The 88,335-nt window shown below is 50.7% G+C and carries 78 protein-coding genes, 1 pseudogene and 1 riboswitch (1 of these 80 cut by a window edge); of the genes and pseudogenes, 25 read left to right on the top strand and 54 right to left on the bottom strand.

Annotated elements, in window-relative coordinates:
• Window positions 1-90: 90 nt before the first annotated feature.
• Window positions 91-1,452 (bottom strand): FAD-dependent oxidoreductase, encoded by a 1,362-nt coding sequence (locus AM231_RS26640; protein ID WP_054405345.1) that lies wholly within the window; start codon window positions 1,450-1,452, stop codon window positions 91-93.
• Window positions 1,453-1,940: 488 nt separating this feature from the next.
• Window positions 1,941-2,420, bottom strand: coding sequence for a glutathione peroxidase (locus AM231_RS26635; protein WP_054405344.1), 480 nt, complete (start codon window positions 2,418-2,420; stop codon window positions 1,941-1,943).
• Window positions 2,421-2,713: 293 nt separating this feature from the next.
• Here AM231_RS26635 and AM231_RS26630 point away from each other — a divergent pair, with 293 nt between their 5' ends.
• The gene (locus AM231_RS26630; RefSeq protein WP_054405343.1) at window positions 2,714-3,250 is read left to right on the top strand and encodes a hypothetical protein; all 537 of its coding nucleotides are present in this window, start codon (window positions 2,714-2,716) and stop codon (window positions 3,248-3,250) included.
• Window positions 3,251-3,277: 27 nt separating this feature from the next.
• Here AM231_RS26630 and AM231_RS26625 read toward each other — a convergent pair whose 3' ends face one another.
• The 3 genes from AM231_RS26625 to AM231_RS26615 all read right to left on the bottom strand — a co-directional run bounded on the left by AM231_RS26625 (window position 3,278) and on the right by AM231_RS26615 (window position 6,747).
• Window positions 3,278-4,540 (bottom strand): hypothetical protein, encoded by a 1,263-nt coding sequence (locus AM231_RS26625; RefSeq protein WP_054405342.1) that lies wholly within the window; start codon window positions 4,538-4,540, stop codon window positions 3,278-3,280.
• Window positions 4,541-4,719: 179 nt separating this feature from the next.
• The gene (locus AM231_RS26620) at window positions 4,720-5,070 is read right to left on the bottom strand and encodes a DUF3243 domain-containing protein (protein ID WP_054405341.1); all 351 of its coding nucleotides are present in this window, start codon (window positions 5,068-5,070) and stop codon (window positions 4,720-4,722) included.
• Window positions 5,071-5,148: 78 nt separating this feature from the next.
• Complete coding sequence (locus tag AM231_RS26615; RefSeq protein WP_054405340.1) at window positions 5,149-6,747, bottom strand: DEAD/DEAH box helicase; 1,599 nt, start codon at window positions 6,745-6,747, stop codon at window positions 5,149-5,151.
• 171 nt (window positions 6,748-6,918) lie between these two features.
• Here AM231_RS26615 and AM231_RS26610 point away from each other — a divergent pair, with 171 nt between their 5' ends.
• Window positions 6,919-7,587 carry a hypothetical protein gene (locus AM231_RS26610; RefSeq protein WP_242615317.1) on the top strand — a complete coding sequence of 223 codons (669 nt, stop codon included), beginning with the start codon at window positions 6,919-6,921 and terminating at the stop codon, window positions 7,585-7,587.
• On the opposite strand, the gene AM231_RS26605 is transcribed toward AM231_RS26610, so the two are convergent.
• From AM231_RS26605 to AM231_RS26550, 12 genes are all read right to left on the bottom strand, one after another.
• Window positions 7,492-9,162, bottom strand: coding sequence for an ABC1 kinase family protein (locus AM231_RS26605; RefSeq protein WP_054405339.1), 1,671 nt, complete (start codon window positions 9,160-9,162; stop codon window positions 7,492-7,494). The two genes, AM231_RS26610 and AM231_RS26605, sit on opposite strands and share 96 nt — an antisense overlap.
• On the bottom strand, window positions 9,163-9,480 hold the full coding sequence (locus AM231_RS26600) for a phasin family protein (protein WP_054405338.1): 318 nt from the start codon (window positions 9,478-9,480) through the stop codon (window positions 9,163-9,165).
• A gap of 253 nt (window positions 9,481-9,733) precedes the next feature.
• The gene (locus AM231_RS26595; RefSeq protein WP_242615316.1) at window positions 9,734-10,378 is read right to left on the bottom strand and encodes a PepSY domain-containing protein; all 645 of its coding nucleotides are present in this window, start codon (window positions 10,376-10,378) and stop codon (window positions 9,734-9,736) included.
• A gap of 128 nt (window positions 10,379-10,506) precedes the next feature.
• Window positions 10,507-11,151, bottom strand: a complete 645-nt coding sequence (locus tag AM231_RS26590; RefSeq protein WP_054405337.1) for a PepSY domain-containing protein — start codon at window positions 11,149-11,151, stop codon at window positions 10,507-10,509.
• 88 nt (window positions 11,152-11,239) lie between these two features.
• Window positions 11,240-12,592 carry a sensor histidine kinase gene (locus tag AM231_RS26585; RefSeq protein WP_053491092.1) on the bottom strand — a complete coding sequence of 451 codons (1,353 nt, stop codon included), beginning with the start codon at window positions 12,590-12,592 and terminating at the stop codon, window positions 11,240-11,242.
• The gene (locus tag AM231_RS26580) at window positions 12,589-13,287 is read right to left on the bottom strand and encodes a response regulator transcription factor (protein ID WP_054405336.1); all 699 of its coding nucleotides are present in this window, start codon (window positions 13,285-13,287) and stop codon (window positions 12,589-12,591) included. Before AM231_RS26580 ends, AM231_RS26585 begins: the two co-directional genes overlap by 4 nt.
• Before the next feature lie 35 nt (window positions 13,288-13,322).
• A complete protein-coding gene (locus tag AM231_RS26575; RefSeq protein WP_054405335.1) occupies window positions 13,323-13,961 on the bottom strand; it encodes a ThuA domain-containing protein in 639 nt (212 codons plus the stop codon).
• A gap of 103 nt (window positions 13,962-14,064) precedes the next feature.
• Window positions 14,065-14,880, bottom strand: coding sequence for a uroporphyrinogen-III synthase (locus AM231_RS26570; protein ID WP_053491089.1), 816 nt, complete (start codon window positions 14,878-14,880; stop codon window positions 14,065-14,067).
• A 232-nt stretch (window positions 14,881-15,112) separates the two neighbouring features.
• Complete coding sequence (locus AM231_RS26565; RefSeq protein WP_054405334.1) at window positions 15,113-17,095, bottom strand: methyl-accepting chemotaxis protein; 1,983 nt, start codon at window positions 17,093-17,095, stop codon at window positions 15,113-15,115.
• Window positions 17,096-17,443: 348 nt separating this feature from the next.
• Window positions 17,444-18,922 (bottom strand): catalase, encoded by a 1,479-nt coding sequence (locus AM231_RS26560; RefSeq protein ID WP_054405333.1) that lies wholly within the window; start codon window positions 18,920-18,922, stop codon window positions 17,444-17,446.
• A gap of 176 nt (window positions 18,923-19,098) precedes the next feature.
• On the bottom strand, window positions 19,099-19,917 hold the full coding sequence (locus AM231_RS26555; protein ID WP_054405332.1) for a winged helix family transcriptional regulator: 819 nt from the start codon (window positions 19,915-19,917) through the stop codon (window positions 19,099-19,101).
• The gene (locus AM231_RS26550) at window positions 19,893-20,288 is read right to left on the bottom strand and encodes a Fur family transcriptional regulator (protein ID WP_054405331.1); all 396 of its coding nucleotides are present in this window, start codon (window positions 20,286-20,288) and stop codon (window positions 19,893-19,895) included. Before AM231_RS26550 ends, AM231_RS26555 begins: the two co-directional genes overlap by 25 nt.
• Window positions 20,289-20,487: 199 nt before the next feature.
• On the opposite strand from AM231_RS26550, the gene AM231_RS26545 reads away from it, so the two are divergent.
• From AM231_RS26545 to AM231_RS26530, 4 genes are all read left to right on the top strand, one after another.
• Window positions 20,488-21,504 carry a D-alanyl-D-alanine carboxypeptidase family protein gene (locus tag AM231_RS26545; protein ID WP_054405330.1) on the top strand — a complete coding sequence of 339 codons (1,017 nt, stop codon included), beginning with the start codon at window positions 20,488-20,490 and terminating at the stop codon, window positions 21,502-21,504.
• Between the two features lie 143 nt (window positions 21,505-21,647).
• Window positions 21,648-22,343, top strand: a complete 696-nt coding sequence (locus AM231_RS26540; protein ID WP_054405329.1) for a response regulator transcription factor — start codon at window positions 21,648-21,650, stop codon at window positions 22,341-22,343.
• Window positions 22,336-23,433: a sensor histidine kinase gene (locus AM231_RS26535; protein ID WP_054405328.1), complete on the top strand. Its 1,098-nt coding sequence runs from the start codon at window positions 22,336-22,338 to the stop codon at window positions 23,431-23,433. The genes AM231_RS26540 and AM231_RS26535 overlap by 8 nt, the downstream gene beginning before the upstream one ends.
• Window positions 23,434-23,546: 113 nt before the next feature.
• Window positions 23,547-24,659, top strand: coding sequence for a GGDEF domain-containing protein (locus AM231_RS26530; protein WP_053491081.1), 1,113 nt, complete (start codon window positions 23,547-23,549; stop codon window positions 24,657-24,659).
• A 2-nt stretch (window positions 24,660-24,661) separates the two neighbouring features.
• On the opposite strand, the gene AM231_RS26525 is transcribed toward AM231_RS26530, so the two are convergent.
• The 4 genes from AM231_RS26525 to AM231_RS26510 form a co-directional block, all read right to left on the bottom strand.
• Complete coding sequence (locus AM231_RS26525; protein WP_053491080.1) at window positions 24,662-25,606, bottom strand: aldo/keto reductase family protein; 945 nt, start codon at window positions 25,604-25,606, stop codon at window positions 24,662-24,664.
• A gap of 73 nt (window positions 25,607-25,679) precedes the next feature.
• Window positions 25,680-26,789: a Ger(x)C family spore germination protein gene (locus AM231_RS26520; RefSeq protein ID WP_054405327.1), complete on the bottom strand. Its 1,110-nt coding sequence runs from the start codon at window positions 26,787-26,789 to the stop codon at window positions 25,680-25,682.
• Complete coding sequence (locus AM231_RS26515) at window positions 26,786-27,895, bottom strand: GerAB/ArcD/ProY family transporter (protein ID WP_054405326.1); 1,110 nt, start codon at window positions 27,893-27,895, stop codon at window positions 26,786-26,788. Before AM231_RS26515 ends, AM231_RS26520 begins: the two co-directional genes overlap by 4 nt.
• A complete protein-coding gene (locus tag AM231_RS26510) occupies window positions 27,888-29,249 on the bottom strand; it encodes a spore germination protein (RefSeq protein WP_054405325.1) in 1,362 nt (453 codons plus the stop codon). The genes AM231_RS26515 and AM231_RS26510 overlap by 8 nt, the downstream gene beginning before the upstream one ends.
• A gap of 205 nt (window positions 29,250-29,454) precedes the next feature.
• On the opposite strand from AM231_RS26510, the gene AM231_RS26505 reads away from it, so the two are divergent.
• Window positions 29,455-31,008, top strand: a complete 1,554-nt coding sequence (locus AM231_RS26505; protein ID WP_053491076.1) for an FAD-dependent oxidoreductase — start codon at window positions 29,455-29,457, stop codon at window positions 31,006-31,008.
• 120 nt (window positions 31,009-31,128) lie between these two features.
• Window positions 31,129-31,317 (top strand): hypothetical protein, encoded by a 189-nt coding sequence (locus AM231_RS26500; RefSeq protein WP_053491075.1) that lies wholly within the window; start codon window positions 31,129-31,131, stop codon window positions 31,315-31,317.
• A 92-nt stretch (window positions 31,318-31,409) separates the two neighbouring features.
• On the opposite strand, the gene AM231_RS26495 is transcribed toward AM231_RS26500, so the two are convergent.
• From AM231_RS26495 to cidR, 10 genes are all read right to left on the bottom strand, one after another.
• Entirely contained in the window at window positions 31,410-31,862 is a 453-nt protein-coding gene (locus AM231_RS26495) for a hypothetical protein (RefSeq protein WP_053491074.1), read from the bottom strand.
• A gap of 227 nt (window positions 31,863-32,089) precedes the next feature.
• A complete protein-coding gene (locus AM231_RS26490) occupies window positions 32,090-33,964 on the bottom strand; it encodes an ABC transporter ATP-binding protein (RefSeq protein ID WP_054405324.1) in 1,875 nt (624 codons plus the stop codon).
• On the bottom strand, window positions 33,961-35,688 hold the full coding sequence (locus tag AM231_RS26485; protein ID WP_054405323.1) for an ABC transporter ATP-binding protein: 1,728 nt from the start codon (window positions 35,686-35,688) through the stop codon (window positions 33,961-33,963). The genes AM231_RS26490 and AM231_RS26485 overlap by 4 nt, the downstream gene beginning before the upstream one ends.
• A 38-nt stretch (window positions 35,689-35,726) precedes the next feature.
• A complete protein-coding gene (locus AM231_RS26480) occupies window positions 35,727-36,260 on the bottom strand; it encodes a MarR family winged helix-turn-helix transcriptional regulator (RefSeq protein WP_054405322.1) in 534 nt (177 codons plus the stop codon).
• 122 nt (window positions 36,261-36,382) lie between these two features.
• Window positions 36,383-36,526 (bottom strand): hypothetical protein, encoded by a 144-nt coding sequence (locus AM231_RS29750; RefSeq protein ID WP_207383702.1) that lies wholly within the window; start codon window positions 36,524-36,526, stop codon window positions 36,383-36,385.
• A gap of 106 nt (window positions 36,527-36,632) precedes the next feature.
• A complete protein-coding gene (locus tag AM231_RS26475; protein WP_054405321.1) occupies window positions 36,633-38,921 on the bottom strand; it encodes an ATP-dependent DNA helicase in 2,289 nt (762 codons plus the stop codon).
• A gap of 149 nt (window positions 38,922-39,070) precedes the next feature.
• Window positions 39,071-39,865 (bottom strand): delta-lactam-biosynthetic de-N-acetylase, encoded by a 795-nt coding sequence (gene pdaA, locus AM231_RS26470; RefSeq protein WP_054405320.1) that lies wholly within the window; start codon window positions 39,863-39,865, stop codon window positions 39,071-39,073.
• A gap of 144 nt (window positions 39,866-40,009) precedes the next feature.
• A complete protein-coding gene (locus AM231_RS26465) occupies window positions 40,010-41,050 on the bottom strand; it encodes an oxidoreductase (protein WP_053491059.1) in 1,041 nt (346 codons plus the stop codon).
• Between the two features lie 194 nt (window positions 41,051-41,244).
• Window positions 41,245-42,867, bottom strand: coding sequence for a catalase (locus tag AM231_RS26460; protein ID WP_054405319.1), 1,623 nt, complete (start codon window positions 42,865-42,867; stop codon window positions 41,245-41,247).
• Window positions 42,868-42,972: 105 nt separating this feature from the next.
• A complete protein-coding gene (gene cidR / locus AM231_RS26455) occupies window positions 42,973-43,863 on the bottom strand; it encodes a cidABC operon transcriptional activator CidR (RefSeq protein ID WP_082341811.1) in 891 nt (296 codons plus the stop codon).
• 124 nt (window positions 43,864-43,987) lie between these two features.
• On the opposite strand from cidR, the gene AM231_RS26450 reads away from it, so the two are divergent.
• From AM231_RS26450 to AM231_RS26425, 6 genes are all read left to right on the top strand, one after another.
• Window positions 43,988-44,359: a CidA/LrgA family protein gene (locus AM231_RS26450; protein ID WP_054405318.1), complete on the top strand. Its 372-nt coding sequence runs from the start codon at window positions 43,988-43,990 to the stop codon at window positions 44,357-44,359.
• Window positions 44,356-45,045 carry a CidB/LrgB family autolysis modulator gene (locus AM231_RS26445; RefSeq protein WP_054405317.1) on the top strand — a complete coding sequence of 230 codons (690 nt, stop codon included), beginning with the start codon at window positions 44,356-44,358 and terminating at the stop codon, window positions 45,043-45,045. Before AM231_RS26450 ends, AM231_RS26445 begins: the two co-directional genes overlap by 4 nt.
• Before the next feature lie 269 nt (window positions 45,046-45,314).
• Window positions 45,315-47,174, top strand: a complete 1,860-nt coding sequence (locus tag AM231_RS26440; RefSeq protein WP_054405526.1) for an LTA synthase family protein — start codon at window positions 45,315-45,317, stop codon at window positions 47,172-47,174.
• A 325-nt stretch (window positions 47,175-47,499) separates the two neighbouring features.
• Window positions 47,500-47,793 (top strand): hypothetical protein, encoded by a 294-nt coding sequence (locus tag AM231_RS26435; protein WP_242615315.1) that lies wholly within the window; start codon window positions 47,500-47,502, stop codon window positions 47,791-47,793.
• A gap of 57 nt (window positions 47,794-47,850) precedes the next feature.
• Entirely contained in the window at window positions 47,851-49,203 is a 1,353-nt protein-coding gene (locus AM231_RS26430) for a hemolysin family protein (protein WP_054405316.1), read from the top strand.
• Window positions 49,204-49,455: 252 nt separating this feature from the next.
• A complete protein-coding gene (locus tag AM231_RS26425; RefSeq protein WP_242615314.1) occupies window positions 49,456-49,971 on the top strand; it encodes a copper amine oxidase N-terminal domain-containing protein in 516 nt (171 codons plus the stop codon).
• Between the two features lie 108 nt (window positions 49,972-50,079).
• On the opposite strand, the gene AM231_RS26420 is transcribed toward AM231_RS26425, so the two are convergent.
• The 7 genes from AM231_RS26420 to ade form a co-directional block, all read right to left on the bottom strand.
• A complete protein-coding gene (locus tag AM231_RS26420; protein WP_054405525.1) occupies window positions 50,080-51,117 on the bottom strand; it encodes a hypothetical protein in 1,038 nt (345 codons plus the stop codon).
• 119 nt (window positions 51,118-51,236) lie between these two features.
• On the bottom strand, window positions 51,237-52,625 hold the full coding sequence (gene fumC, locus AM231_RS26415; protein WP_053491050.1) for a class II fumarate hydratase: 1,389 nt from the start codon (window positions 52,623-52,625) through the stop codon (window positions 51,237-51,239).
• Between the two features lie 434 nt (window positions 52,626-53,059).
• Entirely contained in the window at window positions 53,060-54,856 is a 1,797-nt protein-coding gene (gene cydC / locus AM231_RS26410; protein WP_054405314.1) for a thiol reductant ABC exporter subunit CydC, read from the bottom strand.
• Complete coding sequence (gene cydD / locus AM231_RS26405; RefSeq protein WP_054405313.1) at window positions 54,853-56,616, bottom strand: thiol reductant ABC exporter subunit CydD; 1,764 nt, start codon at window positions 56,614-56,616, stop codon at window positions 54,853-54,855. Before cydD ends, cydC begins: the two co-directional genes overlap by 4 nt.
• Window positions 56,616-57,632, bottom strand: coding sequence for a cytochrome d ubiquinol oxidase subunit II (gene cydB, locus AM231_RS26400; protein ID WP_053491047.1), 1,017 nt, complete (start codon window positions 57,630-57,632; stop codon window positions 56,616-56,618). Before cydB ends, cydD begins: the two co-directional genes overlap by 1 nt.
• On the bottom strand, window positions 57,619-59,022 hold the full coding sequence (locus AM231_RS26395; RefSeq protein ID WP_054405312.1) for a cytochrome ubiquinol oxidase subunit I: 1,404 nt from the start codon (window positions 59,020-59,022) through the stop codon (window positions 57,619-57,621). The genes cydB and AM231_RS26395 overlap by 14 nt, the downstream gene beginning before the upstream one ends.
• Window positions 59,023-59,327: 305 nt before the next feature.
• The gene (gene ade, locus AM231_RS26390; protein WP_054405311.1) at window positions 59,328-61,130 is read right to left on the bottom strand and encodes an adenine deaminase; all 1,803 of its coding nucleotides are present in this window, start codon (window positions 61,128-61,130) and stop codon (window positions 59,328-59,330) included.
• A 151-nt stretch (window positions 61,131-61,281) separates the two neighbouring features.
• On the opposite strand from ade, the gene AM231_RS30305 reads away from it, so the two are divergent.
• Window positions 61,282-61,410 (top strand): hypothetical protein, encoded by a 129-nt coding sequence (locus AM231_RS30305; RefSeq protein ID WP_278044651.1) that lies wholly within the window; start codon window positions 61,282-61,284, stop codon window positions 61,408-61,410.
• A riboswitch (purine riboswitch) is annotated at window positions 61,388-61,489 on the bottom strand. It overlaps the preceding gene by 23 nt.
• Window positions 61,490-61,596: 107 nt before the next feature.
• Here the strand turns inward: AM231_RS30305 and AM231_RS26385 are convergent.
• The 4 genes from AM231_RS26385 to AM231_RS26370 all read right to left on the bottom strand — a co-directional run bounded on the left by AM231_RS26385 (window position 61,597) and on the right by AM231_RS26370 (window position 65,417).
• The gene (locus tag AM231_RS26385; protein ID WP_053491044.1) at window positions 61,597-62,175 is read right to left on the bottom strand and encodes an NAD(P)H-dependent oxidoreductase; all 579 of its coding nucleotides are present in this window, start codon (window positions 62,173-62,175) and stop codon (window positions 61,597-61,599) included.
• A gap of 59 nt (window positions 62,176-62,234) precedes the next feature.
• A complete protein-coding gene (locus tag AM231_RS26380) occupies window positions 62,235-62,825 on the bottom strand; it encodes a TetR/AcrR family transcriptional regulator (RefSeq protein WP_053494072.1) in 591 nt (196 codons plus the stop codon).
• Window positions 62,826-62,952: 127 nt separating this feature from the next.
• Window positions 62,953-64,701, bottom strand: coding sequence for a HAMP domain-containing sensor histidine kinase (locus AM231_RS26375; protein WP_053491043.1), 1,749 nt, complete (start codon window positions 64,699-64,701; stop codon window positions 62,953-62,955).
• The gene (locus AM231_RS26370) at window positions 64,698-65,417 is read right to left on the bottom strand and encodes a response regulator transcription factor (protein WP_053491042.1); all 720 of its coding nucleotides are present in this window, start codon (window positions 65,415-65,417) and stop codon (window positions 64,698-64,700) included. Before AM231_RS26370 ends, AM231_RS26375 begins: the two co-directional genes overlap by 4 nt.
• Window positions 65,418-65,558: 141 nt before the next feature.
• Here AM231_RS26370 and AM231_RS26365 point away from each other — a divergent pair, with 141 nt between their 5' ends.
• Window positions 65,559-66,788 carry a DUF418 domain-containing protein gene (locus tag AM231_RS26365; RefSeq protein WP_054405310.1) on the top strand — a complete coding sequence of 410 codons (1,230 nt, stop codon included), beginning with the start codon at window positions 65,559-65,561 and terminating at the stop codon, window positions 66,786-66,788.
• 143 nt (window positions 66,789-66,931) lie between these two features.
• Entirely contained in the window at window positions 66,932-67,237 is a 306-nt protein-coding gene (locus tag AM231_RS26360; protein WP_053491040.1) for an antibiotic biosynthesis monooxygenase, read from the top strand.
• A 190-nt stretch (window positions 67,238-67,427) separates the two neighbouring features.
• Here AM231_RS26360 and AM231_RS26355 read toward each other — a convergent pair whose 3' ends face one another.
• The gene (locus AM231_RS26355; protein ID WP_054405309.1) at window positions 67,428-67,898 is read right to left on the bottom strand and encodes a hypothetical protein; all 471 of its coding nucleotides are present in this window, start codon (window positions 67,896-67,898) and stop codon (window positions 67,428-67,430) included.
• A gap of 130 nt (window positions 67,899-68,028) precedes the next feature.
• Here AM231_RS26355 and AM231_RS28460 point away from each other — a divergent pair, with 130 nt between their 5' ends.
• Window positions 68,029-68,157 carry a DUF4023 family protein gene (locus AM231_RS28460; RefSeq protein WP_007128896.1) on the top strand — a complete coding sequence of 43 codons (129 nt, stop codon included), beginning with the start codon at window positions 68,029-68,031 and terminating at the stop codon, window positions 68,155-68,157.
• A 92-nt stretch (window positions 68,158-68,249) separates the two neighbouring features.
• Here AM231_RS28460 and AM231_RS26350 read toward each other — a convergent pair.
• The 4 genes and pseudogenes from AM231_RS26350 to AM231_RS26335 all read right to left on the bottom strand — a co-directional run bounded on the left by AM231_RS26350 (window position 68,250) and on the right by AM231_RS26335 (window position 70,845).
• Window positions 68,250-68,591 (bottom strand): annotated as a pseudogene (locus tag AM231_RS26350) (DUF1801 domain-containing protein).
• 41 nt (window positions 68,592-68,632) lie between these two features.
• Window positions 68,633-69,031 carry a VOC family protein gene (locus tag AM231_RS26345; RefSeq protein ID WP_054405524.1) on the bottom strand — a complete coding sequence of 133 codons (399 nt, stop codon included), beginning with the start codon at window positions 69,029-69,031 and terminating at the stop codon, window positions 68,633-68,635.
• Window positions 69,032-69,151: 120 nt separating this feature from the next.
• Window positions 69,152-70,414: an RNA polymerase sigma factor gene (locus AM231_RS26340; protein WP_054405308.1), complete on the bottom strand. Its 1,263-nt coding sequence runs from the start codon at window positions 70,412-70,414 to the stop codon at window positions 69,152-69,154.
• The gene (locus AM231_RS26335) at window positions 70,414-70,845 is read right to left on the bottom strand and encodes a YciI family protein (protein ID WP_054405307.1); all 432 of its coding nucleotides are present in this window, start codon (window positions 70,843-70,845) and stop codon (window positions 70,414-70,416) included. Before AM231_RS26335 ends, AM231_RS26340 begins: the two co-directional genes overlap by 1 nt.
• A 278-nt stretch (window positions 70,846-71,123) precedes the next feature.
• On the opposite strand from AM231_RS26335, the gene AM231_RS26330 reads away from it, so the two are divergent.
• A complete protein-coding gene (locus tag AM231_RS26330; RefSeq protein WP_054405306.1) occupies window positions 71,124-71,681 on the top strand; it encodes a P-loop NTPase family protein in 558 nt (185 codons plus the stop codon).
• A gap of 17 nt (window positions 71,682-71,698) precedes the next feature.
• Here AM231_RS26330 and cysK read toward each other — a convergent pair whose 3' ends face one another.
• Window positions 71,699-72,613 carry a cysteine synthase A gene (gene cysK / locus AM231_RS26325; RefSeq protein ID WP_054405305.1) on the bottom strand — a complete coding sequence of 305 codons (915 nt, stop codon included), beginning with the start codon at window positions 72,611-72,613 and terminating at the stop codon, window positions 71,699-71,701.
• A 387-nt stretch (window positions 72,614-73,000) separates the two neighbouring features.
• Between cysK and AM231_RS26320 the strand changes: the two genes are divergently transcribed.
• From AM231_RS26320 to AM231_RS26295, 6 genes are all read left to right on the top strand, one after another.
• Window positions 73,001-73,855, top strand: a complete 855-nt coding sequence (locus AM231_RS26320) for a lipoate--protein ligase family protein (RefSeq protein ID WP_054405304.1) — start codon at window positions 73,001-73,003, stop codon at window positions 73,853-73,855.
• A gap of 108 nt (window positions 73,856-73,963) precedes the next feature.
• Entirely contained in the window at window positions 73,964-74,266 is a 303-nt protein-coding gene (locus AM231_RS26315; RefSeq protein WP_054405303.1) for an HNH endonuclease, read from the top strand.
• Between the two features lie 124 nt (window positions 74,267-74,390).
• Window positions 74,391-76,016 (top strand): PhoX family protein, encoded by a 1,626-nt coding sequence (locus tag AM231_RS26310; RefSeq protein ID WP_054405523.1) that lies wholly within the window; start codon window positions 74,391-74,393, stop codon window positions 76,014-76,016.
• Window positions 76,017-76,040: 24 nt separating this feature from the next.
• A complete protein-coding gene (gene tatA / locus AM231_RS26305) occupies window positions 76,041-76,262 on the top strand; it encodes a twin-arginine translocase TatA/TatE family subunit (protein WP_054405302.1) in 222 nt (73 codons plus the stop codon).
• Window positions 76,219-76,992, top strand: a complete 774-nt coding sequence (gene tatC, locus AM231_RS26300; RefSeq protein WP_082341810.1) for a twin-arginine translocase subunit TatC — start codon at window positions 76,219-76,221, stop codon at window positions 76,990-76,992. Before tatA ends, tatC begins: the two co-directional genes overlap by 44 nt.
• Before the next feature lie 452 nt (window positions 76,993-77,444).
• A complete protein-coding gene (locus AM231_RS26295) occupies window positions 77,445-79,739 on the top strand; it encodes a helix-turn-helix domain-containing protein (protein ID WP_054405301.1) in 2,295 nt (764 codons plus the stop codon).
• A 249-nt stretch (window positions 79,740-79,988) separates the two neighbouring features.
• Here the strand turns inward: AM231_RS26295 and AM231_RS26290 are convergent, their stop codons facing one another.
• From AM231_RS26290 to AM231_RS26265, 6 genes are all read right to left on the bottom strand, one after another.
• Complete coding sequence (locus AM231_RS26290) at window positions 79,989-81,035, bottom strand: glycoside hydrolase family 18 protein (protein ID WP_054405300.1); 1,047 nt, start codon at window positions 81,033-81,035, stop codon at window positions 79,989-79,991.
• Window positions 81,036-81,056: 21 nt separating this feature from the next.
• Window positions 81,057-83,675, bottom strand: coding sequence for a transglutaminase domain-containing protein (locus AM231_RS26285; RefSeq protein WP_054405521.1), 2,619 nt, complete (start codon window positions 83,673-83,675; stop codon window positions 81,057-81,059).
• A gap of 8 nt (window positions 83,676-83,683) precedes the next feature.
• Window positions 83,684-84,706 carry a carbohydrate-binding family 9-like protein gene (locus AM231_RS26280; protein ID WP_054405299.1) on the bottom strand — a complete coding sequence of 341 codons (1,023 nt, stop codon included), beginning with the start codon at window positions 84,704-84,706 and terminating at the stop codon, window positions 83,684-83,686.
• Window positions 84,707-84,772: 66 nt separating this feature from the next.
• Entirely contained in the window at window positions 84,773-86,059 is a 1,287-nt protein-coding gene (locus AM231_RS26275) for an alpha-L-fucosidase (RefSeq protein ID WP_054405298.1), read from the bottom strand.
• A 76-nt stretch (window positions 86,060-86,135) separates the two neighbouring features.
• Window positions 86,136-87,521, bottom strand: a complete 1,386-nt coding sequence (locus tag AM231_RS26270) for an alpha-L-fucosidase (protein WP_054405297.1) — start codon at window positions 87,519-87,521, stop codon at window positions 86,136-86,138.
• A 146-nt stretch (window positions 87,522-87,667) separates the two neighbouring features.
• Window positions 87,668-88,335, bottom strand: the final stretch of a protein-coding gene (locus tag AM231_RS26265) for an extracellular solute-binding protein (RefSeq protein WP_054405296.1). Its footprint extends 940 nt past the window's final position; only the last 668 of its 1,608 coding nucleotides appear in the window; its start codon lies beyond the right edge, outside the window; its stop codon occupies window positions 87,668-87,670.

The following is an 88,335-nucleotide window of genomic DNA, read 5'->3' as shown; positions in this document are numbered from 1 at the left end:
GATTCGTACATGGAGCGTCTTCTAACAGCAAGAAGGGGGCCTACCGCAAGATCTAAGATCTTTTGGGACAGCCCCTTCAAGTGACGTCTATTAGGCATGCACGGGTGTCTTCGTCTCGATCTCAGGCAATGCATGCAGTCCGGCGGTGTTCAGGAAATTCCAAGGTTTATTGTAATGCGGCTGGAAGAAGAAATCAATGAACGCCAGTTGATCGATCGTCATGCGATTCTGTATGCATACCGACAGCGTGTTAATGGACTGGGTTACGTCCACTCGCGATATGACTTGTGCACCAAGCATACGGCGGCTGTCGCGTTCATATACCACCTTCAGGGTCACCTCTTCAAAGGTAGGCATGAATTCTGGGCGGTAATGATCCGTGATGCTTACGGTCTCAACATCCAGCCTTTCATCCTTGGCAGATCCTTCAGTTAGTCCGGTGGAAGCGATATTGTGTTCATATATTTTCAAACCCGACGTACCTTGTGTTCCCATATAAGGGGTGGTCGGCTGTACCAGATTGCGTGCAACGAGTGTGCCCATGCGGACAGCGTTGGTGGCGAGCGGTATATACATCATTTTACCCGTCGGATTATAGTGTACGGAGCAGCAGTCGCCTGCAGCAAACACATCCTGCTTGCTGGTTTGCATGTAGTTATCTACGACAATGGCGCCATTTTGTAACATATCCACTTGCCCCTTCAGCAGCTCCGTGTTTGGACGGAAGCCGATACAAAGGATGACCATATCGGTATCGATCTCGCTTTTGTCCGTAATAACTTTATTGACTTTGCCATCCTCTCCCCGGAAGGAAGTGACGGTCTGTCCCAGAGCCATCTCAATCCCTCTTTCGCGGAAGGATTGCTCGATCTTGCCGCTGAATTCCGGATCCAGATATTTGTTCAGAATACGATCAGCACTGTCGATCAGGGTAACCTGTTTGCCGTTTTGCTGGAAGGCCTCTACCAGTTCAACTCCGATATAACCGGCACCCACAACCGTAATGTGTTTGGCTTCTTTTGCTTTTTCAATGATCGTGTTGGAATGACTGTAGTTTTTGCAGAGCTGAATATTGCCCAGGTCGATTCCCTCAAGCTTCGGCACGATCGGCCACGAACCCGTGGTAACAATCAATTTGTCATAGGTATCATCAAAGGTCTCCGAAGTGACCAGGTTCCGCACTTTCAACGTTTTCCGGTCTGTATCCACGGAGATGATCTCATGCTTCATTCTGGTATCAACACCCAGCTCATCGAGTTTCTGAGGCGAAGAATAGAACAATCCGTCAGGGTCCTTCACAACCCCTCCAACATAAAGCGCAATACCACAGGACAGAAAAGAGATGTTGTCATTGCGTTCATAAACGGTAATCTGTGCATCCGGGTATAACTTGGCGGTATTTACGATGGCGGACGTTCCTGCATGGGTACAACCGATAACTGCAACTTTCATGGTTTTTCCTCCTCCAATTGTGGAAACTTCATATTTATTTAAGATGAACACTTTTCCCTGGATTCATGCTGGCAGCACATGTGTCGCATGAAGGTGATGAATGGGAATAACCAAATGTGAATTATTTCACTTCATAAGCTTATTATAATGTGATTTATTTCACATTTCAATAGGCAAACAGGTTATTCACACATTGTTCATAATTTCACATAGCATGAATGATGCATGCTATTGACTCTAAAATAGTTCATACGTAATAAGCCTCAATGACTCGAGATGAGGAGAATGAAAGCAATATTTTCGATCGAATTAAACTCACCACCAAGGATACAGCATCTTGGACTTGGGTAAGCTATAACAATCCAGCCGCAGGACAGGCATCCCCTTATGATTCTTCCGCAGTTAACAACAGATATAATAAAAACAGGGCTGCTCCTTCAGACCATAATCCTGAAGATAACATCCCTGTTCGTACATCGCATTAAGCCTTAATCCAGCAAGGATTCAATGGCCTCCTTCATCGATTCCGGCGTCTCGCGCGGCTCGAATCGGTGAATGACCTTACCCTCGCGGTCCACCAGGAATTTCGTGAAATTCCAAGCGATATCACCGTCTTCATTCGGACCCGGCTGCTCCGCCTTTAAATATTGAAATAACGGATGCGTTCCCTCTCCATTCACATCCACTTTCCCAAAAATAGGAAAGCTGACGCCATAATTCAATTGACAGAAGGATTCGGCCTCTTCGCTTGTGCCCGGCTCTTGCCCGCCAAACTGATTGCAGGGGAAGCCCAGAATCTCCAGTCCCTGCTGACTGTACTGGTCATGTAGCTGCTGAAGCTCACCATATTGCGGCGTAAGACCACATTGGCTTGCGGTATTGGCAATAATCAGAACTTTGCCTGCATACTGGTTTAACGAAACTTCCTGCCCTCTTGGGTTCACAGCTTTATATTCGTAAACGGACATTTTGATTCTCCTCCTGGCTTCGTTTATTGGACAGCAGGCTTTGAAAGCCTCCGCCACATGGATACCTATTTCTACATCATACCGAATTCAGGCCCTCAAAACCAATTTTCCACTTCAGCAGGCACTATCCTCATCTGTAAAAATAACCTATGATATAAACATCCACCCTGTCTTTAAGTTAAAATCTGCCTGGAATGTGTTTAACCAGCTATATAGCAGGGTAAATGATGTATAGTTTGGAGTTTGGCAAAACTTACGATGGTACATAATTATTAACTTAGCGAGGAAATGAAATGAAATTATATCCCCAAATGTTTATTTCCCCATGGCATCTAATCGTCATCGTCTTAGCGCTGATTGCCTTTATCGGCTTACGCATAGGCGGTTATGACCGCAAGACTGTGCTTCGAAGCACCGGACTGTCCACCTTGGCCTTTTACTTTTTCTTGACTATTCCCATCGGGCTCATCACCCAGGACTCGCTTTATAAAGAAGAGACGATGCTAACTCATCTGGACCAAAATTATGAGGAAAAGAAAGCCGACGGCGAGCTTCGGAGTATAGGCGACTACATTACCGTTCATGCCGGAGCGTATCGCAGGAAAGACAAAGCCGACATTGAAGTTTATGCGGGTAACTATCATGAAAGTCAAACATTCCAGGGCAACATTACCCTATTCCTCTATGATAAAAACGATGACGAGGTGTTCACGGAAATGTACGAGAACATCACACTCGCTCCCGGAGAGAAGAAAAAGCTGGACAGCACCTTTACCAGCCAGCCGATGGAAACCTACAGATACCGATACAAAACGCACCCTCAGATGTAAGGGTGCGTTTTTATATTTGGTTATAAGTCACGTCCAGTATTGCTCGCCGGGAGATTGGCCTGATAAATCAGTTTCATGCTGAGTCTGATACCGCCTTGGCTTTGGCTTAGGCGGAAGTTTGCTGGCATCCCTGCGCCTACGCATATACCGAACCCCCATGTACAACAAACCCACAACAGGGAGTGACAACATCGCTACACCCAGCAGCACGCTCGACATTTCATAGGATGGATCAGTCTCAATTTCAGAGAAATCCACAAAGATGAACGAAATAAAGGTGACCACCGAGAAAATGATGATCTGTGGCCAGCGCATCCATTTCACCAGGAAAAGGAACAGAATAGCAGAGAATCCGACAAGAAGGATCGGGTACACGGATTGATCCGGGTCCAGATTACCCTGCTCTGCCTGACGAGTTAACCAATAGCCGATTGCAAACTGGACGGGAAATACCAGCCAAGCAAGCCACCCGATACCACGGAAGGCTGATCTGCGCTTCTGCAATGCCTCTTCATATTCAAGCATCTGCATATCGTATTCGACCTGATTCAGCTCTTCCTCTGTCAGCTCCCGGTCTTCCGCTTCCTCGCTTCGCTGGATCAATTGCTCCATATAAGGACGGAATTGACGCTCAATATTGCCATCGAATTCGGTACGCTCCAGATCCTCATCTTCGCGCAGCAAATCCAGTGCCGATTCATCCTCAATGTCCGGAATAAGGATCGATGTCAGGTACAAAGGGATATCTTTTTTTCCAATGACCTCCAACCAGCGGTTTGCCTCCATCGCATCGATGAACGGAATGGCAACCACCCGATCCTTCATTCCTTCTGTTGCAACGAGATATAACATTGGCATGAGCTCAACCATAGGCAGGGATTCTCTCATTTTGCTTTTCTGATAAGCATAGCTATATTGCATAACATAACGGCCGTAATATATTTCCTTCAAGTCGCTAATCCAGAAGCTCCCCTTGGAGGCTTCTCTCGTTTCCGGGTCCCACCGCGTATACTCCACATGATCATCGTATAACAAATATTCATCCAGATGCGTATTAAACCAAATATGCCCTTTGAGGCTGTTCCATATCTTTATCCCCATGTAGATGCCTACAGGTATAGCAATCAGACTAATCCAGGTCCAGACATTGGTCCAATAATACAACAAAATCAAGGGTCCAACCGTCATGGCCAAACCCAAGAGCATTCCCAGTACATGCATTTCAAACGTCAGCACCCAATAAAAAGGCTGCATTCTGGGCTTTCTCTGCTCATGAAGCACCAGAGACATTCAGACAACTCCCTCCCATCTACTTATGTTGTTACCCAGTACGTATATTAGAAGAGACATTTGCGGTTCAAATATGTATGTTGTTTCTACAATTCCTGCTTTATGCGTATGAACAAAATAGGCAGGAACCAAAAATTCCTCCCCCGGCACAAGCCGGGGAGGAATCCTATCGAAATATTTTATTGAGCCTTACGGTTCTGAGCCAGCTTTACAAGCATATGAGCCAGCTTATGCTGCTCCTCTTGAGTTCCCACTTTCCAAAGCTCCTGAAGAAGTTCCTCTTCGGAATTACGGGGCTCCTCATTCGCGGCCAGATAGCCGGCCACCTTCTCCGCTGCCTGTGCCAACTGCTCCTCATTCAAACCGATGCTCTCAGCAAGCTGAATTCGTTTGTGCAAATAACCCTGAAAAGAATCAAAATCTGCCAGGATCCGTTCCTTCTCCTTGTCGTCAATCCGCTCCATAGCATCATGGACCTTGCCCACATTAAGCTCACCATTCTTATTTACAACATGATTATGTTCAGACATGGTAACGCCTCCTTGTTGTTGACTAGGTAACGCTTTCTATATAAACATGATCGTGCGGATTGAAACAGCTCATCTCTTTTACCGGCTGCGGCCGCCGCGCCGTCCGCCGCTCTGGCCTTTCGCACCGCGGGCACCGTGATTTCCACGGCTGCTGCTGTTGCCGCGGGTCCCGGCCTGTGAGTGTCCCCGGCCTTCACCTGCACGTCCACTGGTCCGGCCATTGCTGCCGCCACGACCTCCGGCCGCCAATGATCCGCGTCCTTCGGCATTACGGCCATCACGGCTGCCTGCACGTCCGAATCCCCGTTCTTCCCTGCGTGATGATTCAGCACGTCCCCTGCCCTGCTCACCACGTGTACTGCCTGCCTGGTTGCTGCGGCTTTGCCCGGAACTCGCAGAGCGACTGGAACGGCCTCTACCTTGTCCACGCTCATCATGTGATGCAAAGGAGGAAGCACTTCTTGTTCTTCCCGATCTTCCTGTCTCCCTACCGTAATCGTTTGAGCCTTCACGAAGGCTTCCGGCACCTGAATCATAGCGCACACGCTTCAAGCGCTGAGAAATCCCTTCCTCAATGCGCTGCAAATCGTTAAGATCCTTACCGGCTGCGAAAGTAACAGCCATTCCGTTGCCTCCGGCACGTCCTGTTCGTCCAATACGGTGAATGTAACTTTCGACATCATGAGGCATATCGTAGTTGAAGACATGAGTAACACCCTCGACGTCAAGCCCTCTGGCCGCTACATCCGTGGCCACCAGCAGCTGGAGCTTGGCATCCCGGAACCGCTTCATCACCGCTTCCCGCTTTGCCTGGGACAAATCCCCATGCAGCTCGTCCGATTGATAGCCATGAGCCAGCAGTGCCTCGTTCAGCGTCGTGGCCCGGCGCTTCGTCCGGCAGAAGATGATGGCGAGAAAAGGATTGTACTGTTCAATCATCGCACGCAGGGCATCCTGCTTGGAACGATCCGTGCATTCCACCACAACCTGCTGGATTTGCTCCAGCGGAATCGGAGAGGCCCCCTTAATGACGATATCAACCGGTTGATTCATATAATTGCCGGCAAGCTGTTTAACGCCGGCAGGCATCGTAGCCGAGAAAAGCATTGTCTGCCGCCGGTACGGCAGTGCATGGATCAGCGCCTCCACTTCATCAAGGAAGCCCATGTGCAGCATCTGGTCGGCCTCATCCAGTACCAGCTGCTTCACACCGCCCAGCTCCAGCGTACCGCGGCGTAAGTGATCCAGAAGCCGTCCCGGCGTACCGATGATCAAATGGCGCCCGCCTTCGAGCTTGCGCAGCTGCTTCTCCACATCTTGACCGCCATAGACCGCCAAGATTTTAATGCCATCCGGCTCACCGGCTGTCAGCTTCTTGGCTTCTTCCGTAATCTGCAGTGCAAGCTCACGCGTCGGCGCTACGATAAGTGCCTGCGGATACGCACGCTTGGGATCGATAGCCTGCAGAATCGGCAGCATGAAAGCCAATGTTTTGCCTGTACCGGTTTTAGCGCGGGCGATGACGTCCTTTCCTTGCAGCAGCAGCGGGATGCTCTCTTGCTGAACTGGAGTCGGCTCCGTAATCCCCTGTTCCTTCAGTTTCCGTACTCTTTGATCGTCAATGCCCAGTTGTTGAAAGTTCGGCAAACGTTCCACCTCATTTAATTTATTTAGCATAGGTTTCGTCTATCGGCTGGAATAACATAAAACATAGATAAATCCCGACAAAATGCCGATCGAAATCGTTTCAAGAAGAAGCGGGGGCTTCCATGGCATCTTTGCGACTGACAAATGACCCTAAACTTTGAATAATATCATGTACAATCTTACACCCTCAAGGAGGTGTTGATGGATATGCAGCTCATTCAGAGCGTTGTATTTGTACTTACCCTGATGATTCTGTTCGTCCTCATTAATCTGATGATGAATTATATTTCAAGACGCGACGGTGAGCCAAGGGTGGCTTTCCGGAAGAAGCTATGGCTCATCCCGCTGTTGTCGGCCTTTATTATGATACCACTCGTATTATTTGCTATGCTGTCTGCCCATTGGTTTCCCGCGCATCCTGTTTCAGGATCAGGCGAACCCGCTGCTAATGACAATCAAAACGCTGTCTTCAGCTTATCGCTTCTACTGCTGATCGGATTCTTGATCTTCGAGAGCTTCATTCATCCGCTGGTCATTGCGCTGCTGCGGCTGCTGCTTCGCAAGGATGCTTCCCTGTATATCAAACAGACGGTTACGGTCCTGACCGACACAGTCCTGATATACTCAATGTCGCTGTTCCTGACTCGTATTCCCATCAGTGGCTGGCTGCAATCCCTGCTCATCGTCTTCTTCTTCCATCTTACAGAATGGATCTTGATTGGCGTCCAAGCCTGGATTCACCGGCGCAAGCGGGCCAATGCGAGAAACCATCAGCTAGAACCTGCCGGACTTAAAAATCGCGTACAGCAGCCATGCAACCATAAGGAGAGCAACAATGAAGCCCACTTCAATCACCGGAAATCTCCATAGCATCATCGGTTCCCGGCTGAGCGAAGAGCCGATAATCAGTCCCACCATGATGATGCTGAAGGCAAGAAGTACGATACTGAAGGACAGGCGGTTGCTGATCTGGTCCATTTTGCGCATCAACGCTTTTAGCTCGGGCACGCTGATTTCGACCCGCAATTTGCCTTTACTGATCAGTGCCGACAACTGCCTGGCCTGTCCGGGCAGATCAAGCAGACTCTCGGCGATTCCCGTTACACCATCGAGCACCTTCCTGCTGATCCGGCTGGTATTATAGCGTTTCTTCAGCAGCTTACGGCCAAAAGGCTCCGCCATATCGATAATGCTCAAACTCGGATCGAGCATTTCGATGACCCCTTCCAGGGTCAACAAGGACTTGCCAAGCAGCGTCAGATCCGGCGGCAGCATAATGCTATGCCGCTGGGCAACGGCAAACAAATCCGTCAGCGCCTTGCCGATCCGTACTTGCGCGAAAGGTACATCATAATATTCTTCGCGCAGCCGATCCATATCGGACCGCAGCAAGTCCATATCGCAATCATCCGGAATGACTCCCATGCGGGATATGGCCCGAATCATCCCTTCCGAATTTCTCCGCATCAGAGCAATGATAAGCCCGGACAGATGATCCCTCATATCCTCGCTGAGTTGACCTACCAGTCCAAAATCCAGAAAGACCAGCTTTCCATCCTCGCGAACCAGCAGATTGCCTGGATGAGGATCAGCATGAAAGAAACCATCTATAAAAATTTGATGCAGCATGCCATCGATCAAATGTTCAGCGATCGCTTTCAGATCATGTCCCTTATCCACTATTTCCTGCCGCCGGCTTAACGTAAGGCCGTCAGCATACTCCATCATCAGCACCATCGAGGTCGTGTACTCCCAATAAACCTGCGGAATGTGAATGTTCTCCTGCTCGGTCATGCGAGATGCAATCTTCTCTGAATTTCGAGCTTCATGGCTGTAATCGAGCTCAGCCATCATGGCTCTGGCGAATTCATCAACGATCCGATCGACTCGGTATTGCTTCACCCATTCCCAATGGCGCTCGGCAATCGAAACCAAATCCCGCAGTATCTCCAAGTCGCGACCGATCATCCGTGCTACGCCCGGACGCTGTACTTTGATTGCAACATGTTCTCCGGTTTTCAGCCTGCCGGCGTGGACTTGCCCAATCGAGGCAGCAGCCAGCGGTTTATCTTGAAACTCACTTAACACTTCTTCGATTCGCATACCCCATTCTTGCTCAATCAGCTCCCGCGCACTGGCGGAAGAAAAAGGAGGCACACGCTCCTGCAGCTTCACCAATTCCTGGATAATCGGGTCCGGCAGCAGGTCCGATCTTGTACTCGCCAGCTGCCCGAGCTTCACGAAGGCAGGGCCCAGATCCTCGAGCACTCGCCGAATACGCTCTCCGAGCGTCATCGTCTCTGGCTGTTCCCGCGAACTCCAGCGGGCTGGCAGCGACAGTACATGGAACAGTCCCATCTCCTCCACCATATAGCCAAAGCCATGACGCATGAGCGCCATGGCGATTTCCCGGTAACGGCCGGCATGTCGGATTCGAAGCGCCATCTATTCCTGCTTCGATCCTTCCAGTTCTAGTACCTTTTTCTCCAAAACGGCAATGCGCTGTTCCAGGCTAACGACATCGCTCTCTTTGGGAACGTCCAGTTCGGACAATACACGCTGTACCTGTTCATAAATATATTTCTTGATCTGCGACTGCTCCTCTTCGCCACGTTCAACGAGACGATTCACTAGCGCTTTGGACTCCGCGGGGGCAAGTTCCCCTCGTTTGACCAGATCATCCACGATTTTTTCAACTTTTTCCTTGCTGACCACGGTAAGGCCCAAGCCTAGCGAGATTGCTTTCTTAAAAAGATCACTCACAGTACATCCCTCCCGGTCGTTGTCTGTTTCTATTATAACCTTTAACGCTGGTAAAAAACATCTACCCCTGGGTTAGCTTTTATAAGTACCAAAGAAGCACTCTATCAATGCCCCCTTTAAATATGAGGACAATCGATATTCAAGCGACGACATGAAACTCAGACATGGAGGATGCAAAAAAAAAGCGAACAGACGGGAAGATACAATCCCGTCCGTTCGCTAAAACTATCGATCACAAGCGGATCAACAACTCTTAGTCGTCATTTCGATCATCATGGTCGTGGTCGTCATGATCCCAATCGTGATCATGATCGTCATCGTCGTGATCATCGTATTTCTCATACTCTGCCTTGATCACTTTGCCGCTGGTCGCATGAACCTCAACTTCAGATGATCCTTGGGTAGTTTTCACTTCAACTTCATACACCCATCTGCCGTCATCATGATCCAAATCCACATCAACAGCAGTCCCGCCCTTTACGTGTTTCACGGCGATAGCGGATGCCTTGCCGGCACCAATCAGATTGCTTGGAATATTGCCATGATCATCGTCGTCATCCTGATCTACTCTGACACCCAGAGACTTCCCGGTATAGGCATCGATCCACACATCTACCTCCCGATTATTCTGCTGGATCTCAACATCGTAAACCATTTTTCCTTTTTTGCGGTCGATATCGATGCTTTCCACTATACCGCTACCACTGGCCGCTGCCAGTGCCAATTGTTCTGCCTTTTCCATTCCGATCAATTGCTGTTGTTTCGTCGCTGCTGCCTGAGTTCCCGCTGCCGGTGTATGTCCTGATCCTGCTGCCTGCACGGCGTTATAGCCGTAAACTCCACTTGCCGCGATGGCTACGGACAATGCGCCTGCCCATAATGTTTTTTTCTTCATCATCTTACGCCTCCTCATGGCCTCTTGTTGTTTGTTGTTTATCGCTACAAACCCAATATACCCTCTCAACATGAGAGCTTTCGGAGAGAAAGATTAGAAAACGATGAGAAAACCCGAGCAAGGCCTCTCATCTATTCATCGTCGTCCTCATCATCCCAAGTCACCGTCATGATCTTACCGGTAATCGCATGAACCTGAATGGTCGCTTCACGGCCGTCTTCCCGCTCAATTTCCACCAGGTAGTAACGGCTGCTCTTGCTCTCGCGATACTCCACGTCTTCCACCTTGCCCGGTACTTTCTCTAAAGAAAGCTTGATCGCATACTCTTTGGTAATCATTGTTGCAGGCGGTTCCGATGCGTCGCTTCCGTTTCCAATTTCCCCGCCTGTTGTTCCTCCTGCTGTTTCCTTTCCGCCATTATCCGCCGGCTCGGAAGGGGGGATGTCCAGATTCGGCTCCGTTGGTTCAACTGGCTCTGTTGGCGGCTGTGAAGTCCTCTCATCCAGCTGCTGGATCGACACGATATCGCCTTGACGGGCATCTACCGTCATCTCATATGTTCCGTTAGCCGACTGAAGCTCCAATCGATATACCTCGCCATCCAGCGAGGTCTTCGTGATTTCCCCTCCAGGATACTGGGAAAGCACCTCCTCCACCACTTCATCAGTTGACATGGCGGAAGTTGAACTGCTGAAAGGACTCCATACCGCATTTACAATAATCATAACGGCTACCAGCATCACGACACCAAGCAGCAGACTGACTTTTTTACGCATCGAATCACCTCGGATACAATCTGTCTTTACCGCCAGTATAGCGCAGCAAGGTTAGAATACGATGAGAAACAGGGGGATGGGCTGCCTTTTATTGTGATGCTTGGAGCCGAACCGTAGCGGTAGTACCCACGTTTGGTAGGCTATCCAGCTCTACCGATGCTGAGATGGCCTCTGCAATATCCTTGGCCAAGGATAAACCAAGGCCCACGCCTCCACCCCGGCGGGTTCGAGCCTCATCTACCCGATAGAATCGGTCAAAGATATGCTCCAACTCCTCTTTGGCAATCCCAATCCCGCGGTCAATGACCCGGATGTAGACCTCCGATGGCTTTCTGCCCACCTGAATGACGATATGTTCATCACTGTATTTCCGTGCATTGTCGAGCAGAATAAACAACAGCTGCTTTAGCCTGCGGCTGTCTGTCCAGCCCAACACCTCGCCATCGGCTTCCACTTCCACCGGACGGTTATAAGCATCCCGAAACGCACGAGCGGAAGACTCCGATAATGCCACGAGATCCACCTGCTCCATTTCGACCTGCCATTGATCCTGATTGCGAGCAAGCAGCAGCAGCTGTTCCGTCATTTCCTTCATCCGAATTGCTTCTGAATGGATCGCTTCCACGGACTCCATAAACAGCTCTGGACGATCCAGACCTCGCCGCTTTAGCAGACTTGCGTAGCTCTCAATGATGGTAAGCGGTGTCTTTAACTCATGGGAAGCGTTGGACACGAATTGCTCCTGCTTCGCATGATTGCTCTCCAGCAGCGTAATCATGTCGTTGAACGCAGCTCCCATCTCCATCAATTCATCCTTCGACCTATCCTTCAGCTCGATTCGCCGGAACCTCCCGCTTTTCCGTATCTCCCGCATCGTCTGGATCAAAGCCGTAATCGGCTGCACGATCAAACGACCCAATATCCGAGTCGATAGAATGACCGGAACCAGCGCAATAGCGGTTACGGCGACGAGCACGATTCGCAGCACTTGGAGCGTCTCCATCGTAGCAGCGATACTGCGGGCGACCTGGATGTTGACCACAACCCCATCCCTCCAGATAAGAGGCAGGGAAACCATCGTGTACCGGGTGTTGTCATACTCAACGATCTTCACCTGCTTCTTCGTATCGTAAGCCAGCTTGAGTTCGTCCATATCCTCCCCGGAGGATGTCACCGAAGTGGATGGATACCGTTCATTCGGTCCGAGCAATTGGATCTTTCCATCCAGCGGGACATAGCTTCGAAGCAAGTCGCCCACCGGGATCGTATCCGCAGCTTTGACCATTTCCCGCGAAATTCTGGAGTCCTCGGCTTCCGCTTGCTTCAGCTGACTGTCTACCGTCATTTTGCTAAACACATAATAAACAGATAAATTCATGATGATCAGAATGGCCGCCATCAGCACCGACGAATAGAGATGGATTTTACTGCTCAGCTTCATGGAGCCTCTTTTAGCACATATCCGACGCCACGGACGGTATGAATGAGCTCCGGCTTGCTGCCATGATCGATTTTCTTGCGAACATAGCGTATATATACATCCACGACGTTGGTATCGCCGTAATAATCGTATCCCCATACAGCAGCGAGAATCTGCTCGCGGTTTAGCACCTGCCGCTTATTCTTCAGCAAGTAGACGAGCAGGTCGAATTCGCGCGGCGTCAGCTCGATCCTTCTGCCATCGCGAATCACTTCCCGCGTTCCTTCGTTCAATTTCAAATCTGCAGCCGTAAGCCACTCTCCCGCTGTCTGCTCTTCGGAATGCTGCTTTCCTTGGAGCCGCAGTGCGGCACGAATCCGCGCCAGCAGTTCCTCGATCTGAAAAGGCTTCGTGATATAATCATTGGCTCCAAGATCAAGCCCCGACACCTTATCCTCAACGGAGCTCTTGGCGGTCAGCAGCAGCACGGCCGTATCGGAATCATGGGCACGAATCCGCCGCAGCAGCTCAATCCCGCTCATGCCGGGGAGCATGACATCCAGCAGAATTAAATCCACTTCCTGACTGCGGTAAACCTCCAGCGCATCCAGTCCGTTATCTGCTTTGGCAACCTCATAGCCTTCGCTTTCCAGCTCAATTTCCAGCAGACGGGATATTTTCGCTTCATCTTCAACTATTAGTATTTTCCCGTTCAAGCATGTCCCTCCTACCAATCCAACAATATGGCTTCTTAACCCGGAACGCGTGCAGCCCATTTAGCCGCTTGCGTAATCATGAGACGCAGCTGAGGCTGGAGAAAGGACGGCTCATGGTGGCCCGGCATCAAGAAGACGACGCGTCCGATGCCATATGTATGGCACCAGGCCGCAGGCCACTGCTGACCTTCGTATTCGTAATGCAGCAGCACCGTTTTTTCGGTGAATGGACTAAATACGAAGCGGTAAGGCTCCTCATCCAGCACAAAAGGCTCCACGTCTTCCGTTATATCATGATCGGTCTCTCCCGGTACAAAATACAGCTTTTCCATCGGCGGGTGTCCGTCAAAACGGGCACCGATCAGCTGTGCCAGCTCATATCGGTTGGCCAGCGTCACACCGTTATGGATGACAAGCAAGCCGCCCCCGCCGCTTACGTAGGACAACAAGCCTGCGGTCTGACGGGGCGAGACGCGCTCATCCCACAGATCGCTGTATGCGATGCACAGCTCGTAAGGATATAGATTGCTTTCATGAAGCATTTTGTGATTCTCCGTGCACTGCACAGTGAACATATCATTCAGCAAATGCGTTATCTGTTTATCAATGCCTTGCAGCGGATGAAACTTCGGGTGGGTGTAGCTGCCAAGCAGCAATGCTTTTCTCTTATCCATCAGTCATCCTCCTATTACTAATCAATATTTCACATGTTCTATGGGAACATGCATCCAAAGCTGAAATGAGATCGATTCAGCTTCTTTATGTTATATCATGACATTATTCTTGGTTTTGAGCAAAGTAGCGGCCAAGCGTGACCATCATGCTGCCCATTCGCTCTTCCTCCGGAACCACCATACGTTCAATGCCTTCCTCCCGGAGTCCCTGAGCCGTAACCTTGCCGACGGCTGCTGCTATCACAGGCCCTTGAAATGCCTTCAGCACATCCTCCAGCTTGCCGTGTGCGCGGGCATAATCGGCCAGGAAGCGAAACTGTGGCGCGCTTGTAAAAGCAACCGCATGCACCTTACTGCCAATGATTTCGTCAACGAGCAGAGAGACATCCTCCTCCAGCGGCGGAATATGTTTATATGGCAGAATCGGCTGCACGGTTGCCCCGCGATTCTCCAGCTCCTCTACCAGTTTCGGTGCCGATTCGCCATGCAGCTGCAATATGATACGTTTTCCCGACAAGTCATGCGGCGCAAGCGACCGCAAAAGCCCGGACGTACTGCCGTCATCATCTCTTGCCACAGGTGCCAGCCCGCGTTTTTTCAGCGCGTTCGCCGTCTTGTACCCTCTTGCTGCAATCAAGGTGTTCAGTAGTGTTTCATTTAATGTATTCGACAGACCCATCTGTTCAGCCTTTTCATAGATAGCCTCAAGCCCGATTCCCGTCGTAAATATGGCCCATGGAGCAGGAGCTTCAAGCCACGCCTCAATTGAGCTGTGAAGTACTTCATCATCCAAAAACACGGTTCCCTGCGCAGGCCGCAGCACGGCGGTGCCGCCCATTTTCTCCACCAGCTTGGCCATGTCTGCCGCCTTGCGCGGGCCGGCCAAAGCTATAATCCGATCTTTCATATGCTGTGCCATGTTAGATGCCTCACTCTCTTCATTTCTATAACTATGTATCCAAGTAAGAACAGCTTCTAGGAGATGATTCAAGTATAAAGGGCCTGCCTCTATAGATAAAGCCACTTAAGTCTTATTCTTCCAAGACCCCTTATTAAAAAACAGCGAAAGGAGAATACACATTCCTTTCACTGCTTAACATGGATATTCGAATATAGAAAAATCACAGCAATCCTTATATCAGTCTTAACTCTTAAATCTTGAAACGCTTTACCATCTCCTGCAATTCCTCGGCAAGCTGGCTCAGATCTGCGGCAGAAGCGGTTACCTCTTCCATGGAAGCAAGCTGTTCCTCCGAGGCAGCCGAGATCGTCTGCGTCTGACTCGACGTCTGCTCTGAAATCTCGCGGATTTCTTCAACGGCGATTCTTGCAGCGGTTGTACCTTCGGCCAGTTCCTTGGCCTGATCAGACGTCGTTTTGACCTGCCCCGACACCGAGTGGATGGCCTTCATGATGCGAGAAAAGGAACGCCCTGTAAGATCAGCTGAATCTACACCATCCGATACCTTCTCCTTGGCGGATTCCATCACCTGGATGGTCTGTCCAACGTTATCCAGGACATTCGTAATCAGCCCTGTAATATACGCAGCCGAAGTCTCCGACCTTTGGGCAAGCTTGCGGATCTCAGCGGCTACCACCGCGAAGCCCTTGCCTTGTTCTCCGGCCCTCGCAGCCTCGATAGAGGCATTCAGCGACAGCAGGCTTGTCTGCTTGGCAATATCGGTGATGGCTGCGGCAATACCGCCGATTTCCTCCGTACGCTCAGACAGCTGCTGGATAACACCATTCAAGTCATTCATCGCCATATCCATATCCTGCATGGTCGCTGCTGCCGTAATGACGGTCTTGTTTCCGTTCAGTGCCAATTGCTCCGTCTGATCCATGGCGCCTGCAACCTTCACCAAAACACCCGCAATATCATCAGCATGCCGGGATACCTGGTGGATGCGCTTCAGAATCTCCTCTGCGGCAAGCAGCTGGCTTTCGCTGCCAGCAGCAACTTCCTGAATTGAAGACGTCACATGCTCTACAGCACTCGTATTCTGCAGGGCGCTTGCGGACAATTGCTCCGAAGATGCAGAAACATTCTCCGTCATCGACTTAACTCCATGCACCATCTCTCGCAGGCTGTCCACCATCTGCTGAAAGTGACCAGCCAATTCTCCTACCTCATCGCGTTTAAAATCCTTCAAGTGATACGTCAAGTCTCCCTCGCTAATAACTTCAGTCGCTTCACGCAATTGGCGAATAGGTTTGATGATCGACCGCACATTCCAAGTGATCAGCACCGAGGCGGCCAAGAGGGAAACGAGCAGAACCAGTATCATAGTATTACGGATGCCGTAAACGGAGTCTTCGACCTCCTTCACAAGCATGGTTCCTGCAATGACCCAGCCGGTTTGCTCATTCGTAATATAGCTCAATCGTTTATCCATACCATCATGCTGGTAGGAAATCTCCCCCGCTGGCTTCTCATACAGCTTGGATACCCAATCGCCTTCAGCCAACGCATCGGCTCCTGCCTCGTAATCGGGATGAAACAGATACTTGCCATCCTGATCCAGCACAAACGTATAACCTTCCTTGCCAACCTTGACTTGGACCAAATCCCTAATGCTGTGAAGATTCAGATCAACGCCTACAACGCCTCTGCCGTCCGGCAGCATCTTGGCCATCGTTATAACAATCAGCGAACCAGCTTTCGAAGTATAGGGTGCCGTAATAATCGGTTTGCCCGCTGCATTCATGGCCTGTTGATACCATCCGCTTTGTTTATGGTCATAACCCTGGGCCAGCTTCCCCTCGGACGCTTTGATGAATCCGCCCTCTTCTGTGGCGACGAATACCTCCACTGTTTCAGGATGAAGCTGCAGGTACTCCTTCAGTGATTGAACCGTCGTGGTACCTTGAGCGGCAAGCTCTGTATCAATTCCCACGGACTTCAGCTTCCCGCTGAAATAGTCCAAATCATAAAGCTTGGATTGAAGCGTGTCATTAATGAACTCATTGGCTGTATCGACGCTTAGCGATGCACTGCGCAGAATTTCATCCTCAATGGTGCCTTTGGCGTCCCGGTACGTGACAAACCCGATCGTGAAGCTTGGCACAAGAAGCACGAGGAGAAACGTAAGGATCAGGTTTCTTCTAATACGATTTGCTTTATTCTTCTTCATTCATCTTCGTTCCTTTCCAGCTGAAGTGAATCTCACCCGTCTCTATAAAAAATACTCCCTTTAACTTATCGGCAAGCCTTGGGCCATACATTATGCGGTAGGGATAGGTAATTATATCCAAGCGGGAAAAATGTTGATATACACTATTTCACAGAAGATACGTCACGTTCAAAAGAAACCTCCCCGTTCGGGAGCAAGATAATGCACCCTTGAAGATGATACCTTCCAACCTAAAAAAGAGGGAGACCCTGCATATGGGGTCCCCCTCTTAGGCGGTAATTCCTGAATTATTGATACCAAAGCCTTCGTTCCACACCCGGCACAGCCAGAAACCGGATGGAATAGCTCTTACAGGTTAACCTGGCTTGGATTAGACTGACTAGCCGGGATGAATCCGCTCAGGTCTACACCAAGACCAGCAGCGAGTCTTGCGCCAAATTCCACATCGGCACGATAAAAATTACACACCGCCCGCAGCTGAATATCGGACTTGACCTGACTTAAATCGTCAATCAAATTGCGAAGCAGATGATCCTTCTGCACCTGTGTAAATGAACGATACAGTTCGCCGGCTTGGGTGAAATCATCCGTTTTCTCAATGCGCTGGCGCACGACATGCCCTGTTAGCGGAGTTTCACTCTCCTGACCTGACGGATCTTCAACAGGCCCTGTTGTATAGCTGTTAGGCTCATAATTTACCGGGGACGGATCCTGATTCACGTTCATCAAGCCGTCACGCTGATGATTACGGACAGGTGCATACGGGCAGTTAACCGGAATCTGTAAATAGTTCGGGCCAAGACGATGACGCTGTGTATCCGGATAAGAGAATAACCGGCCTTGCAGCAATTTATCTTCGGAAGGCTCAATGCCAGGCACCAGAGCGCTTGGAGAGAAAGCCGCCTGCTCCACCTCGGCAAAATAGTTTTGCGGGTTGCGATTCAAGGTCATGGTACCAACCGTTAGAAGCGGAAAGCGATCTTCCGGCCAAGTCTTGGTTGGATCCAATGGATCAAATGGCAGTTCGTCCATCTCCTCGGGAGACATCAGCTGTACCTGCAGACGCCATTTCGGAAAATCCCCATTCTCTATGTGTTCGCGAAGATCACGGGTAGCATGATTGAAATCCTTGCCCTGCACTGCTCTCACTTCGTCGGCCGTCAGCGTGTTCACGCCTTGAACGGACTCCCATTTATATTTAATGTAGGTCACTTTGCCTTCGCTGTTCACCCACTTAAAAGCATGAACGCTGAATCCATCCAATTCGCGATAGTTTGCCGGGGTTCCAAGATCCGAGAACAACCAAGTCATCATATGGGTGGATTCCGGTGACAGGGTCATGAAATCCCAATACCGGCCGGGCTCCTGGATATTGCTGTCCGGTGAAGGTTTCAGGGAGTGGACCATATCTGGAAACTTGATCGCATCCCGAATGAAGAAGACCGGAAGATGATTGCCCACGATATCATAGTTTCCTTCCTCCGTATAGAACTTCACGGCAAACCCGCGTGGATCGCGCGCTGTTTCGGGCGAACCTGTTCCATGAATAACCGTGGAGAACCGGACGAGGACTGGCGTCTCTTGACCAATCTCCTGCAAGAAAGCGGCTTTTGTAAAAGGCTTCATGTCATTCTCGACAACAAAGACACCATGTGCGCCCGCACCGCGGGCATGAACGACCCGTTCGGGAATCCGTTCGCGGTCGAAATGGGCGATTTTCTCGATCAGATGATAATCCTCAAGCAAAGTCGGTCCGCGGCGGCCAGCCGTTTTAGAATGTTGGTTGCTTCCTACCGGAGCTCCCTGATTGGTTGTTAATTTATCCATATATGAACCCTCCATCATTTCTGTAATTGGATTTAGACTGAATCTAATTTCATGAAATGATTGTAGCATTGGAGTATCCGGCGGGTCATGAGTGTCCCGTGAGTGTTCCATGATCCTTGTATGAAGGTCAGATGAATCAACTGTGAATATGAAAATAAACAAAAAAAGGGAGGGGATTAATCCGCCAGGCGGTATCCCACTCCTCTGACTGTTGCAATATAGCGAGGTGCTCCTGCTTTATCGCCCAGCTTTTTACGCAAGCTTTTGACATGGACATCAACGACGTTGCTGCCGCCCATAAAGTCCGTATCCCATATTTTGCACATCAGATCCTCTCGCGTGCATACGGCTCCCTCGCTGTCCAGCAGCAGCATGAGCAGATGATACTCCGTCTTGGTCAAATGAATGGGGGTGCTGCCCCGATGAACCGTCATTTTGTCCCGGTCAATCGACAAGTCTTTATACATCAAGCCTCGTACAACCTCACCTTCACCTGACAAAGTCGCAGCCGGGGAGAACAAGCGAATTGTTCGCTGTACCTGATACATTACCGTATTCTTGGAGCGGGCAGGCCATACCATAAGCTCTTCATCAAGCAAGCCTGAGCTTGCACTGCTCATAAGCTCTTCGCGTACGAGATACAGGATCGGAATCGTCGTATGTTCCGGAAGCAATAGCTCCTTCTCCTTGCTGAACGCGGCCATATTCCGGCAGCCAGTCATATCCGCAATGAGCAGACCTGTATTCAGGGCCGATTGGAGGCGGGGATCCCATTTGCGAAACATCATGACCTCGAAGCAATTCTCGGTCAGGGTGATGAACATTTCGTTCACGCGGCCCGGGGAACGGCTTAATAAGGCAGCCCGCAAGGTGGTGGGACAAGCATCACCAATCGCCATGGGATATGTCGGACGCATATACGAATTGCCGGAATTCCATTCCGGGAACGAATAAACCATTCCTAATTCCGTCATTTCTTCCGTTTGATTTGACATTCAGGACACACTCCTCCGAATACGACATGTGCATGATGGATAACATAACTGGTTTCATCGGCTACCGTTGCTGCCCATTCTTCCGGCACTTCCGTCATGACCTCGTCCACTTTACCGCATACTTCACAAATAATATGTTGGTGATCGTCTGTGCGGGCATCGTATCGACTTGCACTTTCACCCAGCTTCAGCTCCCGGATCAGCTGCTTATCCGCTAAATAACGCAGAGAGTTATAGACCGTCCCGTACGCAAGATTATATCCTTTCTCCACTAGCCGGTTCATTATATCCGCAGCCGTTGGGTGATCATGCGATTCCCGCAGGACATCATATACCGCTTGACGCTGTGTCGTTAAATTTAAGGATTTCAAGGTATTCACCCTTTTAATTTATTTTTAGATCAAGTATAAATCCTATTCATCTTGAGGTCAACTATTCCCAGCATTCCAGACCCTGGAAATCTTTAAGATTTCTTTAGGTTCCGTTAAAAATTCCTTTAGCTTGCCAAGCTAGACTTAGAGAACCAACTATAAAAAAGCGATATAGAGTCATAGGAGTTGATTAAGCGCCATGGAATCATTAGCGAAACATCCCCGAAAACCTCTCGCAACGACTGACAGCTCCCACACTGCTATGGAAACGATGAGCACGCGGAATGCACGACCAAAGCGGCAGAAAAAAGGGTATGCACGCTTACATCTGCTGTGCCTCCTGCTTAGCGTTATTTTGGTAGCCGTGTTCATTATTAAGGTATTTATCCCCCCTCCCATTAAAGCCAGCTCCGCCATCCTGATTCACGCGGATACGGGAAGGGTCCTCTATGCGATGCATGCCGACCTTGCCCTTCCTCCTGCAAGCATGTCCAAGATGATGACAGAGCTGTTAGCGCTGGATGCTGTCCGCTCCGGGCAGCATACCTGGGACGAAAAGATATCAATCAGCCGATATGCTGCAGAGGTTCCTGGCTCAGGTATCGGGATGCATGAAGGTGAGGTGTACACCCTGAAACAATTGTTCGAGGCGCTCATCATTCATTCTGCCAATGATGCGGCTGTGGCTATTGCTGAGCATCTCAGCGGCTCGGAGCCAGCATTCGTCGATGCCATGAACGACCGCGCCAAGGAAATCGGTTTATCGGAGCGTACCGTATTCGCCAATGCATCGGGCTTGCCTGCCGCCGATCTGCTTTCATTTGCAGAAGCGGCTTCTAACGGGGATACCATGATGACGGCCAGGGATGCGGCCATGCTGGCCAGATGGCTGCTGAATCAACACCCGGATCTGCTTGAGATCACCAGCCAGCGTGATGTGGTGGTACCACAGAAGAAACTCTCCCTTCATACCACCAACCTCATGCTGCCCGGCGAACCCTATGCATATGAAGGCAACGACGGCTTCAAGACCGGTTATACAAGTTCAGCAGGTTATTGTTTCACCGGAACAGCATCACGCAGTGGAAACCGCCTGATTACCGTTGTCATGGGAACAGGGAATGCCGATCAACGATTTACGGAAACCCGGAAGCTGATGGATTACGGTTTCGAACGGCAAAACATCCTGCCGTATTTCCTGTCCCATCTTTTTTAGGGCGTGTTTCAATATCCGTCCTTAATCCTTCGCCCAAGAAATTGCAGTTTCTGTGGTAAAGCATCACTTATACGATTATTTTGGGTTACACTGTTCGTAAGGAAACATCGATTTCAATGGGTCATGTACTGGAGGATGTCTTAATGAGAAGCGTATTAATTGTAGATGACGATAAAGAAATATCCGGGCTGATCTCCATCTATCTGGAGAATGAGGGATACCGTGTTCTTCAGGCTCATGACGGGGAGGAAGCACTACTGGCCATGTCCAGAAATTCCGGAACGATCGATCTGGTTATTCTGGATGTCATGATGCCCAAGCTGAACGGGATTGAAACCTGTCGCAAAATTCGGGAAACCTCTTCAATTCCCATCCTGATGCTGAGCGCCAAAAGTGAGGATATGGACAAAATCCTGGGACTGATGACCGGCGCGGATGATTACATGATCAAACCCTTCAACCCGCTGGAACTGACCACACGCGTCAAAACGCTGCTGCGGCGTTCCACCCAATACAATGCCGATCTGCATCAAGGAGAGAGCGACCGGATCCAGATTGATGGACTCGATATTAACCGCACAACGCATGATGTGACGGCGAACGGCAAAGCGATTTCCCTGACGGCCAGAGAATTTGAAATTCTGTATTTGCTTGCCCGTCAGCCAGGCAGAATCTTCAGCGCCGAGGATATATTTCAACAAGTCTGGAAGGAAAAATATTATGTGTCCAACAATACGGTTATGGTTCATATCAGCAATCTGCGGGACAAGCTCGAGAAGGAGCTTGGGTATAAGCTGATTCAAACCGTATGGGGCGTCGGGTACAAAATCCATGCGTAAATTGCAATGGAAGATCGTCATGCTGTTCTTTGTCAGCGGTGCCTTGACCTTATTCATCCTGTTTATTGCACAGCAGATCATGCGTTTGATCGGGCGGGAATACTGGAAGGAGCCTTGGGTAGATTCCCTCTTCCGGGCGGAACGACTCCTTGTCAGCTTCTTCGGTTTTCCCATTATCCCGACCATCGTCGGGATTGTACTATTTATCTGCATCGTGCTGCTTTTAAGTCAAGGTTCCATTCGTCAAATCAATCTGTTAATGGAAGGAACGAGACGGCTCGCCAAAGGTGAGCTGGATCAAGAAATCCTGGTAAAGACCAATGATGAACTTGGCCAGATGGCTGTACAGATTAACCAAATGGCCAAGCAGCTTAAGCTGTCACTCGCGGAGGAACGCATGGCTGTCCAATCCAAGAACGAACTTATCAGCAATGTTTCGCATGATCTGCGCACCCCACTCACGTCCATCATCGGGTATTTGCGGCTCGTCCATGAAGACCAGTACAAGGATGAAGTCGAGCTCCGTTATTATACCGACATCGCGTACGATAAGTCGCTGCGCCTCGGAGGTCTCGTTAATGATTTGTTCGAATTCACCCGGCTGGGTTACTCTCCGATTAACCGGGTTGAAATTAATCTGGTAGAACTGCTCGCACAATTGGCCGTCGACTTTTCCTTAACTGGTCAGCATGAAGGTATTGAGGTCGTCTTCACACCTGCCACAGAGAAGATCATGATCTCTTCAGACGGAGATAAGCTGATGCGCACCTTTGAGAATTTGCTATCCAATGCGCTGCGTCACGGGCGGGAAGCCGGACGGGTGGATCTTAACGTATCCCGAGATGCGAAGCAAGCCAAAGTACAAGTGATCAATTACGGTCCTCCCATCCCTCAGCAGGCAATCCCTCATCTGTTCGAGCGGTTTTACCGGGCGGATGAATCGCGTACGGATCAGACCGGCGGCTCGGGACTTGGCCTGGCGATTGTCAAAGCTATCGTGGATGCCCATCATGGCACGATTCAGGTGTTCAGTACAACGGAGCGAACGATGTTCGAAGTTTGTCTGCCATTACAACCACCCGAAAATTAACAAAAAAACGTTTAGTATTCGACATACAATTCCATTTTCCGATAATATAGGGGTGAATGTCCTCATCGCCCTGCCGTCCTTGTGGCAGGTTACGTGAGAAAGGAAGGATCCCCATGATTAATATACTGTTCACTAACTTCTGTATATTTGTTACTTTCTTGTATATATCCGGACTGCTGTCCAAAAAATATGTTGCAGGTGTTGTCACCCCATCGATCACCATCAAGATTAATGCCGGAATGCTCTTTGGCCTATACGGGATCATCTTAATGTACTATTCCTTCCCGATTGATCCCCAATTCTTTGTCGACTTGCGGCATCTGGCCATCGTCGTCATCGCCAGCTATCTGGGCTGGCTTCCGTCCCTGATTGCAGGGATTCTGATTGCACTTGGACGGCTGATCCTCTTCGGCGTGTCCAGCTCCGCTGCCATTGCAGGGGCCGGCATGCTGCTGATCGGCATCGTCTGCGGGCTACTCTCCCGCATTAATTGGGATCGTTTAAGTATCATGATGCTTATGAACATATCCAGCATGCTGGTGCTTCTATGTATCATGTTGATGAATATTCCTGACCACCAGAAGGTGTTCACCGTATTCACACAGCACGTTATCATCTCGGTGCTCGCTACAGTGGTCATCTACATGCTTACCGAATATATCAACACTTCCAATAAACTATTTCTGCAAATGAAAAAGAATGCGGAAACAGATTACCTGACCAGTTTGCACAATCTGCGCCAGTTCGAGCAGCTGTTATCTGAGCGCTTTCTTGAAGCCCAGCATTTCAGCGAACGGCTGGGTGTCCTCGTCGTCGACATTGATAATTTTAAACACATAAACGACACCTACGGCCATGCGGCCGGAGATGTCGTTTTGCAACAGCTCAGCAAGGTGCTGAAGGATCATTCGCGTTCTTTTGATGAAGTATCCCGCAACGGCGGGGAAGAGTTCTCCGTGCTGGTCCCGGAAGCGACGATTCATGAGACGGCCGCGATTGCGGAACGGATCCGCGCTGCCGTAGAGAACCATGCCTTCATCCTGGATGATGGAACCACGCTGCGGATTACCATTTCGATCGGTGCAGCCGTCCATCCCGATACGATCCGCTCGAAGAACGCCAAGGAGCTGCTCGAGCAGGCAGACCGAGAGTTGTACCGGGCAAAAGGCAACGGTCGTAATCGCGTCTGCTATGCCAGCGAAATCAATGACTTGATGCTGTCTTAGCCTTATTCTGACTTCAAAATATCTTCAATGGCCGCCAGTGTGTCTTCTGACAGCTTAATCCCGGAGGCTTGTACGTTTTCTTCTACCTGCTCCGGACGACTGGCGCCTACGAGCGCACTGGCTACGTTATCCTGCCGCAGAATCCAGGCCAAAGCCAATTGTCCGATGGTAAGATTAAGCTCACTCGCTATGCGTCCCAACTCTTGGACCTTCCGGATGCGGTCTTCGCTGATTTTGAGCCGATCAAGGCCAAGCTTGGAAGCACGGCTGTTCTCGGGCACCGATTCCTTGGAGGCATATTTACCCGTCAGAAGTCCCTGGGCTAGAGGGGAATACACCACCTGTCCAATTCCCTTCTTCTCACCAAGTGGTATGATTTCCTTCTCGATGTCGCGCTCGAACATGTTGTACAGCGGCTGATTCACCACAATGCGATCCAACAAATACCGGTCTGCCACAGCCAATGCCGCTTCCATCTGGGCCGCGGTCCACATACTAACCCCTACATAGAGTACCTTACCTTGGCGAACCAGATCATCCAGTGCGCGCAGCGTTTCCTCAAGTGGTGTTTCTTCATGGTAGCGGTGACAATAATAAATGTCGACGTAATCGGTACCCAGCCGCTTTAAACTCGCTTCGCATTGCTCTTTAATATGTTTGCGGGACAGTCCCTGGTCATTGGGTCCATCTCCCATCTTACCGAATACCTTCGTGGCCAGCACATAGGATTCCCTCGGGAATGCCCGTAGCGTTTCACCTACAACCACTTCGGCCGCTCCCTGGGCGTAGACGTTCGCCGTATCAAAAAAATTAACTCCGAGTCCATATGCAGTCTGAATCGATTTGACCGCATTCTCCCGTTCCACATATCCTCCATACGTCAGCCAGCTCCCCAGACTGATATCACTAACCTTCAGTCCGCTTCCGCCCAATCTCCTAAAATCCATATGTGAAACCTCCTTCAAGTAGATGCTTACCTTCATTGTAACATCTTCCTGTTCAATAGACAGATTTACCCTGTTAACGTTTAAAGCCCGTGGACTTTATTTTTACCTTGACGGATACGTTGAACTTTGCCCGGGCATAGATAGCTTGCCAATCCTGCATTTCCGTCTGATTATTCCAGTGCGTACCCCCGTACCGCAGACCAAAGCCCAGGGGGTCGAGCCCTGTTTTTTGAATTTTCTCCAGCATTTTTTTCACTGTTTGGCCTATCTCCTTGCTGAGCTGGGCTTCGATCGCATCGAGATCGCGCGGTTCCAGCTGCCTGGGATCTTCCTTCTCTTCCAATGTCGCTGTAATCCGAATTTTGTAATTAATCGCTTCCTCCCCTGGCTTATCCGTCACGATGTTGTATCTTGCCCGGGTTCTGTCTGTGTTCACTTCATACAACTGGCCATCGATCTTCGTCCCGAAATTCGTGCTTAAATTCCGCGAATACAACAGATTATACAGCCTGGTTTCATCGGGTGACATAATGACCTTCACTCTTTTTTTATCCAACAAAGCGACCTTGTTGATCGTTAAGATCTGCTCGGCGCTCGCCTCCACAACAGGCATGATCGGATCCTCCCCCACCTCTGTCATACGGCGGGCTAAATCGAAAGAATACGTCCGGATAATAAAGGGAGACTCCGTCCCATCTTCACTCAGGGCCAGAAAAATTGAATTTCCGGCAATCCGCTCCGTGGAAGGCTGAACTTTTAACACGGCTTCTGCCGTTGGAACAGCAACCGCTGGATACATCAGCAGCTGCATATCCCGCCTGCGAACGGTCCAGTCTTGAATTTTGCTGATATTGTCCCGGGCGAAGGCCTCGCCATACATGATGCCCTTGCAGTGCCCGAAATCAAGCTCCTTATCCACCTTCGATTTCACCTCCCTGATGGCTTCCGCAACGCTTGCCGATTCCTGCGTTATCAGTAAAGAGTTTTCTTCACCGGACTTTGGGTCGCCCGAGGGGACCGCGATTTTGAAGCTGAATCGGTGCATATCCGGATTGTTCTCCGATTTATCCACCCCTATGACCAGCACAAACAGTCTTAGATCGATATCCCGAAAATCGCATCCTGGCAGAAACAAAAGAGAGCAGCACATGACATAAATCAGCCCTTGCCTCAGGACCTTCATGCCTTCTTCCTCCTTATCTTCCATACGGCAAAGAACAACAGGGCAATAAGCAGGAGTTCGCCAGCAAACCGGATATCCAGAAATACGATTGCCATATCGTTCAATATGTACTGGTTAATGAACAGCGATAATACAAAAACAACCAGGGAGAATAGGATCAGCACCCACCATTCTACTTTTCGTTTTTTGTCAACCGATTCTGTTTGGTCTGACTTGAATCCGAATCCTCCCAGTATCAATTCCTTGCCCACATGCCAATGAATGATGGAATTTACGAGGGAGAGAGACATATACACTACATAAAAGATATAAATCATCCGTTCAATGATGAAATAGCGAATTCGAAGGGAATCTATCGCCGAGAAGGCAGGGTACACATGAGCTCCTGCGCCTGCAGCTCCCAATATGCCAATCGGGGCGAAGACTGAAATCAGAAGGGTAAGCATGCTAACCACAACAATTACCCAAACATGCCGGAATTTAAATTTGTGAAAGATTCGGTTGAATACCACCATGTTGATGTATCCCGTATAGACATAGGTTGCAGCGGCAATCGACTTATAGTTTGGCATATTCCAAGCATGAGTAATGACTTGCCTCACCGCATCCCAGCTGAAATACGGGCTGCTGAAGACACGCCAACACATGTAAGCGATAATGGGTACCGTCATATAAAGGATCATTTCCAGTCCGTATAGAATCGACTCGGAATCCAGTCTGGCGCTGAGTGCCACAACGATTAGAAACCCGGACAGGACGATAAATGGAGATACATCCGGACTGATATACCGGGACGTAATATCGACGAAACTGATCAAAGTAATAACACTGGAGAAATACCATGCAAATCCATATAACACCAGGAGGACACCGGATATCCACTTGGGCATGACGGAACGGAAAATCTCCGGCAGTCCTTGCCCGGGAAACTTTTGAATAAGCTTCACAAAGGTAAACATAAGCAGCGTACCAATCGGAATAGACACGGCAATCGACATCAAGGCTCCGTCGAAACGATCCGTTATCAAAATGCGAGGGACATAATTGATCAGGTTGATGGTTGCGTTGAGCAGAAAGAGATAGTAAAAGTATTTGTTTCTAACCACTCCGGTGATCTCCTTTCTTTCTCCAATCCACAGCAAACATTTTTAAATATGGTTTGCCGAACGAACGGAGGCTCGTGAGATACATAATCATCGCCACCATTCCCAGAACGATGCCAACCAAGCCGAAGAAGGTGGCCAGTCCAATGAAGACATATTTCGAGACCCGGATGCCGGAGCTCATCATATTAAACGGGATCACAAAATTCGTAATAGCTACGGCGGACACGAGGATGATCATGATGTTGCTTACAAGCCCCGCTTCCGTAGCAGCCGTTCCCAGAATAAGCCCCCCTACGGTGGTTGCCGTCTGACCTATCGCTTTCGGCAGCCGGACACTCGCTTCTGTCAGAAATTCCATCGCAAGCAGCATAAAGAGCACTTCGAAGAAGGACGGGTATGGTACTGTTGCCCGACTTCCCGCAATAAGCAGCGTTACCTGCATTTTCAATATTTCCGGATTATAGGACGTAAAAGCCACATAAAGACTTGGCATCAGCACGGTAATAAACAATGCGATATACCGAATTGCCTTCAGAAACCAGCCAACCGGGGGAAGCTGTATTTTGTCATCCATCGATGTGAAGAAATCATTGAATATGGCCGGCAATAAAATGGCATATCCTGTGGAATCCACCAACACTGCGACCTTGCCTTGGGATATATTCAAGACAGTCCGGTCAGGGCGCTCGGTCAGCATCAAGGTAGGGTATAGACGCAATCGGGGATGCATCGTGTGCTTCTCGATTTCAGACGCCGACTGCACAATATCTTGTTTAATCTCGGACAATCGCTTTCGGAGCTCCTTTAATACCGCTTCTTCAACCTTGCTGGCATCATACATAATGATGACTCGGGTCTGTGACAGCTTGCCAACAGTCATGAATTCGGCCTTCAAGTTGGCTGTTTGGTACCGATGACGAATCAGGTTCAGATTCACTTCGATATTTTCAGTAAAAGAATCGTCCGGACCTTGAATGACATTCTCTGTACTTGGAGGCTGTATGCCACCTGCGTTAACCAACAAGGCGTCAAATAACAGCACATGATTTCTGATGAATATGGCTACACAGCCCTTGAGCATATTACGGAGCAGTTCCTCTTCATCCTGGGGCACCAGGCTCGAAGGAAAAGAGTGAATGAATTGTTCGTATAAATCCAAAGACTTGAGTTCGTAAAAACGATCCACCAGGTTTTCATTCACCACGACAGGATCGCAGATACTTTTAAGATAGATCAGTAATACATATTCATCCTCATTCCTCATCTCGCGTTGCTCGATGTCTCCGGCATTCTTAAAATGCTCCTGCAGATACTTCTTGGCCCGGTCCGCATCCAAATGCTGGCTCCTAGTCATGATTATTCCCTCCCCTTCTTTCATTCCGACTCACTGTTTCTCTAGCTTCTTCATAAATGTCCCAAATTATTTACAATCATCCAGAAGCTAAAGAAGGAGAAGGAAACAAGAGCAACCTCGTTTCTAATCATTACCATGTGGTAATAATGGAGAACAGAGTCTGCATTTCATGGCAATATCCATAGAATCTGAGGAGGAATTGTGAATGAACCCATCCAATTCATCGCATCAAGAGCTGCCGCAATATCCGGAATCTCTGTGGCTCTCGACTACCAACCTTCCCTCTTTTCCTCGTCTGGCTGAGGATATCGAGACGGATGTGGCCATAGTCGGAGCCGGCATAACCGGAATAACGACTGCTTATCTGCTTGCCAAGGCAGGCAAGGACGTCGTGCTGATTGAGGCCGGACAAATCCTGAATGGAACCACAGGTCATACGACAGCCAAGGTAACAGCACAACACGGGCTGATCTACCATGAACTGATGAGTCATTTCGGAGAGGAGAAAGCAAGACTATATTACGAAGCAAATCGGGAAGCCATTGAATTCATCCGCGATATTATCGGCGGAGAAGAGGATAAGTTCGGGCTAAAGCTGGAGGATGCCCATATTTACGCCCAACAGGATAATAAGTATCTCTCCAAGCTGGAAGACGAGATCAAAGCTTATGAGAAGCTGGGCATTCCCGGGGAATGGCTGGATAGCCTTCCGCTCCCGATACCGACCCTGGGAGCTATTAAGATGCCGGGGCAATATCAGTTCCATCCGATACAGTATCTTAAACATTTGCTTGAACAATTTCAGAAGCTCGGAGGCCGGATCTATGAGAGCACGACCATGGATGAAAAAGCCGAAACCGATGGACCGATCACGCTGCTGACAAAACGCGGCGGACACCGGGTTACTTGTAACCATGCGGTTTCCGCATCTCATTTCCCGTTTATTGACGGGAAGGGATTATTCTTTACGCGGCTGCATGTGGAACGCTCCTATGCCATAGCCGTCAAACCCGAGACCGCCTATCCCGGCGGAATGTTCTTAAGCGTGGACGAGCCATCCCGCTCCCTCCGCTCCGCCTCGTATAACGGAGAGGAGCTGGTTATCGTCGGTGGAGAGAATCATCCGACGGGCCGCAGCATCTGTACCCATCAGCATTACGAGAATCTGGAGGTATTCGCAGGAAATCTGCTGGGCGCCTCCGCGATTCCTTTTCGCTGGTCCACACAGGACCTGATCACACTGGATAAAGTGCCTTATATCGGCCCTATCACATCGCATCAAGATCGAATCTTCGTGGCGACAGGCTTCCGGAAATGGGGCATGACCACAGGGACATTGGCAGCGAACATCATCTGTGATCAAATTTTGGAGAAGGATAATCGGTATGCCGACGTCTTTAGCCCGTCCCGCTTCAAGGCGGACCCAAGCGTCAAAACATTTATCGTACAAAACGCCATGGTTGCCAAGGACTTCGTTGCTGGCAAGGTGGAAATGTCCCACGCCGATATATCGGAACTGAAGGCTGGGGAGGGAGCCGTCGTTCGGCATAACGGCCAGCGTGCCGGGGCTTACAAGGATGATAAAGGAAATCTCCATCTCGTGGATACGACCTGTACTCATCTCGGCTGTGAGGTTGAATGGAATGAAGGTGAACGCTCATGGGACTGCCCTTGCCACGGATCACGCTATCGCTACACTGGCGAGGTGATAGAAGGACCGGCCATTGAACCATTGAAGCAGCTGGATCCGGAGAGCTGATCAGACATTGCGCTTCTTCACGAGCGCCCAACCCAAAAAAGTGAAGCTCCAGGCGAGCTTCACTTTTTTATATTTATTTTCCAGTATAATGAACTTATCACGTTTGCAGGAGGGACAACCATGGTACTAGGCCCTGAGTATTTGGATCGAATTAAAGAAGACGTCTCGGAGAAAAAAGCAAAGGAGAAGCTGCAAGGCATCCAGCGGCAAAGCTTGCTTAGTGATTGGTTAATGACTTTGGCCGCTGCAGGCGCGTTTATTGTGGTGGCTGCTATCTTTGGTTTGATTCTATATAACATCCGTTATTAAGGAAAAAGTATATGCTTAACCATTCAAAAAAAGGCACCCCGAGGGGTGCCTGTGTCATGTTATGGCCAATTCCAGCCCTGGAATCAAGCTGCTTATGCAATTTCTGGCGTAAGCACTTCGTGGTACGCTTCCAGCGAACAATCCATGATGGTCCGTACGAACTCCGGATCGATATCCTGGAGCCATGGCAGAGCGTTATTCCAAGCATTCTCTTCAATTTGGAGCGCAATTCGATTCTGCTCCCATTCATCTAGCGCATTATTCATCCGATCACACAATGATGAGAGCATCAGGTCCATCGAATGGCCCAGCTCATGTGCAAATACCACCGCAAAATAAGCATGAAACGGCTCAAGTGTACCAAACAGCTGCATACACTGCTGGCGTATGACTTCGGTATACATCGTCACACTATGCGAATCCATCACATATTTCCCGCCGATTAACCGGCCCCCCGGAAAATATGCCTCCGTCTCCACGGTGACACTGCTGCCCGACCGACGTAGAAGCTCTTGCATAATTCGGTTCAGTTCGGACTTATTCAATAATGATCATGGCTCCCTTTGAAAGAAATAAACATTATTATTATAAAAGAACCATATGAAAAAGCAACAAAAAATATGCTTGTCCGCTTACTTCGTTTCTACATAAACCTATACGCCATGCGGTCTCACGGAACTTAAATCGCCCTGCTTCATATCGATTTTGCCCATAAAAAGAAGACCTATTCTGCAAGCGAATAGGTCTTCTTCACAAGCGAGAGCTTGCCTCATTATCCCGCTTCATGCTGGTCGCTGAATTGACTGTTGTACAGGTCTGCATAGAAGCCGCCTTCGGCCAGCAGCTCTTGGTGTGTGCCCTGCTCAATAATACTGCCCTTATTCATGACCAGGATAAGGTCCGCATCCCGAATCGTCGACAGCCGATGCGCAATGACAAAGCTGGTCCGGTCCTTCATCAGCTCATTCATCGCCTTCTGGATGTAAAGCTCCGTCCGTGTATCCACGCTGCTCGTAGCTTCATCGAGAATCAGAATCGACGGGTCGGCCAGAATGGCGCGCGCTATCGTAAGAAGCTGCTTCTGCCCTTGCGATATATTGGAGGCTTCCTCATTCAACACGGTATCATAGCCGTCCGGCAGTGTCCGGATGAAGTGATCCGCATGAGCCGCTTCTGCCGCTCGGATGATCTCTTCCTCAGTAGCACCTTCGCGTCCGTAACCGATATTGTCGCGGATCGTCCCGTTAAAGAGCCATGTATCCTGCAGCACCATCCCGAACAGGCTGCGAAGATCACCTCGACGAAGAGCCGTAATATCCGTACCGTCTATCGTAATCTTGCCCTCATTCAGCTCATAGAACCGCATCAGCAGATTAATAAGCGTGGTCTTCCCTGCACCGGTCGGACCAACGATTGCCACCGTCTGCCCTTGTTTCACGTCGACGTTCATGTCCTCAATGAGAAGCTGATTCGCCTTGTAGCCGAAACTCACATGCTCGAAAGACACATCGCCGCCCGGCTTTTTAAATGCAACAGGTGCTTGAGGTTCTGGCACTTCCTCTTCCTCGTCCAGCACTTCAAATACGCGCTCGGCCGATGCAACTGTAGATTGAATGACATTGGCGATATTCGCCAGCTGGGTAATCGGCTGTGTAAATTGGCGTGAATATTGGATGAATGCTTGGATATCCCCGATCTCAATCGCTCTGCGGGTAACCAATACACCTCCGACAACACTGACGATTACATACCCGATATTCCCGACGAAGCTCATAAGCGGCATTATCGTACCCGATATAAACTGGGCTCTCCATCCGGCATCGTAGAGCTTGTCATTAACCTCATCGAATTGCTCCATGGACTGGCGTTCCCGGCCAAAAGCCTTCACCACTTTATGTCCTGTGTACATTTCTTCAACATGACCGTTCAGCTCGCCCAAATGCTTCTGCTGAGCCACAAAATGCTTCTGCGATCGCTTGGCGACCATAACAGTAACCACCACACTGAGCGGCAGAGTCAGAATAACCACCAGTGTCAGTAGCGGGCTGATCGTGAGCATCATAATAATGACCCCAACCAGCGTGACCAAGGAAGTGATCATCTGCGCCAAGCTTTGTTGAAGCGTGCTGCTTATATTGTCCATATCATTGGTTACCCGGCTCAGCGTTTCACCATGTGTACGGGCATCAAAATATTTAAGCGGCAGGCGGCCAAGCTTGTTATACACCTCTTTGCGAAGATCATACACGGTGCGTTGGGCTACTCCAGCCATGACATACTGCTGGATGTAGGCAAACAGCGAGCTGAGTAGATATAAGCCTGCAAGCCACAGCATGATGGTCTGTATAGCCTGAAAATCGATCCCGGCACCCGGTACGCCCTGCATCTTGGCTATAAAGCCTTTGAAGAGAATTGTCGTTGCCTCGCCTAATATCTTCGGACTTACGATACTGAAGATCGTACTGAGTATGGCCGCAGCCAGAACGATCAGCAGCTTGCCTGTGTGCGGCTTAAGATAGCGTGTTAATCGGCGGAAGGTTCCTTTAAAATCTTTCGCCTTCTCCCCTGCCATCCCTGGTCCATGCGGGCCGCCGCCAAAGGGACCGCCCTTGCCGCCGGGGTGTCCTCCCCGTTTCTTCTCACTCATGCGATCTCCTCCTCTGACAGCTGCGAGGTAACGATTTCGCGGTACACATCACTGGAAGCCATTAATTCCTCATGTGTACCCATTCCGGCAATACGCCCCTCATCCAGCACGATAATTCGGTCAGCATCCATAACGGTGCTGACGCGCTGCGCTACGATCAGTACCGTAGATTCGGTGGTTTCCTCCCGGAGGGCTTCACGCAGCTTGGCGTCCGTCTTGAAGTCCAGTGCCGAGAAGCTGTCGTCAAACACATAAATCTCAGGTCTACGCACAAGCGCCCTTGCGATCGAAAGCCGCTGCTTCTGTCCTCCGGATACATTGCTGCCGCCTTGGGAAATCTCGGCGTCGTACCCGCCTTCCATGGAGGAGATGAAATCGGCAGCCTGCGCAACCTGCGCTGCATGCTCGATCTCCTCGTCGGTCGCATCCTCTTTACCGTAGCGGATATTCTCCGCGATCGTTCCGGTAAAGAGCAGCGCCTTCTGCGGCACAAATCCGATACGGCTCCGCAGCTGCTCCTGCGTCATGTTCCGGATGTCGGTCCCATTGACAAGAATCTGTCCCGAAGTCACGTCATAGAAACGAGGAATCAAGCTGATCAGCGTAGATTTTCCTGAACCGGTTCCGCCAATAATTGCAGTAGTCTCACCGGGTCCGGCCTGGAAGGAAATATTGGATATCGCCGGTTCCTCCGCACCCGGATAATAGAAGGAGACGTCCTGAAACTCGATCGAGCCCTTCTTGAGGCTGGTATCATGCGGTTGTTTAGGATCGTGGATCTCAGGTATCATGTCCAATACCTCATTGATCCGGACCGCTGATGCCTGTGCACGCGGAATCATAACAAACATGACTGATAGCATGATCAGCGAGAACATAATCATCATCGCGTATTGGAGAAAGGCCATGAGGTCACCGACCTTCATATGCTCCGAGTCAATGCGATGAGCCCCAAACCATACGATCGCCAGCGTGGCAAAGTTCATAACCAGCATCATGACAGGCATCATCGCACCCATGATCTTGTTTACTTTGATCGCGGTGGCCGTCAAATCCTCGTTCGCATCATTAAAGCGAACCGTTTCATGATTCATCCGATTAAATGAGCGAATCACCCGGATTCCCGTCAGATTCTCCCGCAGCACACGGCTGAGCGTATCGATTTTGACCTGAATGGCCTTAAAGAGGGGTATCCCTTTCTTCGCGATGAGGAAAATCGCTAGTGCCAGCACCGGCAGGACAACCAGCAGTACCGTCGTCAGCCCCGGATCCCTCGATATGGCCATCACGATGCCTCCGATACACATCATCGGCGCAATCGCCATCATGCGAAGAATCATAATCGTAACCTGCTGCACCTGCGTGATATCGTTTGTCGTACGGGTAATCAGCGATGCTGTCCCGATCTTGTCAAATTCCTGAAGCGTGAAATTCTCGACATGGGAAAACACGCGTCCACGGAGAATCTTTCCGAATCCGGTAGCCGATTTGGAAGCCAGATAACTTGCGGCAATGGAACAGACCATGCCTCCTATGGCAACGAGGAGCATAACCCCCCCAACTTTCCATATGTAAGGCACATCTCCTTTGACAATGCCTAAATCGACGATGTCCGCCATCAAGGTCGGCAAGTAAAGATCAGACAGACACTGGAAAAATGTAAACAACAGAACAAATATGACTGCTGTCCGGTACGGTTTCATATAGTGAAACAGTTTTAGCAAAGCCTCCACCCCTACTCGTTGTCTGAAATTGTTTTGTTCTAACTACGTTTTTGCTCGTGAAAATGATACACCTTCGTCAGCAGCTCTGTCAGTTTCACGCTGTCCTCTTCCCCAAGGAAATCCACCAGCTCGTTAAAGCGGTTCTTGACGTTTAAATAGGTTTGCTGGACAACGTGGTTTCCTTCCTCCGTCAGCCGCACCCGAACAGCCCGGCGGTCCTGCGTATCCATTACCCGCTCCACCAATCCCTTACTCTCCAGGGCATTAATGAATTGAGTGATCGTCGGCGATGTAACATTCATCATGCTGCTGATTTCGGATACTTTCATGCCGGGACCATCGGGCTCGATATGATGTTTGAGACCTATCAGCACACGAATCTCACCGGGTGTATGACCGGAAATCATGTGCTGATCCCACTCCTGCTTGTGGAACATGCGAATGCTGTACAAAAGCCTCCCGGCAACGCTGTCTTCCCGGCCGCCACCCTTCATGCATGGTCCTTCCCGCGAATGTCTGTCCTTGGTCCCGTTCATTTCTTTATGTAAATCTGGATGCTGATCTTCTGCCATGGTCCACCTCTTTTCGGCAGCAGCTCGAATTAATAGATAGTCTGCCTATTTATTTGGTTCCCTAACTATATACCCGAAAGATGACCGACGTCAAATCAACTCCGGCCATCCTTTAACATCCATTATTCATCGTACATCAGCTGCCGATATGCCCCTTTCCGGCCTCGGTCGTTCTTCCGAGGCAGATTGCCCGAGTTTTTGTTCTGACGGCGGGTAACTGCATTCCATCCATAAGCTTGCAGAATCGTCCTATTTGGTTTGGTCAAAATCGTTTAATCCCCTTATCATTGTTGTATTAGTTGTTAATCATTGTTCAAACACAAAAAAAACCGCAGATTAATATCCGCGGCTAATCAGAATCTATACAAAAAATTAGATACGCCTGTAGTGCCTCCACTCCTCCGGCAGCAGCATACCATACTGGCGATTCAGAAAGCGGTCATCCACGAGCGTCAGCGTTCCGCTGTCCTGCTCTGACCGGATCAGGCGCCCTCCGGCCTGCAGTACTTTGTTCATGCCCGGGTAGACATAGGCATAATCGTAACCTCTCTTTCCGGTACGATCAAAATAATCCTTGATGATATCATTCTCAAAGGACAGCTGCGGCAACCCTACGCCGATGACTACGACGCTGGAAAGCCGCTCTCCCTTCAAATCGATGCCTTCGGAGAATATCCCACCCATGACAGCAAAGCCGATCAGCGGGTCAGCCGCATCCGCCTGGAACGCGTTCAGGAATGCTTCTCGCTCCTCCTCGCTCATTCCATGCCCTTGGAGCAGGGTGCGCGCTCCCGGGTTCATTCGGGCGAAGGCCTCATGAATGTCCTGCATGTAAGGGTAGGACGGCAGGAAAATCAGGGTATTCACCGGTTGTTCCTGAATCAATGCACTCAGCATCCGGACGATGGCCTCGCTATTGCGCTCCCGATCCTTGAAGCGCGTTGATAACGGCAAAATTCGAACATCCAATTGCTCGGAAGAGAAGGGCGTAGGAATCGAGAGGCTGTAGTCCTCTTCCTCGGCTCCAAGCATGTCGCGGTAATATCCGAGCGGCATGAGCGTAGCTGAGAAGAACACGCTGGAACGATAGTTTTTCCCGGCTTGCTGAAGCAAGTATGAAGGGTCCAGACAAAACAGCTTGAGAAACACCTCGCTCCCGCTCATCTCCGCATACGTGACAAAGCGGTCGTCATACAGCTTGGAAATGCGCAAATAACCCTGAACAGCAAAATAACACTCGAGGAGCGCATCAGCCTCTTCTCCGGTTTTCCCTGTCATCAGTTCGGCCTCCGCCTGGAGCGAAAAGTCCTCCAGCAGCTCCACCATCATCTCCGGCTGCTGAGAGCCGACAATCCGTTCTTCTCCCTCACTGGCCTTGCGCAGTATCTTAAAGCGGTTGTTTACCCGCTTCGCCGTATTGTATAGACCCGGATTGCTCTCTTTGTATGCCCTTTGCAAATCCAAGAATGCAGATTTATTCAGCTCGGCTGAGAACATTCCACGCGCCCGGTCTACCAGATTATGTGCTTCGTCGACGAGCAGTACGCTGCGTTTCTTCACATCCTCCGGCATCCGCTTAAAGGACACACGCGGGTCAAACACATAGTTGTAATCGCATATAACGGCATCGGCAGCGTACGCAGCATCCAGCGAGAACTCAAACGGACACACCGTGTGTTTCCGGGCGTACTCTTCAATAACAGGTCTCGTGATCAGCGTTTCATTCGAGAGCAGATCCAGTATCGCGCCATTAATCCGGTCATAGTATCCCTCTGAGAACACACAGCCCATCTGTCCGCAGCCTTCGGCTTCACTAAAACAAATCTTGTCCTTCGCCGTCAGCGTGACCGCATGCATGCAGAGTCCTTGACGCTCCATAAGCGCCAGGGCTTCCTCCGCGGTCGTTCGGGTGATGGTCTTGGCCGTCAGATAAAAAATCCGCGACAGCAAACCTTCTCCAATCGCCTTGACTGAAGGAAACATCGTGGATATGGTTTTCCCTATGCCCGTCGGCGCTTTGGCAAACAATTTTCGTCCTTCCCCGATGCTTTTATATACAGCTCCGGCCAGCTTTCGCTGTCCCTCACGGTAGGCAGGAAACGGAAACTTCAGATCGCGGATGCTCTGATCCCTCCGCTCGCCATGCTCCCGCAGCAGGTTGGCATACGGCGCATATGCCGCCAGAACCTCCAATACGAAGGATTCCAACTGAGCCAAGCTCCATTCCTCAACGAACTGCTTCCGCTCTCCGCTTGGGACTTTGAAGTAGGTTAATCTCACACCCATCTTCGGAATCTCATGCTGCTTCGCGTACATATAGGCATACATTTTGGCCTGCGCCCAATGAACCGGGTAGGTGTGCTCCGTAATTTCACCCAAATCGCCGGAGGTCGACTTGATCTCGTCTATGAGCATACGCCCTTCCTCTTGAATCAGGCCGTCGCAGCGACCTTCCACCACAAACAGAAGATCCTCGTAAGGGATCTGTGCTTCAAGCTGAACTTCTTTTTGATCGTTCTCACCATAGTCGCGCTGTACTTGTTGATGCGCCCGGGTTCCCTCGGTGAGGGATGTCGCCGTGCGAAAACCCGAGGTAATGCTGCCGCTGCGAAAGACATATTCCACCAGCGGCCTGACAGATATTTGAATGGTATGAGGCATGATGGTCTCCTTCGTTCATATTCTATGAAGGGTATTATACCAAACATTCGTTCCTGAAAGCGAAGCGTAATTGATGATTCCATCACAAAAAAGCATGCAGCCCCCTCCTGATCAGGATGGATGTCTGCACGCTGGTTAACGACAATGACTTACGGTACTCTTTTCTGCATTTGATCCAGACTTTTGAATTCATATCCCCGGTTCCTGGCTTCGTCGATGATCCGCCCCAAGGCCTCCGTGTTATCCTTGGAGATCGAATGCAGCAGGATAACAGCCCCCGGATGAAGCTGTGCAGTTACTTTGTCATACGCATACTGCGCACCGCGCTGGGACTTCACATCCCAGTCCATGTAGGCGAGAGACCAGAAAACATTCGTATAGCCCAGCTGCTTGCTGGTTGCTAAGGACCGCTCATCGAATATGCCGCGCGGAGTACGCAAGTATTTCATATCCGGCTGGCCGGTTATCTGCATAACCTCCTTCTTCACCCGTTCCAGTTCCTCGGTCAGCTTTTCTGACGAGATGGTGGTCACATCTGGATGATTCCAGGAGTGGTTGCCGATAATATGGCCTTCTGCCGTCATCCGCTTGAGCAGTTCTTCCTGCGTCTTCACGTAATGTCCGGTCACGAAAAAGGTGGCTGGCACCTTCTTCTCTTTGAGCGTATCCAGGATATTGGCGGTAAACCCGTTTTCATATCCATTATCGAACGTCAGGTACAATTCCTTCTGTTCAGGATCGCCCATAAAGATGGCGCCGTATTTTTGCAAAAGCTCCTTGAAGCCTTCTTCATTGATCGAGGGCAGCTGGCCATTGACACTTTTCTTAAACCCAAAGTGAAACGGGCCACTTCCAGCAGCCAATACTGCTCCGGAGAAGGCCAGCATCACCGACAGGCTCACCAGAAGTGCAGCAGCTGGCCGAAAGATATGGCGTTTCTTCATAGCCGTTCTCTCCTTCTTAGATGTAATATCGATTGAACACCCCTTATGAAAATTCCACCAAGGGTTGCATTCATCTAATATCCCACCAATCGGATCAAACTATGTGCTTGTCCATTTGCAAAAAGAGTTTTAAGCCTTCCCTCATCAGGTGATTTTGATGGTTCGGCCTTCCTCATGACTTTGCACTGCATATTCGATCATACGAATGACGTCGCGGGCTTCTTCCGGCTGGACAGGCAAAGATCCGCCCTTAAGTATCGATTCGGCCAGTCTTTGATAGAAAGCCTGATAACGTCCCGGGAGCGTCTCAATCTCACCTTGGACCGCCAGTCCGCTCAGCTCGGTAGCAAGCTCCCCATACAGATCCGGCTGATCTTCACCCCAGCCCGCATCTCCTGGATACATACCCTGCTTGAGCTGGCCTTCCTGGGGATCCGTTCCGTATTTCAAGAAGCTTCCCTTATCTCCGTGAAGCTCGAATCTTGGTCCGGCTTGTCTTACCAGCGATCCGGAATGCAGAATAACGCGGAACGTTGTGTATCCGAGGACCAGGTGAAAATAATCATAAGTCTTGGCCCCTTGGCGTTCTACGTTCAAATCCGCCCATAGCGTGTTCGGTAGACCGAACAGGAACAAGGCCTGATCAATTAAATGAGAACCCAGATCATATAGAATTCCCGAACCGGGGACCTCCTGCTCCCTCCAATCCTTAGATTTCACCTCGGGACAATAACGGCTGAGCTGCGACTGATAAATAGATAGCTTGCCGAGAGCGCCCGTCTCCAGCAAATTGCGGACGGTTAGAAAGTCATTGTCCCAGCGGCGGTTATGGTACACCGTGAGCAAGACTCCCTTCTGCCTGGCCAGATCAATGAGCTGATCGGCCTCAGCAGACGTCACCGCAAACGGCTTCTCGACGACCACATGCTTTCCTGCTTCAATCCCCAACCGGGTATACTCATAATGCGTTTCGTTCGGGCTCGTAATGATGACTACATCAATCTCCGCTGACAGGAGTTCTTCCACGCTGCCTGCAACCGCTACATCTGGCAAATCCTTGCGAACTTTATCAGGATCTGATGAAACAACCGTGTGCACATTGTAATCCGGCACACTCCTCAGAATCGGCGCATGGAATACGGACCCGGACAGCCCGTAGCCGATAATCCCCGCTTGTATTGCCATAATATAAGCCTCCTCCCATCATTCTTCTGCTTGATTCTATACGCATAGCTTGGATTCCTTGCATTCCTTGCAACATCTTAACATTCCGCAAATATTTTACAACAGAAACAGGCGAAGCCGCCTGCACATACCGGTGTGCAGACGGCTTCGTATCATTCTTGCTCGGCAGATGGCGAACTCTTTAGTGGGCTGATTTAATATGGATCCGCCTCATGACCCATCTGCTCAGCGTCCGCGACAGCTCGTTCACGGGCGGTCGCATCCGAATTCCGCTTCGCTTGCTCCAACCCTTCCCTTACCCGGCGTCCATAATCTTCGTCCGCATTGGTAAAGTACTCCACCATTTTGTCCTGAATGCGAATGTCGCATTGAATCAGCGCACCCACCAGATTGTTAATCAAGTCATTACGCTCCCAATCTTCAAAAGCCCGGTACGTATCTCCTGCTTGCTTGAAATCCAGCGTACGCTCCAGCTTCTGCCGGACAAGATTGGCATCATAATGGGGCTGATGCGGCTTCGCAGTCTGCGAGGCTTCCACTAGACCGTCTGTCATGGAAGGCTCATAATCCACATGCGGGCTTTGCCCTGGCGCCTTATCTACGTAGTAAGACATTTGGCCGCCGCGCTGGTTTGTAGCAACGCGCTTCTTTGGCGCATTGATTGGCAGCTGCAGATAATTAGTGCCTACCCGATGCCGCTGGGTATCCGAGTAAGAGAACGTACGGCCCTGGAGCATTTTGTCATCCGAGAAATCGAGTCCGTCCACCAGTACCCCCGTACCGAAGGCCGCTTGCTCCACTTCGTTATAGTAGTTCTCCGGGTTACGGTTCAGCACCATTTTGCCCACCTTCAGGAAAGGGAATTGATCTGTCGGCCACAGCTTGGTTGCATCCAGCGGATCGAATTCCAGCTCCGGATGCTCTTCATCGCTCATAATCTGAACGCATAGCTCCCATTCCGGATAATCCCCCCGCTCGATGGCCTCATATAGATCCTGTGTTGCATGGCTGTCATTTGTGGCCTGGATCTTGCTTGCTTCTTCCTGTGTGAGGTTCTTGATGCCTTGCTTAATCGGCTCCCAATGATATTTGATCAGCACGCTGTTGCCTTCTGCATTCACCCATTTGTATGTATTGACACCGGAGCCCTGCATTTGGCGGTAGTTAGCCGGAATTCCCCAAGGGGAGAAAACAAACGTGATCATATGCGTCGCTTCCGGAGAACGGGAGACGAAGTCGAACATGCCGACAGGACCCGGAACGTTCGATACCGGATCAGGCTTGAACGCATGAACCATATCCGGAAATTTAAGCGGATCGCGGATAAAGAATATTTTCAGATTATTTCCGACCAGATCCCAGTTCCCTTCCTCCGTGTAGAACTTAACGGCAAATCCGCGCGGGTCCCGCAGCGTTTCAGGCGAGCCGGAGCCATGGATGACAGTGGAGAACCTTACAAACACGGGAGTGCGCTTTCCTTCAACCTGAAACAACTTGGCCCGGGTATACTTCGCTACAGGCTCATCTCCTACTTTTCCGTATGTCTCGAAATAACCGTGCGCTCCCGCTCCCCGTGCATGCACCACACGCTCCGGGATGCGTTCCCGGTCAAAATGCGTAATCTTCTCAAGATAATGATAGTTCTCCAGGGTCATTGGCCCCCGGCTGCCTACCGTTCTCACATTCTGATTATCCGATATCGGATGCCCTTGACGGTTGGTCAGCGTATCCTCCCGTTCGCTCTCGCCCCGGTTCTGAGCATAGCCTTCCCGCTCTTGGTTTACTCCGTTATTTCCCTCATGTTCTTGGCCACTCACGATTGTCATTCCTCCTTGGATATTGGCTTATAATCGATCCTCTTACTATGGATATTATGTCCAAGGAATGAAAATGTATGAAATGCCCATTATTATGAAACAAACCTATTCATCTTCGCCAAGCAGCGAACGCGTGAAGCTGATCCATTCTCTAACGGCAAAGGACAAATAGCGGTCCTTCCTCCAGATCATCCCGAGCTGCCAGGGGATCGCGGGATTATCCAGCGGCAGTATCGTCACGCGTGATGAATCGATTTCCTTGCAAATCGTCTCCGGGAGCAATGCAATACCCAGATTGGCAGCCACCATGCCGCTAATGAGATCCCACTGCGAGCTTTCATAGACCACCCTCGGCTCGAAGCCTGCACTGATGCACTCGCGGATGATTCGGTCATGCAGCGTAAAATCCTCCCGAAACAGCACAAACGCTTCATCGGCAAGCTCATTCAGGTGCACATGCTCTCGATCAGCCAATCGGTGGGACGGATGCACAAGCAGGTTCAGCTTCTCTTTCAGGAAGGAATAGTAATGGAATACGTCTTCGTTGACCGGCAGCACAGCCACCCCGATGTCGGTCTTCCCGCTTTCCACATCTGCCTCCACTTTCTTGGCACCATCCTCAAACAGTTGAATGGTAATCTTCGGATAATCCCGGTGAAACTGCCCGATCACTTCCGGGAAAAAGCTGGAGCCTACCATCGGGGGAAGCCCAATGCGAAGATGACCCCGCTTCAGATTCATCAAATCTTCCAGTTCTGCGGACACCCGCTGAAAGGAATCTACCATCTGCTGAGCCTGTTGATACATAATCTTGCCTGCATCGGTCAGCTCGATCCGCTTGCCCTGCCTGTGGAACAAGGTAACGCCCCACTCCTCTTCCATATTGCGGATCGTTTTGCTGATCGTTGGCTGTGTAATATACAATCTCTCGGCTGCTTTGGTAAAACTCTGGTTCCTCGCTACCTCCAGAAAATACTCCAAATGCCGTATATCCATCCGATATCCTCCGTTCTTCGCCATCCATAGACAAATGGAATGCATGTTATTCGATATATGCATTTTACCTATGAAAATAATCGTTGTAAAATTTCATAAGAATGAAAAACGAAGGAGGCCGGTCATGATCAACATGATAAAAGGAACGCTCCAAGTGGCCGGTTTCATGCTGCTATCTCTAGGGATGGACAGAATGGCGAAATGGCTGGATTGGGGGATTCCCGGCAGCATACTTGGCATTGTCGTTGTATTTATACTTCTCGAAACGAAAATCCTTCGACTGGAATGGATTGAGCTGGGCGCCAACTGGCTGCTCGCCGAATTGCTATTATTCTTCATACCTGCTGCGGTAGGAATCATGAAATATTTCCCGATGCTAGAGGCGGACGGGCTCCAGATTCTCTTCGTCGTTGTGTTTAGTACAATTATTGTGATGGTGAGTTCCGGGCTAACTGCCGGCTTCATTTCTTCCAGAAAGGAGCGTAAAACACCATGAATATTCTGCTGAATGTGATTCTCGGCCTGATGCTGACCATCGGGATATACGCGGGAGCCAAACGGCTGTACCGCCGTCTCCCGAAAGTCTATTTATCGCCGCTTCTCATCACTCCCGTTCTCATTGTGATTATACTGACACAAACAGGGGTATCTTATGAAACATACAACGGAGGCGCACAGTGGATCAGCAAGCTGCTTGGGCCTGCTACGATTGCCTTTGCCGTACCGTTGTACAAGAACTTTCGGACCCTTAAGAAGCATGCGGCCGAAATTATGCTCAGCGTGCTGACCGGGTCGGTGCTGGCCATGTTATCCTCTGCTTATCTTGCAAAATGGATGCATCTGAACAGCTCCCTGGCTACCAGTCTTGTACCGCGCTCCATTACAACACCCATCGCCATGAATGTCTCCGAAGTGATTGGAGGCGTGCCGAATATGACTGCTGTCTTTGTCATTATGACCGGCATTCTGGGCTCCATGATTGGACCTGCTGTCATGCGTATTTTCCGGATACGAGGCGATATCGCAAGAGGCGTCCTGTTTGGAACCAGCGCTCACGGAACGGGCACTTCAAAAGCATTTGAATTTAGCTCTCTATCCGGTACCATCTCCAGCATTTCGATGATCGTGGCAGCTCTATTCACCCTCGGAACCGCACCGCTCATCATGGCTCTTTTTTACTAATATTTTCCCGATGTTATCAAAACCGGCCGCAGCCGGTTTTTTCGCTGTCTCATCCCCGTTGTTAGATGAATCTTTCCAACTTACTTTAACTCTTTGACAACCTTCTCCGAAGAGGTCATAATAAATTCTGTTCATTGATTGTGTAAAAATAGGGTATAGAGAAAGTAAATCAGCAGCAGCAGCGTATAACGCTATCGATTCTCAAAAAACCGAATAGCCGCTAAGCCCTGAAGCCAGGAATATGCGGCATGGAAAGGAAGGCGATACCGGTGTTCTCCACCTCTCGGTTTCGGTTAACGATCACGAAGCCATTCATATTTTTCTCTGTCATTATGCTGCTTAAAAGTTACTTGGCCTGGAGTGTCATCTTTGATGATGTCATGCCTTGGAAACCGCTTATCACAGAAATTCCTTTCATTTGGCTTGTGTTCAGCTTAATTGAGTGGTTCGCTTCCAAGCGAAAGCTCACGGTTTATATGATTGTTAATTTATTGCTGACCGCCATATTCTTTGCAGCTATTATGTATTATAAGTATTACGGCGTCATTGTTACGTATCATGCGTTAGAGCAGGTCAACCAGGTAACCGCGGTAAGCAACAGTGTCTTCTCCTTGATGGATCCGTACTATCTGCTCATCTTCACGGATATCATCATGTTGTTTGTCTTGCTGTGGCGCAGTGATCGCGTAAAAAAATGGAAGATTCATCACACCAAAAAGGAAAAGCGCAAGATCATTCCTATCGTGTTTGTCGTTTCCTTAATGCTGTGTCTGTTTCAGATCATGCCAAACCGCGCCAGCATGAACGAGATTGTGAAGGCGCAGGAAATGGGGATACTTAACTACGAGGCTTATACGATTTTCCAGCAGGAAAATACACAACTGGTGGATGCAAAAACCATCACCCAGGATAAAGTGAACGAGTTGAAAGGCTTGAAGGCTTCTGATACGGAACCCCTCCTCTCGGGTGTAGCGCAAGGGAAGAACCTTATCATTATCCAGATGGAATCGTTCCAGAATTTCTTACTCGGTCTGAACATTGACGGTACAGAAATCACACCGAACCTGAATAAACTGGCCAAGGAGAGCATGTACTTCCCGAACTTCTACCAGAATGTGGGCCAGGGCAATACATCGGATGCGGAGTTTGTTGTGAATACTTCCTTCTACATTCCACCACGCGGGGCGGCAACTCAGCATTATGCAGACCGGGTTCTGCCAAGCCTTCCAAGATTGCTGCAGGGAGCAGGCTATGATACGGCCACCTTCCATACTAATGTCGTGGAGTTTTGGAATCGCGGGGAGCTGTACAAAGCGCTCGGTTTCAACCGGTATTATGACAAAGCATTCTTCGGTGAGGATGATAGGCTGTTCTTCGGCGCTTCGGATGATACGCTTTATTCCAAAACAGCCGCCGAGCTGAAGAAAATGAACGATGCCGGTAAACCATTCTACACCCAGGTCATATCCATGTCGGCTCACCATCCGTTTACGATTCCTCAGGAAAAGTATCGGATGACGCTGCCTGATCGATATGAGGGGACCTTTGTTGGCGACTACATCCGCTCGCAGAATTATGCCGATGATGCGCTTGGTAAATTCATTGAGCAGTTGAAGCAAGACGGCGTATGGGATAACAGCCTGGTAGTTCTCTACGGCGATCACCTCGGACTTCCGATTTATTCCTTGGACAGCAAGGATAAAGAGCTGATGCACGAAATCTATGGACGTGATTATACTTCTGCGGATATGATCAATATCCCGCTGATAATCCACGGTGAAGGCGTTCAGCCGGAAGTAAATGAACAAGTCGGCGGGCAGGTCGACCTCTTGCCAACCGTAGGCAATCTGCTTGGTGTGTCGATGGATAAGCAACTCCATTTCGGGCAGGATCTGTTGAACCATACCAACAATAGTTTGCTGCCGGAACGATATTATCTTCCTTCAGGCACGTTCATCAACGATACAACCCTGTATATTCCGGGGATTGGCTATGAGGATGGAACCAAGCATCCGCTTCCGAACTCAGACGAGAAGAAGACTCAGGCTTCCAAGGATGAATTCGAACGCGCGCTGCAGCTGCTCCATCTGTCCGACAGTTATATTAGGCAGCAGCCTTTCCATAAATAATCTGCTTGTTAACAAGGCAGCTCTCCTTAATCTGAGGGGAGCTGCCTTGTTTTTATATTTTTATAAACCGCCAACAATCCCTTGATATACAAGGCTTCCTATCGATAAATCTGGCTGCCATTTGACATAGTGGCTTACTTTTTCTTATGATTAAGTACAATATACCTTGTTTTGAACACCGCGTTCGTGGTGAAATTACGTACAACTACTCTCATATTCATACACTGAACATTAAGCCATATATATTCTAGAGCAAATCGATTACGAATGTAGGAGTGACGATCCAACCTTGGACCCCACACGAAGGATAAACAGAATTATATGTTTGGCACTAGGCTTTCTGCTGATTGCTTCCGTTTCGCAGATCCCCATGACTGATCTCAGCGATTCCGCTGCGGCCTCGGGATTGGAAGCATCTGAAGGCATTCTTCCTGCGTCATCGCCGGTTCCCAAAAGCCCGGAACCCGTACGCTTAATGCTGGAAGCGAAGCACAATGTGTCTCTGCTGTCCTCGCAAAACGTTACAAGCTGCACGGATACCGATATGTTTCTTCTCCTCAAGCACATGAAGCTAGAACCTTTGAAGTTCCGGTCGAATTATGTTGATCACCATGCATAGTAAGCGTTGGTTATTTAAAGACTAATTCAGATCAGATAAAAAAAGGATGTGTTTTGTTTGGACGACAGTATAGGCTTGAATTTGTTCTTAGTCGCAGTACTTATCGCAGCAACCGCTTTTTTCGTTATGACCGAATTTGCTATCATAAGACTTCGTCCCAGCCGAGTAGACCAATTAGTAATGGAAGGACGCAAAGGCGCCCTTGCCGTAAAAAAGGTAACTACCAATCTCGATGGCTACTTGTCGGCGTGTCAGCTGGGTATTACCATTACAGCGCTGGGACTTGGCTGGCTCGGGGAACCTACCATTGAGAAAATTTTTCACCCGGTGTTTGATAGCCTGGCCATACCTGCAGCGATAGCTTCACTAATCTCATTCTTGCTTGCCTTTATCATCATGACTTATATTCATGTCGTTATCGGAGAACTTGCTCCGAAGACGATTGCTATTAATAAAGCCGAAGCTGTCTCGTTCTTCTGCGCGACGCCCATTATCTGGTTCAACCGGATCATGTACCCGTTCATCTGGCTGTTGAACGGCTCGGCCAACAAAATCGTTCGTCTATTCGGCATGCACCCTGCCAGCGAACATGATGAGGCTCACTCTGAGGAAGAACTTCGCATGATTCTGAGTGACAGTTACGAGAGCGGGAAAATTAATCAGGCTGAATACGGTTATGTAAGCCGAATTTTTGCTTTTGATGATATGCTTGCCAAAGAAATTATGGTCCCGCGTACCGATATGATCTGTCTGTATATTGACAAGCCGCTGGCAGTGAACCTGCAGATTATCAAGCGTGAGCAGTATACCCGTTTTCCGGTTGTACGCGGGGATAAGGACCAGATCGTCGGCATGGTGAATACCAAACAGTTCTTCTTGGAGTTCGATGACAATTCCCATATCGACTTGTCCAAGCTGATTCATCCGGCCGTGACGGTATCCGAAGCGATTCCGATTAAAAAGTTGCTGCGCAAAATGCAGCAGGAAGGAACGCATATGGCTATCCTCATCGACGAATATGGCGGTACCTCCGGCATGATTACGATTGAGGATATTCTGGAGGAGATTGTCGGCGAAATTCGCGACGAATTCGACGAGGATGAAGAGCGCGAGCTGACCCAGCCTGAGCCAAACCGCATCATTGCTGACGGTAAGGTTCCGATTAATCGAATCAATGATCTCCTTCATACCGATCTCAGCACAGATGATCTGGATACAATTGGAGGCTGGCTGTACGGAAACAACTCGGAGCTCTCCAAAGGCGACACGTATACCTATCAGGACCTGACGTTTACCGTTATTGAGAAGAAGACTCACCGTTATACGAAGCTGCAAATCGTTAAAGAAACGAAGGAAAGCGCAGCCGAAGAGGCCGCTGCCCTGACAGCAGCTGCCGAGAATAACGAGTAGATACAATAAACCGCCCTGCACTCCTTATCGGGAATGCAGGGCGGTTTTTTTTCGTAGAAGAGTTATCCGGTTATGATGAACAAAGATAAGTATATATTTAAATTCTGTTTTCAATGGCAAACCAATGGACCTCATTATGAGTCTATATAATAATAGGCAGTCTCCTATAAACTGGATATCTCTGCCAAAGTATCGGTAGACAAGGAGGTTATCATAATCATCAGAATAAGAAGGATATCGCTATTTGTGCTCATGAGTGTCTTGGTAGCCGCATCGTTCATATGGAATGGCGAACAAGCTGCTGCCAAAACTGCCGGGGGATATACCGTAGAAGCAAACGGCTCTCACCTGACGGACGTCTATATTCACGAAGGTAAGACTTACGTTCCACTTAAGTCTTTAGCCTTGGCGTTGGGTTATGAGGTCTCCTATTCCCTGCAGGAGGAGTTCGACAACTTTCATCACTATGACCTGAATTCCGCAAGCAGTCCCCTGGTATCGATATGGGGCAATGCCAATTGGGGATACACGATTGTTCGGCGGGCGGCGCAGGAGATGAGCGTGAATGACGTTAATATTTACACACCGTCCAGGCTGTGTCCGCCTGAATCGGACAATTGCAGCCTCGATGAGAGCAAATATGAAGGGCCCTTCCTCTTCAAAAACACCCTCTACGTGCCTGTGCGGGATATGGCCAAAGCCTTTAATTTGAAGCTGACCATCACATTGACACAGGAAGGACGCCTCCTTCAGCTGTCTCCGCGCTGACAAAGCTTCTCACCTATAGCTTGGGTTCCTAACATAATTAAACTAAACCAGGCTGAGTCATAGACTCAGCCTGGCTTCCATTTGAATCAAGCGTATCCACCAGCCTGTTCATTCCAGCCCTCTCATCTCGATATCAGCTACGGACGTAATTTTCGATATATCAAATGCTCTGAAGGTAGCGATGCTGCTCTTCTCCTTCATGACATCAATATCCTGCCGGGCCTTCTTTACGTTACCCGGCGTCTTCAGGTCTGCAGCATAATAATCAATCGTAAGATCCGTCTCCCCCGGTACCGTGAGCGAAGGCAAGCGCTGGATTAGCTCCAGTACGCGTTCCTTCTCCTGGGTCATATTATCGGCCGTCAGATCGGCGAATACGATTAAACTTATATTTTGGCTGACATCTCCGCTGTCGCTGGCAAGCTGGCTATAATCACGCACAACCGTGTCGCTGTTGGTATAAACATAAGCGCGTCCAAACGCCTGATCCGGATAAAGCTCATTCAGCAGAGGTTTTAATCGCTCCTTCAGCTGCTGTCCCCAGAGCAGACTCAGATACGTATCATTTGATATGACGGGAGGGCTGGCATCATTGCTCTTAAGCGTAAACTCCAGCTCAGGCGTCTGTTCCGGATGGGCTTTCAGTTGGTATGAACCGATGGCCCATGTATAGTCTACATCCGTCACCTTAAAGGGCTCATTGTACTTTTGCTCTAGATAAGACTCGGCTGCCGTCTGCACCACCTGTTTCTCCGCAGCCGTCTTCATGAACGGGGCCGAGCCATAAGTGTACCCCGCATAAATGGAGCCAGCGAACAGGGCGACTCCGATAATCGTCCGCAGGGCAATCTTCCAGGGGGAGGAAAGTTGGCGCCGCCGTTTCTCGTCAAACCTCGGTTTCCTGGGTGATCTGTAACTCAAGTAAATAACCGGTATAATCAGCCCGATCAGATGAATTCCAATTACGAGCGGCCCGATAATGACGCCCAAATATCCCAATGTCATGAAAAAAACAAACAATGCCGCTCCCTGGAGCGCCATAAGCAGCGTGCCGCCTATCAGCATGCCAGGTGTTCCGATATAAAACATCCCGAGCCCCGTGCAGATCAGTGAGAGCAGCGTGGCCAGCCATTGATGCTTTCTCAAGTTATCATCCTTCCTCGTTATTCGATAGTCCCAAACCAAAGCCCACTTCACCATAGTGAAATGGGCTCCTTGGGTTTAACAAAAGACCCGTTACGTTATCCAAGCTCCAAATATCTATGCTACTCCTTCGGATGAATCATGTCTTCTGGACGAACGATCCGGTCAAAATCCTCTCCGCTCAGCAGACCACTTGCCAAAGCCGCTTCGCGAAGCGTTGTCCCTTCCTGATGCGCCTTCTTCGCGATCGCCGCGGCATTCTCATAACCGATATGCGGATTCAGGGCCGTCACCAGCATCAGTGAACGCTCCATGTTCGCCCGAATGACCTCCAGGTTGGCCTCAATGCCGACAGCACAATGCTGATCGAAGGAATCCATAGCATCCGACAACAGGCGTACCGACTGCAAGAAGTTATAGATGATGACCGGCTTGAAGACATTCAGTTCAAAATTGCCCTGACTTGCCGCAAAACCGATCGTAGCATCGTTGCCCATCACTTGGCAGACCACCATCGTGAGCGCCTCGCTCTGGGTTGGATTTACTTTTCCCGGCATGATGGAGCTGCCCGGTTCATTGGCAGGGATCGTGAGCTCGCCTATGCCTGAACGCGGGCCGCTAGCGAGCCAGCGAACGTCATTGGCGATCTTCATCAGGTCGGCAGCCAGTGCCTTCAGCGCGCCATGCGCAAATACGATCTCATCATGGCTGGTCAGCGAATGGAATTTGTTGCTCGCGGATGTGTAGCTTTTTCCCATCTGCATGCTAATTTCCGCTGCCGCCATCTCTCCGAACTTCGGATGTGCGTTTATCCCCGTTCCCACAGCGGTACCGCCGATCGCCAGCTCGCGCAGCGGTTCCACGGCAGAAGCCAGCATGAGTTCACACTTCTCGAGCATCCGGTGCCAGCCGCTAATTTCCTGTCCCAGTGTCAGCGGTGTAGCATCCTGAAGATGCGTACGGCCAATTTTGATCAGGTCCTTGTATTCATCGCTTTTCTTCTCCAGTGTTTTCTTCAAACGGCGCAGGGCGGGCAGCACATGGTCTTCCACGGCCACGACCGCAGCCATATGCATCGCTGTCGGAAATGTATCGTTAGAGCTTTGGGATTTATTTACGTCATCGTTGGGATGAACGCGCAGGGCGATGTCCTTCTGCTCGAGCAGCTGATTCGCCCGGTTTGCAATGACTTCGTTAACGTTCATATTGGACTGCGTACCGCTGCCGGTCTGCCAAACCACGAGCGGAAAGTGATCATCCCACTTGCCGGCCACAATCTCGTCGGCAGCGGTCGTAATCGCATCTGCCTTGTCTGCATCCAGTTTACCGAGCTTGTTATTAACAATAGCCGCACTCTTCTTCAAAATCGCAAATGCCCGGATGATTTCCTTCGGCATTGTCTCGGTACCAATCCGAAAATTCTCGGAGCTGCGCTGTGTTTGCGCTGCCCAAAGCTTATCTGCAGGCACTTTGATTTCACCCAGGGTATCCTTCTCAATACGATAATCCATCCCAACTTCCTCCTTTGACTTCCTTGAATGTGGCTATACATTAAACGAGAGTTCTTCTGTCAGCGAAGCCACTCGATCATTCGTTCAATGTGCAGAGCTAAAACGCTTTAATTTTTTCATCTCCCCTATTATGACACATACTTACCCAAGAAAAAAACCATAAGGGCGAAGAGCAGGAGCTGCTCCTTTTTTTGGATATCCCGTACTCCTGCATCTTTATAACGCACTCGCATAGGTGTCAAATCATACGCACGGCTTAACCTCCGCCCTTAGGTTGTATTAACCCTTTACCCAGCTTAAGACTAAAGTTATCTCCATTGAGAGGATTGGTGTCATCCAATCCTGTACTGGAGGAACTTTTCAGGATACGAGGAAACAAAAAAAGAACCGCCCCTAAAGGGTCAGTTCTCTTAGTATCCATTGCTAAGGACAGTCTATATCGCCGGGCGATCCAAACGGTACAAGTTCCGATACCGCGGATAACGTTCCATCAGCTCAGTATGCGTTCCTCGCATGACGATTTGACCGTGTTCCATAAAGATGATCTCATCCATATTCTCTACGCCGACCAGGTGATGCGTCACCCAGATTAGAGTCCGGTCCTGCAGACTGGCGAACATGGTGGAGAGCAGCTCCCGTTCGGTTTTGGGATCCAGCCCGACCGTGGGCTCATCCAGAATGACGACTGGCGTCTTCTGCAGCAGGATTCGGGCTAGAGCTACACGCTGACGCTCTCCCCCGGAGAAACGCTGTCCGGCTTCCTGCATGCGGGTGCGGAGACCTTCCGGGAGGGAAGCCACCAATGGTTCAAGTCGCGCCATGGCAACGGCATCCCGTATCTCTGCCTCCGTGGCGTTCGGGGATCCAAGCCGGATATTATTCTCAAGTGTTGTGTCAAACATATGCGGGCTTTGATTCAATACCGAAATTGCGGAGGAGATTCCATCTCCAAACCTTGTAGACTCCACACCGCCCAGGGTGAGACTTCCTTCTGAAGGTGCGAGCACCCCTTGAATCAACTGCAGCAGGGTCGATTTACCGGCACCCGAGCGCCCTATGATGGCTACCTTGGCTCCAGGCGGAATGTTGAGCGAAACATCGGTTAATACAGACCCTTCCCTATTGTCGTCGGATGCTACACGTGCGGATACGCCGCTCGCTGCCTGGTCATATCGGAAGCTGACGCTGTCCGCCTTCATATGAATACCGGTGCTCTTTACCGATTCGATCTCTGCCTTGCTCAACAGTTGTCCTTGATTAGGCTTCGTGTCAGAAGCATCGGCGCCTTCTATGGCCTGAAGCCTCGCGACCGATTGACCGTACTGCGAAATCCGCTCTACAGCTTCGGATACGGGCAGGAATGCGTCCATTAATGGAAAGACCACCAGTACAAAGGCTGCAATCAGCGTAACATCGATTGAGCCGTCCGCATACTGCCGTCCTGACCAATACACCATAGATACCACCGTCACGGCAACGACGCACTGAGCGATAAAGAAGCGAAGACGTGACCAGCGTTTGAGAGAGCGGTCCGTCCGATCCACCTCGGCTTCATCCGCCTCATAACCGGTCAGAAATTCCGTCTGCCGACCGCTGACATACCATTCATGAATGCCCAGCACCGCATCGGTCAGCTTTTGGTACAGATTGCTGCGGGCCTGCTTCATCTCCCGATTCTTCCGTTTGGTGAGCAGCAAGGAAATCAGCGGCAGCACCAGAATCAGCACCGCTACATACAGCGCGAGCAGAAGAGCAAATGCCGGATCAAAGAGGCCGACGGCCAGAATAACTCCGGCGTATAATACAAGCGCTACTATGGATGGAAAGACCGTCCGAATATATACGTCCTGCAAATACTCGATATCATCGGAGAGCACGCCGAGCAGATCCCCGGTGCGATAGCGGGAGGATAAACGGAGAGCCTGCGGTTCCAGGATACGGTACAGCCGCAGACGCATATGGGACAAGATGCGCAGAATCGTATCATGTCCCACCAAACGCTCGATGTAATGGATTACCGCACGTCCAATGCCAAAGGTACGGACCCCAACGGTCGGCACGTACACCATCAGAATATTTTCTGGGCGCAGGGCAGATTTGGAGATCAAATACCCGGAGGTGAACATCAGCATCCCGGCAAACAGGATGGTGAGCACGCCCAGTATGACAATGAGCAGAAAACGCCAGAAGTTTGCCGTTACGTAAGGCCGAAACCACGATTCCTGCTTCATTGTACTCCCTCCATTTGCGATGTGATCAATCCGTAATAAACACCCTGCCGAGCCATAAGCTCCTCATGGGTTCCCGTCTCCGCGACCCGCCCCTGATCAAGAACGAGGATATAATCCATATTCTGCATCCAGTGAAGCCTGTGTGTCGCCAGGAATACCCATTTGTCCTGAAAAAGAGACAGCATCGTCTCTTTCAGCTCATACTCTGTCTCAATATCCAGATGCGCCGTCGGCTCATCCAGCAGCAGTACCTTACGGCCGCCGAGCAGCGCTCTCGCCAAGGCTACACGCTGCGCCTGGCCGCCGCTTAATGTGCGGCCGCCGCCGCCAATCATCTCAGCAAGTCCGCCCGGCAAGCGATCTACCAGATCCGACAGACCCGCTGCCTTTACTGCTGCTTCCACTTGCTTCCTTGATGCCTCAGGTGCATAAAAGCGCACATTGTCCTCCAGTGAGGCCCCGAACAAATAAGGCTGCTGCGGCATATAGGTAACCTGCGTCCTCCACTCCCGCCGGTTTGATTCATCAAGCTTCATACTGCCTAGCTCCATCACACCGGATGTAGGCGCCATAAATCCGCCTAGCAGCTCGATCAGCGTAGTTTTGCCTGCTCCGCTCTCCCCTACGATGCCAATCTTGCCCCGGCCCGGTATCCGGAAGCTGACATCTTCCAAAGAGGCCGGCCCCTGCGCTTCGTGTCTGAGGCCGATCCCGGACAGCTCCAGCACGCTTTCGTTATCCCATTGGAAATGAGGCTTCGTTTGAGGGGAAGCCAATAAATTATCTTCAATTTTAAATGTTAGGTCTGTTGGGGACTTCGAGGCTTCCCGAATCATGGATTGCATCGCTTCCCCTGCCTGCTTGCCGTCCAGCGTAGCATGAAAGTCCGCTCCGACCATCCGCACTGGCAGAAAATACTCCGGGGCCAGAATCAGGATGAGCAGTGCAGGCAGCAGCTCCAAGCTGCCGTTAATGAGGCGCAAGCCCAAATTTACAGCAACGGATGCTACGGACAGCATCGTGAAGAAATCCAGCGCGAAGGACGATAGAAAGGCTACGCGCAGCGTCCGCATGGTGGCTGCGCGGTACCCCTCACTGACTTGCTGTATACTTCTGCTGTGCTGGCGGCTCTGCCCAAGAAACTTCAGCGTGGTCAGGCCTCTCAGCGAATCCACAAAATGATTGGACAGCATCCGATAGGAATCGAGCTGCCACTCGGTCTGTTTTCTTGCAGCAAGCCCGACCAGAATAAGAAATACGATTAAGATCGGCATGGTCACCAGCAGGATGATACCCGAAATCCGGTCTGTCATGAACACATACAGCCATACCAGCGCAGGGGTAATGCTTGCTCCCATCATGCGTGGTATCGTAAGCTCCGCATATTTGCGAAATTTGCCGATGCCCTCCAGCACAAGCGTAACCACATTACCTGTTCCTTCTGTCCGAACGAAGGCAGGCCCGTTTTGAAACAGCTCATCCAGCAGCTGCTTTCTCAGGCTTGCGCCCGTCTCCTCGGCAAAGCGCTGCGCGATTCCTTGCTGCACCACTGAAATGCCGTGGCGTGCCAGAAACGCAAGCAGGAACAAGGCAATGGTGTCCCCCTGCTCCTGCAGCGTTGATCCCGCAAACAGGGCCGATATGGCTTCCGCCAGCCATTTGGCTTGCAGGAGGATGGCCATGCTCTGTGCCAGGGTACATACGGCGACAAGGAGAAATACCGTCTTGGCGCCTTTGTATCCCAGCAGATCTTTTCCCATTAGTATTCCAGATGCTCCTTCTCATGTACCCGTTTATGGAAAACGAAGTAGCTCCAAATTTGATAACCCAGTACAAATGGCAGCAGCGTTACCGCCACAATCGTCATAATTTTGAGAGAATACGGTCCAGAGGCCGCATTATAAATCGTCAGGTCAAATGCCGAATTAATAGAGCTGACCATTACGCGCGGGAACAACCCTACAAATACCGATGTTACCAAAAGACCGATGACAGCACCAGTCATTCCAAAAGCCCAGCCGTCCCGCTTGATGTTCATGAAATATCCGCCCAGCAGGAATGCAAGCAGAGCCAGCACCAGCAGCACGGTTAACACCACGCCCCGCTTCTCGAAGATATCGGTCATGAAATACGTCATAGCACCGAATACTACGAACAGAGCCGCAACCGGAAGCAATAACTTCCGGGCCATAAGGCGAGCTCGCTCCTGAAGATCACCTACCGTGCGCAGTGTTGTGAACATTAAGCCATGCAGCAGACAGAGCATAACCATCGTGAGGCCGCCAACCACAGTATAGCCATTCACAACATCAAAGAAACCAGCATGCATCTGCATCTCTTCGTTGATAGGAAGCCCCTGAATCAGGCAGGCGAAGACAACGCCGAGCAGAAAGGGCGGAAGCACGCTGCCGAAGAAGATCGCGCCGTCCCACACCCGTCTCCAGCGGACATCGTTCACCTTGCCGCGGAATTCAAAGGCTACCCCGCGTCCAATCAAGGCCAGGAGTAGAAAGACGAGCGGGATATAGAATCCGCTGAACAGGGTAGCATACCAGTTCGGGAAGGCTGCGAACATCGCGCCGCCCGCCGTCAACAGCCAGACCTCGTTCGCATCCCAGAACGGACCGATCGAATTGATCAGCACCCGGCGCTGGGTATCACTTTTGGCCAACAGCTGCGTGGACATCCCGACTCCAAAATCAAAGCCCTCCAGGAAAAAGAATCCGATAAACAATACGGCAACGAGCACAAACCACAGTTCGTTAAGAGACAGCATTGTAGCCCTCCTTATTAAACGGATCGTTTGCGTGGTGATCATCTTCCTCCGCCGCATACGGTCCTTTCTTAATAACCTTGATGAACAGATATGCCATGACGGCAGCCAGCGCCGCATAAATAGCGGTGAACATGATGAGCGAGAACAGGATCGAGCCTGCGCTTACGTTTGGTGAAATACTGTTCTCCGTGGTGATCAGCCCGAAGACCGTCCATGGCTGCCGCCCAATCTCTGTCATGATCCATCCTGACGTGTTCGCAATGAAGGGAAGCGAAATGCCAAAGAGCAGCAGTTTAAAGAACCATTTACCAGCCTGCTCGACCTTCTTGCGCAGCATCAGCCACGCTCCGTACAACCCCAGCAGAATCATCATGCTGCCGGCGGCCACCATAATCCGGAAGCTCCAGAATGTAGTGCGTACGGGAGGAATATAATCCCCAGGTCCATATTGCTGTTCATACTGCGCTTGCAGCTCTTTCATCCCGATAACTTCGCCGGAGAATTTGCTGTAGGACAAGAAGCTGAGCAAATACGGAATTTTAAGCTCCATCTTGTTCTCCTGCTTATCCGGGTCAATGGACGCAAAGACCGTCCAAGGTGCAGGATCGTCACTGGTTTCCCACAGGCTTTCCGCAGCGGCCATCTTCATCGGCTGCGTATCGACCAGATACTGTGCCTGTTGGTGACCGAATACAGCAACCAGAATAGAGGTAATAAGGCCAATTACGATGGCGATATGGAATGATCTTTTAAAGAAATCGAGGTCTTGCTTCTTCATCAGCTTGTAAGCACTAATCCCTGCAACAACGAAGGCACCCGTAGCCAATGCACCAAAGATCGTATGCGGGAACTCTACCAGCAGCTGACCGTTCGTGATCAATGCGAAGAAATCATTCATTTCGGCCCGCCCATTGTTCATTTCAAATCCGACGGGACGCTGCATGAACGAGTTCGCTGCCAGAATCCAGAAGGCGGACATCAGGGTTCCGAAGGATACCAGCCAAATGCTGAGCAGATGGACCTTCTTCGATAACCGGTCCCAACCGAATATCCACAGCCCGATGAACGTCGACTCGAGGAAAAATGCCAGCAGGGCTTCGATGGCAAGCGGTGCGCCAAACACGTCCCCGACAAAGCGTGAGTAATCCGACCAGTTCATGCCGAACTGGAATTCTTGCAGAATGCCTGTCACAACCCCTACTGCAAAGTTAATCAGGAACAGCTTTCCCCAGAACTTGGCCATTTTCTTATAGACTTCCTGGCCTTTGACAACATACATTGTCTCCATGATGGCAATCAGAAACGCCAATCCGATGGACAAAGGTACGAAAATAAAGTGAAAAATGGTTGTCGATGCGAATTGAATTCGCGCCAGCATAACCGGATCCATAACAGATACCCCTTCCCTTAGCTCACATAATCACTTCAAATTTTATTCTTTTTGTATTGTCGCAAACCGCAGTGCAAAGCATTGTGATAAAGATCACATTATGATGAATGAAATCGGTTTAAAAGGTATAAATTTGTGACGAAAATCACTAAGTTAAATTTAAAGCTATGTTAAGGGGCATTTTAACGAGTAAACAGGCGTTCACAAGCCCCCTGTTATAGGTCGCGGCAGGTTCTGTCTAACGCAAAAAGCAGGTTGCCATGAAGGCAGCCTGCTTCGTTATATCTCATCATTTATTCCGTAAATTACTGATCTGCACCAATCTCCGTCTCGATGAGCTTGAATTCCGTCACATCCGCGATGCCGCGATTGGTAATGCGGATCTCCGGGATCACCGGCAGCGCGATGAGGGAGAAGGTCATGAACGGCGCATGGATGTAGCATCCAAGCTCCTTCCATGCTTCCTCCAGGGCAGCGACTTCCTCCGCCACGGTCTCAACCGGGCGGTCTGCCAGCAAACCTGCAATCGGCATTGCCACCTTCGCCAGCACCTTGCCGTCACGAACCACGATCATGCCGCCTCCGCATGCTGCCAGCTCATTCGCCGCCAGGGCCATATCCTCGGCATTCGTACCCATCACAAGCAGATTGTGACTGTCATGCGCTACGGTGGACGCCACCGCGCCGGATTTCAGTCCGAAGCCGCTCGCAAAGCCGAGCGAGATTTGTCCTGAGATGCCGTGACGCTCAATACATGCCAGTTGAACCACGTCCTGACCGAGGTCTGGCTGGATCACTCCTTGCTGCACAGAGAGCACCGCCGTCATTTTAGCAGTACGGGCGCTGTTCTCGATGACACGCACCACGTTCACTTCCGTGCGAGTCGCATCGAATTTGCTGCGCAGCAGGAAATCATCCGCAGTAAGTGGACGCTGCAGCCGGACCGAGTTAAAAGCTTGCTCAGGGTACTGATAAACCGGAAATTCCTTCACTAGCTTGCCGTTCTCCGCTACCACTTCGCCATCCGTGATGACAACGGAAGGTACCATGCTCTTCAGCTCATCAATCAGCAATATATCAGCTGTCTTACCTGGTGAAATGCTGCCAACCTCCATGTCCATCCCGAAATAACGAGCCACATTGATCGTTCCCAGCTGAATTGCCGTAACCGGGTCTACGCCCTCCTCCATTGCACGGCGAACTACATGGTTCATGTGACCGAGTCTCAGCAGCGTCTGTGGGTACACATCATCCGTAACCAGAGACATATTGTCTGTCCGCACCTTATCTTCCGTTATGACCTTAACAACTTCCTTCACATCCTGCCAAGCCGAGCCCTCGCGGATCATCAGGTGCATGCCAAGGCGAACCTTCTCCAAAGCCTGCTCTCTGGTTACCGTTTCATGATCGGAGCTTACGCCAGTTGCCATATAGGCCTGAAGCATCCGGTCATCCTCAGCTGGAAAATGCCCTGTCACCGCCTTGCCTGAGCGCAGCGTGGCCTCGATCTCTCCGCTCATGGTCTTGTCACCGTATACAACGCCCGGGAAGTTCATCACTTCGCCAAGCCCTGCAACGCCTTCCCAAGTCAGCCCTTCCTCTATGTCGGCTACGCCCAGCTGCGCTCCGGCATCCTCCAGATCAAACGTCGACGGCACACACGAAGGGATGGTGGTGAACACCTTCATCGGCAGCTGCTGCCCTTCCTCGTGCATCCAGCGCACACCCTCCATGCCGAATACGTTCGCAATCTCATGAGGATCCATGTAGATCCCGGTCGTTCCGCTCACGATGGCCGCTTTGGCAAACTCGGTCACGGTCAGCATCGTGCTCTCCACATGCATATGGCCGTCCAGCAGACCCGGTGTAATATAACGGCCATTCGCTTCAATGACCCGTGTCGCCTCCCCGATCGTATGATCTGCATTGCCGATATACGCGATGCGCCCCTGCGCCATCGCCACATCCATATGCTCCTGAAGCTCGCCCGTAAACACGTTCACCAGCGTGCCATCCTTAATGACCAGATCGGCAGGCTCTTGTCCTAACGCAACCTTCCCCAGCTGCCGGCTGACCTCGTATCGTTTCTGTCTTTGGATTGAACTCATGATGATTGCACGCTCCCCTAGTTTTTTGTAATGAACGGTAAATACACAATCGATTGCTTGATAACACGCCAAACAACCCGGACAGCGAATCTGCCCGGGTTGCCAGTACTTATATCCATAAAGGAAGAGATGCCCCGTGCAGCAGCAATCTATGCTACCTAGTCTGCACATCACCTCAATGGTTAAAACCTGCGAAATTTCCAATCAAGATGATCCTCAAGCCCGGCTTCTAGGTACGAAGCTGGGCTGGGTGGCGGCGGGATTCTCAACCTTCATGTAGTCAAGTCATTTACGGTAACCTGGTAGAAACGCCCGGGCCTTATCCCCCGGCATATACATCAAGATTTGATTTTGTGAACCTATTAATTTTTTCATTCATTCCGTTTCATTTGTTGTATGAATTATAATCCTCCTGACTGAGAAGTCAAGTGACCGGGAGCAATCTTTCATCTACAGGCATGTCAAATCAAGCCAGTTTCCGCCCCAATCTATGTACGCGCTCAAGCCATTGCTTTCTTGAGGCTTCAGGCATTTTGCGAAGCTGCGTAATGTTCGTGGCATGTACCTTACCCACACCGCAGAACTTTAGTATGGAATGCTTCATCATTTGATGCCCCGGCTGTCCGAGGTAGAAACGGTAATAGACGTTCGGCGAATCCATCGTGACGATCAAGCGTGCCGTCTTCCCCTTGAGCAGCTGCTCTGGCAAAGGCGAATTTCGGCGGTACTTAAACGCAAAGCCCGGTAGAAAAACCCGGTCGATGAACCCTTTGAGCAGTGCCGGCATGCCGCCCCACCAATTCGGATACACAAACACCATGTGATCCGCCCAAGAGATCAGTTCCTGCGCTTCTTGCAAATCCGGCTCCAGCGGTTGTTTCCCCTTGTAACCGCCGGAGAGATTGGGATCAAAATCCATCCTGGCAAGCACCAGCTCTCGCACCTCTGCCCCGGATTCAGCCGCCCCCTTCGCATAAACTTCTGCCAGCTTACTGCCATAGCTGTCCTCGATGGGATTTCCTTGTATAATTAAAACCTTTTTCATCTGCATCTTCCCCTCATTTTTTAGTTAGCGAACACTAACCTAATGACAAAAAGAAAAGATCACCCCGGACCTTTTCCCAAGCCTATTAATGCCAATAGATGCGCCGTCACTTCATTTGCCAGCAGCGACAACGGTTCTTCCAACTCCCCTTGCATCGTTGAAACCGCAAGCTGAGTGAACGCGCCAATGATCAATACGGCGGTTAACCGCGTGTTCTGCGGCGGGATATCCCCCTTATTCACCGCCTGCTCAAGCAAATCCTGCAAAGCATCCAGCGGTTGGCGTCCCCTGCTCAAGAGCACCTCCGTAAACAGCTCGTGATGCTGGGACAACAGCAGCAAGCCGTATTTATCCTCGTCATAAGAGACCAATACCCGGGTTACGAGAGAAGACAGCCTCTCCCCAAACGCTCCTGGCCGGGCGGCATAATCATCCACCAGACGCGTATAACGGCCGCAGTACTCCTCAAACGCTTCCGCAGCCACCGCATCCTTGTTCGTAAAATGCTTATAGATTGCCGCATCCGTTACACCTGCTTCTGCACCGATTTCTTTGACGGATACCCCATCCACACCCTTCTCGGCGAAGAGCTTCATGGCAGCCTGTAAAATATCTTTCTTCTTGCTATCAACATGCGGTTTCTTTTTCATATCCATATCATAAGTGAACGCTAACCAAATAGCAATTATTCATTTGCAAAGAGGCTCCTCCACAACGAAAGGCGCCTCTATTTCTCACTGTTATTCAGTTCTCCCTATCTGTATACAGGACGGTCAGCTATTGATTAGCATCCCTTATCGCCTCCGGCAGCAAAATGGTGATGGTGGTTCCTCTGCCCACTTCGGACCATACACTTACCCGGCCGCCATGGGCTTCAACAATCGCCTTGGCAATGCTCATCCCAAGCCCTGAGCCATCCATACTCTCTTCGGTATTCGTCCCCCGGTAATAACGTTCAAACAGATTGCCGCGTGTCTCCTCGTCCATACCCACGCCCTGATCAGCAACCGTAATCGCTGCCCCTACGGAACGTCTCTCCACCCGTATTTCAATGTGAACACCCTGCTGATTATGCTTCACGGCATTCGTAAGAAGATTATCCATCAGCCGCTGAAGCCATTTGGCGTTCCCGTCTACCATAAGCGCTGCTCCGCTGCCAACATAAACGAAATTCGCATCTACCGTGGCATCGTTAACGTATTTCAATACGCAGCGACGAACGAGCTCATTCAAATCCAGCCGGGCCAGCTCCTGCGGCCGAATTTCATTCTTGAGCTGAAACACGAGCGAGAAGTCGTTGATCAGCTCCAGCATGTAATCGCCCTTTTCCCGGATCACGGTTCCCATCTCTCGCAGCTCTTCCTGACTCCAATCCTGCGGCGCGCTTTCGAGCATATACCCGTAACCCTGGATGGAAGATAATGGGGTACGCAAATCATGCGATATTCCCGACATCCATTCCTCCCGATTACGGTCGAGCCGCTCTCGCTCCCGTTCGGTTTCGGCAAGCTGCTCCGCCATTTTGTAAAATGAATGGATGACTTCCTTGTACAGCTTAAAGCGCATACGCAGCTTTCCGTTCCTGCGGAACACCCGCTTCCGGTCTTTGGGGGTAAGGACTTCCTCATAAGCTCCTCTGCCCATTCGCTCAAACCATCCAGTAAACAGCAGCAAGGGCCGGCTATACCGGTATCCATGCCATATGGCGACTCCGAGCGACAGCAGCAGCACACAGATCATCGTCCATAGCGCCACGCGGATCAGATCATTCATCATCGGTCTCTTCCCCAGAGCACCGTCTTGGGGCGTATGGTAGACCCAGGTGCTGCCGCTGGCCGCATCCCGGTAAACCGCGATATGCGTTGCATATGTGCCGGGCTGCTCCTGCATGGCCATAATCTCCAGCGGATGATAGCTTGCCTTCGTCTCTGCCCCTGATCCCACCGTTTGGACCACACGGCCCTCCCGGTCAATAACATGCAAGTAGCCGCCAAGCCTCGCTAACTCATTACGAAGTGACTCTTCATCCCCCTGCCTTACTCTGCCGTTTTCTTGAAATTGAGCATACCACTCCCGAAGATGATCCGAGCTTTCATTAATGCGACCCATCAGGTACAGCAGCGGCTCTTCATAAAACAGCTCCATTTGCCAATCCACCGTGTACTTGTCGAGACGGCGGTTCTCCTTTATCTCAAGCAAAGTGTTCACCGAATACTCGGAAGGGACATTTGATGATGTGTTAGTGGCGTGAATGACTTTCCCCTCCATATTCACCACCTGGAGCCACATATTCTTCTCCCGCAGCAGATGCTTCCAATGCTCCCCCAGCAGCACCTTGCCATTCTCCGTCACGGTCTCCATCACGATCCCGTCCAGAACACCTGTCGGAAAATTGCGCTGAAGTTCATCATTGTTTATATGCCTGATCAAGAAGAATAAGAGCACAATGAGAAAGCAAAACATAAACGCCGAGAATGCAATCAGTTGATACGTAAAATGAAAGGCCAATCTTCTGCGCAGCCTCATCGCCCTTTCTCCTTCATCAGCTTGTAACCAAGCCCCCGAACCGTCAGCAAATACTGCGGGTTGCTCGGATCTTCCTCAATACGCTCGCGGATACGGCGGATATGCACCATCACGGTATTATCCTCGCCCATCCCATCAATGCCCCACACGGCCTCGTACAGCTGCGACTTAGAGAATACAACTCCTGGATGCTTGCAAAAATATAACAAAAGCTGAAACACCTGCGCCGGACAAGGCACAGGCTCGCCCAGCACAGTAAGCTCACCGGCCGTTTCATCCACCTTAAACCGGCCGAAATCCCATGCACGCTGGATTGGCCGATGCTCAGCCGCCACAGTCCTGCCCAAGCCGCCTCGACGTAGACGCGCTTTGATTCTAGCGGCAATCTCCAGCGGGTTAAACGGCTTGGTCACATAATCGTCCCCGCCCATCGCAAATCCGGTCAGCACATCCAGGTCCGATGCCTTCGCCGTCAGAAACAGAATGTGCGGGCTGCCATAAGAACGGATCTGCGGACAGAGATCAAATCCCGTGCCATCCGGAAGCATGACATCCAACAGCACAAAATCCGCTCCGTGGGCAGCGATTTCGCTAAGCGCTTCCTGACAACTGGAAGCCGTATATATACGGTTAAAGCCTTCCTTGCGCAGCACCATCTGCAGCATTTTCACAATGGAAGGTTCATCATCTACAATTAAAATTCGTGTAAGCTCCATATTTATCCTCACCCATACTTATGCTAGCACAGCAACCTTAACAGGAGTTAAACAAATGGAGAAACTGTTAAGAAAAAGTTAGGTTGCCGTTTCCGAGTAATTTCATTTCGAACTTTATACTTGGTTTCAGAGGTGATCGATATGAATTCATATAAACGCTCGACAGCGGTTGATGCCATTCGCGGCTTAAGCTTGCTTGGCATCCTAATGGCCAACATGCTGATTTTTCAATACGGCATGTTTGGTAAGGATGAACTGCACTACTTTCAGCCATCCATCCTGGACCGGGTTAGCCATGATATGCTGAGAGTTTTCGTAGAGGCCAGCTTCATGCCGATTTTTACATTCCTGTTCGGCTACAGCATGGTCAAAATGAGGGAAAGCTTGACCACCAAAGGACTCAAATATGGACGCAGCTTTACCCGCAGGTCCATTCTGCTGATCCTTCTTGGTTTTCTGCATTCGACATTCATATGGGAAGGCGATATTCTGCTGTTCTACGGAGCCGTCGGGTTCTTCCTGCTGCTGTTTGTAAAGCGGAAGCCCAAAACGCTCATCATCTGGGGGACCCTTCTGCTCGCGCTGGTTTCAGCTTTCGGATACGGCATGCTGGAGCCTTCGGCTGCAGAAGGAGAGAAAATGGAGACATTCGTAAAGCAATCCATCGAAGTATACAGCAGCGGCTCTTACAGTGAGATCTTTCAGTTCCGTTTAAACGGGGAACTACCTTACGATCTGCCAGATTGGCTGTTACTGCTGGTTGTCATCATTCTCCCGCTGATGAACGCACCGATGTTTCTGTTTGGCATGGCGGCGGCAAAGCGCGGCCGCTTCCTCCATCCTTCCATGGAAATCAAATTGTACTTGAGATGGTCACTCCTTATTCCGGTTGGTCTGGGTTTGAAGACGGCAGGCGTCATGTTGGGTAACTCCAACAGCTGGAGCGGTATCCTGATGATGCTAGGCGGCCCGTTGTTAGCGCTTGGGTATCTCCATCTATTCGCTTCCATCTACGCCTTCTCGTCCAGACAATCGCTCTTGATCCGGGCTTTTGAAGCTGTTGGACGGATGTCACTAACGAACTATCTGACACAAAGCGTCATATGCGTATCGATATTCTATGGATTTGGGCTGGGTCTCTTCGGCAAGCTTGGCGTGCTGCAAGGAACGCTGCTGGCGATCCTTATCTATGCCGTACTGGCAGCCATCAGCCTGATCTGGCTGAAAAGGTTCCGCAGCGGCCCGGTCGAACGGCTGCTGCGTATAGGCACCTACTGGTCCTGGAGTGGAAGAGCCAAACCTAAACCACTGGCTCCGGTGACCGCAGATCCTGCGGCAGAACTTCAGACTGAAGGACCTCCCGCATCCTAATCGTTTCACAGTAGCGGCTCAGTGTTTGCTTCCTCAAGACTACCAAGATGAAATCAGGCCTGCCGTTCATGTATAATGGACATACGACAATAGGCTGGATGTTTCTCGGACTTTTCCGGTCAATACCGAAGGAGGAATCAAGCATGCTAGTAGTTACGAACTCAATTAAGGTTAAACCGGGCTTTGGTAAAGAAATTGCCCAACGATTCGCTGAAGCAAAAGGCGTACAGGAAATTGAAGGATTCGTGCGAATGGAAGTATGGCATGAAGCCAAAGAAGGCGCAGAAGCTGAGGAGCTGAAGATTTCCACGGTATGGGAAAATGAAGAAGGGTTCAAACGCTGGACTTCCAGCGATTCATTCCGCCAATCCCACGGTCAGGGGCGCAATGAGAATATATTGGGTGCTTCCCTGAACAAATATGAACTCCTGGTCAGTCATACAAAGTAAACCGGCATAAGCTTTATCCTGCACAGCCCCTATCGGACTGCAGGAAGTGCATGCAGGACGCTGCCATTACAAATACCCCGCCTCGGGCATCTGCCTGCTGGCTGGGTATTTTTTGGTGATGGGTCATTCCTGCCACGTTCCGGTTTCCACGATTCGTCTTGGATGATAGATAGCATACTTCAAGGCTGATCTATTCGCTTATCGTATATCCCGGCAGCAATTCGGGGTTGTGGGATCGCCCCAGCTCAACCATATATCTGTTCAGTTCGTTAAGCTCAGGACCCTCCATTGTATATGACTGTCTATTCACCTCAAACTCGCTTGCCACGCGAATCTCCTGCTCACCTTGCATGACATCCATATAGAATAAAAATCCCGGTTGACCCGGTTCTTCGTTACCTGTCATCCGCTTAGCTTGGACGGGCTCCACCCTCTTTATAATGGGTTCAATATCCTGCTTGCTGTCCAATACCATTCGTGTGCCGTCCCCATAAACCACTTGAATGGACTTCACCTTCGCTGCGTCCAGCTGCAGCAGTTCCTTAACGGAATACAGACTTTGATCCAAAGACGTGGCATCCTCGTTCGTTTCGCTGCATCCACCCATTCCAAGCACCGCCATCATGCCCACCAGCATGATATATAAGAACCTTTTGGACATCCGATCACCCCTAATTAAGTGTCCGCCATTCCCTTTTGTGCCGAAGTGATCAAAATACTATACGGACGAAATGGTTATATTAAGCATGATCAAGAAAACCCATCCCCTGCGCGAAAGGAGCTTGCGTTTTATGGAAAGCACACACGATTTTGTGGAAAAAATGAATGAGAATGCGGAGAAAGCCCGCCGCAACAAAAATAACGGCAAAGGCACACCCAGCGACAAACTGCCGACCAAACAGCACGGCACCAAGAAATAACATACAAGATATACCGCGATCCTGGCAGGATCGCGGCTATGATATCAGGGAGCATGAAACACCAATTATCAACGCTCTCTATTACATATGTCTTACAATCCCTCGGATGCCTGCTTTAGCAGGGAGCCGAGCATATTATAATCAACCTGCTGCCCGGATGAGATTTTGATAGTCTTTCGTTCGGGCGGCCCTTCGAACAACCCTTCAGGAAAATCCAGGCCATCCGCATGAAATATCGTAAAGCTGACGGCGCTCTTTGCGACGCTGATTACGGCTGCATATTTTCCGTTTTTCAAAAAGTGGGGCTTTTTTTATTGTAGCCGTTCTGAAACCTCAGGGATCGTCTCGTGCACCAGCTCGCGAAGTCGCTCGCTGACCTCCACCTTCCAGGCATCACTAATGGCTGCAATGTAATCTGTTACTTCTTGATTCATTTTATCTGCTCCCTCTGTATCGTAGTATAGTATTTCTCAGCTCAGCCCTGATGAACCATCTGCCAGGTCATGCCATACCGGTCTACCACTTCTCCGTAGTAGGCTCCCCAAGGCTGAAGGGCGAATGGATATTTCTCGGTGCCCCCATCGCTTAGATGGCGATAAGCAGCACGGGCGTTTTCTTCGTGAGTGAACGTGATGGCCAGACCCATGCTTGAGCTCTTGGCGGTTTCCTGAAAAGCATCGGTGAGGATAAGCTTATTACCGCCAGCCAGCGTTAACGACATATGCATAACCTTATCTTGGTGAGCTTCGGGTATCCCCGGCATGTCTTTGAATGTGGTCAATACATCAATCTCTCCACCCAGCGCTTGCATGTAAAAATCCGCCTGTCCTCTTGCATCCTCCGAAATAATAAAAGGTACCATTTGTGCTTGCATGATCATCTTCCTCTCGATTCGTTTTTTTGTTTTATACCTAAATGACGAATGAGATTTGGCATAATCGACACGACTTTCATATTTTTTTAAAAAAAATTTAGTTTTTTTCTTCAGCATGTCTTAGGACTCCGCTGACAGGCATTCCGCCGCACGGTTTAGCAGCAGGACATGTTCCTTCAGGTTATCCGTCAGCGATGCGGCCAGCTTGAATTCCGCGCAAGCTTCATCCATACGTCCCAGCTTAAAGAGCATGTCACCCCTTACACTTGGGAGAAGATGATACCCCTTCAAAGCAGGCTCGCTTTGCAGAACGTCCACGATCTCAAGCCCGATCTCCGGACCGAAAGCCATGGAAAGAGCAACGGCCCGATTCAATTCCACGATCGGCGAAGGAGAAACCTGATCCAATGCCTCATAGAGCGCGGAGATTCGAATCCAATCCGTCTCTGCTGCACTCGGTGCCCCGGCATGACACGCGGAAATGGCAGCCTGTATGGCGTAAGGTCCCGTCATTCCGCCCAACCGCTCGATCCGATCCAGAGCGGCAAAACCGCGCCGAATCAATATATAATCCCACAGGGCCCGGTTCTGATCCATAAGCAGGACAGGTTCCCCCTCCGAATTGACCCGAGACTTGAATCGGGAGGACTGAAATTCCATTAACGCAACCAATCCATGCACCTCGGCCTCCGCCGGCACGATCTCCGCCAGCACCCGCCCGATCCGGAGCGCTTCCTGACAGAGCAGCGGGCGAATCCACTGGCTGCCCGATGACGCGGCATATCCCTCATTAAACATGAGGTAGATGACCTCAAGGACCGATGACAATCGAGGTTTGAGCTCGGCTCCCTGAGGAATCTCGAATGCCACCCGGGTCGCCGACAGCGTCCGTTTGGCACGAACGATTCGCTGCGCGATCGTAGGTTCAGGCACAAGATAGGCGTGGGCGATCTCCGCTGTCGTTAATCCGCCGAGCAAACGCAGCGTCAGGGCTACACGCGCTTCAGGGGAGAGAACCGGGTGGCAGGTCATGAAGATCAGCCGCAGAATATCATCGCTTACTTCGCCCTCCTCCGGCACTTCAAATTCCGAATCCATCCGGGAATCCATGTCGCGTCCCAACTGCTCATACTTCCGATCGCGTACTTTATTCCGGCGCAGCAGGTCCAGCGCTTTGCGCTTCGCTGCAGTCATAAGCCATCCGCCGGGAATATCCGGTATACCGTCTTGAGGCCAGCGTTCCAGTGCAGCGATCAGCGCATCCTGAGCCAGATCCTCGGCAAGGCCGATATCACGGACCATTCGGGTCAGGTAGGCAATGATTTTGGAAGATTCGATTCTCCAGATGGCATCAATTGCAGCATGGGTATCGGCCGCCGACATTAGGAATTCTGCCTCTGGATGTGCTCACGCATTTCATATTGCTTCGCCTGTGCATCCGGGTCCTGCGTCAGCTCGGTCGGTTCAAACACCTGACGGAGCTCAATCTGCCCCGCGCCGAAGCCATGCGGATCGGGCATGCGTTTGGCCCATTCGATTGCCTCTTCCCTCGACTTTACCTCAATCAAGGTATACCCCGCGATCAGCTCCTTCGCTTCCGTAAAGGGACCGTCGGTGATTTTCGGCTTGCCTCCAGGCTCCGGATAAGAAATCCGGATGGCGCCTGCGCTTGGATGCAGCCCATCTGCTGCAAGCAGAACCCCCGCCCTGGCCAGCTCCATGTTGTACCTCATCATGGCATCCAATTGTTCTGCACTAGGCAGCACACCCGCCTCAGAATCCTCGGTTGCTTTCACAATCATCATGAATCTCATCACTTTATACCTCCCTGGTTATCTCTGCGTATACTCTGAATTTCCGTTCTATGCTTCATCAACGAATAGAACATCTCCTGATCGACAAACACATCAAATTTTCATAAAAAAATAGGTTACCATTATTTCGTGATCGGACCCTGTATTCCTGTTGGAAAAAACCACGCCCATAAAAAAATCAACCAGGACTAAGATGAACCCCTGAGTGGTCAAAGGAATTCACCGGTCCCATACCGAAATTAATTAGCTACCATTTCTCATGAATGCGGTGATCTCTTATGGACGTTATGATCCCGAACCGGATCCATATTATCGGCTCCGTCGGCAGCGGTAAAACGACGCTCGCCAGAGTGCTGGCCGCCCAGTTTAACCTTCCTTATTACGAGCTCGATAATGTTGTATGGGAACGAGCCGAGCCGGATGATATTCGTAGGACTGAAGCGGACCGGGATGCACTATTGCTAAACATCGTCAACAACAAATGCTGGATTATCGAAGGCGCCCATCTGAATTGGGTCGGCCCCAGCTTCCACCGTGCGGACCTTATCGTTTTCCTGAACCCGTCTTATTCCACCATAACCTGCCGGATCATCACAAGGTTCATCAAACAGCGGCTGAGACTTGAACAGGCACACTACACCCCTACCTGGAATATGTTCAAAAAAATGTTCGAATGGAGCGCCGCCTATCAGCGGAAAGGCCGATACCAGATTCAGAACACGCTCGCGGGTTATCCTGGCAAAGTAATCGTCGTGAAGAGTCATGGACAACTCATGCAGCAGCTTAAACAGCGGAAGCCCTCCATGGAACAGCAAGAAAGGACCCTCGGTGGTTAACCGGAGGTCCTTCTCACTTAGAAAATATTCATGCTCAAATACCGCTCTCCTGTATCCGGGGCAATGCAGACAACCCGCTTGCCTTCCCCCAGCCGCTTCGCTACTTGAAGAGCCGCGAATACCGATGCGCCGGAGGACGGGCCTACCAGTATCCCTTCCTTGCGAGCTAAACTCCGGGTGGTTTGCAGTGCATCCTCGTCGGCGATTTGGATGATCTCATCATATATGTCTGTATTTAGGATCTCCGGTACAAAGCCTGGGCTTGTGCCCACCAGCTTATGCGGTCCCGGCTGTCCGCCGGAGAGCACGGGGGAGCCCTTCGGCTCGACTACCGCGATAAACAGATTCGGCAGAGACTTCCTCAGCTCTTCTCCGGTTCCGGTTACGGTACCGCCCGTTCCTGCCGTTGCTACAAAGGCATCCAGCCGCCCCTCCATCTGCTCCAATATTTCCGGCGCTGTGGTCACTCGGTGAATGTCCGGGTTAGCCGCATTCTCAAACTGCTGCGGAATGAAGCTGCCTGGAATCTGCTCCCTAAGCTCAAGCGCCTTGGCAATCGAGCCCGGCATGCGCTTACTGCTCGGTGATAGCACGACCTCCGCTCCATACGCCTTCAATATATTTATCCGCTCCTTGGACATGTTATCCGGCATAATCAGGATGGCCCGATAACCCTTGGCAGCTGCAATCATCGCCAGGCCAATGCCCGTGTTCCCGCTCGTCGGCTCGATTATGGTGCCCCCTGGCTGGAGCAGGCCCTGCTCCTCCGCGGTATGAATCAGATTGTAAGCCGCGCGGTCCTTCACGCTGCCGGAAGGATTGAATCTCTCAAGCTTGACGTAAACATCTGCGGACCCTTCCTGAACTAACCGCTGAAGTTTTACCATTGGCGTCTGGCCGATCATATCAACTACACTGTTATAAATCTCCATGATGTGGATATTCTCCTTTTATATATGAAGTGAAGTCGCTTTCCGCTAAACCATATCACTCACAAAGACAATAAGCTTACTCGGATTATAACAAAATCATCGATCAACGTACATTCCCGGAAAACAGACGCATGGAGCTGATAATTTTCTGACAGGCCTTGAAAGAATGCTGATGCTTTCACTTAATGATAGATCGACTGAAGATTGCCCATTGATTGGAGCTTGCTCAGACAGCGAAAGACCCCGACATGGACAGGGCGAGGCTCGCCGCTTCCGCATGGTTATATGGTATGCTGTTCACAGCAAATAACGATCACACTTCCCTCGGAAGATATGATTTTTTCATAGTCTTTTTCACATTTACATATTAGAGGAGGCGCAACAAGCGTGAATAATCCGCTGTCACTACCTGAAGATCAACCCATCCTGCTGCTCGACCGGACTGATGATTTATCGCACCAGGACGTGCTCTACCATTTTGCACTGGACGAGCTGCTATGCAGGCAGACTGGAGAAGGCGGACCGGCCATCTGCCATCTGTGGCGGCATCCGCGTGCTTTTGTTATGGGCGTGCGGGACAGCCGCCTTCCCCAGGCACCCCAAGGGGAAGCTAAACTTCGCTCTCTCGGCTATGACACTGCCGTTCGCCATTCAGGCGGTGCCGCAGTCCCCTTGGACGCCGGCGTGGTGAACCTGTCCCTCGTCCTCCCGTTCTCCTCTACGGGACCTGCGCCTGACTTCCATCAGGACTTTGAAATCATGGTAGAGCTGATCCGGGAAGCCCTCCACAGCACGGGCCAAACCATAGATACCGGCGAGATTGCCGGTGCCTTCTGCCCTGGAACGTTTGATCTAAGCATAGGCGGCCTCAAATTTTGCGGCATTGCCCAGCGGCGGCAGCGGAAGGCCTTCATTATTCAGGCTTTTATCATTGCCGAAGGTTCGGGCAGCGAGCGTGCCCGGCTGGTTCGTTCCTTCTATGATATTGCCGCCACGGGCGCTGATCCCACGCAGTACCCTCTTGTAGAAACCGGCAGCACGGCGAGCCTTCAGGAACTGACGATTCTTGGCAGCGGCGCCGAAGCGGTGCATCAATTCACAGCAGCCGTCAAAGAGGTCATACGCGCATGGCAAGCAGGTAGGGAGCTAACCGGGGCCGCTTCCAGATTGGTTATGCCGAGCTCAGAAGAAATCCTTGCCATGGCTGAACAGATGCGTCAGCGGTATAAAGTCGAGGAATAAATCTTTTTCAGGGTCAGTTACGCCGCTAAGGTATATTCACACCCCCATCTTGGGCAACCCAAATAATAAAATGGGCTTCGATCCCCAACTATGAAAGAGGTGCTCGGTATGGACGATACAGAGAATCGGTGCGAATGCTGCGGCAGAACCGGGGTGGAAACGACAGTTCACCATCTGACCCCACGGGAGTATGGCGGCACTCACCTTCCCACAGCTCTGTTATGTATTCCGTGCCACAAGCAAATTCATCAACTCTATACCAATAAACAGCTCGTCGATCAGGGTTTAACGACCCTGTCTGCGCTGCAGCAGGATCCGGCCATGCAGTCCTTCATCCGCTGGATCCGCAAAACTCCCCCCGGTACCATACCCAAATCCCGCAAATCCAAAAATGTTCGGGGACGCCGGTAGCCCCTTCACCATTAGTTTATTTTTACAATTCTGCCATTCTCCTCTGATATTGCCTTAACACTTCCCCTATAAACTTGTCCTGATGGCAATAATTCATTAGGGGTGGATAAGCTTGAGTAAAACGATGGATCGCAAAACGTTTCTGTCTTACCTGGGTACGGGCGCAACTGCCTTGGCAGCCGCATCCGCAGGTTTTGGTGTATTGGAAGGCAAAGCTTCAGCCATGTCCGGAACCGCAGATCACCTGTTCGGATTCAAAACGAATCGCGTCAGCGGCTATTTTGAACCAATCGAACCAACCAAAGCAGACCAGCTCGTGCTGCCTCGAAATTTCAAATATGATGTCATTACCGCTTTCGATGACGTGATCAATCCGGCTGGCGAGAAATTCGGATCCGGCTGCGATTACAACGCATTTTTCCCGATCAAGGGCTCCAATCTCCGCGGCCTCCTCGTCAACAACCATGAATACTCCACCATTTTCTCCATCGGACCTGTAAAGGATGGGAAAATGACAGCAGATCAAATCCATAAAAACCTGTATTACCAAGGCATGTCGGTCATTGAAATATACCGTGACGAGAACGGCGTCTGGAAAATGGACACCACCTCCACTCATGCCCGCCGCATCAACGGCTTCAGTAAATTCGATATCACTGGTCCGGCCAAAGGCATCCCTGCCCTGAAAGGTGCCACGACGGCTACCGGCACGTTTGCCAACTGCTCCGGCGGCGTAACACTGTGGAACACGGTCCTGTCCTGCGAGGAGAACTTCGAAGACACCGCGGCCGTCTCGAACCTGCCGGATACGCATTACGGCTGGGTCGTAGAGGTCGATCCATTCGATAAATCCTTCCTGAAAAAGCACACCGCGCTCGGCCGATTCAATCATGAGAATACCGCGATGGGCCTTGCCTCAGACGGGCGGATTGTTGTCTATATGGGCGACGACAAGAAAGATGCCTGCGTCTATAAATTCATCAGCAAGAACAAATATGACAAGAGCAAAGGCCGCGCCAACTCCGCGCTTCTGGAAGATGGAACCTTGTACGTTGCGAACCTCAAGTCTGGCAAATGGCAGCCGGTTACCCTGGAAGCCGTAACCAAGGCTACCGCAGAGAACCAAGAGGCAGGGGCAAAATTCAAATCCCAAGGTGATGTTGTCACTTACTGCCAGGAAGCTGCCCGTCTTGTCGGCGGAACACCGACCGACCGTCCGGAAGATATCGAAATCTCGCCGTTCGATAACACTGTGTTTATCTGCCATACGAACAATGACAATCACGGCAACATCCACGGCCATATTACACGGATCTTTGAAGCAGGCAACGATCTGGCCGCCATGGAGTTCGACTTTGAAATCTTTGCTGCGGGCGGACGCCAATCCGGATTCAGCTCGCCGGACAACCTGGCTTTCGACTCAAACGGCGATCTGTGGGTCGTGACGGACATCTCCAGCAGCAGCCAGAACAAAGGTGTTCACAAATCCTTTATGAACAATGGACTGTTCGTGATTCCAACAAGCGGGCCGGAACAAGGAGTCGCGCTGCAATTCGCCTCTGGTCCAGTGGAATCCGAGCTTACGGGTCCCTTCTTCACCCCCGACGAGCAGACGCTGTTCCTGTCCGTTCAACACCCGGGCGAGAATACAGAGGACCTCAGCAAACCAACCAGTACATGGCCTCACCGCTCCGGCGAAAAGATGGCACGCTGCGCTGTCGTAGCGATTAGCGGCTTCAAACTGGAGTAATACCAATCGAAAGGAGCGAGGATCATGCCGTTTGGCAACATCGGAATCGGTGGTTTAATTCTAATTTTGATTATCGCACTCATCATATTCGGTCCTTCCAAGCTTCCCGAGCTCGGTCGCGCCTTCGGACGGACCTTAAGTGAATTTAAGGGCGCAACCCAAGGCTTGATGAACGGAGACGACGAGAATGGAAAAAAAGAAGATGCTCCTCAGACTGCTGCAGCGGCCACTAAGCAGCAAGGCTAATCCGAACGACCAAAGCGCGATCGAGCATCTGGAAGAAATGCGGAAGCGCCTGATCCGCACGCTGATTGCGTTTCTGGTCGCGATGGTTGCTGCCTTCATCTACGTCGAGAAGATTTATCACTGGCTGGTACGCGGGATGGATAAGCAGCTCGTTCTGCTCGGTCCCTCCGAAGTGATGTGGGTGTATATGATCATTGCAGGCGTGGTAGCCGTTACCGTAACGCTTCCCATTGCCGCTTACCAGATATGGCGGTTCGTGCAGCCGGCGCTGCCGGAAGGAACCCACCGCTCGGCTGTGCTGCTCATTCCCGTGATTAGTATGTTATTCATCGCCGGCATCTGCTTCGGATACTTCGTGCTGTTTCCGATGGTGCTGCAGTTCATGCAGCGTATGGCCGAAGGGACCTTCCAAACGTTGTATACCGCGCAAAAATACTTTACCTTCATGATTCATATGACCGTACCATTTGGATTCCTGTTCGAGATGCCCGCTATCGTCGTTTTTCTGACGAAGCTCGGCATCGTGAATCCGCACCGGCTGGCCAAGATGCGCAAAACAGCCTACTTCCTGCTTTGCATCGTAGCCGTCACCATTACACCGCCGGATATCATGTCCGATCTGATCGTGATCGTCCCGCTGTTCCTGCTGTACGAAATCAGCGTTTCAATCTCCAGATTCATCTATCGCAAGCAGCTGCAGCCCTCTCAAGCAGAGAGCAGCGCAGCCTGATACACCTTTCGTTTCCCCCGAAGCAGAACGGAACTTATAGAACCCGTGAACTAGGCAGCCTAATCAAACAGGTTGCCTGCCCACGGGTTCTCTTTTGTAATCTCACTTATACCGATTCGACTTCACGACATATCCTCTTTGTTATATGCACCCGGGTCCTCGTTACCCCCTCCCTCATCTGAGACTTTCGGCATGGTTACGCGATTTATTAGAAATGATCCATTGATTTATCAGTCATTTTCTCCTACTATTTTCAATAGGATAGTTATCGCTTATCGTTTAAAGCCATTGTTTTGCCACTGCTTATGATAGCGCTACCAATATTAAAACGGTCAACGAGCTTTTCCAGGGCCGGTCGACCTGTAGAAGAAGCCTTTTTGCAGGAATCCCAGCCGTCCGCTCTGCTCATTAGCGAATGTTTAATCCATTATCAAAACCGGGAGGTTGCAGATATGAAATGGAATCACTTCAAGTCCAAGCTTCTGCTTAAATACACACTGTCTTACATTTCCATTTTTCTGATACCTCTTGTTATATTAACCATCATTATTTACCACAACGCCGTGGATACGCTCCGTTCCGAGATCGAGCAGACCAACGTCAATCAATTGAACCAGGCAAAAACCGTCATCGATGAGCGCATGAAGGAGCTGCAGGACATTGCGTTTCGTATCGCTTATGATGAACAGCTGACGCATTATTGGACGCATCATCCCTACTACAGCCGGGAATCCATCGGGGCTTTGGTCAAATATAAAGCCACCAGTTCCATCATTGATGAGCTATTCCTGTTCTTCCGTGGAGATAACAGTATTTATTCATCACAGGGCTTTGAGGACCTGAACGTCTTCACCAAAAACTACAAATTCAACAGCTGGAACAAATCCGAGATCGTACACGATTTGAACAACGTTCAGATCCCGACCATGCGCCCTGCAGAGCAAGTAGTACAGGGGACCAAAATTCAAAATTCCATGCTGGCATATCTTGTGCCGATCGCACCTAACAATACGCCTGCCCATGGCACCGTGATGTACTTAATTCATGAGTCCAATCTGACCGGATTGATTGACTCCATCCTCAGCGACTACCATGGAATGACTTATATTTTCGATAATAATGGGCAGGTTTTGGCCGCCAATTACCAAGGCGAAACGATCACCGAGCAGGAAGTTCATGATCTCTTCGAACTTAAGCCCGGAACGCACAGTCTTACCTTAAATCAAGAGCCGCATTCGGTTGTTTCCGTCAAATCTGATTCAGGCTGGACCTATGTCACCGCAATGCCAAGCAACCAGTTTTTCAGCCGAATCGTTCATATTCGCACTTTTGTAATTCTGGTGTTCTCCTTCGTCGTGATGATGGGTACCGTGCTTGCGATTATGCTGGCCCGAAGACAATATCATCCGATTTCGGACTTGATGGAGTTCATACGGATGAAGGACCATCCTGTACCATCCACGACCAGCAACGAGCTGGAATGGATCAAGAAGACGCTGCATGATTACAGCCAGCGCGTCGATCTTCAAGAGCCCTATGCGCGCAATCATATTCTGCTCATGCTGCTAAAGCATGGACATACCGGAGAATTCCCTGCGGAGTTCACAGAGAAGCTGGGCATCCGCTTCAATCGCTCCCATTATTTTGTTGTGACGATGGGCTGGGAATCGAAAACCCTTCCCATCGGCGACAATCTGGAGAAGCGGCCTGTCATGCAGCTGATGAACGAAGTAGATCTGCCATCTCTCTCCGCTTATGCCTATGGAGTAGAGCTGCCGCAGCCCGATCAGCTGGCATTCATTGTCGGATTTGATGCCGAAACCGGTCATGAGGCAAGCCTGAACGCCCGTATGGAGCCGATTACCCAGGCACTGCAATCGATGGCAGAAGAACATACGGGCATCTCTCCCGCGATCGGGGCAGGCAACCGCTACAGCTATCCGGAGCAGCTGAATCAATCCTTTATTGAGGCATCGACCGCTTTGGAAACATCCATTCTTCATGGTCAAGGCAGCATCACCTTCTTCCACACTCTCTCGGGTACAGGGGAAGAGGACTCCTCCTTCTGGGTACCCAAGGATGTGCTGCTGAAGCTGGTTCAGAGCTTGAAACAGGGCAGCTACGATGTGGCGGTTCAGATGGTATCCACCGCATTGAATAACTTGAAGACGGAAATGCCATCCGTACCGCTCTTGCGCTGCATCTGCTTCGATATTCTAAATACGATGCTGAAGACCGCATCGGAGCTCGGCATCCATCATGTCGTCAATCAGCTTCCCCGGGTCACTTCCTATGACTCACTGGAAGATTTGGAGAAGAAGCTGGCAGGCCTTGCCGCAGAAATCTGCGCCCATGTCGAGGCGAAGAGTGAGACGGAAGAGAGCTCGCTAATGGATGAAATCGTCGCTTATATCGACGCCAATTTCGCGGATTATGACCTGAGTCTCGGCATGATTTCATCTAAATTCTCCATCTCATCATCGTATTTCAGCCGCTCCTTCAAAGAAAAGGTCGGCATGAACTTTACCCAGTATATCTGGCAGAAACGGATGGATGAAGTGATCCGGCTGCTGCTGAACACAACAGACCCGTTAAAGGATATTATCACTCGGGTCGGATACCTGGATACACCGAGCTTCATCCGCAAATTCAAAAAAGAGACGGGGTATACACCTGGACAATACCGCAAAATGAACAGCCCCAATGCAGGCGATTCCGTGGATGACGATGATGAGGAATGCATGTGATAACGAAGTTGAATGATAGCGTCGAGTAAGACGACAGATCATGGTAATGGACGCTAGCTACACGCAGTGCACGGAATGGTTGCAGACAATGGCGCGAGGACTGCTTCTGACGATGCATCAAGAAGTGCGTCAGAACGGTTACGCCGAATAAATGAAAACCTCACCGGGCCCTTAAGGTTCCGGTGAGGTTTTTTTGTATGTTATAAGCCGCGATCAAGCGGTCTGTCAATTATGCGCCGCCAGCTTTTGCTATTTCTGAACCGGGGTGCCACGGAGTCCTTGATGCATAACGTCCAGCAGGCGATGGGTCGGGTCGCATCCGTATTCCCAGAACATGATTCCGGCCAAGCCCTGTTCCTTCACATAATCGCATTTGCACTGAATCGATTCCTCATCATCATAAGAAATCAGGCTGGAGCCGTTAAAGAGATACGGCGCACAGGCTTCCTTATCCCAGTAACGAATGTAGCCGTTCTTGTTGATATATTCTGCGGCCAGCTCGGCAAAGGCTGGTCCATAGCCACCCGTGCTGCCCGCCATTTGGTGAAGGCCGTGGTTACGGTCGGGCACCTCGTTCCATACCCGCGAGTAGAAGGCGGCACCGATGACAATCTTCTCCTTGGGAACGCCAGCGCGAACGAACAAGTTCACGGAAGCATCCGTGCTGATTCGGAAGAGGTCACCGGTCGGTGTGTACAGATTCGTGTGATGTCCGGTCAGAATCTGAAACCCGCCGCGCATATCATAGGTCATCAGCTGGACAAAATCTAGATACTGCTGCACCTCAGCCATCTCCGTACCATCCACATAGTACTGGTCAGCTCCTGCGGCAATCGTAAGCAGATAATGCCGCCCATCCCGGCTGCCCTTGGCATCCAGGGCTTCACGGATCGTCTTCAACAGCAGGGTAAAATTCTGTTTATCATCCGGACTCGATCCAATACCGGCCTCACCGTAACAAGGATACTCCCAGTCCAGATCAATCCCGTCAAAAGGATATTCCTCCAGCACTCTTACGGCGGATGCAGCCATACTAGCCCTTCCGCTCTCGGTTGAGGCGGCCTCAGAAAAACCACCGGCGCTCCAGCCGCCAATAGACAGCAACACCGTAAGATTGGGATGATCCCGCTTGATTTCCCGGACAACCTCGCCATTCTTCAAATGTTCAGTGGTAATTTCATCATTCTTGACATGGCCGAAAGCTACGTTCAGATGTGTTAACTTCTGCAGATCCTCCCGCGTCATGTCGGGAAGAACCGAATCAACGGCGTAACCCGCCACAATATACTTGGTCATTACTCTTCACTCCGATCCCTTCTAGGGTTGTAATATCGCGGTCGCAATCTGCAAGGCTTCCTTCCCGGTCCCGAGCTTGTATCCGGAAGCCGCATAACGGATTTGATCCTGACTGTCCACCACGAACAGATGAGGATAGCCCGCTTCATGGGCCGCTGGATTCGAGATAATAGCCGACAAGGAAGCATAACTGGAATCCCGTACAAAAATAGTGCGGGCCGGCAGCTTCGGATAGCTAGCCGAATCAAAGGAGGCCGTCCATTCTGCATCTCCGATCATCAGCACAATTGGCAGCCCCAGCTTATCCAGCGGCTCAGCCAGCTCACCCAGTTCGCGAAGCAAATGCTTGGTCGGCTCCCGCTCGGGTTCGATCCAGGCAGCGATAGCGCCCTCGGATCCCAGAAGGGCCTTCAGATCGGCTCCGCTTCCGTCTAATCGGGTAAGTTCACTGCCCGGAGACAGTGTGCCCAGCACCGGAATGTCGACCGTCGTTTCACGATAGGTCAGCGCTACGCGCGTGGTTTCTCCAGCACGGACAGTAAAGTACGTGAAGCGCACTCTTACCGTTCCATCCTTCAAGCGGATACCTGACGTTAGACGATACGAACCCGGTTCAACCTCATACGGCTCGTCGTAAACATCGGTGCTGCCATATGGATACACCAGGGTTTTGTACACGCCGTCTTCCAGACGGGCGAAGGTAAAGTTCTCGGCGTAGGTTGCAGCCGGTGTATCTTGAGAGGCGTTCGGATCCCTGAGGAGCTGCAGCATCCCCCAGCTTAAGCTCTCCTGATTCTGCTGCGAATCCAGACGGAAGATGGCATCTTCCCAGCCTCCATTACGGAAGTACTGGGGCTTCTGCTCGCTCGGATGCAGACGGGCCGGAATCCCGAGACTTCGGCAAATCGCTACAAACAGAATGTCCAGCGACTGCTCGTCTCCCTTCATGAGGCTGTATGTGCCAACCGGATTTCCCTTACCCTTCAGGTTGGGAAGATCCTCAGCATACGTATAGCCTTTCTCCAAATGCCCGGCAAGCGCAGATGGTTCCTGCTTGAATGCCGCTGCCTCCGCAGCCGTAAAAGCATCAGCGAATACACGTCGATACGGAACCAGCATTTCAAAAGAAGCCCGGGGGCATAGAATATATTTAACGAAGGTATCCTCATCCCACTCTCCACGCTGGGAGAGCGCACCGATCAGATGATCGTCCAACGCCACACTGAAGGTATCGATCAAGTCCTTTTCATTCAGCGACTCCAGCAGCTGCAGCGGCCACTCGCCGTACTCACCGGAACGCTCCTCCAGGAACGCGGCGATTTCCTGGCTATTGCCTCTGGCCTTTTGCAGGACGTCCCATACCCGCTCAGGAGGCAGCCCTAACTTCTTGGCCAGTGTGAATGCTTCTTCTTCGCCGAGGAATGTTTCCTCGTATTTGGTCCGAATCTTCGTCCCTTCCTCCAGACGGCGGTTATGAACCCGGTTCTTCTCTTCGGATAGCGCCGGTACAGTATCCCCTTCTCCTTCCGGAGGAGGAACCATATCAAAATCCACGATCCCTGACGGCTGTTCGGTTGAATCAAGCACAAATTCGATATGCTCGCCATCCTGGGCTTTATAATGAAGTTCACTCCACATCCCATCGTAGACCACTCGGATCAAGAGGTCTCCATAACCCGTCTTGAAAGAAGCCTTCCCTTGCCCATCCGTCTTGATTTCGGCAATCGGATAAAACTCAGCCATATTAAACAGCTCAAATCGAACGCTTGCGCCAGAAGCTGGCTCTCCCTTATCATCCTTCACACTCAAGTACAGGGTGCGAGCCGGTGCATAGTTCCCCAGCAGATTAATCTCTGTAAATCCCTTCTCCTTGAGAGTGATATCCTCCGGTCCGGGATAATCGGCAAAAATCCGCGTATTGATCAGCATCGCCCTGCGTGCAGGCGGACTGAACCAGCCTTGATTCAGGCGGGCTTCCGGTTCGCATGCCCCGATGTAATACCACTCGCCGTCTGCCCATGCTTCCACCCAGGCATGGTTGCTGTCTGAGTGGGCCCAGCGCGGCGTATAGACTTGACGCGCAGGGATGCCGATGCTTCGAAGAGCAGCCACCGCCAGGGTCGACTCCTCGCCGCAGCGTCCGCGTGCGTTGCGAATCATGGTCAGCGGCGAAATGGTCCGCAGATCGCTGCCGATGTAGGTTGCCTTCTCATGACACCAATAATTGGTCTCCAGAATGGCATCCGCCATCGATAACTGCGCCGTCCTTTCAGCCAGTTCGTTATAAAGGATATCGAGGTAATCCTCGATATTCTCCGTATTAACCCGATAAGGAAGCACGAAGTGCAGGAACAGATGATCTGGCACACGCTCGCCCCAAGGCACACGCTTACGAATGTCCAGGGCTTGACGCACATGGTTCAAGAACAGTTCTCCATCATAATCAGCCAAATCGTTCACTGGCATGTAGGCAAACATATATTTCAGAGCCCAAGTCTCTTCTTCCGTCAGCTCCTGGTCAAAAATATGAAACAGTTCATCTTTACGTGCCTCCGCAAAGATGACCTTCTTCTGAAACTTCTGCTCGATCTGCTCCCTTTCTTGCGAATCAAGCGAGAACACCCCCGTTTGACTGGTCATCCCAGCGTTCACTCCTTCCATAACTTTCCGTCTTCCCGAATGCAGATTAGAGCCGTTCCGTCCGATGAAGGGGCGCTAATCTGGAACAAACTGCGAGTCGTTTCAATCACAGGCTGGATGCTCCATGTGTCCTCGCCCATGAGCTGGTTCGCATCCTGTATGAATTCACCATGGGCTTCATAGTAATTACGCTGCCGGTAATAGAGCCTGCGCAGCTCCCACTTGATCCGTTCATCTTCCGGTAGCGTGAATGACTGATGCCCCTCGTTATCGGCGAATACAACATAACCCCACAGCTCTGGATAATGCATATTGATGATGCCCATGGGCGACCATACCCAGTTGTCCTCCGGATAAGGCTTGCCCGTTTCCGGATTCAGTACCTTGCGGTACTCGCCGTCTTGTACCTCGGTCTGCCATTCCACGCGCGAGAAGTTGACGCGCCAGAACTCACCCGGTGCAGGACGGCGGCCCTCTTCAGCACATTCCTTGAGGCTGGTCCAGGGAATCGCCACCTCAAGGCTCCATTTCCGGTTATCAGCGTCCGGACGGTTCAATTCTCCGTCAATATATACAGCCGTTTTGAGTCCATTGATATCCCAACCATTGACCGGCGGCCCGCCATCGCGATAAGGCTTCACAAGCAGCAGATCCCATATCGTGTTCAAGGCATTAATCTCAAATTCATAGTATTGATGGGTGTCTCCATCCGGATCAATGAATATTTCAAAGTCATTATCATAGAAAATAACCGAATCACGTTCTGTCAACGTCGCCCAGATTTGATCCTCAATCAGCTCGGCGGCAAAATAAAAATACTCGTCATCCCAGAGCATTTTAACCCGGGTCTGTTTCCCCGGCTTCGGACGGAGATCCCCTTCGATATCAACGAAATCATCGGTCCATTCCGCCGCATCCCAGAACGCCTTGTCTACGCGGCCATCCAGTACAAGCGGCTGCCCCGCTCGCTTGCAAATATAATGCTTGGGAGCATATTCAATCTTCGGCTCCGGCACTCCAGTTCTGAACATATGTCATTCTCTCCGCTTCATGAGGGAAGCTAAGCGCCTATCAAGCGCTTCCCCTCCCCGTGATGGTTAGTTATGCGTGACAACGGCTCCTGATCCGCCGTACATCTCCAGTTCTTCGTCAAACTCCAGCTTAAGGACCGTCACCTGCTCATGCGTAACCTCCGGCGTCATCTTAATCCATGTCGTCCCCGGGATATTGAACCAAGGCACGCCTCCATGGATTTCATGATGAAGCTCCTTGCCCGAATGCAGCACCGTAATCTTCTTGATTGGGTTGCACAGCCCCTTGATGCACACATTCTCTTTCGGATCATCATATACAAACAGGTACAAGGTCTTTCTATCCTTGGAAATCGTGCTTCCTCCCAGATAATAGCGGGTCATAATGCCTTCGCCCGTTCCAAATACCGCTTCTTCATGGGTCCGAATCCATGCTCCCAGACCAAGCAGAATGTCCTCCTGCCTTGGATCAATGGTGCCGTCTTCTCTTGGGCCGATATCCAGCAGCATATTGCCGCCCATCGAGATGCAGTCGCAGAACATTCGAATGATCTGGTTTAATGATTTGTATTTATGGTCTGTCGGAACGTAGCCCCACGAGGTGTTAATCGTGGTGCAGAACTCCCACGGTCCCTCCGGTCTCGTAATCGGAATGCCCTGCTCCGGCGTTTTATAGTCGCCATGGCCCTGCAGCCGCGAATTAATGATGATATCCGGATTGAAGGATTGCAGGTAATGCTTGAACTCCGGCAGATTCCACTGCTCGGCGCTGCGCTCCCAGTCACCGTCGAACCACAGCAGATCGACCTTCCCGTAATTCGTCAAGATCTCCCGCAGCTGGTTGTTATTAAACTCCAGGAACTTCTGCCACTTCTCCTGATCCTGAACACCGTCCACAGGGCTTGAGTGCGGGTTGACGCTGCTGAGATCCTCCGGTACCCGGCCTCCTTCGAACACGCTCGGATAATCGGGATGCGACCAATCAATTAGAGAGAAGTACATGCCGAGGTGAATCCCCTTCTCCCTGATCGCTTCGGCATATTCCCGCACGATGTCCCGATTGGCCGGAGTTCGCTTGACCACGTTAAGATCGCTGTACTGCGTATCCCACAGTGCAACACCATCATGGTGCTTTGTTGTCAGCACGGCATATCGAGCGCCGGATTTCTCGATCAAATCCGCCCATTTCTCCGCATTGAATTTCGATGCCGTAAAGCCGTCCAGCTGATTCATATACTCTTCGTACGTAATCCTCCCATTATAGAAGGACCAGGACTCCGCGACTCCGTCCACGGCATAAATGCCATAGTGAATGAAGATGCCAAGCTTGGCTTCCTCGAACCATTTCTGCATATCGATCCACACCTCTTCTTAAAGTCCTTAAGTATGCAAGTGAATAATAGGTTTTTACTACCCGCCTCTTAACCTCTTAACGGAACCGCAGTACATGTGCAATCGGGGCTGCTTCCTGACGTTCCTGATCCGGAAGACGAACTACGACGCCTTCGTCCGTACGGCGATATTCCAGCCCCTCCTGACCCCCGACCAGATCAATGCGACTGAACGCAGTCTGAATCGGAATAAACAGCTCTTCAGGGACGACTTCTTGCTCATTTCGATACAGATAGATCGCATAGGTCGTATCGTCTTTTTGGGTAAACTGAACCGCGCCTGAGGAATACGGTTCGCAGACACGAGTGCCATAGATCGCTTCTCCATAGACTTTCAGCCAAGCCCCCATGCCCTTCATTCGTGAAATCGCCGTCTCGGGCAGTCTACCATCCGGCTGTGGTCCCACATTAAGCGCCAGATTACCCCCTTTGGCCACGATCTCGACCAGCAGATGAATGAGTTGACGAACCGTTTTATAACGATCCTCATAACGGAAAGAGAAGGAGGTTCCCATCGTAATACAGCTCTCCCAAGGAACATGAAGGGCACGCTCAGGAAGGGTCTGCTCCGGCGTAATCAGATTCTCGTAAGGTCCGCCAACCGTGCGGTCCGCCGAAAGGAGCCAAGGTTGGATCTGGCGCGCCTTCTCAACCACTTCACCCAGGCGGATATTCTGGTCCCGGTAATCGTTCACCCAGCCCGCATCCAGCCACAGTACATCAATGCGGCCGTAACGGGTCATCAGTTCCATGATCTGCTCATGGGTAAACTGGACAAATTGTTCCCACAGCCACGGATATTTCTTCGGGTCGTAGCTCGGGCCGCGTGATGTAAAGCTTCCGGCCTCCATTCCCGGCGCCCAGTAGTACGGCGTATGCCAGTCGGCCTTGGAGAAATAGGCGGAGATGCCGAGCCCCTTAGCACGGAAGGCATCGAACAGCTCCTTCGTAATATCGGCGTATTTATGTGCATGGAACGGACAGTCCGGACCTGTGACACGATAGTCGGTCGTATGCGTATCCCACATGCAGAACCCATCATGATGCTTGGTGGTAAAGTTCAAATACTTAAAGCCGTTATCGGCTGCCAGGTCAGCCCACAGATCAGGCTGAAAGCGAAGGGGATTGAACGTCTTGTTCAGATCAAAATACTGCCGCTTCAGCTCCTCTGCATCGATATCCCAGTCAATGCCGTCACGTGACCAGTCTGCATCCTTATCGCTCAGCGCCCATGATTCAACAAGGCCCAGCTGAGAATACGGTCCCCAGTGCATCATCAGGCCCAGCTTCTGATCCTTGAACCACTCCAGACGTTCCAGAAGGAGCGGATCCTCCGGCTTTACCCACTTGTCCTCGCTGCTGAAATTGTGCACACCCTGTTCCACAACCGCTTGCTCTTCCTCTACCAGCTTGTTCTCCGACATCGTGTACCTCCCATAATTCGCTTATAATAACGGTTCTTATAAGAGCCGTGTGAGAATCTTGGCCTGCGCTTTAAAAACAATAGCCAACCCCCGGTCATGAATCGACCGGGATACGTTGGCTCTTTGTTTGTTATCTATGCATCTGATTATTGCCCAGTATTCCAGCGATCATATGCGCCTTGATAAAGCTCGACGAGACGGTCGCTGCCCATTTTCTTCACTTGAGCGACGTATTTATCCCAATTCTCAAGCGGCTCCTGGCCTGTTACGAATTTGGCTTCCATCTGCTTCACGTACGTATCCAGGTCAGACGCTAGAGCCGTTGCCTCGCTCTGCTCTTCATTTGTCAAATAGACGTTAGGGAAAGGTGCTTTTCCGATCGGTACCAGCTTCTCTTGGTTCTGCTGCTCAATCCACTCATCGAATTCGGTACGAAGACCTTTCGCAACATCCGGTTCGTTGATGCCAGGCGTCAAAATACCGTAGTTTGGCGTGATTTTGCCGCGATACTCCTCACGATCTCCACCACCTGGAACAGGCAGCCACTCTTTCACACGGTTCTCTTTGTCCTTGAATTTCCACAGCGTGCCTTCAGGTCCTTGGTTAAACAGCGTTGCACCATCGTAGCTGTACAGGTAGTCAATCCAGCGCATGGAAGCTTCGGGCGAAGGGTTGCTGCTGGAAATGGCGAATGTACCTCTTGCAGAAATACCAGGATGCATACCGTATACAGGTGAGCCTTCAATTTCGCTCTTCACTGGCGTCATAAGTGGATTCTCGCTGCTAGGCTCGCCTCCAAGGGTAAAGTACGAAT

The sequence above is a fragment of the Paenibacillus solani genome, assembly GCF_001277345.1.
Classification (GTDB): Bacteria; Bacillota; Bacilli; order Paenibacillales; family Paenibacillaceae; genus Paenibacillus_AQ; species Paenibacillus_AQ solani.
The sequence above is the reverse complement of the archived record's forward strand: the minus strand, read 5'-3'. Positions and strand labels throughout refer to the sequence as shown.

Coding starts and splice junctions, on each gene's coding strand:
- AM231_RS26500 (WP_053491075.1), top strand. CDS start 31,129: ATGGTACTAGGCCCTGAGTATTTGGATCGAATTAAAGAAGACGTCTCG.
- AM231_RS26630 (WP_054405343.1), top strand. CDS start 2,714: ATGAAATTATATCCCCAAATGTTTATTTCCCCATGGCATCTAATCGTC.
- AM231_RS26315 (WP_054405303.1), top strand. CDS start 73,964: ATGGACGATACAGAGAATCGGTGCGAATGCTGCGGCAGAACCGGGGTG.
- AM231_RS26540 (WP_054405329.1), top strand. CDS start 21,648: ATGAGAAGCGTATTAATTGTAGATGACGATAAAGAAATATCCGGGCTG.
- AM231_RS30305 (WP_278044651.1), top strand. CDS start 61,282: ATGCTACCTAGTCTGCACATCACCTCAATGGTTAAAACCTGCGAAATT.
- AM231_RS26425 (WP_242615314.1), top strand. CDS start 49,456: ATGAGTGTCTTGGTAGCCGCATCGTTCATATGGAATGGCGAACAAGCT.
- AM231_RS26605 (WP_054405339.1), bottom strand. CDS start 9,162: ATGGCGCTTCGAATCCGACATGCCGGCCGTTACCGGGAAATCGCCATG.
- AM231_RS26590 (WP_054405337.1), bottom strand. CDS start 11,151: ATGCGTAAAAAAGTCAGTCTGCTGCTTGGTGTCGTGATGCTGGTAGCC.
- cysK (WP_054405305.1), bottom strand. CDS start 72,613: ATGGAGATTTATAACAGTGTAGTTGATATGATCGGCCAGACGCCAATG.
- AM231_RS26585 (WP_053491092.1), bottom strand. CDS start 12,592: ATGAAGCTGAGCAGTAAAATCCATCTCTATTCGTCGGTGCTGATGGCG.
- AM231_RS26510 (WP_054405325.1), bottom strand. CDS start 29,249: ATGACTAGGAGCCAGCATTTGGATGCGGACCGGGCCAAGAAGTATCTG.
- cydC (WP_054405314.1), bottom strand. CDS start 54,856: ATGAAGCAGGAATCGTGGTTTCGGCCTTACGTAACGGCAAACTTCTGG.
- AM231_RS26560 (WP_054405333.1), bottom strand. CDS start 18,922: ATGGATAAATTAACAACCAATCAGGGAGCTCCGGTAGGAAGCAACCAA.
- AM231_RS26275 (WP_054405298.1), bottom strand. CDS start 86,059: ATGCAGAAATGGTTCGAGGAAGCCAAGCTTGGCATCTTCATTCACTAT.
- AM231_RS26530 (WP_053491081.1), top strand. CDS start 23,547: ATGATTAATATACTGTTCACTAACTTCTGTATATTTGTTACTTTCTTG.
- AM231_RS26640 (WP_054405345.1), bottom strand. CDS start 1,452: ATGAAAGTTGCAGTTATCGGTTGTACCCATGCAGGAACGTCCGCCATC.
- AM231_RS26465 (WP_053491059.1), bottom strand. CDS start 41,050: ATGGCAATACAAGCGGGGATTATCGGCTACGGGCTGTCCGGGTCCGTA.
- AM231_RS26335 (WP_054405307.1), bottom strand. CDS start 70,845: ATGAGATTCATGATGATTGTGAAAGCAACCGAGGATTCTGAGGCGGGT.
- AM231_RS26525 (WP_053491080.1), bottom strand. CDS start 25,606: ATGGATTTTAGGAGATTGGGCGGAAGCGGACTGAAGGTTAGTGATATC.
- AM231_RS26480 (WP_054405322.1), bottom strand. CDS start 36,260: ATGGCAGAAGATCAGCATCCAGATTTACATAAAGAAATGAACGGGACC.
- AM231_RS26450 (WP_054405318.1), top strand. CDS start 43,988: ATGATCAACATGATAAAAGGAACGCTCCAAGTGGCCGGTTTCATGCTG.
- AM231_RS26375 (WP_053491043.1), bottom strand. CDS start 64,701: ATGAGGCTGCGCAGAAGATTGGCCTTTCATTTTACGTATCAACTGATT.
- AM231_RS26280 (WP_054405299.1), bottom strand. CDS start 84,706: ATGTTCAGAACTGGAGTGCCGGAGCCGAAGATTGAATATGCTCCCAAG.
- AM231_RS26385 (WP_053491044.1), bottom strand. CDS start 62,175: ATGAAAAAGGTTTTAATTATACAAGGAAATCCCATCGAGGACAGCTAT.
- AM231_RS26575 (WP_054405335.1), bottom strand. CDS start 13,961: ATGGATAAGAGAAAAGCATTGCTGCTTGGCAGCTACACCCACCCGAAG.
- AM231_RS26445 (WP_054405317.1), top strand. CDS start 44,356: ATGAATATTCTGCTGAATGTGATTCTCGGCCTGATGCTGACCATCGGG.
- pdaA (WP_054405320.1), bottom strand. CDS start 39,865: ATGAAGAAACGCCATATCTTTCGGCCAGCTGCTGCACTTCTGGTGAGC.
- AM231_RS26340 (WP_054405308.1), bottom strand. CDS start 70,414: ATGTCGGCGGCCGATACCCATGCTGCAATTGATGCCATCTGGAGAATC.
- cidR (WP_082341811.1), bottom strand. CDS start 43,863: ATGGATATACGGCATTTGGAGTATTTTCTGGAGGTAGCGAGGAACCAG.
- AM231_RS26395 (WP_054405312.1), bottom strand. CDS start 59,022: ATGGATCCGGTTATGCTGGCGCGAATTCAATTCGCATCGACAACCATT.
- AM231_RS26355 (WP_054405309.1), bottom strand. CDS start 67,898: ATGTCCAAAAGGTTCTTATATATCATGCTGGTGGGCATGATGGCGGTG.
- AM231_RS26545 (WP_054405330.1), top strand. CDS start 20,488: ATGGAATCATTAGCGAAACATCCCCGAAAACCTCTCGCAACGACTGAC.
- AM231_RS26310 (WP_054405523.1), top strand. CDS start 74,391: ATGGATCGCAAAACGTTTCTGTCTTACCTGGGTACGGGCGCAACTGCC.
- tatC (WP_082341810.1), top strand. CDS start 76,219: ATGCTCCTCAGACTGCTGCAGCGGCCACTAAGCAGCAAGGCTAATCCG.
- AM231_RS26475 (WP_054405321.1), bottom strand. CDS start 38,921: ATGCCTCATACCATTCAAATATCTGTCAGGCCGCTGGTGGAATATGTC.
- AM231_RS28460 (WP_007128896.1), top strand. CDS start 68,029: ATGGAAAGCACACACGATTTTGTGGAAAAAATGAATGAGAATGCGGAG.
- AM231_RS26565 (WP_054405334.1), bottom strand. CDS start 17,095: ATGAAGAAGAATAAAGCAAATCGTATTAGAAGAAACCTGATCCTTACG.
- AM231_RS26370 (WP_053491042.1), bottom strand. CDS start 65,417: ATGGAGCTTACACGAATTTTAATTGTAGATGATGAACCTTCCATTGTG.
- AM231_RS26330 (WP_054405306.1), top strand. CDS start 71,124: ATGGACGTTATGATCCCGAACCGGATCCATATTATCGGCTCCGTCGGC.
- AM231_RS26285 (WP_054405521.1), bottom strand. CDS start 83,675: ATGACCAGTCAAACGGGGGTGTTCTCGCTTGATTCGCAAGAAAGGGAG.
- AM231_RS26490 (WP_054405324.1), bottom strand. CDS start 33,964: ATGAGTGAGAAGAAACGGGGAGGACACCCCGGCGGCAAGGGCGGTCCC.
- fumC (WP_053491050.1), bottom strand. CDS start 52,625: ATGGATTATCGTATTGAGAAGGATACCCTGGGTGAAATCAAAGTGCCT.
- AM231_RS26270 (WP_054405297.1), bottom strand. CDS start 87,521: ATGTCGGAGAACAAGCTGGTAGAGGAAGAGCAAGCGGTTGTGGAACAG.
- AM231_RS26595 (WP_242615316.1), bottom strand. CDS start 10,378: ATGATGAAGAAAAAAACATTATGGGCAGGCGCATTGTCCGTAGCCATC.
- AM231_RS26505 (WP_053491076.1), top strand. CDS start 29,455: ATGAACCCATCCAATTCATCGCATCAAGAGCTGCCGCAATATCCGGAA.
- ade (WP_054405311.1), bottom strand. CDS start 61,130: ATGAGTTCAATCCAAAGACAGAAACGATACGAGGTCAGCCGGCAGCTG.
- AM231_RS26360 (WP_053491040.1), top strand. CDS start 66,932: ATGCTAGTAGTTACGAACTCAATTAAGGTTAAACCGGGCTTTGGTAAA.
- AM231_RS26290 (WP_054405300.1), bottom strand. CDS start 81,035: ATGACCAAGTATATTGTGGCGGGTTACGCCGTTGATTCGGTTCTTCCC.
- AM231_RS26610 (WP_242615317.1), top strand. CDS start 6,919: ATGGATATGCAGCTCATTCAGAGCGTTGTATTTGTACTTACCCTGATG.
- cydD (WP_054405313.1), bottom strand. CDS start 56,616: ATGGGAAAAGATCTGCTGGGATACAAAGGCGCCAAGACGGTATTTCTC.
- AM231_RS26535 (WP_054405328.1), top strand. CDS start 22,336: ATGCGTAAATTGCAATGGAAGATCGTCATGCTGTTCTTTGTCAGCGGT.
- AM231_RS26295 (WP_054405301.1), top strand. CDS start 77,445: ATGAAATGGAATCACTTCAAGTCCAAGCTTCTGCTTAAATACACACTG.
- AM231_RS26570 (WP_053491089.1), bottom strand. CDS start 14,880: ATGGCACAGCATATGAAAGATCGGATTATAGCTTTGGCCGGCCCGCGC.
- AM231_RS26365 (WP_054405310.1), top strand. CDS start 65,559: ATGAATTCATATAAACGCTCGACAGCGGTTGATGCCATTCGCGGCTTA.
- AM231_RS26555 (WP_054405332.1), bottom strand. CDS start 19,917: ATGTCAAATCAAACGGAAGAAATGACGGAATTAGGAATGGTTTATTCG.
- AM231_RS26345 (WP_054405524.1), bottom strand. CDS start 69,031: ATGCAAGCACAAATGGTACCTTTTATTATTTCGGAGGATGCAAGAGGA.
- AM231_RS26635 (WP_054405344.1), bottom strand. CDS start 2,420: ATGTCCGTTTACGAATATAAAGCTGTGAACCCAAGAGGGCAGGAAGTT.
- AM231_RS26380 (WP_053494072.1), bottom strand. CDS start 62,825: ATGAAAAAGAAACCGCATGTTGATAGCAAGAAGAAAGATATTTTACAG.
- AM231_RS26625 (WP_054405342.1), bottom strand. CDS start 4,540: ATGTCTCTGGTGCTTCATGAGCAGAGAAAGCCCAGAATGCAGCCTTTT.
- AM231_RS26620 (WP_054405341.1), bottom strand. CDS start 5,070: ATGTCTGAACATAATCATGTTGTAAATAAGAATGGTGAGCTTAATGTG.
- AM231_RS26615 (WP_054405340.1), bottom strand. CDS start 6,747: ATGCTAAATAAATTAAATGAGGTGGAACGTTTGCCGAACTTTCAACAA.
- AM231_RS26520 (WP_054405327.1), bottom strand. CDS start 26,789: ATGAAGGTCCTGAGGCAAGGGCTGATTTATGTCATGTGCTGCTCTCTT.
- tatA (WP_054405302.1), top strand. CDS start 76,041: ATGCCGTTTGGCAACATCGGAATCGGTGGTTTAATTCTAATTTTGATT.
- cydB (WP_053491047.1), bottom strand. CDS start 57,632: ATGCTGTCTCTTAACGAACTGTGGTTTGTGCTCGTTGCCGTATTGTTT.